The organism is Legionella qingyii (assembly GCF_003184185.1).
In genome coordinates this window covers 1-88,515 of the sequence record NZ_QHJG01000004.1, presented here as the reverse complement: position 1 = coordinate 88,515, position 88,515 = coordinate 1, and the positions used below count along the sequence as shown (strand labels likewise).

Sequence of the window (88,515 nt, the reverse complement as noted above, 5' to 3'; positions counted from 1 at the left end):
ACTAAATGACCGAATTAAAAACATTTTTTAACAAAGAGATTGGGGTTTTTCGTAAGTCCTGAAGGTTTGATTGCGAGGATAATCTTGAACAATAATGCTGAAATAAAACTCGGTCGTAAATTGATAAGATATGGCGTTTTTTTATTTTTATTAGGCTTAATAACGGGGTTTATATTACCTTTAATGCATAATCCCAGAATGGGGCTTTCCAGTCATCTTGAGGGAATACTCAATGGTATTTTCCTAATTCTATTAGGATTAATATGGCCGCAATTAAATTTATCAACACGTGTACAGAGTTGTGGATTCGTTCTTTCTCTATTTGGCACCTATACCAATTGGGCAACCACTTTTTTAGCCGGAATGTGGGGCGCTGGTGCAGAAATGATGCCTATTGCTGGAGGTAATTTCTATGGGTTAGGCTGGCAAGAAGTGCTCATTAAATTGGGATTAATTTCCTTGTCATTGGCAATGGTTCTCGTCTGCTGCATAGTACTTTGGGGCCTGAGGGGAGCTACTCACAAAAAAAGTGAAAAAGAGATCTAATACGATACTCTTCTACTGTAAGTTTTATAGTTTGTACTATAGCGAGCAGCTTCAGCTCTGTATGCATTCCTTAACATATTTTTTGTGTGGCGGCAGTTGTATACCACTTTTCTCCAAGAAGGATTTGCTCCCACCAGCTCAGCATTTTTGACGCATTCATTTCTTGCCATTCCACCGGCTGTAACACTAACGCATCAGCCATTCGTTTTGACAAATCATACATCGCAACTCGTTTAGGAAGAGAGTCTTTCTCCCATTCATTAATTGCTTGCTGAACATCTTCATATTTCTTGAGATGCTCACTGAGGCTTAATGCATCCTGAATGGCTAAGGAAGCACCATTTCCTACATGGGGGCGTAATACTGTGCTCGCATCACCTAATAAAAGCGCTCCATCAGTCACAAGACGATAAGCACAGAAATCCACAATTTTCTGCATAAAAGGAGATTGAGTATCGAGGATTATTTGAGCTGCAGCCTGGGGTAACTTGTCATGTGCTAATTGATAGAGATGTTCTTTAGCTTTTACAGAAAAGTCGATAAAAGATGTTGGACCCAAATCTTCTAGATCCTCAAGAGCAATTTTTTCATAAAAAACCCAGTTCAATTTATTTTTTTTGTGATGATATACCGGATAAGTTAATAAATGTCCTTTATTAAAACAGTAATAAAGTCCTTGCTCATTAAAAAGAGTTTTATTTTGTATTCGTTCAAATTCCAAGGTCCCGCGCCATGCAACATAACCTGAATATTCTGGTTGCGCATTGGATATCAACTGTCTTCCAAAGGATTGAACACCATCGGCAAAAACAATTAAATCAAATTGCAGTGTTTTTCCAGATTCTAAAGTAATTTGGCCGGGGCCTTTATCCTTGAGTTTTACGTCTATAACCTTAACACCTTGAAGGTATATTGGGTCTGGTATTCTTTTCCTTAAATTGGTAAATAAAGTATCCCAGTGCAGGCTTGCCATGGAAATTCCCTGTTGCCATAAAAATTTCCCATAAACTGGTTCATTATCTGCCTGGCAATAAAAACTACGTGCAGTGCAAGTATGGGATAATGTGTCTTGATCAATAAGATTTTTGGCGAATAAAGCGTTTAGTAATTCAAGCGAAATCGTAATACCCGCTCCGCGCGACTTTAAATCATCTGCTCGCTCAAAAACTGTAACTTGGAATTGGTCTTTTAATAATAAGGCTAGGGCGCATCCGGCTATAGAGCCACCAATAATACCGATTTTCAATGTAATTTCTTCCTGAAAATTGAATAAATACAGTGGATTATATAAAGTAATCAAACAAAATCAATTAAGAGCAACTATAAGCACCGGGGTTTGTGTTAAACCAAAAATTTTCATAGGCAAAACCATGCTAGAGGCACTCGATGCGGTTTTCAAGCATGATTTGGTGAACGATATAGTCATTTTCCCACCAAACAACCTTAGATATGAGCCACAAAACGCAGGATTCCATTTGTACCTTGGGGACGATTTCTGGCATCTTGTTCAGAGTATACGTTTAAAAAAATAAAGTGGTTTTTGCTAAGACTATAGACCATCCCTGGACCAATTGCCCAAACACTTTCCTTCCGACCCGGGAATCCAACTCCATTAACCAAAGTGTCAGTAATCTGATTGAAAAAGTAGCCATTTACCCCCACAGTGAACTTTTCTAGTACCGCGTAACCTACAGCAATGTCTGCAAAAATAGCCTGTCCTGCTTGAATGGAGTTAACATTGGGTCCAAAGGCAACATTTGGACTATGATTGACACCATTCCACAGATAATGCAATCGCGCGGACGTAGACAATTTAGGCGTCATCCAAAACGTAAAAGCCCAATACGGATTTAAAGACCAAAAACGGCTGCTGGCATTAATTGCATTAATGCTGCTGTATCGTCCTATTGGGGCCACAACATCCAGTTCGATTCGTGAAACAAATAAAGGTCCTTTTCCATCTTTTCGCATAATTGGATCGAATTGCAGCGCAGGCCCAATCCACAAATCACCTGGTCCATTTTCTGCTTTTAACACGCTATTTCCCAATCCATCATCTACACGATCATTAACAACCCAAGGTAAAAGCGCAGAAAAACCTAAATTAGCTCCGAAAATTTTTTTTGTTGTAAGATAAATAAACTGAGTTATATTCGCTACAACATCAAGCTCTGTACGGGGCAGAGAGAGTCTATTGCCCTTGTTGTCGTTAAAGCGATTGGATGTGTAGTACTGAAAATAATCCTGGAAATAAAAGCCTGGGCCAGAAGGAGGCATTCCATCATAAAAACTGGTATACCCCAGATTCACAACCGGTTCATCGTAAGCCAGTGTTGGTGATGCGACCAATACGATTACTAAACTAAAAAAAGAATGCAGTATCCCTTTCCATTGCATAAAAAATTGTCCTTTCTAAATCTGTCTCTTTTTTGGAGTTACTCAATTGATATGTTCTATTATCTTGAACTAAATTATTGTTACTTTGAATGCTACTGCAGAAATATAAGCTTTTTCATGGCTCGGCGTTTTGTTTTGGAAGTTCCCAATCATTCCCTTTTGTATATCCATTAGCCATAATTAAATCATTATTCTTTGATAATTCATGAAATTATGTCTGATTTATGCAAGAAGGACAATATGAAAAAAATTGATTTTTTTATATGAGTCAATGATTAAACGTTAATGAGAGAAATTTAATAAAATGTTTCCCATAGATTTTAGATAAAATCCAAGTAAAGAAAATCACGCTACCTAGGGTCTATTGACGATTGCTTGATTAGCCTACGTTTCGCGCTTTATGCCGGCATCCAGTAAAGGCCGCTTTAAAAATAGGTACATTTTAGTGTGTCTCTTTATAGATCCAGCGCATAAAGCGCGAGAAGTAGGGGGAATTAAATGAAATGTCAATAGACTCTAGTATTTGAATGGAATTAAAAATAAAAAGAATGTAATTTCTTTAATGATATTCAGGAGTATTTGATGGAGGTAAATACAATGCGTACCGCATTTATAGGTCTGGACTATATTATTGATATTATGCATCCGCAAGGCAAGATAGCGCGCTCAGCCGCGCACTCTCAGGAGCGTGATATAATTAAAAAAGTAAATAAAGTTCTTAAAATTGCAAAATTAAAAAATTGGTTAACCATTTTGGTGAAAGTGGGCTTTAGTGCACATTATTCGGAACAACCAAAGCATTCGCCTATCTTTGGTAAGGTTCATGAATTGGATGCTCTGAAGCTTGGCTCTAAAGGAACAGAATTTCATCCTGAATTGCTGATTGGCGAAAGTTTAGTAATGGTGAAACCAAGAATTAGCGCATTTTATGGGACTGCACTTGATGCGGCGCTACGAGCAAACCAAATAGAACGAGTGATACTAGGAGGAGTCAGTACTTCCTGGGCAGTGCAAAGCACTGCTCGCGATGCTCATGATCGTGATTATAAAGTGTGCGTTGTTGAAGATATTTGTGCAGCGGCTAATCAGGAAGAACATCAATTTTCCATCCAATTAATGGAAAAAATAGCGCAAATTGTCACTGTAAATGAATTAAAAGGTATCTAATGTACGTTATTTCCAAGACGATACAAACATTAAAAGATGAAATTCTGATAGGGTCTTTGCTGCGAGGCATCATTGTATTGTGTCCCTTGGCTCTTCTTTATTTGAGTACCAATAACCCTATTTGGCTTCAATCTTCTGTTTTAACTATATCAACTCTTATTGTAGAGGAACGTCTTGAGCTTACTGCATTAGGAGTATTACTTCATGGGTGCATGATCGTTGTAATGTTTTATTTGCTATTTATCACCCAACTTATGCCTGTGCTGTATATTGTCTCATGCACCCTCGCTGCTACGACAGTAATTTTGGTTACAATAAAGGGGGAGAAGTTGCGCCCTTTAGGGAGTTGGACTTTTATTCCTGCCATTATTCTCGCTACAGAGTTTGCTGCAGAGACTAATCCTACGGCAATGTTACATCAGGCTCATCAATTTTTACCTTATTTGTTGATTGCATTGGTCCCTACTATATTGCTTGCCCAATTTGATGAAATAAGCGCATATTACAAAAAACGTGATATTCATTACCACCCATTGCGATTAGGAGGTTTAAATGATTTTGGAGAGCAAAATCCTTATGTTGAAAGCATGATCGCTATGGCAATCGCCGTTTGTATTTCAGCATTTTTGGTCGAATATTTTCAGATGCAAAACGGGCAGTGGATGATTTGGGGGACTGCCAGTGTCGTTACTGGCAATGTAACTACATCACCACAAAAATTGAGTCAACGTATTATTGGTGTATCATTAGGTGTTCCCTTAGGTATTTTATTCGGATTTATTCTTCCCAGCACACCTTTTGATTTGACCTTTGCCATTTGTGGCATTTTTTTAACTTTAGTTTCCTTTCGTCGTTATGTCATTGCATATTCTTTTCGGTGTTTCTTTGTTGCAACAACTGTGATGTTAGTCACTCATTCAGTCAGCGTTGCATCAGAGCGCTTGACGCATGTTATATTGGGCGGGATCATAGGGTTCGGTTCAGTTATATTCTGTCATTTTGCTAACCGTGCACACTCACATTGGATGAAAAAATAAAATTTAAAATGCAAACTTAGCTGAGTTTTTGCGATCATTGTCTTTCTATCTTCTCTGTATTTTAGCAAATTTCTTCTGTATTATTTTAAAGATCATCTGCAATATACCTTACAGGAGGTAAGCATGCGTAGTATTGTTTCTTCAAATTCTCTTAGTGCTATTTTATTGACTTTAATTATTATTCCGACCCGCTCATTGGCAGCACAAAAATCTCATCTTTGATAAGTAAAGGCAAAAAAATAAGATGTCGTAAATTATATTCTAAAAATAAAAAGGCTTGAAAAATGCTTGCTATCGTTGAATCCTATCGTGCTGGTTTACTAACATCAAAATATTGGATACAAAATCTAATTGCTGGATTGATTGTTGGAGTTGTTGCATTGCCCTTAGCGATGGCATTTGCTATTGCTTCTGGTGTCAAACCAGAGCAAGGTCTTTATACCGCAATTATTGCGGCATTAATCGTAGGTATTTTTGGTGGTAGCCGGGTACAAATTGCAGGTCCTACTGGTGCATTCGTTATTATTCTTGCAAATATCACAGCGCGATATGGCATTGATGGTTTGCAAATAGCAACCTTATTTGCGGGCTTTATTTTAGTTTTTATGGGCTTTCTCAAATTGGGGGCAGTGATTAAATTTATACCAGATCCAGTTATTGTCGGGTTTACTGGTGGTATCGGTGTTATTATTTTTGTAGGTGAATGGAACGATTTTTTTGGATTGTCCGTACACATCCCTCTTAATGCACCTTTCTATTTAAAGTTATTATCATTAATTAGAGCATTCCCTCATCTTGATTGGCCAACAGTAGGATTGGCTTCTTTGAGTCTTTTATTGATAATCATTACCCCAAAATTTTTAAAGCGCATTCCTGGTCCTTTAATTGCAATGGTTGTAGCTACGGTGTTACAAACACTTTTCCACTTCAAAAGTGTTGCAACTATCGGCAGCACGTTTGGTGGCATCACGCAAACTTTACCACAGTTTCATTTACCCCAAATCCAATTAGAATATGCTTTTAATTTAATCGGTCCAGCGTTTACTATTGCTTTGCTCGGTGCGATTGAATCACTTTTGTCTGCAACAGCGGCAGATGGCATGTCAGCCACACGCCATAATTCTAATCAAGAGTTGATTGGACAAGGTTTAGCTAATATTTTTTCACCGTTATTTGGTGGATTTGCTGCAACAGGTGCTATTGCGCGAACAGCCACAAATATTCGCAATGGCGGCAATAGTCCTCTCGCTGCGATTGTCCATTCTATATTTTTAATCTTGGTTATTGTGTTACTAGCGCCTTATGCATCTGATATCCCACTGTGTACGCTTGCGGCGATTCTATTTGTTGTTGCATACAATATGAGCGACATACCTCATTTTATACATATGATAAAGCATGCACCAAGTTATGATCTACTCGTATTAATTACGACTTTTTTACTTACTATATTTACTGATTTAGTCGTCGCAGTTAATGTTGGTGTTATTCTTGCAATGCTACTTTTTGTACGTCGCATGGGGCAATTTGTCGCTATTGAGCAGCAGGATCATGAAACACTTAAAAATGAACTATCTGATATTATTTTGCCAAAGGATACGGTTGTATATACTATACAAGGGCCTTTCTTTTTCGCTGCAGCAGAAAAATTAGAACGGGCTTTTATGATCACACATTCCGATCCAAAAAATATTGTCTTTCGATTAAAAGATGTACCTTTTATGGATATTACCGGTTTACAAACATTTATCGAAATAATCGAGGAGTTTCATAAACGTCATATTAATGTTTACCTTTGTGAAGCTAATTCTAAAGTTAAAAAGAAGTTAATGAATATAGGAGTGAGGCATTGGATAAAAGGAGGGCGCATATTTCTCACATTAAAAGACACAATTAAAAAGCTACAAAACTAAAAAACTGGTTGAATCGGCCAAGAGCACTCAATGCAGGGGAGGGCCAGAGACCTTTATTTCCATGCCAGAATTTCTGGTGCTTTACGAGCCACTACAGGGGGTTCACCAGCCGGAATACCTACAATAATTGGTGCAATTGCTGTGATGTCAGAGGGAAGATTTAGTTTTGTTTTCCACTCTGGGGTATTTAATGCTGAAACAGCAAGACCAATGACACAAGTACCAAGTCCTTGAGCACAAGCAGTCAGCATTAAGTTTTCAGCTGCCAACCAACAATCAGCTGCTACAAAAGGACCTTGATATTTACTGTAGATCACAATGAGGGTACTTGCATTATAAAATGCATGAAAATCAGGATTATTAACCAGTTCTTGCAGCGATTTCATTTGCACTTTGGAAAAATTATGGGCTTCAGTATAAATCAGAGCTTTCACACTGTCTGATAAGCGATTTAATGTATCCTGATCTTGAATGATTACAAAGGACCAAGGTTCTTCATGCATCGCTGTAGGGGCTTGAACTGCAGCATCTAGCAATGAATGAATGAGCGAGCGATCCAGCTTTTGCGGTTTATAATTACGTACGGCGCGACGCTTATAAATTGCTTCAATTTCACTCATTAGGGCCTTTTCTTCCTTAATTTTTTTTGAAGTAGCCATAATTTTCTCCATATAAAACTCGTGACTTGTGCAGTTTTTCTATAACATCAATAATTCCTTTTATGGTCCTTAAATTCTGGTTCATCTTCCTACTTTGTCAAGCTCTTTTGCATTCAGAGCAGTGCATAGTGAATATTTCATGAATAATCTCTTATCATATAAATCATTTGATTGTATAATAAATGAATATTTTGGTTATTAATAAGATTAAAAATGGCTTTTAAAGAGTTAATGGAAATTGAACGATTAAAACTGAATAATATCAAAGAACCGAAACAACATAGTGAACTTTTTAGAAGAGTCCAAGAAGAATATATAAAAGAAGTTCAGAGTCTCATAGAACAGTTAAATAAAAGCCAAGATGCTCAACGTAGCGATGTATTAAAACAAATCAAAGAAACGGACCAACTCTATCTTGAAATAAAAGGGATTCGAATTACAGGTCATGTCTTATTCAGTCGTCATGGAAAATGCAGAAGTTGGGAACAAAAGAAATTTGGTTTAAGCCCAAATGCTGCTCTTTCTGAAGAAGCTGAAAAAAACATGGGAGGAACTAGTCAATCCACTGGTGATTTATTATTTTACTCTCCAAGCGAGCATCCTCCCTCAATCGCTGTTTCACCAATGAATCGAGCACTACAAACAGCTGGATTGGTGATTCCAAAGGAAATTAAAAATGCAACAATTGCTGTTCTGCCTTTTTTGGCGGAAAACAGTAATGCACCTTCGGGTTATGATGTTCGTTCTATGGCAGATATGCAGAAGTTATCTGATCAGATTTCCTTTTGGATGTCGCCTATCAAAAAACTTCTTTTAAAGCTATCGTTATGGATTTATAGTGATCAAGACTTCGCTTTGCTTAATAAAAAGAGAAAGAATGCTGCTGAAAAAATACAGGAGCATGGTAATAAGATTCTTCTCGAGGGACTTGATGATGTCTGCCAAGATTTGGATTACGATGGCGACAAAATAGAGGATACTCAAATTTTTATTGGAAATGTAGAACAGCGAGATTGTTGGTTGTTTGGACATGGAAAAAATTTCAAAGCCTTTTTTCAAACAGTTTTAGGAATTACGTTAGATTTTGATTATGGCGAAACACGCCGTGTTTATAAGGTAGAAGATGAGAATCATAAATCCTCATTATTTGTTCCTCCATATGTGATGCTCATTGATCAAGAAACTGGAAAAATTAAAGGAGAATTTACGGGCGTCATCGGCTCTTCTTTGCAAAAGGAATCTGAAACTCTATCTAAGAAAGAGTTATGTCCAAAGATATCAAAGGCGATAAGCAGTTTAGGAGGTTCAGTTGTAACGCAAGAAATCCAGCAAGAAAATGCTTTGCACGATCCAACAAATATTGGGTTGCAACCCGATTCAAAAATTCAGTATCTGGAGAGCGAGCCTTTGATAGCGAAAAAGCCCTGAATTTGGCGCTCATGACTCTAGCGCATTGTTCTTATCAGATTTATGTAATTATAAAAAAATGATAAAGTCTCTATAAGACACAGCTGCATAAAGGTGGATGGATACCATGTACGATGCAATTATTTTTGATTTTGACGGGGTTATTTTAGATAGCGAACCCATTCATTATGAAGCATGTTGTTATGTTCTTAAGTCACTAGGAATAAGTATAGATTATTCCGAGTATATGGAAAAATACTTAGGTTTAGCTGATAAAGATATGTTCCCCAAGCTATTGCACAATGAGGGTATTAAGATTTCTGATGTGGAAACTAAACGTTTGATTCAGCAAAAAGCGGAGGTTTACATCAAAATTATTAATACCCGAAACACCCTCCCTCTGATTGTAGACTTTGAGCAATTTATTTTTAAAATTGCTTCCAAAATAAATAAAATTGCCATTTGCAGCGGATCCAACCGTGACGAAATATCTGCGGTACTTTCACGAGTAAGAGAGGGTAAATTGCATGAATATTTTGATGCAATTGTGACAATTGAGGACGTACAGAGTGGGAAGCCTTCTCCTGAAGGTTATTTATTAGCAGCTAAACGTTTAAATGTTATTCCTAGCCGGTGTTTAGTAATCGAAGACACACTGCATGGAATAAAGGCAGCAAAAGCCGCCGGAATGCAGGTAATTGGGTTGACTACAACCTATGACCGACATCAGTTTTTAATTGCAGATCAAGTTATTACAGGTTATCGACAATTATTAAGCAGGGTTTGGTAAGGTGCGTATTTTTTGCAGCATTCTATGAGTCTATTGATTTGCCAACCAATCTTCATAGGTTAGAGCAAAGCGTAAATGATCACACCATATACCATTAATTTTTAAGTATCTTGGTGAGAACCCCTCCTTGAGAAAACCATTTTGGGTGATTAAGTGGATGGATGCAGCATTCGTTGGTTGAATGTTTGCTTCAATGCGGTGCAGTTTGAGTCCTAAGAATATTTCTTTTAAAACCAGTTTTAATGCGTGACTCATTAAGCCTTGGCTTGCATAAGTTACTGATGCAAAATATCCCATATAGGCGCTTTGAAATACGCCTCGAATCATTTCACTAATGTTGAATACCCCGATAATGTGATCGTTTTGATTTAATGCCAAAAAACATCGTTGATTTTCTTGCTGGAATTTTTTTAGGTAGATTTGGAATTCCTCATGAGTTTGGGGGGCTGTAATAAAAGGGTAGTGAAAATCCCGGCTTTTCTGCATGGTTAAGAGAAAATTCGCTTCATCATGTTGATCTAATTGGCGCAGATATATCTTATTTTTAGTGTGCATAGGGATCGACATTTTGGGAAATATGAAATTTTATCATAGATCTTATGCCGGGTTTATCCTTTAACACTCCTGCCTGGAATTCGCTGATAAATTAACGGTAATACATAATTTGAATCACTCTATTTTTTGGGATAAAATCGCGCGAAAAATAACAGGTTACCAGCTCTAAATGATTATTTTGAGATTCAAACAACAAACTTGAAGAAAATGAATTAAGGCAATATGAACAAATTATGCTTGGGAATTGTGTTATTTTTTTTCTTAATCGGGAATTCAATGAGTATGGCTATGGACATAGTAACTGTGGAACAACCTGAATACCGTCAGGTTCTAAAGAGTAAAGCCCAAGAAGTGCAGTTTCCTTTAAGTCAGGATGATAAAGATTTAATCACAGCCATGAAAAGTAAGTTGCATGAGTTAGGTGGGGTTGGTTTGGCGGCACCTCAGGTTAATTTTCCGAGAAGAATCATTACAGTGTACATTCCTGAAGAGGCGACTTTATTAAGGGATAATGTTAAAAAATTCTATCCTATGCATGTGATGATTAATCCAAGCTATGAACCCGTATCAGGTTCTGTAATACAGCAAGATATAGAAGGGTGTTACTCTGTTTCCAGCAAATCCGGGAAGGTCCCGCGATATGAACAAATCACCGTGAGCTATTATGATGAGTCAGGCCAGTTTCATCAGCACATTGAAGAAGGATTTTATGCTCGTGTTTTGCAGCATGAAATTGATCATTTAAACGGCTTTTTAATTACCGATCGCCTTACTCCAGATTGCATCCAAGGTTCTCTTGAAGAAATGATGGCTTTACGGCGAGAATCCTTGCCCCCTGAAAAAAGAGCTCTCTATGATCAGGTTATGGCTCGCAAGGCAAAAAAATAGGTTTGTATCTAAAAGATTAAATTATATCGCATTGTTAGTATGAAGCTGAGAGTTGCTTTTTAATAATTCCGCTAAATTTTGAGCGGTAAGTTGGGCTTTTGCTTGTTCATATCCTGCTTCAGTAATTTCTTTGTATTTTTTAAAATCCAAAATACCGAACTGGTCTACTTTTAAAGTGATGCCATAATCAGCCATAGCCATCATTTTCGCAGTATTTTGATGGGAGCTAATGGTTAATAACCGCAACACCAACTCACCTAAATTAATGGGCAATATTGATTCTTTCCCCATGAATTTGTTGTAAAGCAACTTCCAACCTGAAAGAGAATAAGGTATTGGAGTTAATTTGAAGAGGCTACTGTTATTATTCACATTTGAGGCAATAATTTTACTACTATGAGAATACTGCCTCATGACATCAGTAGGTATATTATTCAATACACCGCCATCAATAAGCAGTCTGTCATTAAACGATACCGGTGGGTAGATAAAGGGTAGGGATATACTGGAGCGAATTGATTCCCATAATCGTCCTCTATCATGAATGTATAAATTTTTGCTGATTAAGTCTGTTGAGACACAAAAATAGTTCAGCCACAAATCTTCGATTTGACTGTCCTCACCATAGAGTTCAATTAGGCTGTCTGTGGCTCTTCTGCCTGTAGCAATAGCAATATAAGGGAAGGTAAAATCAATTTTTGCTCCTTTGATTAAATATTCTTCAACAAGTTTTAAGAGCTCACTTGAAGAATATCCCATCGCCAAAACAGCAGCAAGCATTGCTCCCATACTTGTACCGGCAATATAGTCCACCGGTATTCCACGCTCTTCTAATAGCCGATAAACACCTATGTGCGCAAGACCGCGTGCTCCACCACCGCTGAGTACTAAGGAAATGGTATTGTCGGTAAAGATTCGCATCATGCGAGATATACCTTCATCTGTATTGCTTCGAACATGAAAATGACTGTTGACGGTGCGTTTTTCTAACCAGCTTTTAGTATTTCGAGGTGGGTTTGCAGTTTGATGCAGAAGTACTAATACGTTTCGTTTAATAAAATTATGCTGCATGTGTAATATATAATGTTCTACTTCAGATAAATCAGCATCATGTTCTTCTGCAAGCGCTAAATAGGCGAGCGAATCTGCTTGACGGGCACAAAATTTAGTCCAATTAGTTATCGTTTCATCCGCTAAATAAAAAATAAAAGAGTATTCTTTTTCGATTTGGTTAATCCATAAAATTCCCTCATTACTCATATTTCCATTATCATCCAGGAGGCCAGGTTTATTTTCTAGGAAACTGCTAGTTAATAAAAGAATTTTTTCCCCATAAGAATAACGAAAAATCATTTCTTGTAATTGAAATTCGAGATCTTTTATGGGTCTTATTGGAATTAAAGCAATTGATTTATTACGTGAAGAGGCAGCATGAATTCCCTGTAGTGAATCGGTTAATCGCTTAATTGTGAATTGAGTTATTTTATTGAGTAGTTCAGGATATGATCTGCATAATTTTAGGAAATTTTTCTTCGATAATTTTAAGATGATACTATCGCGCAATGTATAGACATTAGCAGAGCGGGGTAAATCAGATAAAAGGGCCATTTCACCGATGATTGCCCCTTCATGTAATTCGCCTTGAAATGTCACATTTCCTTCGGTATCTGTTACCTGATAGTAGAGACGTCCTTTAATCAGGATGTAAAGATCATTCATGTTTTCCCCTTTTTGAATCAAAAGGGAATCAGCAGTTCGAGATTCTATCTCCAAAACACGGGAAAGTTTTGAAAGACATGCGTCGCTCATGCAACTAAATGGTTCATGCTGCTTAATGAATTCAAAAATTTCTTTTGGTGTGAATAGAGGTTGATTCATATCTTATTATTAATAGTGCGTTAATTATTCTTAATTATAGACAGTGTTTTTAATTAAGGTTGCTTTGCAAGGCTAAGTCCTGTAAGTAATAAACCTTATTAATGTATTGAGTAATAATTTATTCTTTTACCAAGGAAAGAAGAGAAAGGTTCAGTGCTACATCATTACAGTGAGTTTGATGTTGATGAACGAACTGGAACTGATTTGCGTATCGCAGTTCTATCGAGCGGCCTGCTTGATTTTTACAGGACTTACGAAAACCCCCAATCTCTTTGTTAAAAAATGTTTTTAATTCGGTCATTTAGTCTATCTAAACTCCCTCATTAAAAACATTTTTTGCCTCGACCTTGAGATTTTTCGTAAGTCCTGTTTTATTTGCCGGATTCACTTTAAGGAAAACCATTAATTTCCATAGGCGAACTTGACAAAATTAAATTTTACTTCCTAAAATGCAAGTGGCTAAATTATATTTTGCCTATAGCATATTTAACTAACTCTAAAAGGAATTAAGTAAATGAATAAATTACAATTAACAGGCGTTGCTTTAGCAATTGGTGCTGCTTCTATGTTCGCTATTGCTCCTGCTTTTGCAGCAGATGAAGCTTCTACTGGTATGGTAAAATGCCAAGGTGGTAACGCTTGTAAAGGACAAGGCGCTTGCAAAACTGCTGACAATGCTTGCAAAGGCCAAAACGCTTGCAAAGGCAAGGGAATGACTGAAATGACTAAAGAAGACTGCCAAAAAGCTGGTGGCACTGTTGTTCAATAATTTCAATTGAAATTCGCATTGCTCCAGGCATGAATTGCATGCCTGGTTTCTCTTCATCCCCGGATTTAATACATGGATAGCCCAAAATATAAAGTGACTCAAAAAATGCCCTTTTTAGGGTTTGGACTGGGATTACGACCCGATTATTATGAAGAAATCTTGGCGCAAAAGCCTGATTTAGATTGGTTTGAGATACTTACCGAAAATTATATGGTTCCGGGGGGAAAGCCACTTTATTACCTTGACCAAATACGAGCTCATTATCCAATAGTAATGCATGGTGTTTCTCTTTCATTAGGAAGTACGGATCCTCTGGATAATGACTATTTAAAGCAGCTAAAGGAACTCGTTACTCGAGTCGAACCAGTATGGGTTTCTGACCATTTATGCTGGACAGGCGTTAACGGAATAAATGCACATGATTTGTTGCCTGTTCCCTATACTCGTGAAGCGGTAAATCATATTGTATCGCGAATTCAGCAAGTACAAGATATTTTAGGACGCCCGATTTTAATTGAAAATGTTTCTAGTTATCTAACTTACAAACAATCTGAAATGTCAGAATGGGAATTTATCCTAGAAATTGTAAAACAGGCGGATTGTTATATTCTATTAGATGTAAATAACGTTTATGTTAGTTCTGTAAATCATCAGTTTAACCCAATGGATTATATTTTTGCTATGCCTCCCGAGCGTGTTGCCCAAATCCATTTAGCAGGCCACTCGAATCATGGTGATTACATTATCGATACGCATGATGCACCAGTAATTCAACCCGTCTGGGATCTTTATGCTGCAACATTACAGCGCTTGGGGCCGATATCGTCGATGATTGAACGGGATGATAATATGCCTCCTTTTGCAGAGTTACTAGCCGAAATCAATCATGCAAGACGGATTGCAGAATCAATTTTGGTTGAAGAGGTGCTTGTATGAATGAGCTTTTTCACTTAGAAGATCAATTTCAAAAGTTTCTATTATCAGGTCGGGCAGAGATTTATGATTCAATTGTCCAAACTGAATTAGTTTCGGTGGATACTCGCTTAGGTATTTATCGTGACGCGTACAAACTTCGACTTATTGAGAGTTTAAGTATTAATTTTCCTGCATTGTATGCTTATTTAGGGACTGAGGAATTTAACAAGCTATCAACTTATTATATTGACGCCCATCCTTCTTCTTATCGTTCGATTCGCTGGTATGGTGATTTATTATCCGATTTTATTAAGCACAATTACTCACAATATCCTTATTTAGCAGAGCTTGCTGATTTTGAATGGAAAATGAACTGGGCTTTTGATGCTGCTGATGAACAGGTTGTACGGGTTGAGGATATGGCCGCAATTCCTCCTGAAGCGTGGGCAGATTTACAATTTATGCTTCATCCATCACTACAAAGAATCAATTATTTATGGAACATAATTCCTCTTTGGCAGGCTTTAATTCATGATAGAGAGCTTCCTGAATTGCAACATAGTCCGGAGCCTACAGCCTGGGTCATATGGCGCGCACCGGAATATAAGATTCAATTTTACAGCTTATCTCAAGAAGAGGCTTGGGCTTTGGATAGCTTATCACAAGGACTATCTTTCGGGGCTCTTTGTGAAGGACTATGTCAATGGATACAACCCGAAGAAGTAGGTATGAACGCTGCTTCTTACCTAAAGGGCTGGATTCAAAAGGGTATGATATCGCAATTACTCATTGCAGATTAGCTACTTGGTTTCCAAGAAGTTACTTTCTATTGCGAGTTAATCTCTCTCGTAGCATAATATGTGAACATCTTGTGTTCTATAGATGGGAAATCGGGGGAGAAAAATTCAATGTCTATGAGTAAAATAATAATTAGCAAGGAACAATCCACGGCTAATCCCAGCTTCAAAGATGATCCCACTATAGAGTTGCAAGAAAGAATTATTGATAATCCTGCCAAAGGTAATTGTGGTTATTATGCCTTCGCAATTGGCTTAATTAATATTATTCAGCAAGAAGGAACTGGAATAACTTTTGACAAATGGGTCCAATTGGATCCCTCTATAAAGAATTATTATGATGCCATTTGTAAATTTGATTTTGATAACCCTGATAACAAGTTACTCGAAGTATTACAAAGAACATTAAGATTAATTACTTACAATTTACAGATCGACGAATTACGCTGGGCATGCACTTCAGCGAAAAAAGAAGATGAATATAGAGCATTGGTTGCAATTAGTACTTATAGAAAATTTGCTGAAATGTATCATGGTACTGATTTAGATCCTCGTTTCAACCAGTTTGTTTCATCCGTTGACATTAAAAATGCGCTCAAAAAAATTGATCATTCAAGAATTGTAGCGGAGCATGAATCATTAGTGTTAGCGCCATTATTTATATCATTAATTTATGGTGAAGAGGTCGCTCCAGAAACTATTACAGTATCGACCGAACCCAAATTTAACTCTCCCATAATTCTGGCATTACACAGCATCACTCAAGATTTTGTATGGGCAACTCATTTAGAACTGGATTATTTAGCTAATGCATTTGAGGTAAATCTGCATACGCTGGAAAATGGGGTGCAGCAATATGAGTACAAGGACTTGCCTTCTCAACATACAATTACGCTAAATAATCAGCATAATATGCATTGGACTACAAAAGTAACAATGGCTAAATCACGAAAATCTTCAGCTCAACCTGGCGATTCTTCTGGAGGCTCTGCCCTTGGTTTAAGCAGCAAAAAAATAAAAGCTATAGACTCAGAACCTCATGTCAAGAAACAAACTAGGGAAGAAAAAGATGCCATAGCATTAACAATTCAAGATGAAGATTTGCAGAAAACGAAAACAGGTACTCAAAAGAAAACTGAGCCTGTAAGAGCGGATGTTGAAATAAAACAAAATAAAAAGCGGGGTAAACTCCAAGAATTTTCCAGTAAACCTTCTCTTTTCAGGCAACGTGAAGAAATATCGTTGGCGTTAATTACTTCAAATGCGGAGCAAAAAGAATTGAATCGGTTAATCCGCATAGTCAATAGAGCGGTGGTGGATTATTGTTCTTACAGCGATGGAATTCTTTTTTCAATTTTCCATAGACACGGTGAATCTGGCAGGAGAAGAGCTCGGAAGTTTAATGGAGAGTTTTCTCTGCTTAACAAAGAGTTTTCTAAAATTAATGGTGAGTTTTCTTCCATTACCGCTCTTATTCAAGCCAAGGAAATGTTAATTGATTATCTAAAAGATGGTAAAAACGGTAGGACTCACCCTCATTCATTCAGGACTATGTTATTGCAGGGATTATTAACAAACAAATTGGAGAGGGAAATGGATTTAAAATATGTTTCTAAAAATTATTCCAATCTCTTAGCCGAATTTGAAGAACTATTAATTCCTCATAGAGGGCATCAATATATTAATTAGGCTAATTTCATTGATCTCAACATTCATTAAAATTGTAGCCTGGATAGGATCAATCCAGGTTACGCTTCTATTTTTCCATGGTTCGTTTTCGACTCATTAAAGTAAGAATAGGTGGGAGTAAAGAAATAAAAATAATGCTGTAAATTACTATCGAGAAATTTTCTTTTATTAATGGAATTGATCCCAGAAAATAACCTAAGCTCAACAGACTGAAGATCCATATTAAGGCACTAACCAAATTGTATAGCGAAAAATGAAGAATGTGCATCGATCCTATACCCGCAACAAATGGAGCAAAAGTACGTATGATAGGAAGAAAACGTGCAAAAATTATCGTTTTTCCTCCATGTTTTTCATAAAATGCATGAGTTTCTTGTAAGTGTTTTTTATTGAGTAACCAGGATCTATCGGTGAAAAAAATACGTGGCCCGAGCAAACGACCAATCATAAAATTGATTTGATTTCCTAAAACTGAGGCAAAGAAAAGCAGGATAAATAAAATCGATATATTTAATGGGTTTCCTGCTTGGGCTGCTATACTCCCTGCAGCAAAAAGCAAGGAATCTCCAGGTAAAAAAGGTGTCACTACAAGCCCTGTTTCACAGAAAATTACTGCAAATAAAAGCAAATAGGTCCAAAATCCATAAGTTGTGACAATGGTATTTAAATATACATCAATGTGAATTATGTAATCAAAAATAGAGTTTAAAAGCATTTTATGTTTAAATTGGATTAAATAAAGTAAATATTCTTACACACTTATTTCTTAATTAATATAAATTTTATATCTACAGCTTAATATGTTGTTACTATTCTTTATATAATAAACCATTATAAGGATTATGATGAAAACTTTATTTCATCTTGCGTTTCCAGTGCATGACCTCGCTTTGGCGAAACAGTTTTATCATCATCAGTTGGGTTTTTCATTAGGACGTGAATCCGAGCATGCATTGATTTTAGAGTTTGGCAATCATCAAATAGTAGCACATAAAATTGACACCATTCTTCCTCCACAAGAAGGCATCTATCCGAGACATTTTGGCTTAATTTTTCTTGAGCGATATGAGTATGATGCTTTTCTAGAACAAGTTAAGAAGGAGCACATTTCCTTTGAGATTCCATTGAAAACACGATTTAAAAATACTCGAATTGAACATCAATCTTTTTTCTTGAAAGATCCCAGCAATAATTTACTCGAATTTAAATATTATGAATTTGGTTCAGCTATATTTGGTGAAAAAGATTATAAAAAAATTGGCGAGTCATTTTCTCAGAAATGAATTAAGAGCAATGACATAAAAATCGTCCCCCGGGGTTTCATTTCGCTGCACCCGATCTACAGGGTAGTTATAATGAAATGCAACTTCTCGACTTGCATTATCAAAACAAAACGAATCATTCCTATTCGTGTAGTGATTTTAAGAATTTCCTCTGTATCATAAGGATAACCAAACAAATCTCCTGCTTGTTTCGATTAATTTGCCACAGAGCTCGTACGAAAATCTTGATAAGGAGCAAGCCATTAACCCTCCAGGATGGTCTTGCTCCTTTTGAAAGGTTAAAAATAATCATATAAAACAGATATGTTGAATAACAGTTTTCGTAACCTTACAATGTCTATTATGAGAGGAGTTTTCAAGTCAAGGATGCTTGGTGCGTTTTTTATTCCCTATCAGCTTATTCTTAAGCGCCATTCTTTTATTTAGCATTCAACCCATGGTCGCGAAATCTTTGTTGCCTGTTTATGGGGGAACACCGGCAGTTTGGACTATTTGCATGTTCTTTTTTCAGGTGATATTACTGTTTGCTTATGGATATGCCGTAGTACTTGGTTTTTTTGATAAACCGATTGCATGGCGACTAACGCACAGCGTTCTCATTTTTTTAAGCTTCCTTGCTGTGCCTATTTTATTTCGACCTTTAATTAATAGTGAAAGTCCTGAATGGGGTATTTTATCTAATTTGTTAATCGAACTGGGATTGCCCTTACTAGTTATTGGAGCCTCAGCCCCTTTACTACAATTTGCTTACAGCCAAACTAAGGAAAAAGGTGCTGCTGATCCTTATTTTTTATACGCTGCTTCTAATCTGGGAAGTCTCTTATCTTTATTACTCTATCCCTGGGTAATCGAGCGTTTTATAGGGCTCAAGGAGCAATTTTATTTATGGAGCATAGGCTATGTAGTTTATGTAGTTCTATTGTTTATTATTCTCTATGCCAATCGTTATCAATCATTGAAAAAACAAAATGAAGTCATTGCCACCTGGCCTTGGCAGAACATGCTGTATTGGATTTTTTTAAGTTTTGTCCCATGCAGTTTAATGCTTGGAGTGACTCTATATATTACTACGGATATTGCAGCAACTCCTTTATTTTGGGTACTACCCCTGGCTCTATATCTACTCACTTTTGTGCTTGCATTCACCAATAATTCCTTGATTTCATTTAAATGGATAGCACGAAATAGTATTTTTTTTCTTATTTTTCCAATTGTTGGATTTATTTTAAATGCGGGGCAAGTAAATATTGGGCAAAGTATTTTATTTCATTTGTTGAATTTTTTCATTTTGGCGTTACTTTGTCATCGCCAGTTATTTTTAGATAGGCCTATGCCCGAATTGCTGACGTTATTTTATTTTTGTTTGGCCCTTGGTGGGGTATTAGCTGGAGTATTTAATGGAGTTTTGGCCCCACATTGGTTCAATGGGATTTATGAATATCCTTTAGCAATTTTACTGAGTCTTTTTGCTTTGCCCCAATTGCCAATGAAGAATGGCTGGTGGGTTCCTGTGGTGGTTCTGATTGTTTTGTTGTTTCATTACTGCATCATTGGTGTTCATTGGCCTGGTGGTTTTTCCTCATTTCAAGTGTGTGCCTTTTTGGCGTTAATTATTATAGTTATCTGGCAAAAAAGTAAAATTAGTTTGATTTTATCTTTATTGATTTTATTTGGGTTTATTTTTTCACCATTATCACAAGATGATACAGTTTTAATGCAGGTACGCGATTTTTATGGAGTAAAAAAAGTAATAGATAAACAAGGAGTCCATGTCTTAATCAACCAGTCTACAGTGCATGGGTTACAAGTTGTTGGAGAGAAAAAACCTAAAGGACTGACTTCTTATTATGGAGCGACTAAACCTATAGTTGATGCAATGCAACAAAAAAGGAGCTCTTTATCAGTAACAATCATTGGATTAGGGGTTGGTACCATGCTCTGTCAATTTCGCAAAGAGGATAAGGTTAAAGTAATTGAAATTGATTATCAGGTCATTGACCTTGCAAGTAATCCCCAATTGTTTACTTACTTACGAGATTGTTCACCAAATGTGACTATTATGAAAAGCGATGGACGATTAGCCGTAGAACAATTACCGGATCACTCTCAAAACTTATTAGTTATAGATGCGTTTAGTTCAGACTCAATTCCAGTGCATTTATTAACCCTTGAAGCATTTATTTTATATCAACAGAAAATTACTGAAGACGGCGGTATATTGATTCATTTAAGTAATCGACATTTGCAATTATTACCAGTGATTAATGCTGCGGGTAGGTCTTTGAGCCTTCTTAGTATATTTTATGTAAATTATAAAAGTATTTTGGCGTTAGGTCAGTTTAATTCGGAGTGGGTTTTTTTGACCTCGAAAGAAGATCTGGCTTTTCAACTTATGAAAGGGAGCAATTGGCGGTTTAATGCAAGCGACGAACAGTTTTTATGGACTGATGATTATTCTAATTTAATTCCATTATTCAAGTGAAAGGAAGTGGAACCTGCATCAAATAGAGTTAAGCCCTGCCTCGTTAAAAAAGGAGGCAAGCAATCCGCATATAATTAAACGTCAGCTAAGTTTCCCTTGGTCTCTAACCAGACTTTTCTATCGCTTGCCCGTTTTTTATTTAGCATCATATCCATAATTGCTTCGGCTCCTACCTCATCATCCATGGTGAGTTGAACCAATCGCCTGGTATTGGGATCCATAGTCGTTTCACGTAGTTGTATGGGATTCATTTCACCTAAACCTTTAAACCTTTGGACATTGGGTTTAGCTCGAGTTGTTTGTGCCAAATGGTTGAGAATACGATTTTTTTCTTCATCATCCAGTGCATAATAAACATCTTTACCTGCATCAATTCGATAAAGTGGTGGCATAGCAACAAATACATGCCCAGCTTGGACCAGAGGCTTAAAGTGGCGTAAAAACAAAGCACAAATCAAAGTAGCAATATGTGCACCATCTGAGTCTGCATCTGCGAGAATGCATAATTTGCCATAGCGAAGACCGCTTAGGTCCGAAGAGCCAGGATCTACTCCTATCGCTACGGAGATATCATGAATTTCCTGAGATGCCAGGACTTGTGACGAATCCACTTCCCAAGAGTTAAGAATTTTTCCGCGCAACGGTAAAATGGCCTGGAAATCTTTATTACGTGCTTGTTTTGCTGATCCACCTGCGGAATCACCTTCTACTAAAAATAATTCGGCCTGACTGAGATCAGTAAGCAAGCAATCAGCCAATTTACCAGGGAGAGCGGGGCCTTGACTTACTCGTTTGCGTGCTACTTGTTTTGCTTGTCTTAAACGTTTTTGTGCGCGCTCGATTGCCAAAGAAGCAATCGTCTCACCTTGATTTCGATGTTGATTGAGCCAAAGTGCAAAAGCGTCTTTAACTACATTACTGACAAAAGCAGAAATTTGACGAGAGCTTAAGCGTTCTTTGGTTTGTCCTGCAAATTGTGGTTCTTTCATTTTCACCGATAATACATACTGACAGGGCTCCCAAAGATCATCTGCTGTAAGTTTTATTCCTCTAGGTAGTAAATTTCTTAGCTCACAAAATTCTGCCATAGCATCAAATAAGCCGGAGCGTAAGCCATTAACATGGGTACCGCCTTGAATTGTTGGAATTAAATTTACATAACTTTCACTAAAACCACTGCTTGATCCATTAGACCAAACCAATGCCCAATCAACTGTTGCTTCATCGCTTTTGAATTCACCTGTAAAGGGTTCTTCAGGTAAATAATCTCCATCGGGCAATGATTGATTTAAATAATCAATAAGACCCTGTTCATAGCACCAATGCATTTCCTCATTAGTTGCTTTATTAATAAACGTCATAGACAAACCCGTGCAGAGTACAGCTTTTGCTCTCAGCACATGGGTTAAATGTTTTACGGAGATACGTGTGGTATCAAAATACTTTGGATTGGGCCAAAAGCGGATAATTGTGCCGGTGTCTCTTTTTTTAGTGAGTCCTGTTTCATTGAGTTCGCATAATTTATCGCCATTGGCAAAAGACATTTGGTACACAATTCCATTGCGCTTGATGGTCACATCAAGACGGTCAGAAAGAGCATTGACTACAGAAACCCCCACTCCATGCAATCCACCTGAAAAGCTGTAATTTTTATCAGAAAATTTACCTCCAGCATGTAATCGAGTCATAATGACTTCAACGCCACTTAAGCCTAATTGTGGATGTAAATCTACAGGCATGCCGCGACCATCATCCTCTACTTCAATAGAACCATCTTCATGAAGCGTGACACGGATATGACTTGCAAAGCCAGCCAGTACCTCATCCACACTGTTATCAATCACTTCTTGAGCCAAGTGGTTGGGACGCGTTGTATCGGTATACATGCCAGGGCGTCGTTGAACAGGTTCAAGTCCACTTAAGACTTCAATAGCTTGGGCAGTATAGTTTTCTGACATGGGTTTTTCTCAAATCAAAGTTAGGTTTATTTTACCATATATTATGATACAGTAGACGAAAGACGAAAAGTTACTTTGTAAATCTATTATAAAGATCCCCTGTTCTGCAAGCAGGATGTTGTTATTGAAGCCTGGATTGGGCGAGCCTTAATCCGGGAAATGAGTAAAGATGATTTCCTGGGGCATACTTTGACTCCTGGCCATCAAGTTAAGGGAAAAACTTTCGTTCCCGTGAAGGTGGGAACGATTTCTAATAAGGCACAGTGCCAATCGAAGAATAGATTCCAGCTTTCGCGGGAATGACAAAAATCCTTAACTCAATGGCAGTTATGCTTTGACCAGGCCAGGCTAAATAGAAAACATATGCAAAAAAACAGTGCTGAAATTCACCAATTATCTGTAGCATTTCAACATCGCCATAAGATGGTGTCTGCTTTGGATAAAGTCAGCTTTAATTTATATCCTGGTGAAACCTTGGTTTTATTAGGTGAATCAGGTTGCGGCAAATCCCTCACTTCTCTGGCGTTAATGCGCTTGTTACCTAAATCCGGTGTTTATGGTATTGATAGTTTAATCCATGTCGATGGACAAGACATTTTGGATTTACCAGAACAAATGATGCGGCAATTGAGAGGTCGCAAGATGGCTATGATTTTTCAAGAGCCAATGACCGCACTTAATCCAGTAATGACAATAGGAGAACAGTTAACAGAAGCCTTGGTAAAATGTAACTCGTTTACTGCCAAAGAATTGCAAGAAGCATTATTATCTTTGCTTTATGAGGTCGAAATGCCTCAACCAGAAATTAAAATTCATCAATATCCGCATCAATTGTCCGGTGGTCAGAAACAGCGGGTTGTTATTGCCATGGCCCTGGCTTGTAAACCTGATATTTTAATTGCTGATGAACCAACAACCGCTTTGGATGTTACAATCCAGGCTCAAATCCTTTCTTTATTAAAAAAAGTACAAAAAACCCATCAAATGAGTTTACTCCTGATTACTCATGATCTAGGAGTAGTGAGGGCCATGGCATCACGTGTCTGTGTGATGTATGCAGGACAAGTGGTAGCTCAATCCTCTGTAGAAGATTTTTTTTCGCGAGTTAAACAACATCCATATGTACAGCAATTGTTGGCGTCTATACCTTCTTTGGCAAAACGTGAGGAGCGTTTATCAGTAATTCGTGGATTAGTACCTGCTTTGGATGAAATGCCTTCGGGTTGCCGTTTTCATCCTCGTTGCATTTATGCATTTGAACGTTGTTCGGTGGATGAGCCGCAATTACAAGAACAAAATGGACGATTGGTACGATGTCATCTATATCCTGACTCCCAAGAGTTACCCCCTTTGCAAAAAGATAAAATAGTTTGGGACGTTGCGACTACGGAGGAAAAAACAATACTCACGGTGAATGATTTATCCGTTGGCTTTATCCAGAAAAAAGGTTTATTCAGTCGTCATAGAGTTTCATTTAAAGCAGTAGATGGTCTGTCATTTCGTTTATTGCAAGGAAAAACATTGGCTTTAGTGGGTGAATCAGGATGTGGTAAAACCACGGCCAGTCGTGCCTTATTGCGTTTATTACCCATTTGTGGGGGGGAGATACACTATAAAGAACAGGATGTGCGGGCATTAAAAGGGCGCTCATTAAGAGAATACCGAAAAAAAGTACAAATTATTTTCCAGGATCCTTTTTCTTCTATGAATCCGCGCATGACGGTAAGTGAAATAATCGCTGAAGGAATGCATGCCCAAGGAATGAAGCATTCGGTAATAAGTACACGGCTAAAAGAACTACTGAACCAGGTTAATTTGCCTAGCAATTGCTTACAGCGTTACCCACATCAATTTTCTGGTGGGCAAAGACAGCGAATTTGTATTGCTCGAGCTTTAGCTACAGGACCAGATATCTTGATTTGTGATGAACCAACCAGTGCTTTGGATGTTTCTGTGCAGGCACAAATCCTCAATTTATTAAAGGAGTTACAACAAGAAACAGGCATTTCTTATTTATTTATTACCCATAATATGGGTGTGGTTTCTTATATCGCTGATGAAGTCTTAGTTATGAAAAATGGAGTCGGCGTCGAGTTTGGGAGTTGTGAATCCCTTTTTAAATGTCCTAAAGAAGCGTATACGCAACAGCTTTTGAATGCTGTGCTGGATGTTATTTAGCCATATTGGTAAATCGAAACTCTTCTTCTTTCATATTTTATTGGTTAAAAATGTGATATATTTGCGCACTATATGGATAATAATGTCTTAGTATCTATTATTTGGGGGACATGGTTGCATGAGTATCACTGTAGGCGAACATAGCTTTAATACTATCGAGAATTTTACTGCCTATTTAGAAACCACTTACGAACAAGATAAATCGGTTTTGGGCGAAGTCAATTTACCTTTGACGTGTGATCAATTTACCCAAGAAGACTTTAATAAATTGGTTGATTTTCTTTCAAAACCAGAGCGAACGAGACGTTACAAATTTGAAATTACTCCTAAGAAGTATCAATTAGCCTTTGATAATGTATATCTAATCAATAAACGACAAAAGTTTTCTTTCGAATTCCAACAACAAGTAGCCGAGCTCTCTAAGACAGCAATTTTTTTTCATCCTCATGCCGCTAGAATACGAAAAACTAAAAAGAATTGGGTTGAGAATATAAAAAGTCCCAGTATGGGTTTACAGCTTCAATATCAAATTCCAACGAAACATGAAGCGCATCATCAACAAATTAAAGCAACTCAGCGAAAGCGCAAAAACAATGTAGAACCACCATATCAACACCCGCAACAAGGCACTCCTTTGACGCAAATTCCTGAGCTTGCTGAAGAAAATGCGCGCAATATTGTTGGTTCTTACCGCCAATTCAGTCTCTTAAACAATGGTTCTAAAAACAGAGATCGTTACAGGAAAGAGTTTAAAAATTTATGGAGTGAAAATAGCTCGCCGGAACAACGCCAAGCGGCTTTTATTTTATTCTTGTCTGTCGTAACAGAAGATAATGCACCAAAATTGGAGAGGATAAATAGATTACTCCAGGCGATACCTTTAGGTGATCTTAATTATAAAGGTCTGGCTCGAGTGTTAATTCATACTGGAGCTGATGGTGTTTTACTCTTATTGCAACAACTGAAGGTATTACATGATAAGGAATTTTTTAAAGACTTTAATGAGTTATTTCTGGATAAACCTGAAAACTATCTTGCGTTAATGTCACGCCAAGGTTTGGCCAATCTTCAAAAGTTGAGTGAATTAAGCAGCGAACAAAAAATATGGTGGGTTAATTTAGTTTCTCAACATAAAGCAACAGGTGCTCGTACTGAATTTAATGATTTATTTGAAGCTTATGATTATTTTCTAAATAGGCTGGAGGAAAAAGACCTGAAGTTACCTTTTTCCTGTACTTTAGAAAATATAGGCTCTATGAAACCCACATTAGATCGCTTACTGTTCATCATAAATAACAGCAGTGATCCTGAGGAGCAACTTACTTGTTTAGATGGGTTAGATCTTAATGGAGCCTACCATGCCAGTCGTAATAACAATTATAAGCTGGTATCAAGGCAAATGAATTTAAGATCCAATATCGATGAAGATGTCCTTGATTATTCAACCCCTGCAATGCCGAAGGATGTAAGTGCCTGGTTAAGCCGTTTGGACCGCCCATATGAGGAGATTGTAACTTGTTTTTATCGTTTTATTGGTGTGCAGGAGTGGGCATTTAGTCTGGATGTTTATCAAAAGATTGAACAGGAAATTAGTAACAATCAAAATCTGAGTGTTCAGAATAAAGTATTATTACTTAGTATCGCTGCATTGATGACTACGGGGCAGCGGGCGTGTACTAAAACAATAGACCCTTATACTAGCTTTAAAAGTTTGCTTGACAAATTTACGGCAATAGCCAATCACTTTAATGAGGATATGAGTGGTCAATTATCAATGGTACTTCCTGTTTTTTTAGGGGAACTAGAGAATTACAGTTGGGAGTCAATGCCTGCCGCTGATGAGTTGAATAGGCTCATTGATATCTTATCACTCACGTTAAAAACTGAAGACTTAATATCAGAACAAGCACGGCATGATTTTTATGAAGCAAGTGTCCTTGCTTTGAAGCTTATGAAGGAATATGGTGACGCAGCCTCATCTGTTGTCAATAATTATGAACGGCGTTTGAGTATAGAACAGGCTCATAATGCCCCAATCCAAAAATTTTCTTTTTCTGCTCTGCTTCAGCATTTAACTACCCCTTCTAAATTAAATATATTTTTATCTGAGCTTTTTCACGATCAACCTGACTCATTGCCTCAGTTTGTCATACTCTTCTCTTTATTAAGTGATGAAGTACCGGAAATGACACAAGATGGCGAAGAAGATAGTGAGTTTGAAGCAAAAATAAAAATATTGGCAAAAGATCTGCACGATATGCAGGCTGAGCGTAGAGGGCAGTTATTTGCAATTCTCACTGACATTAATATAGAAGCTTCTTTTCGTTTGCCTTCCCTTGAGCAGCTGATAAAAATCGTTAACTCAGTGACCGAACGTCAAAGTGCTGATGTTTTTGCAATTGTTCGTACTGAATTGCCTGAGATAAAAATAGGAAAAGATGCAGTTAACGAGCCAGTAATTAACCTTTTTAGCTTGATAGAACAGATATATGAGGATTGGCAACTCCAAACTGAATTTGAAGGTTTGCCAGAAAAACTAACAGGATATTTGGAGTCCTGGATAACTTCTCATCAAGTTGTAATGTGGCATTTGAGGCAACGCCCCGTTGATGCTCAAAGAGCTTTCGAGGTTTTGGCCGAGGAAGAACAAGAAGCAAAGAATTTGTTAAACAGTAGGTGGTTTTTTTGGGCTTTATCTGGATTTCCAGAAGAGAGAAAACAAATGGATCGCGTTTTGGGTAGTGAATTTTTTACCCAGAAATCCTTCAGTGCAGTACTAAGACCCAGAATAGATGCCGCTTGCAAATCTAATTTAAGGGCCGCTATCAATGCATTACAAACATCAAACAAAGATTTTGACCGTTTTCTATTAAAGCAAATTAAGGAACTAGACACCGCTCTACCTATCGATGAAGCCCTATTGAAATTGGAGCAACAATTAAGTGCATTGAATGGATTAATCAGTTCATTAATTCGTATTAAAAACCAAAACAACATTGAGTTTCTCCGTTCTATTTCATTATTAACAGATGTAATTAAGTCCACAGTATTTGGAAAAAATTCTGATACAGTAGCCCAGATAAGGAATTTACTGGATGTATTAAGCGAAGGAAAAACTTCTGCAGTTGCATCTCCCTTAGCAATTTTATGCAAGATACTAAAAGAAACACCACATCACTCAACAGGGCAGCTAAAAATTGCTTTGAGCGAGGTTATTTATCTAACAAAATACCGAGAAATCCTTGGGGAAGAAGCATATGAAATCCTGTTGCGTTGTTCATTCAGTCATAATTTAACTCAGGAATCCTTATTCCCATTAAAAAACCTGATGGAATTGAAATCATTAGCAGACGTGGATGACCAGCATTCTGAAGATTTGTTTGATGCTCTAATCAATGGAATAAAAAAAGCAGGTTCGAATGTTGATGAGAAATTAATTATCAATGTGGTTAATAAAACCCTATCGGTTATTCAGGCGAAAGTAGAAGTAGATTCACTGGTGCCGTTGCTTACTTTATTAATGAAAGCATGTACAAAATGCGATAAAGATGAGTTAAATCGTTATTATAACTTAGTCTGTAGATTAGAAAATACAGCGGATTTTGATTTAAATAATTGGGCAAAAATATTAATTGTGCTTGGTGAGCATGCAACTGATGCAAATATTCATCGCTTGTTGGATGTTCAAGCAGGTCTTGAATTTGATCCACTGAGTCTACCGGATCTTGCACAATTATTTGATTATCCACCTTATCCTGAGATGGAACCGTTTATCAATGTGTTAAATGGAGATGTTAAAGATCTAAGAGCTTATGCTGATGAATTTGACAGGGATCCTAAATCAGGACGTGCACCACAAAAAAATGGATTTGGTTTTATTTTAAAAGATACAGAGCAAGTTCTTGATGAGCAATTTGATACCTCTAAAGTTGCGCGAGTTATTGCTGATATTAGAAATATTGTAGAAGGAACCGCGTTAAGTAGACAGGAGCAACATGATTTAGCGCAACAAATTATCTACATCAATGCGATAGGAAGAGACAAACCTTTAACTTTGGTTGTAGGAAATAACTCAACAACGTATCAAATTAAAGCATACCAGGATTTGACAAAAGTCAGTCGCACAGAGTTACGTGAATTATCAGATACACTGATTGCTGTAATAAGAACACCGCATTTAGAGGCTCATGAGAAACTAAAAGCTCAGTTGAGATTGCTTGCTGTGTTACGTGAACAGTACTTTCGGTCTACTGGAATATTTGTTGATACCCCGCAGCTTATTGCCATTTTAATGGCATTAAAAAACCAGCAAAACAATATGCTGATGGAACTAGATACTGAAGAGGGCAATTGTGTTGCTAATGCATTACTTTCTGTAATGCAGTGGGTTGAAGCGGATGGAGGGACTATTGATGCGTGTGCCGTCAACCGAGGCTTGATGGTTCAGAATTATAAAAATGACAAAGATTTTTTTGCTTCTTTAGGTATCGCTTTCGGTCGTGTTGAGGTGAGTTCTCCCAAAGGAACGTATCAGGTTGGTGGGATAAATTACTCTACTATAGGTGATCTGGCTTCATATCGTGCTCGGGCTGTAGTCGAAAATGAAGACATGTCGTGTTATAAGGATGGTCATCCTGTAGCGAGTCATTTAATTCTTTTTGGTTCTGATTTCTCTGAATTAGATGAAAAGACTATATTTAATCTTGCTCTTAAGAGCGAGGGGAATGAAGAAGATTATTCTTATACATGGGTTTATCCTTTAATTAATGAATTTATTAATCAGAAACAATTTAAAATTCTCGATAAAGGCTGGAGCGAGGATCAAGATATAATCCAGTTAAGAGAATTCCTCGACAGACATGCACCTACTAGTCGGCATAAAGCGTCGTTAAACTCATTACCTGATAAAAAATTTAATTTATGGATCAATGCTGCTATTGAAGCACAGCGTTTTGTTGAGGGGGAAGATTTTATTATTCCACCTTCTAAAACGGCACGACATGTTGCTATTCCCTTAAATCAAAAAGCTTCTCAAGATGATTTAACTTTTATGACGCATCAATTTCTGCATGCTCGGCTGCAAAAGAAATACCCTGATTGGGAATTCGTTATTGAGCCTGAAATGCGTTGTATTGATTCTGTATCAACCAAGGACTTGATTGATCACTATAAAAAACAGGGACGCATTATTAGCATCTCGAACACTTTAGGTCGAAAAGAGAGAATAGTCGAACAATGTAACAAGTTCGGTATGGATATCGCGTGTAAAATACCATCTCATCAAAAAAATAGATGTGTCAAACTGGCTACACGAGTGATAGCAAATCAAACAGCTTATGTACGCGCTGTAAAAGAAGCCATTAATCAAGCACAAGCAGGACAACCTATTGTCCTATTTGCGAAAGATGTTAACGAGGTAAAGCTTCTTGCAGATAAACTAAAAACACAGTTCCGTAAAAGCAATATAACTGCATTTACAGGCACTGAATCTGTGGCAGAACGAAAAAAATGGATTAACAATCAGTCTGGTAAGCAAAATACAATAACGATTACTACTACAGCACTTGCACAAAACGCTGATTTTGCGACACAACATCCGAAGGGATTTTTAGCGATTCAAACTTATTTGGATGCCCGGGCTGCGCGGCGAGTAACAAGCTGTGTTGGCAAGGAAGGTAGGCCTGCTAAGTACGTTGCTATCTATGAAACTCAAGGAGCATTCGTTTTACAATCCGGGTTCTATCAGACCCAAAGTAAACAGAAGAAAATACTTGCTTCTTTGGCAGAACTGCAAAGTCAACAAAATGAAGAAGCTGCTGTTATGCGTCATTACATGCAAAAAGTATCCAATATACAACAAGTTGTTCTGGAACAATTCCAAGAGTGGAAAGAATTGTTACATCTTGTTTATCCAAAATCAGAATGGAATACACTGGATGCAGCGTTGTTAATACAAAGAGAGGATTTGAGTCGTTCTTTGAGTGAACATTGGGACGAATGCCTTGAATATAATGCGCCACAAAAAGAACATCCTAATCCTTATATACGCCGTACTGAAAATAAGAAGTTTCAAACTATCGCATTGAATAAAGCAATAACCGCTTATGAAATTGCTGTAGGCTCAGTTTGGGATCAACACCGGGCGCTGCTTAAAGAAAAAGTTGAGGATTTCATAGAAGAAGGTTCAGTTAATGCGTTACGTTGTCATTATCTGGATGAAGTATCTTTAAATGAGCAATTAAAATTTAATCAGTTGGCTGCGCGTACAAGCAAGAAAGAACAGCTTGCTGAGAAGAAAAAAACGCGTCGATATGTTGAATCCGGATTAGAAGTAAACGGAGCGATGCTACGATTTGCTGACGGCGATGTAGAAAGCTATCGTGAAGCTTTTGCTAAAAGCCAAGTAAAATTATTAGCAAAGGACATTAGCTGCATTATAGAAAATAATCCTCATTTAAAGAAAATTGTGCGATCCATATTGGTTCAACAAGTTATGGCTGCAACAAATTTAGATAATCTCATTGATTTTTTACTTGATTATGCCAATAAAGATTTGCCCGAAGATCGATATACTGAAAAATATGCCATGCAACCTGTAATTCAAGAGTTGTTGCGGGTATATAAAGAAGTAGGCCTTGTAGAAACAAGCGATCTAAAAGAATTAAAAGCAGTTTATTTTGATAGAGTAATTACAGAGCTTGTAGATGAATTGGAAACCAGCCTATCCTGGGCTAAACAAGAACATCGTGGCTTAGGTTATTTGCTCGAACGAACAGCTGTTACTGATGCGGCTAGAGACATATTGAATGCTGTGCATGTATTAGGAGAGGCCGACAAACTAAAAGGAGCTGATAAACTTTCTGCACAACAAAGTGCTATTAGGAGTTTATATCGAGTATTGGCAGAGCATGAAGCGCAACTGGAAGGTTTATGGATATTCTCTTTGGGACACAAGAATACGCGTACCTTAATTAAAGAAACTTTGGCTACACTTGATGGATTAACGGCTATTGGTTCAAATAAAAATAAACTGGATGCTGATTTTATCCATGATTGTAAAGAAGAATCTCTTTGTGCAGTAACGAAAAGAAAACTGGATTCTGCGATCCATACTATGGAAGAGACGGAAATAGGTTTACAGAAAAACAGAGAATGGAATGCGATTAAGTATACATTAAATGTAATACAAACCGAGAGCAACTCTGTTTATGCTTTTCATGAAATGTACGATGTTCTCTCGAATAAAATGGAAGAACTTGCACGAAAAAATTCTAAATTACAAGGACCTGTAGCTCGACTACGAGGAGAGGTGCGACGTATTTGTGAATCATTGAGCCAAGAACATAAAGAGTTATTTAATACAAGTAAATATCTGAGATCTAAGGCTGAAAATCTCAAGGAAAAACTTAATGGACTAAACGGATTTAAAGTCAAAGAGGTTCAGCTCAAGGAGGGCAATAATGGCTTTAGCAATTATTTTGATTTAGTGATTGAAGGCACTGGCTCTCATCCCTTATTGCAACATTTTATGCACTATAATTCACGCACCCAGGATTTAATAAACCAAAGATCTGCTCTAGAAGAAAGCCTAAGGCAAGCCATAGAACAGATAAATACTTTAGATCAATTGATAGGAGAAGAAGTACCTCTACTTAAATTGGAAGAAAAAAGGAAGGCGAATGTGTCAAAATTTCCTGAACAATTTCAGGATCAGGTTAATGAAATTCTGGGTTTAAAAGAATTAATCGCCGATCAAGTACCTGATAATTTAGATTCATTTCCAGAATCAGTTCGCAAGCATTTTCTTGACCGAGAGTTGCTCAAAACATTTGATTTTCCTAATTTAGAGGCAGAAGAAATTGAACAAATTCAAGATATAGTGTTAAAAATCGATTTTAGGGACTTGCAGGAGCGGATCGTTGAGGGAACGAAGCCCAAAAATTTATGGGGTAATTTTACTTCCTATATGTCAAGCTACGTATTTACCCCCGAAAATATGGAAGATTGGCGCCAGGAATTTCAGGACTTAACTAAAAGACCTACGAGAAATTTAAACAATGCGTTTCGTTCTGATATTCAAAAAAAGCAGAATATATTAGCTGGCCAACTTGAGCAATTACATCAACAAATAGTAGGGCAGGCCGAATCGATGCAACAACAAATTGCATTCCTCAATGAGAAAATTGATGAAGAAGAGAAAAAAGAAGGGATTTATGCCATGAGAATTAGCAATGTGGCTGAGCTTTCTAAATTTGAAAAAGAGATAATGAAGGTTAAATCGCAACAAAAAGCGAATCCATCTCTCGATGAGAATCGAAAATCTACTAAAGCATCAGGGGTATCTATTGATAGCACTGAAACAGTAATTCAATCAGCACTGATTTTGTAATCATATGTAGCGCTGGGTACCAGCGCTACCTAGTTATAAAGATGTTCAATCATGCATTAAGTATCATCAATCTTCCAAACGACCCCCCCCCCTTTTTTTGTTTAAATATTGAACTATAATCAAATTTAGACGATGTTGAAATTTGGAATCGCAATGTTATCTCCTGATGTAGTCAAAGTTATTGATACTATTAGTGAAAAAATTGGAACTAGTAATTTTGAGTCATTAACTTTTGAAGATATAAAAAATGCATGTTTTATGGTGATGGGAAAAATGGAACATATAAAAACCAGCAACCAATTTCCTACACTAGATTATTCTAAAGAAAAAGAACTAATTGCATATAAGCGTATCGTGATGCTCTTGGTAGAATGGCAAGCTCGATTTATAGAAATGAAGAAAGATCATGTGTTGGGAAATTATATTGCTGATTTAAATTTCTTGCGTGATATGGTTCATTCAATTCCTGACGTGTTAGGTGATGTGTATAAAGAAAAAATAGGAAAAATTAATTTTTACATTTCCAACATACTTGCCAATATATACAAGCTGAACACTAAATTGCTTGAAGCGAATTGTTTTGATGTTGCGCTTATGGCGCACACACAATGTGCTGATGAAGTCACTTTTTTATATTCCAAACTACTCGAAATGCACTATACAGAGAAAATGCGTTATTCGGTTGTCATTAAAGGTTATTTTGAAGCAATTCAGGAGACATTTGATTTTTATTTAAAGGAAATAACCTATTTTCGTGATCTTGAGATTACTAACGCAAAATGTTTGAGTTACTGCGTAATGAATTATCTCCCTAAAAATGTACGGCATTGAACGCAGTACATTGCTTGCAATCACTCGACTCATTCCTGTTGTTACATTAAAAACGACTCATTCACTGTTCATTATTAAATCGCATGGAATAAAAAATACTATACTTAAGGAAAATGTGAGCAATAAATGGGTAATGAGTGATGGGAATTCTTCATATATCACCAGATGAGCATTTAAAACGGGTAATGGGTGATCCCAGTGATGCAATCTTAAAACAACGTGAGTTATCTGAAGCAACCTATCCTCTTTTGGTTTCCTATTTAGGATGGCTTAGAAGGCTCAATTCTATCCAAAATAAAAATGACGTGATTCATCAAAATGAACAATTTCTTAGTGAATTTATTCATTTGTGCGAGCACAATTTGCTCTTTTTTCTAACGGTTACTGGTCAGTTTGATGTAATTCGATCTCTTTTTGAAGATAAAGATCTATTGGCAAAAGAAATTGCATTGCTTGAAGAAATCGAAAAAGAGCAAGCTCAGGCTGCAGCCGCCAATTTACAGGATTTTGTGTTTGTTCCCAGAAAAAAAGAGCCATCATTACAACAACCTGAAGAACATAAATCGTTAGCCGCGCCTGCATCTGAATGGGAAAAATCGCTTTATGGCTTAACTAATATGGATTTATTTCGATATTATGAAGATGAAATGCAACGAATTACTCATCTCTACCATATGAAGCAAATAAAACAAATCGACACAACTTATGTGCAACATCTTACCCTAATGCGAGAGACATTAGATGTCATTAACCAAGACGATAACATTCGCGAAGAAACAAAACAAAAAGCGATAATACTTTATAAAAAATTAGTAGTAATAAAAGAGGAAATGGATGCGAGAAGTACAGAGATAACTCCAGTGGTTGGAGAAACTCCATTAGAGATAGAAGCCATTGAAAAACACCACCAAATTAAAAAAGAAAAATTTAAAGAAGCCCAAGGAGCTCTGGAAGCATTTTTTGAAGAAGTTCGTCATGAGTCACCACAATTACAAAAAGCTTATGAAAAACATCAAGCAATTACTATGAGTTTTCAAAAGGAAATCCAAGCGATTCAAAGCGAATGGAAAAAGGAGATGGAGGCGATTTCTGTTCATTATGAGAAAGCACGTGCTCATGCTTTAGAAGATGTAGACAGTAGTTTGAGTATTATTATAGATGAATTAATAAAATGTCCTGCTGATGAATTGGATAAAGAACAAATCAATAAACTGGATATGGCACTGATGCAATTAAAAAAATATAAAGAAGAGTTAAAAACAGTTGAGAAATATGATGCCACTCAAATTTTATTAAATAAATGTAATAAAGAATTGGAAAACATAGTGAGTATTGTTCAACCAATATTGTCAGAAGAATCAAAAAAACGTTTTGATATCAGTGTAAACCTGATAAAAAAAGTGTTTATTCTGCCTCAACCTCGCGTAGAGCAGTTATTGCAAACTCCAAAAAGTTCTTCTCTAATACAAGAAGTGCTTGATGTGGATTCTAAAACCCTTGCTCCAAGGCTTGCTGATCTTATACCTGAAGAGCAAAATGTTGGTTTTAAATCAAGCACACTTGTTGTTGAGGCAGAGAATAAGGAACAGCATGACTCTAAAGTACTTAATGACAATGCCCCCATTCCCGCGGTGCCTGCAATGCATAGCGTTGAATTGAACTCAAGTACTTCTGATGTTAATGCTGCGGACGAAGAACAGCTTGATTCTAAAGTACTTAGTGAAAATATTTCCATTCCCGCGGGGTCTGCAAAACATGACGTTGAGTTGAACCCAAATATTTCTGTTGTTGAGGCTGAGAGCGAAGAACACCATGATTCTACAGTTCTTAATGGAAATACTTCCATTTCCTCTGTGTCGGTGGAGCGAGGCGTTGACCTGAAATTTAGTAGCTCTGCTGATGAGCTGATGAGCGGAGAACAGTATCAGTCTAAAGTTACTCATGATGAAAAAGCTCAAATTGCTCCTGTTGCTGAAGAGCGCATTATTGATGCGGAACCAATTGACCCTGTGATTGAATTTTCAAGGCCTAAAGAAGAAGAATCTGAAGTTGCACCTAGTGAAGAACCTCAAAACTCATTGTCTGCTCAACGATATCGATTTTATATGAGTTCTATGAGGGATAGGACTGAGTTTATTGAGTTTGATCCTGAAAAACAGCACCATTATGAATCAATGATCGAAGAATTATCCACTGTTTTAAGTGAATTAAATGAAGATGCCGAACCAGAAATTGCAGAAAAAATAGCAAAAATCGAAAATCTTATTGAAGATGTAAAATCAATTGGCTTTGATAAAGCAAGCCCGTCTCACATTCAAAAAATTTGTGAAGCATGTAATTTGGGCATTGATTATGATCCTTTAAATCATGTAAAAGATAGCCTTGCCTCTATGTTTCAGTTCAATGATAAGCCACAAAATAGTGTGGGGATGTAAATGATTTTTGTATTATAATTGAAATTTTATACCACATCATGCCTCTTTTTTGTTATAATATGTCCAATTTTTTATAAAAGGGAGAAAATAATGACGCCACAAGAAGAAGCATTATGGCAAGCTATAACTAAAAAAGAATACGAAAAAGTTAAAACGCTGATTACTGATTATCCTGAATTAGTCAATGCAGTAAACACAAATGGAAGAACCCTTCTGATGCGAGTCGTTCTTCTCTTAACACCACCATTAGATTTGATTGAGTTTATTGCAAAACAACCTGATCTCAGCTTTGAAAGCGCTAAGGCGACTAAAACGACCATGAGTGTCATTTTATCCACTGGTCGTCCAGAAATTTTAGAACTATTTGCAAACGATCCACGCATTATTTTTGATGGTGAGAACTTGGCTTATGCAACAGCAAAGAAATACGTAGGAAGTGTGGCAAGCGAGAAGATTGAAAAATACACAAAAATGCTGACAATCGTTCGCGATGCGACCATACGCCAAGCAATTATGACGGATGATCCTTCTTTACTGGAGCGATTAGAAAAAGAAGGGGACAACCTGGCTCAACCATTAAGTGATGGCAAGTTTCCTGCGCGTCTTATTACTAAAGAATGTCCTGCTCCTAATGTGAAATTATGGTTTCAATCTCAAGTTGGAAAAAATGGGGCAAGCATTGCAAATCATGTCGATTCGTTCTTTTCTCATACTTATAAAATGCAGGAAATAGAAAAGGAGATGGAGGAAGTAAATCGACGCATGTTGGAGAGTAATATCAAATTATTTGATAAAACTTATGACAGTACCATGACACAAATGGAACACGTAGTATCTTCTCTTAGTCTTACTAACTAAATCAATTGGATCATCTGGGTGAATGCGCAGCTGTAGCCCAGGATCTGATCTTCTTTACTCTGATTTATCTTGTAACTCATTAATAAATGATTTAATTTGGTTTTAAAAACTCCAGGGGTGATGGTATCAATGTGGTATCAACGTGATGCTGAAGGATTAACCCTTCGTTTATATGTTCAGCCGGGTGCAAAAAAAACAGAGATTGTAGGTCTTCATGAGGGGGAGCTTAAAATACGCTTAAATACCCCACCACTTGAAGGTCGCGCTAATAAAGCACTTTTGAAGTATATTGCACAGATATTTAAAGTACCAGCAAGACAAATTACCTTGCAACGAGGAGATAAGTCCAGACATAAAGTACTGACAATTATTGGTTCTATGGTAGAGCCCGATGATTTACTTTGAATCGTGACGTAATTTTGCGATAGTACAAATGAACCAATAACCGAATCATTAATCTTATGAAAATTGAACAATTCTCCATCACGTTTAACACTTCTGGTCGAGGTACGCAGGATATTACTGCTGATGTGAAAGCGCTCTTATCAAAAACCACGATACAACAAGGCTTATGTCATTTATTTCTCAAACATACTAGTGCTTCTTTGATGCTTTGTGAAAATTATGATCCTCAGGTTCGCAAGGATCTAGAACATTTTTTGGTTCGATTAATTCCGGATGGGGATCCACTTTTTAAACATTTAATTGAAGGCCCGGATGATATGCCTGCACATATTCGTACTGTATTAACTCAAATCAGTTTAACCATTCCTATACAAAATGGAACATTGGTTTTAGGTACGTGGCAAGGTATCTATCTCTATGAGCATCGTTATCAATCACAAGAACGTCATCTGCTTATTAGTGTTGTAGGAGACTAATTGAGTTTTTGCTATACTATGAATCTCTTTTTTAACTGGAAAAAAATATGTCTTCTTTACCCCAATGCCCTAAATGTAATTCAGAATATACTTATGAAGATGGTAATCAACTAATTTGCCCGGAATGTTCCTATGAATGGGCAAAAGATGGTGTCGAAGAACAGAGCCATGACGATCAACGCATTATTAAAGATGCCCACGGTCAAATTCTGCAAGATGGGGATACGGTTACTGTAATTAAAGATCTCAAAATAAAAGGATCATCGCAAGTAGTAAAAGTTGGTACCAAAGTAAAAAATATTCGCTTGGTAGATGGAGATCATGACATTGATTGTAAAATTGAGGGAATTGGTGCCATGAAATTAAAATCTCAGTTTGTTAAAAAGGGTTAGAAAAGCATGTCTAAACCACTGCACGTTACTTTTTTATTTTATGAAGGAATGACGGCTCTCGACGCAATTGGTCCCTATGAGGTACTGAGTCGTTTGCCAGAAGTTATCGTGCAGCGGGTTGCATTAAATAAGGGACAGGTACGTACTTGTTCCGGACTCACATTAATTGCTGAGCATGCATTAAATGAAATTTCTCAAACTGATATTGTGTTGATTCCAGGTGCTGGTAATGCAACTGCATTACGTGAATGTCCTGAAATTCTTACATGGATTCAAACAATTCATGAACATACTTTATGGACTACTTCAGTCTGTACTGGAAGTTTGATCCTGGGAGCAGCAGGAATTTTATCTGGAGTTAAAGCAACAACTCATTGGGCAGTAATGAATCGATTGGAAAAATGGGGAGCCATACCGACACATAAACGATTTGTAACGGATGGTAAAATTATTACTGCAGCTGGAGTTTCTGCTGGTATTGATATGGCCTTATATCTTGCTGCAAAACTTATTAATGAAAATGTGGCGCAAAGTTTACAACTTGGTTTGGAATATGATCCCGAACCACCGTTTGACTCAGGATCACCAGATAAGGCACCACCGATATTAGTTCAATCGCTTCGTGAACGATTGAAACACAGGTTTGAACCCGAATAATCAGGGTAATACATAGATTACTAAAGCAATTAATCCGGCAAGGGCAATTATTGGATGAACAAGTACTGCCTTTTTGGGAAGTGCTTTACCTTTCTTAGCAAGTGCAACCATGCTCAATCCACCTAATGCAGCAACGATCAAAAAGATTAAACTTACGGCAAGAAGTGTCGATTTACCTGTCGCAAATGCAAGCATATGAGCGATGATTATGAGCAACCCCAATGCTGCAAAAACTGCATGAAGATTTCTCACCGTTATATTAATCGGCCTGTCTTGTAGTATTGCTGTCAAAAGAAAGAGACCACAAACTACTGCAGCAAGAAATAAAAGAATAGCAAGTATTAACATTTAACCTCCAGTACTGATTTGTTTAATCACATTGTAACCTGGGTGCAGCGAAGCGGAACCCGGGAGTTGATATAGAACTATCTGGGTTCCGCTTCGCCGCACCCAGGTTGAAAAGACGATTGAAATTTACTCAGGTGTTACATAATTTTCTTTTGACTTGGGAATATTGATGAATTCATTTTTCAATTGTGCTCCTAAAGTATCCTTTTTCATAGCAGGAGAAAAATTAATGATTGGGGCAGGATTTTTCAGTGCCTCAGTCAAACTAATAAATTTATATCCATTTTTTTGATACATTTCCAAAATATCCCCTAATACATAGCTATTAAGAAGGTTCGCATGAATTAATAATATTTGCTTGGTATTTCCGCCCTTAGAGTTTTTCTCGGCTCTTAGTGTTTGCTTCCATATATAAGCCAAATAACGTGGTTTTAACTTTTGAATATAATTTACTCGTGAACGATATGGAACTTTATAAAGCATTTCATTAAAGTCAAAATCTTTACTATCAATGGTTACAGGGGCAATAGTGTAATTATGTTTCTTTAGATAAGCATATACTTCTTGTTTTTTGGCTTTATTTCCTTCCGCTAGATAGGGATAGCGAAAATATTTGGGTTGAGTCATTATTGGCGTAAGAATTTTATCGGCACGATCTACATCTGCAATATATTTTTCAGTGTTGATCTGATTCAGATTATAATGTGAGTAAGTATGATTACCTAACATAAAGCCTGCCTGACGAAATTGCTCAAGGAAATCCCATTGACCTTTTTCTATCGCTCCTGCAATCACAAAACCCGTGACTGGAACTTTATATTTTTGGAATGTTTGTACAATTTGGGTAAAGCGTTCGGTTGATCGTTGTCGATTTCCGGGGGTATCCATTCTTGAGGCAACAAGAGGCAAATCATCCATAGTAATTGCTATTTCTTTTTCATCAGCAAAACATATTGAAGAAAATAATGTAATAAAGAGAAAGAGTAATTTAAGCATCGATGGTCCTTATCAAAATCTAATAAAGTGGATGGTAACATAATTCGATGAATACGTTAAAAAAAGATTGGCCAGCTATCAAGCTGGCCTGTCACTAACGCTATATTTTATGGATATTTTCATGATGAGTTCTTAAAAATTTCGGCATTTATACACATTCAGTGCATATTCCTTATGTCTAAATGGATGTACATGAGTAGGTATTTTTTGACATTGATCAAAATATTGTTTCAAGCAACTCTGGCGGTCATGCCGATCAATATACAATATTTCTTTCAAAGTCTTATCTGCAATTTTTTGATTGATGTCAACATTCCATAAAGCATATTGGTTTTGAGCAGTGCCACAACCTAAAGTATAAATAATCGGCTTGTTTTTGAGGAAAAAGAGCATGCGTGCTGTAAACCAGCCTGAAGTAAAGACTGTATCGGGTAACTCTGTATGACTCGCATTAAATTTTTGGATTAAATGATAGGAGATAAGTTTTTTTGATTTGATAAAATTAAATTTGGAGGTGTTATCTATTAGAATGCAGAGACTAATTATTGCATAAAGTATGAGCAATAAAATGGCGAATTTACGATAATTAAATGTTGTAAACCAATATCCAAATAAAATCGCACTGCTAATTATGTACGGAGTCAGCCAAAACTCCCTAATCCCTGCTTGGCTTGCGGTATATAAGTAAAAACAAAGAAAAGTAATACAAATGGTACGGCACAATGTCACAACCGATGCACTTTTTTCATCCAGTTTTTGGTTTCGTACTAAAAATGGAGGAAGAAGCATAATATTTAGTGACGGGATGAATGAGGTAAACAATGTTTTTACAGCATGATAAAAAGGGTTTACTCCAGGATTAAGTTTATGAGTGGTTAACTGATAGATAAATGATTGCCAATGATTTTGATAATTCCAGAAAATTACTGGACTAAAAATAATAATGGCTAGAATCGTAGCAAAATAAAAATGTCTTGATTTGAAAATTGAACGATAGGTACTAAAAATTAAAAAAATCAGCAGGGAAAGGATTAAAACGATGCCACTATATTTGGATAACATCATCAATCCGGAGCTTATACCAATTAAGTACAGGTCTCTTATTCTATTGGTTTGAATAAATTTTATAGTGTAATACAGGGTTAATGACCAAAATAATGCAAGGGGCGTATCATAGGTCGTTTGTTTTAAAATATCTAAGGTGACTAGTGGGGAAAATAGCCAGGATAACATAGTAATACAGCTTGCTTCAGGGGATAAAAAAAATCGAGCACTTTTATAAATAATCCCACTCGAGATGGCAATGCAGGTGATGCCTATAAAACTCAAGGCAAATAGGTTATCTCCGAACAATAAAGTTGCAAGCCTAATAAAATATGCAATCATTGGGGAGCCGTCATAATAGGATAATGCCAGGTGTCGGCTCCAATCCCAATAATAGTACGTATCAAGAGATAATATATTTATAGGTGCTAAGAAGAGTAAAATGATAAAATACAGAGTTAAAAACAGGTAAACACTTCGCGAGCTTAAAAAAGCCCACAAAATAATCCCATTATTTGCTTGTTTCTCTGATGGATATCCATTTCCCGGTAGAATATTCATGGGTGAAATTATTTTTTGTCGCTCCATTTTTATGACAATAGTTATCTTTAATTACTAAGTACATATTTATCTGCCCATATATGACGAGAATAAGTGTAGTAATTTAAAAGAGACATTAATCCAATGCCGATACCCATGATTATATTTTCACGTAAAGGTCCGACGCCAAAACAAAAAATTCCTAAGCGTAACCAATAACTTTGTAAGTTAATAATAAATACTGAATAAATAGTAAAAATCAACAGCCGCTTTATTTTTAAGGACCAGGGTAATTTATTCTTGGCGCTAAATGTAATTTTGCTATTTAAAAAGAAATTATTAATGATCGCTGCACATACTGCAATTTGTGAGGCCTCAAAAGGCGAGAATTGAAAGTATTCACGCAATACATTGTAGGTAATAAACTGTACAAAAATACCCAAGGAGCCAACAAGACACATTTTCAAATAGCGCTTGATTTCATGATATCGTAAAGTAAAAACGACTCGCAGTGAATCAACAACACTGTTTTTAGGTAATTTGCTGTACCCTTGATTTCGATCGATAAAATCAATGGGATACTCACGAATTTTTGCTTTATTTTTATGTAAAAGCCACAACAACTGCATTTTATATGCATAATGATTTGTAAGAAATTGATGAGGCAGAATTTTTATAAGTTGTTGCCTGCGAGTAGCACGAAAACCACTGGTAAAATCCTTATATTTTGGTGTGAGTACTGCTCGAGCAATGTAATTGCCTAAAATGGAGAATAATTTTCGATGTAATTCCCAATTACTCGGAATACTTCCACCTTCTACATAACGGCTTCCCAGCACACAATCACAATTTTGCAACATATCTAAGATAGGGCGAATATACTTGGGTTGGTGAGATAGATCCGCATCAAATTCAAAAATAATATCTGCATTTAGAGCAGTTAACGCATAATTCATGGCTTGCAAATAAGCAGAACCAAGTCCGGATTTAGTGGGCTCATTTTGTAAATGTAATTTTGGATAATTGCTCTGTAATGAAGTAACAATTTGTTTTGTGTTATCTGTAGAGGCGCTATCAAAAATTAAAATATGAATATCATATTGCTCAATTTGTTCTACTGATGCAAATACTTGTTCTATTGTTGATTGAATGACCAGCGCTTCATTGTGCGTTGGAATAATAATAACCACTTTCTCTTTTTCTAAAGAATTTTCTTCAATAGAATCAGAGGAATTATTTGCATCAAGAGTCAACTTTATATCTCGGGATTATGGATTATTTGGGGAGAGAGTTTATCAATTAGTTTTTAGAAAAAAAAGAGGGTGCTTTTGTACTTAAATCATTCTCTTAATTTTGATTTTGATCATTTACTTTTTTTTTAACTATTTTTTTGCAGAAAATTAACACTATTGTTTTAATCTGTTTCTAAATACCCATAGTACAATTGAGCAATTCTTCACAATTCATCTCAAAGAGTTCTTTTATGGGAAAATCAAAAATTGGTCTCATAAAGCATGCTTTTTTTAATAATTCATTGAAAAAAAATAATCTTTCCTTTAAAGAGGATGAGTTTCATTTAGATCGATTAAATGATGAATTTTTATCGTTTCATCAAGTATTTATATCGAATAAATCATGTTGGACACAAGAAAGCGTTACTGTGCATTATTTGTATTTCTTGTGTGATTCGCTAATTTCTTATTATCAACTTGATTTTGTTGATTCTGATTTGAAAAAATTAAAACAATTTCGCAAAAAATTAGAGGCATTTTATAAAATAGACCTTGCACAAGAAAAGCGAAAATCAATTGATAATTTCTCGGAGTTCATGATAGAGGGATTGCAAACAAGCATTCTAGATCATCTGACATCATTTATTAGTATTTCCAAATTACGCCAAAATGTCGGTGCTTTAAACACCTGGCGTTCTCAATTCACCCACAGCCGCAGTCTAGCAAATTATGTAATTATTTATCTTCAGAAGAGTTCTGTTTCTGAATTGATTCAAGAAGTTAATACGGTTCTTGGTAATCAATACAGTTTTATCGATGGCATTAATTTTCTGAATAACTCACGCAAAGCCATTACTGATCTGGGTATTTTCCTCTATACATTCCGTTTTGTGATTAATTTAATCTTAGTGCTCAAACATATTCTCCAGTCCGCAATAAGTGAAGAATTATCGTCAAAGAAAGTACTGAAACAAGAAATGGAAAAACGTGGTTTTATCATGGCTAGTGATTTGGTTTGGGCTGGAGTAGGTTTGTTAACTACTTATAATAATTTTTTTCATATTGCTGGCTCTGCTGTTCCACTAATTATTGTTGCTAGCCTTACTTTCGACACATTATTGTTGTTAGCACAGTGGCTTTTTGAAGCCGGCCAATATCAGGATCATGTCCAGGAATTACAGACACAATTAAATGATGCAACAACCTTCGAACAAGCCGTCATTCAGCGCCAGATTGATGTACTAAATGATGAATGGGAAGCTCAATGCACCTATTTTGCAATTAACATAGTAGGAGCAAACCTAATTGCCACCTGTTTTGCAATCAGTATGGTATGTACCGGTCCACTTGCTTTAGCCGGAATTGCATTATTTAGTATGCTTGGTAATGCATTGTATAACACCGCGGAAGAATATAAAAAATACCAAAAATCATCTATTGCGGTACGACGTGAATTGGCAAATGGTAAAATCCTGGACGATGATCATCATCGCCAACTCTTAAAAAATCTCAACGATGAATGCAGCAAAAATTACCTCGAATTTTGGAACAACATGGCCTTTAATGTGGGGGGAATTGCATTTCTTATTACTGCGGCCGTTGCTTCTTGGCCAATTGCCTTGGGTGTAACGCTAATCTATGTGGGGTATCGATTAAATGATACCTATCAAAAACAACTTAATCCTAAAGAGGAAGCTGTTCAAGATATCTATCGTCTTTTAGAACTCGATTCGGAGCAATCAGAGGGAGTCTGTTTACAGTTTGCCTATAATTAATTCGACTCCTTCAGTTTCTTATCATGCATCCTGACTAATTTTAGATAGCTTTTTTGCTTAATCTCTTATTTATAAATTTATAGACAAAATTACTAAAAATTCACTCAAATATTTAATAATTGCTTAATGTGTGCGATTTATAATCATATGATGCTGGGGGTAAACCAATAAGAGTATCTTATATGAAAGATGGCAAAATAAAGCATAAGCAAAAGCAAGGAAGAGACCGGGTTGCTATAATCGAAGCGTTTTCACCTAATGCCGATCATGAAAGAGAAAAATTTTTAAGGGAGGAAGGTTACGCATTGGCTGACACGGCAAAAACTCAGAAAAAAATCTATCGCTGTGTGGCAATCAATAATGATGCAAAAGCTTTATTAAAAAAACGCGATGCCATCACCGCTCATTTACAGGAACAAATTCAGGCGATAGAGGAACGTCTACAAGAGCCCATGCCCAGAAGCGCGTGCATTCTCTTACTTGAGAATCGCAATAAACTGCTGAAGACTGCCATTGCAAACATAGGGCAGATTGAAACCGATCTTTCCGTTATTGAAGAGGATTTATACCCTAAACTTGACCCCAAAGAACATGGCGAAGTTTTTTCGAGAAATAAAAACGCGGTTGCCCAACTTTATGCCCGATTAAAACAACATACTTTCAATATTCAATTTAAATTGGGGCGAATTGATCCCATATTACGTGACTCAATTCAGTCCGATCTGGAGCTGTTGAAAAAATTTCTTGATGAAATCGAGTCAATTACACAGAAAACAGGCGAAATCTATGAACGTTTAAAAGGAGGACGAATTCCACCCGATTTATATGCCGCGATGGCCAATGAGGTCTATGAGATTAATAAGAAAAAATTTGATTTCGAACAAGTTTGTAAATTAATTGAAGACAAACTTGAAATATCAAAACTGGATGCGGAAATTAAGCAACAGGTCGAAGAGCTTGAGGCTCTCCATGAGAGGTTGTCTACTGTAAAGGGTATTATAGATACGGCCTATTATAGGACGAATAGAGGTCCGGTTGATTTAGCAACACAATTAAAATCAGTTGATTTTAGTTTTAATACAACTGATTATGAGGCAAAACTACTTATATCCTCCATGCAATGGGACGATGATCTGACTACTAGACAGGAAATTATAAAAGAGCGAAAAAATTTACTTGCTCAACTAGGTGAGAAAAAAAAATATATTGCTCAAGTTATAAGTGTCATTGTTAGTCATCAGCAAGTCATTAAAGGTTTAATTGGAAAAGATTTAGATTTTTGTGTCAAAAGAGCTTGCCTCTATGAGGCATTTACAAATGCCCCTCATGATTTTTACCAAAATTTTAATAATTATCAAAAAGCACTGGAATATGACTTTGACAAAGGAATAGATAATCAGCAGGCACAATGGTATTTACATAGACTCTTAACTTATACTTTGGGTTTCTCAACCGATGTTCCTGATAACTGTGTTATTGTTCGCCATGTGAGAAATGTAGGCAGTGATCTCAAGAAATTAAAAGTGCAATTTGAAAAAGATTTTCCTCTGTTAACAGTTAAAAGCGAATTTTTTAATTACAATGGTAAATCTTATTTTATCTCTGATTCCATTAGAAAAAATTTAGAGAATTATACTTCAGCACGAGCAAAAATAAGTGATGCGTTTAAGGATGACAATAAGTCGAGCGAGTATGTTGATTTTCATCATGAATTACAACTTATTAGAGAAAGTAAAACTGAAATTGAGCAGTATATTATTGCATATGAAGAAGAGCTAAAAATCAATAGACTGGATCTTTTAGATATAAAAAGGAAAACTTTCAAAATCACTTCTGAAATTTAATTTGCAGAATGATTCTTTAGAATATCAAGGAGAAACATATGTCTTGGATTTTCCAACTCAAATATTGGTTGAGCAATATAATCTCGCTCATAAACAATTATTTGAGGCATTGAGTGATAACGAATTTCCAGTAGATCCTATTTTATTTAAGAATAAAAAAGAACAGTTTGCTGCATTACAAAGAAATCAAATACAGATTATTGCTTTTCTTGAAGAGCAAAGAAAAAATAGGAAAGAGTTTTTAGATTTCAAAGAAAAGTTTAAAAATCACACTCCGTTTGTCTTAACGAACACTACTTCAAAGGAAAAAGCTCTATCTTTTGAGGGAGCTAATTATACTCTGAATTATTCTACCCAACATATGGTTGAGAGATATAATTACTTATATGAACGTTTAACTAAGTTCTTTAAAAACTATTCTTCGACTTCAAACCCGTTAATGATAAATGCAGAACTCTTACAGAAGATAACAAAACAGTTCATCCAACTAATAGAAAGTCAAAACGAAATTAAGAGTTTTGTTGAAAAGCAAAGAGAGCTAGACGATTTAAGAAACAGGTTTGCAGCCTTTTCCCCTCTTACTTTAACTTACGAAGGGAATTCTCTGGTGTATAAAGAGAAAACCTATCCTCTAAATGCTGCGATTGCAAAGCAAATTCAAGAATATAATCAAGCTTATGGAGAACTGGAGCAGGCTTTTAAGGGTGAGAATAGTACTCTGGACATAGAATCTATTAAAAAATTATTTAATAAGTTGCAACAAAAAGTAAAACCTTTTGACCAAATTGAGGAATTTGGCAAATTAACGAAGTTGCTTGAAAAACAAAGTGATCTTGTGAATAAGAGAAAAAGAATAGTACAGGAAATTATCGATAAAATTAAACTTGAAAGCTTGGGGGACGTTTCAAAGGATTCAGAAGAAGTTACTATCTTGAAAGGGTTATTGCAAGCATTTACACGGCATGATGCCGAAGTGACGCAATTAGTAGCAAAAATTGGCACTGCTAGAAATGATTTATGCCTGGATAACCTGAGTGATTCAAAAGAACAATTAAAAAAATTTGCAACTGCTAATCACGATAAAGCAGGTGATTTAATTAAAGATCTCCGTGAGGAGTTTAATGAAAACCTCCCTAAATTTTCTTCAAATAAGCGCCTTAACCAATTTATGGCGTGGATAGATAAACACATTCTTGCTCCTCTGTATGAGGCATATTATAAAGAAGAAAAACCGTATAAACCCGGATTTTTTGCTTCATCAATAGAAAGAAACCTTTTTGAATTTCGCAAGAATCTTTTTCCTGATCTGGAGAAATTCCAGAATGAGTTAAGCGAAGCCGCTAAAGCTGCTTCGGCAGCTTGATAAGAATAGTCTTATTTCCAGACCATGTTTTTTAACATCTTTTGCAATTATGGACTATCATTCAAACACTGCTAATAAAATAAGGAAATGAATATGTCACAAAATTCTATGGGTCAATTCTGCTGGAATGAATTAGCTACTGCGGATGTGAGCAAAGCGAAAGAGTTTTATAGCAAAGTACTAGGGTGGCAATTTAAAGAAATACACTCTGGTGAAATGACATACACTCTTATTCAAGCCAACGATAAAGAATTTGCAGGTATCTGGCAGATTCCTGCAAATCAACAAAATGAAATTTCACCTCATTGGATGGCTTATATTTTGGTGAGTCATGTTGCAGATACATTAGCAAAAGCCAAACAAAATGGAGCTGAAGAAATTAAAGGAGTTACTCCTGCTGGAGATATGGGACTTTTTGCGATTATTAAAGATCCTACTGGAGCTCATATTGCATTCTGGGAACCAAAATAAACGATTTCATTGATGCGTAGCCTGGGGTGGACAGCGCAGCGAAAGTCAGGGGATGTTATATATCATCAAGCCCAGTTCTGCTGCGCCGCACCTAGGCTACATTTTTTAAAATTGAGTCCAATCTTGCTCAGGTAAGTTATTTGCAGGCAATAGTTCATAAGTTTTGAAGACATCTCCGTCTTGAGATAAAAGAATGGCTATAGGTCTTGTTTTTTCAAAATGGGCAAAGATAATCATCATCATGACGGTGATGGGTACGGAGAGGAACATCCCTAATACTCCCCATATTGCACCCCAAACTGCTAAGGCAATTAAGATAACTAATGGGCTTAAATTCAATGAATTACTTAAGAAACGTGGTTCAATCAAATTTCCTACTATAAATTGTATGATTCCTAAACCCAGAATGATTTCAGTAAAAGGAATCCAACTGGCAAATTGAACCAAGGCCAAAGTGGCTGGAAAAGCAATCGCAATAATGGCGCCAATATTGGGAATAAAATTGAGAAAAAAGATAAGAAGTGCCCAAAATTCTGCAAAATCCAATTTCACCCATTTCATAATTATCCAGCTGGAAAGAGCAGTAATAATACTTAAAATGGATTTAATTCCCAGATAAGTCTGCATATTGTTTGCGATATGACTAATGATGTTGTTAACTAAAAGACGGCTTTCCAAAGAGGGAAAAAGCGCATCAATTTTTTTTAGAAAAAAATGTTGTTCGACAAATAAAAAGGCAACATACAATAAAATAAGTACAGTTGAACTAGTAAGCGTTGTGAATACCCCATAAACGCTCGTGAAAATCGTTTGAAAATTGAGACCTTTGAGCATGTTATTCATACTCGCTAATATTTGAATGTGAAATTTTTGATCAATATTGCTAAAAATTGTTAATAAGTTTTCTTGATAGCGATTGGATGCAGCGATGACATTAGTGACATTATTGGTAATGATATTTATAAAAATTAAAAGAGATACTCCAAGTATTGCAAAGGCACAAATCATGCTGAGCCAATTAGGTATCGCTGGTATGCGTTGAATAATGTTACTTATCGTATTAAGAAGAAACCAAATAAAAACCGCAATCACCAAAGGAATCAACACATGGCTTCCTATTACCAGAAAGTAACCAACTATCCATATGATAATTAATCCGGATGTAAATAGAATGGTGCGATTCATAGGCTAACTCCTAAGCAATGAGTTGGCTGAGCAGATAAGCCTTGGAGCATAATACACTTCCTTTTGAACTTTTTGATTCATATCAATAATATTAGCATTGATTGATTAGGAGAAGAATTGAAAAACTAACAGGATAGAATTTATTTTTTGGAAATGAATTTGGAGTTTATTTGTGAGTAAGCTACATGGAATATAACCTGGGATGGGTTCTCCCAGGTTATAAGAAATTCCTTATTTTAGCAACTTAGGATACAGCCGCATGGAAGATCTTCAGGACTTTGAATAACTTCTTCGGTGAGAGCACCTTTTGTGTTAACCCAATTGGAACTCATACCCTGTTTCAAGCCAAGTTCGTTTTTCTCTATTGTAAAATATGACTCAATCCCAAAATACTCTTCCAGAAACGCGTTAATGTATGCTTTGAGCTTATTGAATGCTCCAGTTTGTGCCATTAAGGTTGGTTCCCAACTATAGATAGCTGAGCGACATTCCTCGGCCATTTCTTTAACCCGATTTTTATATGCTAGAATTCGTATCCCTTTCTCAAGATCACTGTCAAATTTATCTAGTGTTGACTGTAATTGAGCTTTAAGTTGTTGAACCGCATTGAGAACATCGTTAGGAAGCGTTTTTTTACCTTCTTTTGCTTCATAGTCTAACTGATTAATTAACTTTTTAACTGAAGTATAAATTGGGGGTCTTTGTTTAACCACCTCTCCAAGATCAGCTGCTGTATCTTTAAAAAACTTCACAAACGCCATTTTATTTCAACCTCGCTCTCATTATAAAAATTCAAGCTTTCTCTAAAAAGTAGAGAAGGCAAGCGCATCTTAGCACAACTAGATCATAAAATAATAGCGAAGATCATAAATAGATCATATTGGTATTATTTTGTCTATGTAAAATATTTAATCGATCGCCTCTGGCTTCCTCATTTTGCTCGATTAGTGTTCAGAAGCATAACGATAAACAAATAAAATTCCATACTGTTCTAATTCTTCTTTGTAGCGATTAAATTCATCCATGGTTGTAATAAACGAATCAACAACAATATTGATGCCTTGCTCTGCGAGTTTTAATTTTTACGCAAACAATGCTAAAGTTCGTTTGTCATTTAATAAACAGAGTGGTCTTAATGTTAAAAGAATATTTACGAAAGGGGATTAATTTTCAAAGGACTCAAGAGACATTAAATGCAGCAGCAGAATTGGTAGAACAGGCAGATGCAGAGGGAAAACATTCTGCTCCTGATGTAGCGCAACAAATGAAAAAAAAGGTTCAGAACATTATTTCTGAGTACACAGGAATTCATAAAGCATCTTCATTATGGGCTGACAAGCAAACAAAATTAATGCAGGATTTAAGGCAATCTACGGTCGTAGAACAATCTAAATCAGATGAAATTGAAATGCCGCGCTTAATTTGAATTTTTGATAAAAATGATGGGTTATCATCATATATAAGGAGAACGATATGTCAAATAATAGCTCAATTCGACCTGAAAATATATTACCTGATGGCGTTGATAATGCATCCATCAATGGCAAAATCGTAAGAAAAGGTACAATTGCTGCTTTTTTAGCAAATGCAGAGATTCTTGAAAAACAAAACAGTACAGATATACAAAAACAAGAAGCAGTTAGGACAATGAAAGAGTTAGCCCCAGCAGTAGTTGCTACAGGGTTACACCAATATGTAGTTTTTAAAAATAAAGAAATTGAGCAAATTCTTATAGATGCTGAATAATAAGTATCAATCGATAGAAAAGTAAAATTTGAGGAAGTCTTATATTCCAGTAATATCGCCTATACTATGTATTGAATTTGTTCATTTACCATTAATCTTATGAACTTACCAAACTATCAGAGCCTTGTTTGGGCCCATCAGCTCGTTCAGGATTGGTTTATCCAGAAAGTGGGAAAGCCCACTGAACCACAAGAGCAAGGATGGCCATTCATTTTGGCAGGAAATGATACCCTCATTTCCTCGCCGACTGGCTCAGGAAAAACCCTTGCTGCATTTTTAGCGTGTTTGGATGGTTTGGTGCGGAAAGCCATATCGGGAAATTTACAGGATATGACTGAAGTCTTGTATGTTTCACCGCTCAAAGCACTCAGCAATGATGTGCAAAAAAATTTACTCATACCATTGCTGGAAATTACTGAATTAGCTAAAGAACGCGGTATATACCTGCCAGAAATTCGCATCGCGGTGAGAACAGGGGACACACCCGCCAGTGAGCGACAAAAGATGCTCAAGCAACCACCACATATTCTAATCACCACTCCTGAGTCTTTTTATATTTTATTAACTGCTGGAAAAAGCCGTATCAATTTAGCAAGAATCCATACAGTGATTGTTGATGAAATTCATGCCCTGGCAAACAACAAACGAGGTTCGCATCTGGCTTTATCTTTGGAACGTTTAGAAGCACTCACTCTAAAACCATTTATTCGCATTGGATTATCTGCGACACAAAAACCTTTGGAAAAGGTAGCGCATTTTTTAACGGGTGCTAAGAAAACCAGAGTGAAATTGGTCAATATAGGACATGAACGCCAATTGGATTTGCAGGTTGTGGTGCCAGAAAGTGAATTATCTGCCGTTGCTTCCAATGAGATGTGGGATGAAATCTACGAAAAAATTGCTATTTATGCCCGAGAGCATCGTTCTACTTTGGTATTTGTTAATACCCGAAAATTGGCGGAACGGGTTGCCCATCATTTAGAGCAACGTTTAGGGGAGCATAAAGTTTTAGCTCATCATGGCAGTTTATCGCGAAAATTAAGACTCGAAGCAGAAACAAAATTAAAAAATGGCGCGCTACAAGTATTAGTCGCTACAGCTTCTTTGGAGTTAGGTATCGATATAGGAAGTATTGATCTGGTTTGCCAAATTGGTTCGCCACGCGCTATTGCCACCGCATTACAACGAATAGGGAGAGCTGGGCACTGGCATGCTGCGATTTCCAAGGGACGTATTTTTGCAACTACCCGCGATGAGTTATTAGAGTGTGCGGCACTGGTCTATGCAATACGCCAAGGGGATTTGGATCAGTTAATTATTCCCCATGAGCCGCTTGATATTTTGGCACAACAAATTGTGGCTGCATGTGCTACTCAGGATTGGGAAGAGAAATCGCTCTTTAACTATTTTAAAAACGCTTATCCTTATCATCATTTAACATGGGACAAGTTTGATGAAATTCTTAGGATGTTATCCGAAGGAATCGCCGGTACACGAGGACGCTACGGTGCCTATATTCATAGAGATCAGGTAAATCATATGATCAAAGCACGGCGTGGCAGCCGTCTTGCAGCAATTACCAGTGGTGGCGCTATTCCAGACAATGGATTATTTACCGTTATTGCGATGCCCGATAATGCCATGGTAGGAACTTTGGATGAAGATTTTGCGGTAGAAAGCAATCGAGGTGACATTTTTTTACTAGGAACCAACTCCTGGAAAATACTTCGCATTGAAAATGGACGCGTACTTGTGGAAGATGCACATGGTGCGCCGCCAAGCGTACCTTTTTGGCTAGGAGAAGCACCGGCACGTAGCATTGAGTTATCACTACAGGTTTCGCTGATGCGCGAAAAAATAAGTGAATTGTTGCCAGAAAAAAGTCCACAACTTGTTGATATAAAACACTATCCTGAAATAAAGGCCGCGATTGAATGGTTAATCAATCATTGTGGACTGGATGGTTCTGCTGCAGAGCAGTTGCTGGAATATGTTCGATTAGGTCGACAAATTTTGGGAGCCGTCCCGACGCAAAAAACAGTGATTGCAGAGCGTTTCTTTGATGAAAGTGGCGGGATGCAACTGATTATTCATGCACCTTTTGGTGCGCGTATCAATAAAGCATGGGGATTGGCTCTTCGCAAGAAGTTTTGTCGATCATTTAATTTTGAATTACAAGCTGCAGCAACCGATAATGGGTTAAATATTTCTTTGGCAGAACAACATAGTTTTCCTTTATCTGATGTGTTTCACTTTTTGCATACCAACACACTAAAAGAGGTTGTGACGCAAGCAGTATTGCAATCCCCTTTACTCGGTGTGCGATTTCGCGCAGTAGCCTCACGCTCCTTATCCTTATTACGTTTTCGTGGCGGTAAAAAAATTCCTCCCAATATTCAGCGTATGTTGGCAGATGATTTATTGGCTGCGGTTTTTCCAGATGCGGCGGCATGTCAGGATAATTTGGGTGGACGTGATGTCATCTTGCCCGAACATCCACTCATTGAAGAGACTATGAAAGATATTCTAATGGAGGCTCTAGATATTGAGGGATTTGCCCAAGTGATCCAGGCAATTGAATCCAAGAATATTACATGTCTTGCAGTCGATACTCCGGTTCCTTCCGTATTTTCCCATGAAATTTTAAATGCTAATCCCTATGCATTTTTAGATGATGCTCCTTTAGAGGAGCGACGCTCTCGCGCAGTTGAAATGCGGCGTGTACTCCCGGAAGCACTTTTGGAGGAGGTGGGTAAACTGGATCCTAAAGCAATTACAGAGGTGCAAGAACACGCTTGGCCAGATATTCGCTCTGCAGATGAATTACACGATGTTTTGCAAACGGTGATTGTTTTTCCGGAAACAATTCAATTGTCTGAGTATCAATCTACTTTGCCTGCATGGAAACACTATTTTGTTGAGTTACAGCAGGAAGGAAGGGCCACATTAGCTTCAGTTGTAGGCAAAAATTATTATGTGCCAGCTGAAAAGAAGAAGACATTTCATTGCATTTTCCCGCAAGCAACATTTGCCAACGAACTTGCTGATATTGAGGATGAACCAGGATCACAAGATGAGAGCATCCTGAACGCCCTACGTGGTTGGCTTTTACATACAGGTCCAATCACCCAAAAAGTACTCAGTGACTGTTTACAACTTTCCTCTTTGGATGTGACGCATGCTTTATTAAAATTGGAAGCCAGTGGGTATGTATTGCGCGGGAGTTTTCGTGCAGAGCATACCGGTGAAGTCGAGTGGTGTGAACGTCGTTTACTGGCACGTATCCATCGCTATACTACAGAATCCTTGCGCAAACAGATCAAACCGGTTACCCGGGCGCAATTTATGGCCTGGTTACTTAAATGGCAACATGTGGCAAAAGGGAATCAGCTGCGCGGTGAGAGTGGGCTTCTGGAGGTTATTAGACAACTACAGGGTTTTGAGCTCGCTGCAAATGCATGGGAGTCTGAGATCTTCCCTGCACGCGTACACGACTATGATCTGTTGATGCTCGATAAGCTGTGTATGAGTGGCCTTGTAGGTTGGGGACGTATGTCTCCTCATCCTTCTGTAGCTGTTAGTGAAGAAGAAACAACAAAATCAAGGCGTTTAGCACCCACGCGAAATGCACCAATTACATTTTTTGTCCGAGAAGAAGCCGATTGGATTCCACCTCATGAACTTGTGGATAATATTGAAGAGGTGGATAGTTTAAGTCATCCTGCTCGTAATATTTATCAATTCCTAAAAAAATATGGTGCCTCATTCTATGCAGACATTGTTCGCGGTACGGGGAATCTAAAAGTTGAAGTAGAAAATGGCCTATGGGAGTTAGTTGCAGTAGGTATGGTCACGGCGGATAGTTTTGATAATGTACGTACTCTTATTAGTACAAAACGCAAATATAGTGGCCGACATCGACGAAGACCACTATTTCCACTTAGTACTGGGCGTTGGTCTTTGTTGCATGTTCATGCACAAGCTGATTATGAAAAGCGTGTGGAAGCAGCATGTTGGATGCTGTTGAAACGCTATGGCGTAGTATTCCGTGATTTGCTCGTGCGCGAGAAAAATATTCCTCGTTGGCGCGATTTATTGATTTTTTTTCGACGCCTTGAATTACGTGGTGAGGTGCGCGGAGGTCGTTTTGTTGACGGATTTTTAGGTGAACAATTTGCATTACCTTATGCTGTGGATTCCTTACGGGCTATGCGAAATGAGGAACTTGATGAGGTACCACAAACTATCTCATCTGTGGATCCTCTGAATTTAATAGGAATTGTGTTGCCAGGTGAGCGGGTTTCTGCAGCGATAAAATCAGAGATACAGTTAGTTTCGGGTCAAGTTTCTTCACCGGTGTAGATATCCCCCTAACCGGCAGCTTCTCCCCTTGGGGGAGAAGGGATATAAAAATTTTCCTTCTTTAGGGAGAGGAGCAGGGGTGAGGGTTTACAGAAACGTTTCAAGACTTAATATTACTGCTGCGTACGAATTCGACGCCATGTTCCAAGAGTTCCTCTTTGATTTTTTTAAAAGCCTTTTCATTTAGGGGTAGGGTAGCATCTTCAATTAAATAACATTTGAATCCTTCTTGAAGTGCATCTTTTATAGAGAAATACACACAAATATCGGCACATAAACCACAGAAATAGAGTTCTTTGGCCCCTTTTGCCTGGAGATAACCCGCTAAGCCGATGTTTGTTTTATGAGCGCTATCATAAAAGGCGCTATAACTGTCGATGTCAGGATCCATCGCCTTGCGAAAAATAGCTGCTATAGGCCTTGTTTCAAGCTGGGGATAAAATTCTGCGCCCCAGGTTCCCTGAACACAATGGTCTGGCCATAGTATTTGTTCTATTCCATGCAGCATAATTTTTTCAAAAGGCTTTTTTCCAGGATGGTTGGATGCAAAACTTTTATGTTTTTTTGGATGCCAATCTTGAGTAGCAACAATTAAATCAAATTTGGGGGTAATTTGATTAATGATGGGGACAATAGAATCTCCTTGAGGCACCGCTAAGGAGCCTCCTGGCATAAAATCATTTTGTACATCGATAATAATTAATGTCTTCATCAGATAGGATTTGTTTTTATATCATTAATTAATGCGTTGCGTTTTGTCTTAAGCTGGTTGCTTAATCCAACCTGATAGATATTGGGCTTATCAAGCCGCTTGTATTCATCAGGAAGTTGACTTAAGCGCATTCTACTGAATTCTGCAATTTCGTTCAGTGTTTTCGATGGGATTAATTGTTTGCCATGCTCCATGACTTTTTGCAGCAATGGTTCTTGCTGATCTGGAGTGATAGGCAATAGTTTTTCAGATGCAAAAGGAGCATAAACCCCATCTAAATTCTTCTCATCCATAAGCCCGATAACATCGGCGCCTAAAAAAGTATTTTGGTGTAACAATCTGAACACTTGTTTTTTATAAGGCAGGGTGATTTTACTTGTTGACTCAGAAAGTTTAAGTCTCGGTTTTCCCTCTGCAAAAGCCAGTTTATATACTCCATCTAAAGCAGCATCAGGGGCGCCAATAACTAAATTGGTTCCCACACCAAAAATGTCAATTGGCGCTTTTTGTTCACGTAGCATTTTTATTCTGATTTCATCTAATTGATTGGAGGCAATAATCTTCACGTAATGCAGACCAGCGTCATCCAGCATTTGACGTGATTTTTTTGCCAACTCGCCTAAATCCCCACTATCCAAGCGGATTGCTTGCAACCGATGGCCGCGTTGCTCCATCTCTTTACCTATGCGAATTGCATTGGGTACCCCACTTTCCAATGTACTGTATGTATCTACGAGAAGGGTACAGTTATCAGGCCATATTTCGGCAAAATCACGAAAAGCCGTTAATTCATTGTCATAACTTTGGATAAATGAATGAGCCATAGTTCCCGAAATAGGGATATGATAATCACGTCCGGCACATACATTGCTTGTGGCATCAAATCCTCCAACAATCGCTGCACGGCTAGCATAATATCCCCCTGGCCCTTGGGCTCTGCGTAATCCAAAATCCACAAGGGTACAATCACCAGCGACATGGCGGATTCTGCTCGCTTTTGTGGCAATAAGTGTTTGAAAATTAAGTAAGTTCAATAGAATGGTTTCAATCAGTTGTGCTTCAATCATATTGGCTTCAATGGTGACTACAGGACAAGTAGGGAACACCAAATCACCTTCAGAGGGAGCATAAACAGTTCCATTGAAACGAAAATTGTTCAAATACTCAAGAAACTTCGGATGCATTCCTTTATTTCGTAAAAAATCGATATCTTGTTCACTGAAATGATAGTTTTCTAATATTTCCAATAAATCTGCTAGGCCTGCGAAGATGGCATATCCCGAGCCGAAAGGAAGTTTTCTGAAAAAATAATCAAAGATGGTCGTATTATTTTTGTGACCTTTTAAAAAATAAACTTGAGCCATGGTCAGTTGATATAGATCGGTATAACTTCCGGTAAAATCAAACATTTTGAATAAGTATCCTTCTTGCCGCAATAAAGTCTATGTAATGGTAGAAGCTGATTATATTGCCATAATAATATCCTTCCAGGAATTATTGATTGAGAATAATTAGCAATTTGTCGCAATAAGTTTAGGGAATTATTGACAAGACTTAGGAATAAGCTGAATTTTTTTGAAGTATATCCTTAAAAAGCTCTGTAATAAAAAACGTCATATTGCTATAGATCTAAAATAAATATTTTGTTATATATTTAATTAAAATGTCAATAATTTGAGATACTTGTTGGTTTAGTACAGCTTTTTTCTACACTTATTAAGTAGTCTCTTAATCATTACTCAATAAAAGACATGGAGTAAAAGAATGAAAGTCTGCGAGTTAAAACTACGGATTGGCGAACTTAAAAGTAATATTGAATTATTAAAATATCCCAAAGAAATTATTGAATTCGTCTCAAGACGAACTGAGATGGTCGCGTTACTCGAGGATGAGGGAGATGTTCATCCTGGCATAATGCTTCCTGTAAAAGAACTCATTAATCAATTTTGGCACTGGGTTGTTGGTAATGTACCTTATGACGAATGGAACAATGGTGCTGATGTTAGGCCTTGGCTTTTTTTTCAACAGTCATTGGTGAAAGCAAATGTGTTAGAAGCTGATTTCCATCATTCTATTTTGTATGAAGAATTAAAAAATAATTTTGATCATTTGGCTGGAAATCGATTAATGATAACCGAGCTTATGCCTTTATTTATTCGTGCGAGTCGAATGTTAGGTTATAAAGAGCGCTCAGAAAATGACTATCCTCTCCTAAGACTGAATGCAGGGACAACTTCAGAAAAACCACAAGTGATCGTAAAAATGAAAGATGTACTGTTTTTGCTGAGAACACTTTATTATTTAATTTATAAATATTGCACTGTGGAGCAACTTACTTTAATCCCGTTTCTGATTCATTTTCGCTCCCATACAACAGATGAAGAGCGACGTTCTGAGTTGGCAATTTTTAATTGGTTAACCCAAAATACAGATGAATGCATCAAATTTTTCAATACACATAATCAATACATTGATACCCGCTCAATTAAGTTCCTTGAGGATTTGCGGAAGGTAACTCATTTAATTCCTACTCTACGCGTCGATTTTCTAAGCGCTACGGACCAAAGTCGTTGGATTTATCCCTTTATTCAGCAAGTCAGGTTTAATCCTGGCGATACAGAAGATGAGCTAATAGAAAAGACATTTCATTTATTAGAACTGGATTTTGCAACTCGAAAAGAGAAATCCCTTGCAGCGGGTTTAAGTTTTGCTTCCGAAGTAAACAGACAAGCACGAATATTAACAAGCCAGGAAGCAAGCGTAGTTTATTTAGCAACTTGTTTATTTTGTTTGGAGGAATATAAAAAAAATCGTCAAAAGGATTCTCGTGACAAATATTCTTTATGGTCGTTTTCCGCAGAGACAAGATGTCAAGCAGCTGAAAAAAGAAAGTTAGCGATTCTTGGCAAACCCGTTAAGTTCGGTTTTTTTGAAAGCCTGGCCATAAATCAAGGGCAGTTGAAAAAAGTAGTTGATTTTCTTGACGACAATCAAGCTTTAGATTCGGAAGAATATACTTCTTACCTATCTAAATAACTTCCATGTTCATTTAATACATCTGTTTTATATAAAAATTATTCCAGTTGAAATTTGCTTTTCCAAATTGCGTAACATATATTTAGTATTAGCTTAGGTATCTTAAAATCAATTTTAAGTTATTAAGAAAAGGAGTTCTTATGCGTGTCATCAATAAATTTTCCCTAGCAACAATGCTAGGTATTTTAGCCGTGTCACCCAGTATCTACTCTGCAGATACACCCGATATTTCTGGCTCATATAAATGCTCGTACCATGATCCGTTCACTACTCCCAATGACGGTACTGAAACCGTAGTGTTCAAAAAAAATGGAGATGTGTATAAAATTTCAGGAATCCCTACAGGAAGTGTATTTCCATATTACATTGGTAAAGGCATATTTAATAAAAATGTCAATAATGCGATTGGCTACATATTTTGGCAACCAAAATCACCAACTGTAACCACAATTCAAATTTTCACAATTAAGCCTGATGGTTCTTTGGATGGTGTTTTTGCAGAAAGTAATAAGGATAAAGGTGGTACTGAAACATGTACTAAATCAGTCCAATAGTAGATTTATTCGCATAAAGGTGAGAAAAGGAATTTATTATGAAAACTGTAATTAAAAGTATTTATTTAGTCGCCGCATTATCCCTACCTACTCTAACAGCTTATGCAGATGACTCGAGTACAAGTGCTGCTGGTACTTCAACTTCTCCTGCTTCGAACAGTAGTGATACTTCAACAAGTAAGGCTAGTACTTCTTCTTTTATAGGGGATTATCAATGCCAACGTGTTGATTCTGCCAATAATACTGTTGCTTATCCTCTTACAGTATCCAAAACTGGCGATACCTATACTTTAGAATGGGATAATAGTAATGGAGAGCCAGTTCTTTACGGTACAGGCGTTATGCATCCAAATCAAACTAATGTTGTTGCTTCCTCATTTTGGGATCCAAGAAAACCGGAAGTGATTGGTATTCAAATGATAGAAATTAAACCAGATGGTTCGTTACAATCCAACTGGGTTTTACAATCAGACAATCAACTTGGATCAGAGACTTGTACTAAAAGTAAATAATTAATAATCTAAAAGCATAAAGGGCTACCTTGAGTGTAGCCCTTTTCATTAATAAATTTCTCAATTAATTCTGCTCATAACTGATTTCTCATTTTGTAAAAAATTATAGCAAGCGGTTCTTTGAGAAAGTAACGCGATAGATATTTATTTTTTTTCCAGCATGCGCTTTCTACTGCAGGGGAACAGAATACCTTAAGCCCCAATTTTTGAGCCACTAGAATGGCTCTGGGTGCATGAAAAGGTTCAGTTACTAAAATAATGGATTTTAATTGCTTCGCTTGCAATAACCTTTTAGAAAAAAGAAGATTTTCATAAGTGGAAGTTGATTCGGGCTCAAGCAGGATGTCTTCGGTAGGTACACCTAAAGATAAAGCAATTTTTTTCATAGTTCGCGCTTCATTTGCGCCATCTTCAATATCTGTACCACCTGAGAAAAGAAGTTTTGGGGCAAGGTTAGCCTTATATAAATCAACTGCATGTTTTACGCGAGCCACGAGGCAAAGGTTGTACGAATTATTGCGATAGGCTTTGGCTCCAAGTACTAAAATAACATCGGCCTGCCTTTTTTCGTCTTTTTCGGCATTTTTTGTAACATACATCGCCACAAAAGAATAAAGAGCAATAGCTGTGATCAAGAAAAAAAAACATGTTCGCCTGAAAAATTTCATGAAGTTCTCTAAATAATTGATGTTATTTTTATGCGAGAAAATTTTATCAGATCATTTTATGAAGGCGGAACAAAATGAACATGCTGTAGGTGAAAATTGTATAGCACAATTCTGTAAATGGGCCAATTTTGGCCCAATCTTAAGAAAATTATTTAATAATCAATAGTGTTGATGGTATCGTGGGTAGGGTGCACCGTTTTCCACTACAATATAATCTCTTGGCGGCGTCCAACGATGAGTATTTCTCCATCTTGAATGATGATGGTGATGGCGGAAATTCTTGAATCGTGGATAATAATCATGTGTATGATAAAAAGCGAAGGACGTAGTGGAAAATAAAGTAGCCGCGCCTAACATCCCGCACAGCAATAATTTTTTGATCATCATTTCTTATATTCCCCTCTTTAATTGTTATCTGATGACTAGTCTAAATAATAAATGTAACAGGGATATAACAAGATGTTCTGTAATTGTAACAAAGTTGTTACAAAAGGAGCATAAGTAAAATAGCCTGGTGCAGAGCGGTATAGCCAGTATAGTTGCAGGGTTCCGCTGCGCTGCCTGTAAGCTACTTTGGTTATAAATCTTTTCAGACAGTTAGATGGCTTTTGTTTTTTTGTGATTCAATATCTTCAACTACTTCAGTTAAATCAACTACCTCACTCGGAATATCAGGCACGGTACCTCGTGCTATTAATTTTGATAGTAAAATAGAGGCGCAAGGACTAAAACATCCCATGACTATCACAGTGACTGGTATTGTAGCAAGAAACGTTAGAGTTGTTGAATGGGGTACTCCACTTGCCCGTAGAATGAAATAAATACCAAAATGTACTCCAGTGCCTAAAGCCACCATCGCGAGAGTGATGGCTTTTTTATAACAACAATCCTCTTCAATGGCGGAGGAGCGTTCATCAATCAGCTTTTTTCGTTTTTTTATGTTGGCCAAATAAATTTTCCCATGTTTATTCACGAGATCCTGTACTAAGGGATTAATATACTGATTTTCTAGATCTAGGGGTAACGTTGTATTTTTATATAAAGTAAAAAAAAGATGAGGATTTGATTTCTCAATTTCCTTTGCTGCCAGGGTGGCTAGTTTGGGTATTTGTTGCACTATTCTTGGCATTATTAAACCTTATTTTCAGAAAATATAATTATATATTAATAAGTTATTCTATCATTTCTTTGTACAAAGATATTAAAAGATATGATGTTTTTTGACAAAATTACTTAACCTAATACGATTAATGTGTATTATTAGATTTTGTATATTGCAACGCGCATGATGTGGATTGAGGGATAAATGAGGGATTTTTTTCATGGTATGGGTTATATGCTACGAGGTATTCGTCATCTTTCTACTCATGGATTAAGACGTTTTATCCTATTGCCTTTAGCAATTAATTTTATTATGTTTTCCGGCTTGTTTTATCTTATCTACCACTATTTGTTGCCCTATGTTTACCATTATCTTGATAAGTTACCTTCCTGGTTAAGTTTTTTTAGCAGTATTTTTTTTGTTATATTTATTCTCAGTTTTTTCTTAATGTTTCTATCTTTATTTACGGTTTTTTTCAATTTAATTGCAGCACCTCTAAATGGCCTGCTAGCAGAAAAAACACAAAATCTGCTTTTTGGAAGCATCATTCCCCCTTCAACATTTTATGAAGTCATAGTTCGTAGTGTAAAACGTCAATGTGAATTTCTTGGCTATTTCTTACCACGCTTTTTAATTATAGGTATTTTATTTTTTGTACCATTTCTACAGCCTGTTTATCCTTTTTTGTGGTTTATTTTTAATGCTTGGATTCTAAGTATTCAATACCAAGATTTTGCTATGGACAATAACCTTGTTAGCTTCAAAGAAATGCGTAGAAAAATTGCTCGTAATAAAATGTGTTCACTTGGATTGGGTTTTTCTATAAATCTAGCCAGTTTTATCCCCATCTTAAATATATTGGCCATGCCTGCAGCGGTGATAGCAAGCACCATTCTCTACTGTGAACGCAATAAAACAGGACTTACGAAAAAAACTCAATCTCTTCGTTAAAAAATGTTTTTAATTCGATCATTTAGTTTATCTAAACTCTCTCATTAAAAACATTTTTTGCTTCGATTTTTTTAGGGGCGTAAGTCCTGTAAAAATTTGCTTCAACCTCCAAAATCCTAGCCTGGGCGTAGCACAGCGAAACCCGGGTGTAATCAGTTGGATTCCCGGGTTATGGCGTTAATAAGACAGAATTAATAAGCCTGAACTACAATTTTTCCTACCGCTTTTCCTGATTCTAATAATGTATGAGCTTTATCAATGTTCTCGAAATAAAAAAGATGCGGGTCAATGAGCGGTTTTAAATAACCTTCATCTGCTAGCATCGCGATCTCTTTTAGAATCTTGCCATGCCGTTCACGTTGTATGTTACGTAATAATGGCAATAGCATAAACACTGCATGTAAACTGGCCGATTTAGTATGTAAAGGTGAAAGATCATGGTTGGAGGCTGCCTGAATGCTGATTACGTTTCCATACATGGCAACAGCAGCTAATGATTTGTCGAGATTTTCTCCACCGATGGTATCAAATACTATGTCAAAACCCTTACCATTGGTTAGTCGGTTGACATAATCTTCAACTGATTCAACCCGATAATTAATTGTCTCTTTGGCTCCAAGTGATTTCGCTATATCTGCTTTATCTGAAGAAGATACAGTGGTGTATACTTCAGCGCCAGCCCATTTGGCGAGCTGAATCGCAATATGTCCAACTCCTCCTGTACCAGCATGAATTAATACTTTTTGTCCAGAATTAATTTTAACTTTTTCAAATAATGCTTCCCAGGCTGTGATTGATACTAGAGGTAAGGCAGCGGCTTCAACCATACTCAAGGTATGGGGTTTTTTCGCAATTAACTGGGCATCAGCAAGCATAAATTCAGCTAACGCACCTGATTCATTAAGAAAACCACCAGCACATCCATAGACTTCATCACCGACAGCAAACTCAGTAACGTCTTCACCAACTTGTTCAACGATACCAGCTACATCACTATGTAAAATTGCAGGAAAAGGAGGGGAAATATGGCTGTTTTTTCCAGAGCGAACTTTACAGTCTACAGGATTTACGCTAGTTGCCACAACTCGAATCAGCACATAGCCGGGTTTAATTTGGGGATTGGGGTGCTCAATCATTTCAAAGACTGAAGGGTCACCAAAAGATGATATAGCTTGTGCTTTCATAGCGTCCTCCTAACTTGATGCACCAGGCGTTTTATTAAAAATTGAAGAGAGCAAAAATCTATCTTCATTAATCCAAAATAACATTCTAAGAAAATCACAGAACATTTTCCAGCAACAGATAGCCATTTGATAAGTTTTTCGGGTATTAACTCTGATTTTATGTCAATGTGGCAGGACAATCTGTTCCATTGTGCAGGAGCACTAGTGTTAAAGAATTAATTAGGGCTTTGGTGCATGAAGCAGAGGTATTGAACTGAGGAAAATATTAGAGGCTGTTGACAATTCTCTTTGCCCGCTTAGGTGCCGCGGTGGATTGTCAACAGCCCCTCGTTATTTTTCTTTTTTATTTTTTCTAAGAGGAAATTGTAAAATGTGGGCAGTGCTGCTTCCAATACGGGTTGGTAGGGGCCTGATTGGTCTTCTCCTTGCTCATGAAGTCCTTTGCGACCTTGATGAATTTTGAGGCATATTTCTTCATCTTCTTGCGCAGTTTCTAAATAAGCCGCTTGTGCTGCTGCGCACAAGCTTGGATTAGAAAGCCAAATATCTTTCGGATGAAAAAACTCTACAATATTGATGCATTGTTCAATACTTATTGGAGAAACAGTACTTATGACTAACATATAGGGATAATATTCAATCATGATGTTTGGGTAATAGGCCATCCATACAGCTCCATACCTGGGTAGCTCGTTTTTTGCTTGCGCCAATAATTCGTATTGGTAGGTTTTAAAATTGGCAGAACCTGATTTGGTTAAATCAGATTGGATACCTACATACTGGATGGAGTAGGTATCATCAAGCGTCCATTCAAGTTCTCGTACGTCGACTAATTTTCTCAATCCATTATGGAAAAAAGGTATATGGTAATCATCTAAAAATACTTCCATGAATATTTTCCAGTTAAAGGAATGGCATTGATGTCTTGATTGAGCGAATACATAATCAGAGAAATCCAATACGGTATATGCTTTAGTGTCGATTGTATCTCCTTCTATTTTATTGTTTCCTCTAAACAGAAGTCCATTCCACTCACTTACGTAGTCTTTTTTTAAATTAAGACAGGGTATTTGTTCAAATTGTGGTGCATGAATTAATTCACCCTGGATATTGTATGACCAACTATGAATTGGGCAGCGAATTCTTTTTATATTTCCTGAATCGGATAACAGAAGCGCCTGTCGATGCCGACAAATATTAGAGAGCAGGCTAATCCCATCTTGGTGATGAATCAGCATCTCAGTATTATTACTTCGTTTCAAAACATAATAATCATTTAAGTTAGGAACCATAAGCTGATGTCCAACATATTGGGGGCTTTGCTTAAAAATATATTCTTTTTCAAGTTGATAGATCGATGGATCAAAAAACCAATGAACTGGAATAGGCTGATACTGATTCATAATAGAATAGCTCCTATACCTGATTTGTTGAGATACCTTTAGTTTCTAACTAAATTGTTTTTATAGTATTTTGTACTCTTAAAATTATAGACTGATCTAAAATGGATTTTTTAGATTTATCCTAAATTTAAATGATTTTTATGCTTGATAACAATCTATAAAAAGTCATTTTAAATTAGGAACTCCCATAACACTGTTTTGGGAGTTCTGTAGGAAATTTAGAATATCCATAAGTTGCAAAAGATTGGACCTCCTTCAACTGATGAGGCATAAGCACACAGAATAACAAAACGTTAAGGTAGCATTCTCTTTACATACTCATTCTGTTGTTATCCATTTCAACATCTTGATCATAACTCTCAAAACATTCTTCTTTTGTTTCTTGAGGTAACGATTGATAAAAAAAACTTGCCCCAGACTGGCTTACCAAAATAGAACTTTGATTCTCTTGAGGTATAGAGGGGGAAGTTGCAGGGAATTGTGTTTTTGTGGTAATGGGTTTCTTCGATAAATAGTGTATTTGTTCTTCCAAATGTTGAATTATTTGATGATCACTTTGTTGGGGGGCTTTGATCATTTGTAATGTTTTAATGGCTTGTTTATATGTTGCAATGGTATCTCTTACACGTTGATTTTGAACCTGGGATTTAGCGAGTGCTAAAAGCTGCATTGCCATATTACGATAAGCACCATCACCAGGTGTTTCATTGATTAAAACTGGGCTAAATGGGTGTTTATCAGCTGATAAGGAGAGTTGGCTTAACATGCTTTCTATACTGTGATCAATTTGTTGAACTTCATGAATTGATATTGTTTCAAACTGTTCGAAAAGGGCTTGTTCTTGTTTTGCAAATTGTCCTTCACCCAGTAGATGTTCATGATTAGCAAATCTGGATGAAGCAATATATGAAGCAGTTGAGAGTTTCTTTTCATAATGACTATGAAATTGCTTGAAATTAACAACTGGGTCACCGATATTTTGTTCCTCAAAGGTTTTTTCTTTAATACAGCCGAATGCTTTTATGGCATTAGCCATTGCCTCATCCCCTGCGGGTTGATTTAACGATTCATAACACGCATCGGCTAAATCAATATACAACTCGGTTAATTTTCTATAACTTTTATCATTGAGAGGAGTTTGCAGAAGTTGTTTAATAGCATCCAGATAACATTGAGCTGATTTTTCATATTCGGAGCTATTAAAATAAACGATAGCCAGATCATGATAAGCATCGGAAAGTTCATGAAAATCGTTTAATGTTTTATTAACAATGAGTAAAAATAAATTAATCCCTTGTAGGTATTTATCAATTACAGTTTTTTTTGTAATAACTTCACGATCCAGATATTTGGCATTTGTAATTTTTAACTTAGCTTGTTTTCTATATTCTTCATCCATAAAGACCTCCTGAAAGCATTAACATTAAATTAATTCACAAACAAAGTATCATCAACGGATACAAAAATACAATGGGAATCACCTTCCATGCGAAAAAGGGGGGAGCAGTGTGGATTGGGCTTTCTTGCAAAAGATTCCTGGACTTAACTATACGCTACTGCCATTAAATTAAGGATTTAGACCATTCCCGCGAAGGCGAGAATCTAATTTTTACAGTGGAATTACAGTTTTTCTTAACTCAATGCAGTGATGCTTCGCATATTCAAGCGATGATTTCTGTAACGATTTTATATTACTCTACTGCAATTAGGGTTGATAATTCGCGTAGTGCAACAAAGAAAATCGTGTAATCAATGCTTGAACTGCCGAGTAACATTTCCAGCAATTTTTCCCATCGCTGTTGAATAAAAGGGTTTTTTGAGAACCAATAAGTAATCAGTTCCTCCGAATTAAGTCCTTTTTGATTGTTCATCACAATGACAATGGTAAGGCGACGTTGCAAATTGTCCAATTCATCACGCAAAGATAAGCGTGCCAGACTATTCCAATGGCCTTCACGAGAATCATTACCAATTTGATCACGGAACCAAACCAGACTAAACTTGCTGCCTACTTTAAAATAAACTTCGGCAGTTCTTCCCAAGTCAAATTTATTTTGTGTCGCAACTTCCACTACGTTTAACACGGTGTACATAGCACGTGTAGCAGCGATCTTTTTTGCAGCCTCTTTGGGTAAACCGATGTCTACAAACTGAATAACGGTTTTATCAAGATATTCTTTCGTAACCCCTGCCATCAAATTAGGAATTGATTCTTCAAGTTTGGCTATAGATTGACTGTAATGGGCAATATTATTGCTAATTCCGCCTGCAAGACGTTTATGGTGCAAGAACCATCGAGATGCCAAATTCATTAATTGTCTTACGTGGTGAAGTAATTCATATTGAGTTTGTACTGTTACTTTATAATTAAGCGAATCAATTAATTGGTGTAATTCATCTATCCCATAAGCCTTGGAAGCAATAATATAAGCACGGGCAATGTCTGCTACTGATTGTCCAGTTTCCATTTGTAAGCGGTACATAAAGGTAATACCCATGCTATTAACAATTTGATTACTGAGTTGCGTAGCAATAATTTCACGACGCAAACGATGGGTTTGCATTGATTTGGCATAGGATTTCATCAACATTGAAGGGAAGCCTGTTTCCAGTATGGTTGCAAAATAGGGGTCATCGGGTAAATCAGATTTTAATAATTCACCCGTAATATAAATTTTTGTATAAGCCATAAGAATTGACAATTCAGGGCGCGTTAGGCCTTGGCCAGCGGCTTTACGTTCCAAAAGATGTTTATCATCAGGAAGAAATTCCACGTTTCTATCTAAATGCACCAATCCTTCCAATTCTTTAATGTATGCTTGATATAAACCGCTATAAGCGAGTGCATTAATCGCAGAAAAACTTAAAACCAACGCTTGATTGTAATTATCTTGTAAAACGAGTCGGGCTACTTGCTCCGTCATTTTGGTAAGCAATTGGTTGCGTTTTTTCTCAGTAAGTTTTCCTTGATTCATTTCCTTATTGAGTAGAATTTTAATATTCACCTCATGGTCTGAGCAATTTACTCCTGCTGAATTATCAATTGAATCGGTATTGATCAAACCACCTGTAAGTGCAAATTCGACTCTTCCAAGTTGAGTAAAGCCAAGATTACCGCCTTCGCCCGCAATTTTGCAGCGCAACTCATTACCATTAACACGGCAAAATTCATTTGTTTTGTCACCTACATCGGCATTCGATTCAGTTGATGCTTTTACATAAGTACCAATACCGCCATTGAACAACAGATCAACAGGGGCTTTTAAGATTTCTCGAATCAATTCATTGGGCGTTAATGAATCTGCATTAATATCAAGTACTTTTTTTACTTCGGGGGTAATGGTAATGGACTTGCTTGAACGTTTGTAAATACCACCACCTTTGGAAATTAATCGAGGATTGAAATCTTCCCATGATGAAGTGGGTAAATTAAATAAGCGTTGGCGCTCTTCAAAAGATTTACACCCGTCAGGATTGGGATCAAGAAATATATGGCGATGATCAAAGGCTGCAATCAAAAGAGAATGGTGGGTATAGGTTAGACCATTACCAAATACGTCCCCACTCATGTCTCCAATGCCAACAACCGTAAAATCTTGTTTCTCAATGTTAATATCGATTTCACGAAAATGCCGTTTAATGGACTCCCATGCGCCACGCGCTGTAATCCCCATTTTTTTATGGTCATAGCCCGCAGAGCCACCTGAAGCAAAGGCATCTCCAAGCCAGAATTTGTATTCTTTGGCAATGTCATTTGCAATATCTGAAAATGTGGCAGTTCCTTTATCTGCTGCGACAACAAGGTAGGGGTCGGCATCATCATAGCAAATGGTATTCAGGGGTGAAACAACATGGTCATTTTCAAAATTGTCTGTAAGATCAAGCAACCCTCTGATGAATGATTGATAACACGCAATTACCTCATGTTTTATCTGCTCTCGATCAAGCATATTAGTTGCTTTTTTTAAGATAAAACCTCCTTTGGCTCCAGAAGGTACAATCACTGAGTTTTTTACTTTTTGAGCTTTCATAAGACCAAGAACTTCTGTACGAAAGTCCTCGGGGCGATCGGACCACCGAATACCACCACGAGCAACTTTTGCGCTGCGCAAATGTATGCCCTCAAATCGCGTGGAATAGACAAAAATTTCATACATGGGTTGTCCGGGCGGTAAATCAGGTACTTTGGCTGAATTGAGTTTAAATGATAAATAGTCTTTGGGGTTACCATCAGCGTCTAGCTGGTAAAAATTTGTACGAAGTGTTGCTGTGATTAGAGACCAGAAAAAACGGATGATATGATCTTCATCCAGGATGGTAATGGCATCAATATCGGCTCGAATTTCTTGCTCCAATTCAACCCGTTTATTTTTATTTTTAGCATTCTGTTTCAGGCTAAATTTTAAACAAAAGAGTTCAATTAATTTTTTGACAATGGGTGCATAGTTGGAAATGGTTTTCTCAATATACTGTTGGCTAAAGCGAAATCCAATTTGTTGCATATATTTGGCATAAGCACGAATGATCACTATTTCACGCCAGGATAATCCCGCACCTAAAACCAATCTGTTAAACCCATCATTCTCACAAAGCCCCACATTTATTTTTATCAAGGCTTCGTTAAAATTGTTTTTTACTTGATCCAGGGTGAGTAAATTGGGGGAGGAATAAGATACATTAAAATCACCAATCCATATAAACTGGTTGGGTTCTATCGAAATTTTATAGGGTCTTTCAGTATAAGTTCGTAATCCCATATTCTCAATCATGGGTAAGATATCCGATAACGGAATAGAACTGCCATATCGATAGACTTTAATGTGTAATGGATGTTCGCCACGTGGTGATTCAAAAAAAACAATCGTTAATGGGTTTTGTAGTGACAGATTATCAATTTGCGAGAGATCTTCTATTGCCTCTTCAATGGTGTGTTGTTCACAATAACTCATTGATAATGCCGGAAGATATTTTTCAGCAAATTTTTTCCCCTTTTTCATACCTAATTGTTTTATTAGCTTTTGATGCAACTGATCTTTCCATGAGCGTTCCATTTTTAAATCTCACACAGGTTGGCTGGTGTTATTCAATAAGTATAGGACATGAAATAAATCGCATGTAATGGGTAAAGCTGCTTCGGATAAATTTCGAGTTTCCATTGCATTTCACCTAATTCACTCTCAGAAATGAAAGATGTCTATTGACTCATTAGAGTTTTATTGTGACCAACAAGCCTGTGGCGCTCTGGTGGTATTGAGTCCATTAACAGTCAAGGTTAAAGTGCTACATGAAACGCCATTCTGTGTATCATTTGCCTGGGAGCCTTGGGCGGTTGCAGTAAGGGTATAACCTGTTGCTGTATTATTAGTGGCTGATAAGGTGTAATATCCATTTTCTGTGGTAGTCACTCCCCCCCAAACATCTGCCAAGGTACCATAAGCCGTATTTTGACCACGGTATTTTTCTTCTTCAAGTTGGATGCTGTTTAGGGCGTTAATCCCTTCTGTTCGTCTAGAATGCATAACATAATTAAAGTAACTTGGCATACTTATCAAAACAAGAATAGCAATAATAGCCAGGGCGATTACTAATTCAATCAATGAAAATCCCTCTTTTTTATTCTTGAAATTATCCATTTTAAGAATTCTCCATAATTACTCTCTTTAATCTTAGACTAAACTAATAATATACATTACTCATTTTGAGATTGCTTAAGAAAAGGGAATTCCTTATGGCCGTTCAAAGGATTGGCACAAATAAACTGAGGGGCTTTAGCTTTCTCGAGATAATGATCACCATCGCGATACTCGTAATCCTTATGGGGATTGCTTTTCCTTCCTACACAAATTTTATGAATCAAAAGCGCGTAAGGACAGGGACGGAGGAATTGTATAATTATATTAAAATCGCACAATCAGAGGCTCTTACTACAAAGAATACTCTTTATCTTAGTTTCAGGCCAACAACCTGGTGTTATGGACTTAGTGATACCGCTCCGTGTGATTGCACCGTAGTAAACAGTTGTTTGGTTAATGGCATTCAAACCATAGTACAAAGCAGTGACTACTCAGGTAATCCTGTTGCCCTTTCTATAACTGGATTTTCAGGCTCAGCTTCTGCCCCTTACATTATTTTTGACGGATTTCATGGAACAATTACATCTGGAGGTTCTATAAATGTTAGTCTGTCAGATAAATCAGCAACGATTAATGCCAACAGCATGGGGCTAGTTACTGTTTGTTCCAATACTGTTTCAGGATATCAGACATGTCCTTAATAACGATTAAAAAACACAGGGGTTATACCCTGCTCGAGATACTAATAGGAATTGCCATTGGCTTATTCTTGTTAGCAGGCAGTATTGCGATTTATATTTCCTTAATGCGTTCTTTTTACAGTGTCATGGCAGTTAACAGATTGGATCAACAATTACGTTCCGCAATGAATATGATGGTCATCGAAATACGACGAGCGGGCTATTCCGCAAACGCTGCTAATGATATAGGTTCTGGGACTATTACTAATCCCTTTATGGCATCTGCTAATGATATTACTGTTCCTGTTAGCAGCTGTATCTTATTCACCTATGACACAGATTCAAATGGCACTATGCCTTCATTAAATTCCGCGGGTTATGACAAACGCTTTGGATTTAGGCTCTCGAATAATGTCTTACAAGCAAGAGCAGCAACAGACTCATTTTTTGATTGTAACAACGGCAATTGGATCAATTTAACTGATCCCAATCAGATCCAGGTGACTAATTTATCTTTTAATCTGACACCTACGGTTATCACATTAAGTAATGGAATAAGCACGCTTACGATACGAAATGTTACTGTTAATTTAACAGGTAGTTTGATTTCAGATAATTCAGTGAGCCGCACTTTTACCCAAGTAATACGAGTACGTAACGATAAATTTCAGCCCTGAATTATAGGAGGAGGGTTATTGCTATGAAACATCAACGCGGCTATGTTTTGCTTGCTACATCAATGATGATTCTACTGGGAATTGCAATAACTGCACTATTAACCATTAAAACAGTCGATTTTGATCAAAAAATAGAAAATAATTTTTATCGAACATCGCAATCTTTTATGGCGGCTGAAGCCGGTTTGGAGTATGGATTGGCCTATCTGGAAGCCAATAAAACAGCCATTCTTGTTGATACGAACAATGATGGTTTTATAGATACCTACACCAACGCGCAAATAACCAATGTACCTTTTAGTAATAATACCACCTATACCATCACTTATAGCAACCCGGTTTTCACTAATTTCAACCGCATTACAGTAACTTCAAAGGGAACGGCTGATAATAACAGCTCTTCAACCACTATAGTTCAAATTATGCAGATTTATCCCTTTGTACCTGCACCTACACCAGTGCCTCTTCTTGTAAAAAATAATGTGAACTTGAGTGGTTCCCTGACTATTACCAATACGACAACTGGGACAACCATTTGGAGTGGGGGGGATACGATTTTAAGCGGTTCAGCAAGCACAGCCTCAAATACAAGTTCTGGCTCCAATAGTGCTGGTCTTCAGACTGATGTGGTACACAACGATTCAAGTATAAGTAGTTTGAGCTCGGATCAATTTTTTAGTGACTTTTTTGCTACTACAAAAACTTTAGCACAACAATCGGCGGATATTACCTATACTAATAATAGTACTACAAATTACAGTGGTCTTTTAAATGGAGTTGTTGGTCAATCGATTTGGATTAACCAAACAGGAGGAAGTTCTGCCAGCTTCTCGGGTAGTGCCACGATAGGTTCTCCTACGAATCCGGTTGTCTTGGTAGTTAATGGTTCTTTGCAAGCTAATGGCAGCACTACGATTTATGGTATGGTTTATATAATAGGAGATTGGAATAATAGCGGGGGAGGAACATTGGATATAATCGGTGGTGCCGTAGTAGAAGGTTCTATAACATCTACTGGTTCACCCAATATTACTTATAGCACAACGGTCCTGAATCAATTGAACAAAGTAGGGTCTTTTGTCAAGGTCCCAGGATCTTGGCGAGATTTTTAAGGATTTATAGTTGAGGAGAGAGACGATGAGCACTCATCAATTCAACTCAACCCCTAGCAAACAGAACGGCTTGGGATTGGTTGAAGCCATGGTTGTTACCTCGTTATTAATTTTTGGGATGGTTGCTGGCAGCAAGACGGAAGTGCACCTTATCAAAGCCAAAGCAAATACCAATCAAGATTATCTGTCCACGCAATTGTTTAATCAAAAAATGGAGCAGTTGCGTAATTATTCCACGATTGCTGGGTATAATGCGATTACAACGGGTTCTGATATTACTACCGAGTTCGATTCCACCTTTTACCGCACCTGGACGATTACCAATAATTCTAAATATAAAAAAGTAGATCATCTGGTGACCTGGATCAATTCTAATAATGAAAATTTATCTTTGGTATCCGCAAGTTATATTAGCCAAAATGATCCAGCCCTCAGTGGCCAATTGTTTAATTCTACTTTCACCAGTACTAGCTTACCAGCTATAGGTTCAGGAGTTCCTAATGCAAATCCAAACCCCAATCCTCCTTCTGTCCCATCCGGAACTACCTATACCGTCACAGTTCCTAATACGAATATTGTGCTCACCTATGATTCAAGTAATAATGTCACATTAATCAATAATGAGCATGCTGTAACTCTTTCAGGAACGATTGCTCTGGGTACAGGAGGTAACGCACCTCCTAAAACGGTTGATCTGTCTAATGTCACTATATCCGTTGATTCGTCCAACTCTCAAGTGGCAACCTGTTTTTACGTTGGATCTTCAGCAGCCTTTAATTGCATAATGGCTTCCAGTTGGAGTGGCCGTGTTTTGTTGGGAGGAGTGAGTGATGTCAACGTGTGTACCAGTAATCAGCAACCTTATATCAATCTGCTTACTTCATTGAATAATCAAGATTACCTGATTATTAAATCAAATAGAAACTGTCCTTCCAGTAATCCCTTCTTATTGCAGTCTCTCTAAAAATATCAGGACTTACGAAAAACTCCAATCTCTTCGTTAAAAAATGTTTTTAATTCGGTTATTTAGTCTATCTAAACTCCCGCATTAAAAACATTTTTTGCTTCGACCTTGGGGTTTTTCGTAAGTCCTGAATATATTATCTTCGCACACTTCAAAATCTTAGGGGCGGGAAAACCAAGAAATAAATTGATTATTTCCTATAATTAAAAGATTTATAATGCCATGAGTTTAAAGACCTTGAACGACTTACTGAATTTTTAAAATCGTTTGCAAAGTTTCGCTGAGCACATTAAATGTGTTCTCGAAAAGTAAAAAATTTATGTCCCAGATACGTAGTAAAAGTGGGGAAAACAAGCCCAATTGCGTGTGCTATTTCTAAAGTGAATGATTTAATACCCAAAGCAGGCAAGATATGATAGGCAAGAAATAAACTAACAAGCCAGGTTTGCAGCATACCAATTAAATTAATGAGGATAAAAAACAGAATTGATCGTAAAAAGGTTTGCTGACTGTTCTTGAATACAAATAATTTACCCAGAATAAACGATGCAATCATGCCTGTAATATAGGCTAAGATAATTGATAGTGAAAAACTGAACTCATAGCTATAGAAAATTCTGCTGCAGAAATTTACCGTAACTGCAATTGCTCCTGCCACTATGAAGGTAATGAACTGTTTTGACTTAAAATGACGTAACACAAAATACTCCCGTCAGTTTTATTTCATGTATTTAGAATAAAAGCCCAATCAATATAGACAGATTTTCTTAAAACAGTTTCTATTTCGTGAGATTAACTCTTTTTGAATTTATTCCAAATTTTTTTCCCTATCCAAAAAATAATCAAAAAGATACAAATCCATAATAATAGTAATGGTAAAACGTACACAAAAAATGTGATCAAACCATAGGTAAAATGATGTAATTGATCGATCAATGCATGATAGGAGTCAATAAATGTTTCAGTTATTTTCCACTGTTTTTGTTGTTCCGTTTGAATAATTGGGTTCATGCTTAAGTTAATATTTATCAATGAATAAGCTACTGACTCTTTGAAATATTTAATTTGTCCCTGGATTACATCAATTTGTCCTTGGGTGTCGCTTAGTTGCTTAAATACACTAAGAACATCGGATGTATTATTCGCGCTAGCCATAATTTTGGATAGCTGTTCTTTTGCTTTTTGTAAATTACTGAGCTGGCTTTGTAAATCGACAAATTGTTGTGTGATGTCTTCACCAGTTATTGATTCTTGCATGACTTGGGTTGCGAGTGACTTCAAGGCAGTTAGCGCATTATTTAAGCCTTGGGCAGGTACTCTTATGCTCATATTTGCAGTAGTATTATTGGCTTCATCATTATCTTGAGTTAAGTTGGAGCTTACAACATAACCCCCTGAGTTTTCCGCTAATTGAAAGATTTTTTCCATTGCTGAATTAATGTTATTAACTTGCAAGGAAATATTCGCATTACGAATAATCATACCCCGCTTCACATTTTCTGAGGGTTGATTTCCAGAAGACTGGCTTGTAATACGCATTGCTACAGAGCTAACGGCGTAATCAGGTTTTCCAACTGCCGCTTGCATTGGCAAAGGACTTCCCCTATACATTGTCGTTCCAGCTCTACCAAACCATTGGGAGATAAAAAATAATATAGCCAGAGTCCCAATGAAGGCTAAAAAATAAAGGATAATTTTCTTCATTATTATTTCCACTCTTTACAATGGATCAACTAAAGTGTGGCAAAGGTTTCTTGAATTGTAAAATAATCAGGACTTACGAAAACCCAATCTCTTCGTTAAAAAATGTTTTTAATTCGGTCATTTAGTATATCTAAACTCCCTCATTAAAAACATTTTTTGCCTCGATCTTGGGGGGGTTCGTAAGTTCTGATAATTTGACTATTAGTAGGCTGATAAAAGTAAAAAAAGAAAAACCAGCAATTTGATACAATAAATTGCTGGTTTGCTTTGATTATATGTCAAAAAGGTAAAAAATTTTTATCTTATTATGGCTGTTTGTCACAAAAAGCGACGCATACTTTATGCTCTCTGACCTCGCCGCCGCAGGCTGAATAACAGGACCTATAGGTCGACTCACAATGACAGGAGTTGCTACAACTGCTGCTTCGATCAAAATCAGTCACAGATTTACTAATTGGTAGCCCCATTCTTTTTTGGTCCTCTTTATATTGCTTGTATTCAAACATCGCATTTTGTTGGGCTCTCATGCGGCAATTTTCATTGTCTACCCGACAACTCTGTTCGCAATCATTTTTACCTTGAATACACTGGGCAGTACACATTTTTGCTATATCTGATTTCGGCGGAACAAAACTGTACTCGGTATTATAGATAGGACCACAGGCAGTCAACATGCCAGCTAAAACCAAAATAGAAAAGATGAAGAATTTTTTAAGCATATTATCCTCTTTTGATGAGTTATGTGAAGCAAATAGTTTGGTATTGTGGCCATATAAAATGCAGATGAGTTTCAAACAGAACAAGCCAGCCGTAGTTTAGTAATGCCTAGTTGAAAAAGCAAGCAGGTATCTTACCTAAAAAGACTCAAGATCTTAAAATAAAGTATCGTTACTTTTATTGATACTTTGATATATAATTAGCCAACTTTTAATCGTGCAATGATCATGCTACGCATTATCAACATCTTAATTTAAAACAACATGGATACTTCATTTATATTTGGCTTTTTAAGCGGTTGTTTGACTACAGCCCTAGGTGGATGGCAAGTACAAAAATTCGTGAATAATAGAAAAAATTCGGAAAATATAAAGAAGAAGAAAATATTAGATTTCGATAGGCTTTTTAATGATTATCCTCATTTTATGAGTGTCATTAAAAATGATGTTACTAATCCTGGTTGCAAGCATATAAAAGAGTTTTTTGTAGTCGATAAGGAAGCAATATTGAATTCTTCAATACCTCGATTTCGATATGAATTGTCTCCAGATATCCTCCCGGCTTTAAATAGATTGGAGGAATTAGGTTATATTGAAAAAATACAAAATAATTGCCTGCATTATAAAATCGACGAAGAGTTTATAATGCAGCTTAAATCAATAAATTGATACTTATTAATTCAATGAAGCTTTAAGAAGTTGTAGTCTGTTCAACAGATGCCGTAGGTACTTGATTCTTGGCATTTTTGTGAACCCAATAAACCAATACTGTTCCCAAAAGAGCTCCCAAAGGTATAACTACTAATGCATGATGATAGGATTGAATACTGTATTGCCTCATACCATCTGCAGTGAAACTTCCCTCCCAGTAATAATCCATTAAGTTGCCAATTAAAGTATGAAAAAATGAGCCACCAAACATATTGATACAATTTAAAAAAGCTATGGTTATTCCTAAATGTTTTGGGGAAACCAGTCTGGATCCTGCCGCAAAGACAATGACTTGATAGCAGCACATGAGCCCAATTGCGAAGAATAGAATACTAAGCATCCACCAATTACTCACGCGATCTGAGAGAAGCACGAGAAATGCTAAGGTCAACCCAATTCCGCAAATGCCTATTACTGTATAATTCCCTAATTTTTTGCTCAAAAATGCAAGTATTGGTCCACCAAATAACATACCAACAAAGATAAATGATACGAGCAGGGCGGCATCAGATTTTGCAAAACCATAGGCAGTAGTTAAATAGGATACCCCCCAAACATCCGCAAAACCTTCTAGTGCGCCAACCATGAGTAAATTTGCCAGGGCCAGAGTCCATAATATTCTTGAGGTGAATAAAACAGATAAATAAGATAGATTTATTTCATTCGATTTTGTGGTTTCAATATTCTTTGGAGTACGTAGGACTAAATATGCCAAAAGTCCTATGGTGATAGAACAGAGTGCAAGTACCTGTCCTACATGTTGACCACCGTAAGTTGCGATCAATTGCGTTACTGGCTTACCTCCATAGACTGCTCCTAATAACCCAACACTAAAAGAAAATCCAACCATTTGAGAGTATTGATTGCTATTGAACCATTCAGAAATAACTTTGGATACTCCTAAAAAACCAACAGCAGAACTGGCTCCGATTAAAAATCTACTCAATAAGGCTAGATAAAAATTATTGGTTGAGGTAAAGAGTAAGGCACCTAATCCACAAAGTAGAGTAAAGATAAAAACCACTCTTTTGGCACCAAATTTTTCGAGCAATATCGCCATGGGAATTTGCATTCCGGCATACCCATAATAATAAAAAGCAGCTAAGAGACCAAAACTGGCTGCATCTATTGAAAATTGGTTCATTATTTGGTGCATCATCAATCCTGGCCAAAGACGCAAAATAAATTGAAGTGCAAAAAATGAAAGTGGAAAAAACCACATGATAAAGGGCAAGTAATTGTTTTTTAAATTTAAATAGTTAGTTTGAGTCACGATACCCTCCAGTATTAATAAAGCAATAATTCCAATTACCCGAAAGTTCCTCCCTAGAGAGGTTCGGGAATAAGAAATAGCCAACCGCTCTAGGGTAAAGAGGGCAAAATAATAATAATGTCTACTGAAGAGATTGTTGTTGGTAATGAATCATGGCATGGCGATACCTTTGCAGTGAACACTGCAGGGTACTTATTGCTTTTGTTCGTATCGCGGTGATTCATATTGATAGCAGTTTGGTAAAATTTTATCTATTATTGGGTTAACATAGCAAATTGGCCTTCGCTGTGTCAATTTAATTTTTATAGAACGCTATTTTCAATTTGTCGAAGATTGTCTTTGAGCAAAAGAAATAAAATGAAATGTCAACAGACATTAGAAGGAAGTGTATTTTTTGTTCGCATTCTCTCTTTACTAGGGGCTAAAGCTTCAGCCGCTTTTTATGGCATTTTTAAATCACATTGACATCAAATAAGTCCGGTTGATAGTATGCGCGACTATTTATTCTTAAATAGGAGTTTGCATGCCTAATCCCTACAATCATTTTCTGAAATTAGAATTAAATGATGCTGACATTAAGCAACTGAAAGATGCTTTTTATGGCAAAAAGCCACAAGAAATGGATAATCACCTTCTTGAATTAGAATTAAATAACGAAGATCTTAGTGAATTGGAGCAAGCTTTTTATAGTAAAAAGTCACAAGATGCGGTGCCAGCGGAACCTTTAAACAAAAATAAATCCTTGCAAATACCAGAAGACGGTAGTAAACCCTCTTTGAAAAAGAGAAAAAATTTCTTTGGGTCTGAACAAAATAAGCAGATGAAAAAATATATGTTTAAAATTGACCTTGATATAAAGACGAATCAGGATGATATTGAGGAAAAAAATAAAGAAGATAACACAGTTTCCACAGATCAAAATATGTTTCGTCTGGATGTTAAAACAGGAAATGTAACCCAATATCATCAACGTACAAAATCAAGAGGCCCCCAACATCGTTATATATTTAAATTTAACTCAAACACTGGAAAACTTACCAACCCCCAAGAGGAACAGGAAGACTCTTCTTTTTCAGTAAGCAAACCTTCAAAATGAAGCAATTTATTAATCGGCAAACAGGCTCGATTTAAGTCGAGTCTGTCTTGTTGGTGAAGCACTATTTCAGGACTTACGAAAAACCCCAAGGCTTAGGTAAAAAATGTTTTTAATGAGGGAGTTTAGATAGACTAAATGACCGAATTAAAAAAATTTTTTAACGAAGAGATTGGGTTTTTTCATAAGTCCTCTATTTTTGAAAATTAAGTCAAATAGATTACGTTTATCAAGATGGCATTAATAATTATAAAGCAGGTACTATAGTTTTGAGATCAGTGATCATAAAATTTGTGGTAGTGAGTGCCGGTTGGGGTAGGTCCAATATATACGACCTGCACTCACTATTAAGATACATCATTTAGTTACAATAACTGATTCTGGCATATTGACTCTAAGACCGATTAATACAGTATTTACATTCGGCCTGTAACGTCCTCGTAATGTTTCATCAGATAACGGTTCAATTTGAGTTCGTTCCGTACTGTTGTACTGAGTGAACTGATACGTTAAGAGTAGATCCAGGTTATGATTGAGTTTGGTGATTGCTCCTGCTTTTAAACCACCGCCGATTAACCATTTCTTGAAATTCGCGCTGACTCCAACATTCCCAGCCGTATTGTCCATGTTAACTGCAAAACGGCTGCCTGAAATTCCTGGTCCTACAAAAAAACGAGCTGACTCATTATATTGGTATGCGGGCAGTAAAAAGAGGGAGAATCCATATTCTAATTTCTCTTCTGCATCAACGTCTTCATTAAAGAACCATTCGTTAATTTTATACCGTGATTTTCCAATAAACAGATCCGCATCTGCTTCTAAAGCAGTAGAGAATTTTGTGCTCAATGGCAATTCATATCCTGCTAAAATTTGTCCGTGAAAATTAGTATATGCGTTGTTAAAACTGGAAGAAGTGGGCAAACCTTCTTCAAGAGGATAGCTCAAATCTTTGTGAACAGTAACTGTATTAATACCTAAATTAAGACCGGAATATACGCCTGTATATGCATTACATGAGAGGATACAAGCGATGATTGTTGATATTGAATGTTTATTCATATTAAGCCTTTTCTATAAAATACTGGGAATAGTAATTGGGTTTGAGGTTTGACTCATGCGGCTTTCATTCGTCGCAGTTATCGTGACCTTAGGGATTCTTTTTGGCGTCAGGATGTTTTCAATGACGAAGCGATGATTCTTGATATCCAATTTCACGGTTGCTCCAGGTAAACCATTCACTGTATAGACATCATTGGATATGGGAATACACTCAGCATATGAGACAAATGCTTTACTGGTGTTCATTGGATTACGCTCGGCTGCTGTCAATACCGGTGCTTTAGCTGGAGCTGCAATGATTGAGAAATTATTTTTTGAAATATTAAAGAAGGTTCCATTGCTCGCCTGCACCATAATACGGGCTGTAGTTGTGTTTAAATTAGGGGCGCAGATTTCTTCGTGCCCATTATTTGTTATGTTGGATAAAAGGGTATAGGGAAATGTTTTTCCGCCATCAGTAGATAAAAGGATGTTTACATTTTGGGCATTAACCGGAGTAAAATTGGTATTGGCAACATCCCAAGTAATTGTTTGTGGCGATAAACCTATCCAGTTGATGCCTTTGCTAGTAGGGGAGGTCACGATAAAAGGACCCGCATTAGTGGTTGTTGTTACAGTTGTATCAGTATATGCATTGCAAGAGCCTCCCGGAGTATTCCGACGTACTGAAACTCTGAATTTCATAATACGAGAAACTGAAGGTAAAACTTCCCATGTAAAAGGACCTCCGTTACTGAGCGCGTTGAGATTAGGGACGAAACGTGTGCCTGTCGGTTGTGGTGAGAAACTTCTAAAATTGGGTCCCCCTGTTGCTGTGCTGACTGGAGGCTGGGGAGAGACTTCATTATTCATTTGTTCCCAGGTATAGGTTAATACTTCAGTGCCGCCACTTTTAGTCGCTGATGCAGTCAAAGCAAAAGGGGTTTGCGCAGGAATTGTAACTCCTGCATTAACACTAGTAATTACAGGAGCATCAGGAATGTCTGTTGTAACAGGGCAGGTATGCGAGGGACTGGAGACAAAAGTGCCCATTTCTTGAAGATTAATGCCATTAAAATAAGCATCTGAATTTTTTTGAACATTAGGGGCGCAAATTCCAGCATAGCCCATAATGGAGCTACCACTTCCAGGTTCTACGGCTGTGGGTCCATTCCTTTGACAGCTATTGTTTTGTACGTGATTTGCGCCAAATTGATGTCCCATTTCGTGTGCTACATAGTCAATGTCGAAAGGGTCTCCTACAGGCTTGGCTTGACCAGTAACCCCTCTTGCTTTACGTTCATCATTACAAACACAGGCTAGCCCGGCATAACCGCTTCCTGCTGAATCTACAACATGGCCTATATCATAATTAGGTGCACCAATAACTTGATTCACATTCTCTTGATTCTCATTGATCATCTTTTCGGGAACACCGTGTGTATAGGGCTGATTATTAGGATCTGTATAGATAATAAGATTATTATTAGCAATAATTTGCATTGTAATGGCCATATCAATTTCATAAACACCATTCACTCTGTTTATCGTGGTTGCCTCTGCCCCCAATGCATCGTTTACTGTTCCGCCTTGAAATTGAGTGTATTCTGCTGTTGCTGCCATGGCTAGGCGGTATTTTTTGAGTTGGCAAGGATTAAAACGAGCGAAATGTTTTGAACTAACAGGCGAGGTTGCAAATTGATTTTGACTTTGGACGCCGCATTTCAAGTGCTTGGAGGTTATAAAGTCCTTTTTATTATAAACAATATAATATTGAGTATTTTTTTTTCTTAAGGGATCAATAAAAACCGGACTTTTTCCTGGTCTGAGAATCATCGCATGGAATCCCTGCGGAGTAAGATCCAGTTTGACGAAATCGCCTGGATCAGTAACCCCATAAGCATCATAGGTTTTAATTGTGGGGAATTTTGCACTGAGTTCCGGATGTAATGTACTGTTTTCGACAACTTGATACAGCTTAGTAGTTCCATCGGGCAAAGGAAGGGCAATTTGTGATGCAGTTCCTGATTTTAACTCATCTCGATGGGGTACGTTTTCCAGTTCCGCATACAGTTGGCTGAGGTCAATTTCAACAAGGCGAAAATGACTCGCTTGTATATTATTTTCCGTCTTGGTGGATATTGCTGATGGATTCACATCTTTAAAAAAATCCTCAATCACTTGATCTTGTGCAAAAGCAATGGAACAAAACAGTATGAGTGCTGAAGAAAAAAGCGTCCTTGTCATTATTTATCTCTAAGTAGTTGAGAGACAAAATGTATCATTAGAATGAACAGTATTCAAATTAGGAATGAATTTTGAGGGCTTTTTGGCACCCCCCTGCAGTGGTAATCCAATACTTATCGGTTTGCTCATCACTCCACACCTCAATATTGTCAGCGCATTGTTTTAACGCTGTGAGTAAAGGGGCAAAATCAAAATGTGCCCCATGTTCCGTGCAATTTTTCTCAAGTTCTGCCAGTTGTTGAGCTGCCATAATCTTCATATTTTGATCACAATCAGCCAATAACAATTTTAACATACCGGTATCTAATACCCAGGCCCCGCCCTGACCAATTCACGATAGTTCCTCTATTACTGAGGAGCAGTATCCTATTGTATAAACTATATTTTTCTTAAGACGGCTTTCTTCTTTCGATTCCTTGCTTTAAAATCCTTCTATTCATTACTGAGATGATAACAATGATTTACCAATTGAGAAGGTAAGCTTTGTCCATTATATTGAAACTCAAAAATGAGGGTGCTGTATGTGGCGTATATTCAAAAGATCTTATCTGGCGATAATTTTACTTACTGTAAGTCCTGTTCTTTCGGCAAGAGCCATTATCGATGCTGATGTCCTCCAAACTTTAAAACATTCCAGATCCTCTTCACATGCTCCTTTATCACTCCTGGTTTTTTTACATAATGCCTCGGAGAAAGAACCATTTATTGAACAGTTAAAAAAAACTCCCAATGTAAATGTAAAAGACCTCGGTTTTATGCCTGCAGTAGCAATACAAATTCCCAGAGATCGTACCTTGCTCTATCACATTGCTAATTTAAATGCAGCAGCACAAATTTCTTCACATCCAGCAGCTATGCCAGAGTTGGATGTTACGGCCCAAGTTTTAAAACTGACACCCTCATCCTTTTACCCTAATGTGAGTAATTGGTGGGCCCATGGTTATACTGGTCAAAAAGGAATTATTGGCATAATCGATACAGGAGTAGATCCTTTGCATTCTGCTTTATCCGGTAAAAGATTAGTAGTGCGCCAAGATGTAGGTTCTGGATATTCTAATCTGATTAATGGTGTAAAAGAGCCTCATGCAACAGGCGTCGCCTGTATTTATGCCAGTAATCATGAGAAATATAAAGGGATTGCTTATGGCGCTTCAGCCATCGTATCTGGATTAGCTGGAGAGGAAACTGCTGATCCTGCAAGTATTATGCGTACGATGGAAACTTTGGATTGGATGTTGAATCGTGCTGAACTGAAACCTACCATTATTAATTACAGTATGGGAAATGGTCGGCTCGATTTAAATTGTCCTGCTTGTCCTGAATGGAGTGGGCTAGCAAAAGTGATGGATTATGTAGTAAATACTCAAAAAATCCTTTGGGTAAAATCAGCAGGGAATGCTGGATACATAGAGCCAGCGCATCAATTTACCTTTGCCTCCACATTAACAGTCCCTGGTGATAATTATAATGCGCTTACTATTGCCAATATGAATACGCTGGTCACTGAAAATGAATCTACGGTAAAAACTGTAGATAGAGCCAAACATCATATAAAGAATACCAGTAGCCGAGGTCCTACACCTTTTGGTAGACGTAAACCTGATTTAACTGCCCCTGGCCATGATACGATGACGTGTGCTCCTGACCCTAAAATTTATGGTTTTGTCTATTCTAATGCGATGAACTATAAAGATGGTTATCGTCTCATGGGGGGAACAAGCTCAGCTGCCCCTCATGTAGGTGCGGCAGCATTGTTATTGCAAGATGCAGGGATTCAGAATCCTATGGCCATCAAGGCGTTACTTATTAACAGTGCGGATACTTGGACCGATGCGGGTTCAATGAATTCGGGACATACTAAAATTATGGGCTCAGCATGGAATCGAACGTATGGTTGGGGTTACCTCAATATGGAAAAAGCATTTCAACAAAGAAATAATATTGTGGAAAGCGAGTTGACCGTAGAACAGCCAGTGTGGGAATACCAAACTACATTGAAAAGAGGGCAAAAAGTTACCCTGGTTCATGAACGGCGCGTGGGATATACTGCAGAAGGGAGCGAATGGAAGCTTAGTCACCTGCAGATAGCCCTTATTGATGTGGAACATCAAAAAGTGATTGATATCGATACCAGTCCTATAGATACAGTGCACCAGGTTGCAAACTGTAAGCGTGAGCCGAATGAAACAAAATGTTCTGCAGAAAGTAAAACAATGAACGTTTTAGTAAGAGTTACATTATTAAATAAAGTCATAGACGGCAGCTCTAGCGAACCTTTTGCTATTGTGGTTCCTCCACAGGAAGGAGAAAATAGTTAAAGAGTCCCTTTTATTTAAAAATTTTTGCTAAAGACATATACTTTGTTATTTTCAAATACATGGATTTTTTATGCAAAGGACTTTAGCAAAACAATTTTTAGAGCGTGTAACGAAATATCTTAAGAAACAATCCAATCCAGCCATTATCAAAAATACTCTCCATGATTTTAGTTTAAATTCACTTGAAATTCGTGATCAAGGGTTCAAAAACTTCTTGGCTAAACTCACAGAAGAACCTATTGATTTGGAGCGACTCATTGAGTCTGTAAAAGAAGGTTTGCTAAACAATCCACCAATATGCGAGTTACTGGCTTTTATAGAGCACGAAGAATTAATTGCAGATCTAGAGTTAAATGAAATGTCAGAACAGCTGCAAATCCAGCTGAATTTATTATGTTTATTCGAGGCATTCGCAGTGACTATGGTAAACAGTTTCACATTGAATGAAGATATCTATAGTTTTACTACAAAACAAAGAAACACTTATTATCCTGGAAATCCCATCAATAATTTCTTTTTTTGTTCGAATAGAAATAACTTTTCTCTTTTTAAAAGCCTAAAATTAGTTTCTGTTGACCCCGTGATTACTGAAGGTGCATTTATTCGTGCATTAGGAGATGAGGAACTTAGTCAGGAAGAAATTGTTAAAAAATCAAAAGTGTTTATTAAGCAGCATGGATTAGCGCTGTGGAATGCCAAGATTTGTCCTCCTCCATTAGGTGAAATGCATGATGATTCAGTCAAAAATGTGAGTTTAAATATCTTGGAAGCAACTTGGGAAGAAAAGTATGAGGAGGATGGTCAACCGGCTGACAATGCTTTTGCAGGGGCTACGCTTATTCGTTTGTTAGAATGCCTTAGACCCTCTCACGGTTATTCTTTTAAAAATTTAGTTTTGCCTGAGGAAAGCTCAATAACAGAGGAGGGCGAATACAGCTTGTTACCTAACTTAATCATTAATCGACTTCCTAAAAGAGTCAGTCAATTTTATGTGTATAAAGAATGGATGCATTTGTACACTAGCTGGAATTTACTGTTTGTAATTCGCAATTTGGATAATAGCAAATTCCTGATGCTTAAACTTCTTATTCCCTCGGTATTGAATGCTATTCCTATGCAATATATGGAAACGCGGGTTTTTGCCCTTTATCTCATGGGTAATTTATACCATTTCAATAAATTAAGTATTTTTAAAGATGAAATTCATCTTGCTAATGGCAAAGCCATATTGGACAAATGGGGAGAAATAAATAAAAAATATGCAGATATTCTGCTAAAAACTTGTACCGCTGAATTAGATGAAACGCCTAGAGGTGTTTATCATGATATTTTCGGAGAGCATACTAATTTTTCATTAGCATATCATATAGCAAACTTCATTCGAGATTATGATAGTTTTCGGATTACCAATGACGAATCCCCTTCATATGCAATCGATGCGACATAATCCACGAGAATTATTCTTTTGTATCCATTTATAGAGGGATCTCATACGTTGATGTGTTGGTTTTTATTTATCTTCATGATAAAACTCAATAATTTTTATTAGGATCAGGACTTCGAAAAATCCCAATCTCTTCGTTAAAAAATGTTTTTAATTCGGTCATTTAGTCTATCTAAACTCCCTCAT

71 protein-coding genes are annotated in these 88,515 nt (G+C 36.9%); 41 read left to right on the top strand and 30 right to left on the bottom strand.

The genetic code is table 11. From position 1 onward, the window contains the following. The first annotated feature begins 84 nt into the window (after positions 1-84). Positions 85-546 (top strand): hypothetical protein, encoded by a 462-nt coding sequence (locus tag DGG96_RS03510; RefSeq protein WP_199739203.1) that lies wholly within the window; start codon positions 85-87, stop codon positions 544-546. Between the two features lie 70 nt (positions 547-616). On the opposite strand, the gene DGG96_RS03505 is transcribed toward DGG96_RS03510, so the two are convergent. Both DGG96_RS03505 and DGG96_RS03500 read right to left on the bottom strand, forming a co-directional pair. Beyond that, entirely contained in the window at positions 617-1,846 is a 1,230-nt protein-coding gene (locus tag DGG96_RS03505; RefSeq protein WP_240610427.1) for an FAD binding domain-containing protein, read from the bottom strand. Between the two features lie 143 nt (positions 1,847-1,989). Further along, positions 1,990-2,943 (bottom strand): SphA family protein, encoded by a 954-nt coding sequence (locus DGG96_RS03500; protein ID WP_110141589.1) that lies wholly within the window; start codon positions 2,941-2,943, stop codon positions 1,990-1,992. Between the two features lie 582 nt (positions 2,944-3,525). Between DGG96_RS03500 and DGG96_RS03495 the strand changes: the two genes are divergently transcribed. The 3 genes from DGG96_RS03495 to DGG96_RS03485 all read left to right on the top strand — a co-directional run bounded on the left by DGG96_RS03495 (position 3,526) and on the right by DGG96_RS03485 (position 7,060). Continuing rightward, entirely contained in the window at positions 3,526-4,110 is a 585-nt protein-coding gene (locus DGG96_RS03495) for a cysteine hydrolase family protein (protein ID WP_233590451.1), read from the top strand. Beyond that, positions 4,110-5,147, top strand: a complete 1,038-nt coding sequence (locus tag DGG96_RS03490; protein WP_110141588.1) for an FUSC family protein — start codon at positions 4,110-4,112, stop codon at positions 5,145-5,147. Before DGG96_RS03495 ends, DGG96_RS03490 begins: the two co-directional genes overlap by 1 nt. A 284-nt stretch (positions 5,148-5,431) precedes the next feature. After that, the gene (locus DGG96_RS03485; protein WP_110141587.1) at positions 5,432-7,060 is read left to right on the top strand and encodes a SulP family inorganic anion transporter; all 1,629 of its coding nucleotides are present in this window, start codon (positions 5,432-5,434) and stop codon (positions 7,058-7,060) included. 53 nt (positions 7,061-7,113) lie between these two features. Here the strand turns inward: DGG96_RS03485 and DGG96_RS03480 are convergent, their stop codons facing one another. Next, a complete protein-coding gene (locus tag DGG96_RS03480) occupies positions 7,114-7,719 on the bottom strand; it encodes a nitroreductase family protein (protein ID WP_110141586.1) in 606 nt (201 codons plus the stop codon). 213 nt (positions 7,720-7,932) lie between these two features. Between DGG96_RS03480 and DGG96_RS03475 the strand changes: the two genes are divergently transcribed. After that, positions 7,933-9,147 (top strand): histidine phosphatase family protein, encoded by a 1,215-nt coding sequence (locus tag DGG96_RS03475; RefSeq protein WP_110141585.1) that lies wholly within the window; start codon positions 7,933-7,935, stop codon positions 9,145-9,147. Between the two features lie 106 nt (positions 9,148-9,253). Next, a complete protein-coding gene (locus DGG96_RS03470; protein ID WP_110141584.1) occupies positions 9,254-9,916 on the top strand; it encodes an HAD family hydrolase in 663 nt (220 codons plus the stop codon). Positions 9,917-9,946: 30 nt separating this feature from the next. On the opposite strand, the gene DGG96_RS03465 is transcribed toward DGG96_RS03470, so the two are convergent. Continuing rightward, on the bottom strand, positions 9,947-10,471 hold the full coding sequence (locus DGG96_RS03465) for a GNAT family N-acetyltransferase (protein WP_110141583.1): 525 nt from the start codon (positions 10,469-10,471) through the stop codon (positions 9,947-9,949). Between the two features lie 282 nt (positions 10,472-10,753). Between DGG96_RS03465 and def the strand changes: the two genes are divergently transcribed. Then, positions 10,754-11,359 (top strand): peptide deformylase, encoded by a 606-nt coding sequence (gene def / locus DGG96_RS03460; protein ID WP_110141627.1) that lies wholly within the window; start codon positions 10,754-10,756, stop codon positions 11,357-11,359. A gap of 21 nt (positions 11,360-11,380) precedes the next feature. On the opposite strand, the gene DGG96_RS03455 is transcribed toward def, so the two are convergent. Then, the gene (locus DGG96_RS03455) at positions 11,381-13,237 is read right to left on the bottom strand and encodes a patatin-like phospholipase family protein (RefSeq protein WP_110141582.1); all 1,857 of its coding nucleotides are present in this window, start codon (positions 13,235-13,237) and stop codon (positions 11,381-11,383) included. 514 nt (positions 13,238-13,751) lie between these two features. Here DGG96_RS03455 and bufA2 point away from each other — a divergent pair. The 4 genes from bufA2 (at position 13,752) to DGG96_RS03435 (ending at position 17,407) form a co-directional block, all read left to right on the top strand. Further along, positions 13,752-14,006, top strand: a complete 255-nt coding sequence (gene bufA2 / locus DGG96_RS03450; protein WP_110141581.1) for a BufA2 family periplasmic bufferin-type metallophore — start codon at positions 13,752-13,754, stop codon at positions 14,004-14,006. 72 nt (positions 14,007-14,078) lie between these two features. Continuing rightward, positions 14,079-14,942 (top strand): MNIO family bufferin maturase, encoded by an 864-nt coding sequence (gene bufB / locus DGG96_RS03445; protein ID WP_110141580.1) that lies wholly within the window; start codon positions 14,079-14,081, stop codon positions 14,940-14,942. Beyond that, positions 14,939-15,721, top strand: a complete 783-nt coding sequence (locus tag DGG96_RS03440; RefSeq protein WP_110141579.1) for an HvfC/BufC N-terminal domain-containing protein — start codon at positions 14,939-14,941, stop codon at positions 15,719-15,721. Before bufB ends, DGG96_RS03440 begins: the two co-directional genes overlap by 4 nt. Before the next feature lie 108 nt (positions 15,722-15,829). After that, entirely contained in the window at positions 15,830-17,407 is a 1,578-nt protein-coding gene (locus DGG96_RS03435; protein ID WP_110141578.1) for a hypothetical protein, read from the top strand. A gap of 67 nt (positions 17,408-17,474) precedes the next feature. Here DGG96_RS03435 and DGG96_RS03430 read toward each other — a convergent pair whose 3' ends face one another. Further along, positions 17,475-18,122 (bottom strand): DedA family protein, encoded by a 648-nt coding sequence (locus DGG96_RS03430; protein ID WP_110141577.1) that lies wholly within the window; start codon positions 18,120-18,122, stop codon positions 17,475-17,477. A 127-nt stretch (positions 18,123-18,249) separates the two neighbouring features. Here DGG96_RS03430 and DGG96_RS03425 point away from each other — a divergent pair, with 127 nt between their 5' ends. Beyond that, positions 18,250-18,690: a VOC family protein gene (locus DGG96_RS03425; RefSeq protein ID WP_233590453.1), complete on the top strand. Its 441-nt coding sequence runs from the start codon at positions 18,250-18,252 to the stop codon at positions 18,688-18,690. A gap of 370 nt (positions 18,691-19,060) precedes the next feature. Beyond that, positions 19,061-21,172: a fused MFS/spermidine synthase gene (locus tag DGG96_RS03420; protein ID WP_165831571.1), complete on the top strand. Its 2,112-nt coding sequence runs from the start codon at positions 19,061-19,063 to the stop codon at positions 21,170-21,172. A gap of 74 nt (positions 21,173-21,246) precedes the next feature. On the opposite strand, the gene parE is transcribed toward DGG96_RS03420, so the two are convergent. After that, on the bottom strand, positions 21,247-23,130 hold the full coding sequence (gene parE / locus DGG96_RS03415) for a DNA topoisomerase IV subunit B (protein WP_110141574.1): 1,884 nt from the start codon (positions 23,128-23,130) through the stop codon (positions 21,247-21,249). A 363-nt stretch (positions 23,131-23,493) separates the two neighbouring features. Here parE and DGG96_RS03410 point away from each other — a divergent pair, with 363 nt between their 5' ends. From DGG96_RS03410 to DGG96_RS03370, 9 genes are all read left to right on the top strand, one after another. Then, positions 23,494-25,308 (top strand): ABC transporter ATP-binding protein, encoded by a 1,815-nt coding sequence (locus tag DGG96_RS03410; protein WP_110141573.1) that lies wholly within the window; start codon positions 23,494-23,496, stop codon positions 25,306-25,308. Positions 25,309-25,426: 118 nt separating this feature from the next. Next, a complete protein-coding gene (locus DGG96_RS03405; protein ID WP_199742184.1) occupies positions 25,427-33,697 on the top strand; it encodes a hypothetical protein in 8,271 nt (2,756 codons plus the stop codon). A gap of 153 nt (positions 33,698-33,850) precedes the next feature. Beyond that, a complete protein-coding gene (locus tag DGG96_RS03400) occupies positions 33,851-34,528 on the top strand; it encodes a hypothetical protein (RefSeq protein ID WP_110141167.1) in 678 nt (225 codons plus the stop codon). A 140-nt stretch (positions 34,529-34,668) separates the two neighbouring features. Beyond that, positions 34,669-36,963, top strand: coding sequence for an MICOS complex subunit MIC60 (locus DGG96_RS03395; protein WP_110141168.1), 2,295 nt, complete (start codon positions 34,669-34,671; stop codon positions 36,961-36,963). 90 nt (positions 36,964-37,053) lie between these two features. Beyond that, a complete protein-coding gene (locus tag DGG96_RS03390; protein WP_110141169.1) occupies positions 37,054-37,821 on the top strand; it encodes a hypothetical protein in 768 nt (255 codons plus the stop codon). A gap of 129 nt (positions 37,822-37,950) precedes the next feature. After that, positions 37,951-38,226 carry a DUF167 domain-containing protein gene (locus DGG96_RS03385; protein ID WP_110141170.1) on the top strand — a complete coding sequence of 92 codons (276 nt, stop codon included), beginning with the start codon at positions 37,951-37,953 and terminating at the stop codon, positions 38,224-38,226. A gap of 56 nt (positions 38,227-38,282) precedes the next feature. Next, positions 38,283-38,702, top strand: a complete 420-nt coding sequence (locus tag DGG96_RS03380) for a secondary thiamine-phosphate synthase enzyme YjbQ (protein WP_110141171.1) — start codon at positions 38,283-38,285, stop codon at positions 38,700-38,702. 47 nt (positions 38,703-38,749) lie between these two features. Further along, positions 38,750-39,094 carry a zinc ribbon domain-containing protein YjdM gene (locus tag DGG96_RS03375; protein ID WP_110141172.1) on the top strand — a complete coding sequence of 115 codons (345 nt, stop codon included), beginning with the start codon at positions 38,750-38,752 and terminating at the stop codon, positions 39,092-39,094. A gap of 6 nt (positions 39,095-39,100) precedes the next feature. Beyond that, positions 39,101-39,751, top strand: a complete 651-nt coding sequence (locus DGG96_RS03370) for a DJ-1/PfpI family protein (RefSeq protein WP_110141173.1) — start codon at positions 39,101-39,103, stop codon at positions 39,749-39,751. Here DGG96_RS03370 and DGG96_RS03365 read toward each other — a convergent pair whose 3' ends face one another. From DGG96_RS03365 to DGG96_RS03350, 4 genes are all read right to left on the bottom strand, one after another. Continuing rightward, positions 39,752-40,099 (bottom strand): hypothetical protein, encoded by a 348-nt coding sequence (locus DGG96_RS03365; protein ID WP_110141174.1) that lies wholly within the window; start codon positions 40,097-40,099, stop codon positions 39,752-39,754. 126 nt (positions 40,100-40,225) lie between these two features. Continuing rightward, positions 40,226-41,095, bottom strand: a complete 870-nt coding sequence (locus tag DGG96_RS03360) for a polysaccharide deacetylase family protein (protein ID WP_110141175.1) — start codon at positions 41,093-41,095, stop codon at positions 40,226-40,228. 132 nt (positions 41,096-41,227) lie between these two features. Then, positions 41,228-42,727, bottom strand: coding sequence for a glycosyltransferase family 39 protein (locus DGG96_RS03355; protein ID WP_240610423.1), 1,500 nt, complete (start codon positions 42,725-42,727; stop codon positions 41,228-41,230). 20 nt (positions 42,728-42,747) lie between these two features. Next, positions 42,748-43,932 (bottom strand): glycosyltransferase family 2 protein, encoded by a 1,185-nt coding sequence (locus tag DGG96_RS03350; RefSeq protein ID WP_110141176.1) that lies wholly within the window; start codon positions 43,930-43,932, stop codon positions 42,748-42,750. A 230-nt stretch (positions 43,933-44,162) separates the two neighbouring features. Here DGG96_RS03350 and DGG96_RS03345 point away from each other — a divergent pair, with 230 nt between their 5' ends. From DGG96_RS03345 to DGG96_RS03330, 4 genes are all read left to right on the top strand, one after another. Further along, positions 44,163-45,686: a hypothetical protein gene (locus DGG96_RS03345; RefSeq protein ID WP_110141177.1), complete on the top strand. Its 1,524-nt coding sequence runs from the start codon at positions 44,163-44,165 to the stop codon at positions 45,684-45,686. Positions 45,687-45,868: 182 nt separating this feature from the next. Then, a complete protein-coding gene (locus DGG96_RS03340) occupies positions 45,869-47,530 on the top strand; it encodes a hypothetical protein (protein ID WP_110141178.1) in 1,662 nt (553 codons plus the stop codon). Between the two features lies 1 nt (position 47,531). Further along, positions 47,532-48,893, top strand: coding sequence for a hypothetical protein (locus tag DGG96_RS03335; protein WP_110141179.1), 1,362 nt, complete (start codon positions 47,532-47,534; stop codon positions 48,891-48,893). Between the two features lie 93 nt (positions 48,894-48,986). Next, positions 48,987-49,364 carry a VOC family protein gene (locus DGG96_RS03330; protein WP_110141180.1) on the top strand — a complete coding sequence of 126 codons (378 nt, stop codon included), beginning with the start codon at positions 48,987-48,989 and terminating at the stop codon, positions 49,362-49,364. A 105-nt stretch (positions 49,365-49,469) separates the two neighbouring features. Here DGG96_RS03330 and DGG96_RS03325 read toward each other — a convergent pair whose 3' ends face one another. Further along, on the bottom strand, positions 49,470-50,549 hold the full coding sequence (locus tag DGG96_RS03325; RefSeq protein ID WP_110141181.1) for an AI-2E family transporter: 1,080 nt from the start codon (positions 50,547-50,549) through the stop codon (positions 49,470-49,472). Positions 50,550-50,785: 236 nt separating this feature from the next. Then, the gene (locus DGG96_RS03320; protein ID WP_110141182.1) at positions 50,786-51,310 is read right to left on the bottom strand and encodes a hypothetical protein; all 525 of its coding nucleotides are present in this window, start codon (positions 51,308-51,310) and stop codon (positions 50,786-50,788) included. A gap of 374 nt (positions 51,311-51,684) precedes the next feature. Between DGG96_RS03320 and DGG96_RS03315 the strand changes: the two genes are divergently transcribed. From DGG96_RS03315 to DGG96_RS03305, 3 genes are all read left to right on the top strand, one after another. Then, positions 51,685-51,975: a hypothetical protein gene (locus DGG96_RS03315; protein ID WP_110141183.1), complete on the top strand. Its 291-nt coding sequence runs from the start codon at positions 51,685-51,687 to the stop codon at positions 51,973-51,975. Positions 51,976-52,022: 47 nt separating this feature from the next. Continuing rightward, the gene (locus DGG96_RS03310; protein WP_110141184.1) at positions 52,023-52,295 is read left to right on the top strand and encodes a hypothetical protein; all 273 of its coding nucleotides are present in this window, start codon (positions 52,023-52,025) and stop codon (positions 52,293-52,295) included. Between the two features lie 99 nt (positions 52,296-52,394). Beyond that, on the top strand, positions 52,395-56,657 hold the full coding sequence (locus tag DGG96_RS03305) for a DEAD/DEAH box helicase (RefSeq protein ID WP_110141185.1): 4,263 nt from the start codon (positions 52,395-52,397) through the stop codon (positions 56,655-56,657). 100 nt (positions 56,658-56,757) lie between these two features. On the opposite strand, the gene pncA is transcribed toward DGG96_RS03305, so the two are convergent. Further along, positions 56,758-57,369 (bottom strand): bifunctional nicotinamidase/pyrazinamidase, encoded by a 612-nt coding sequence (pncA, locus tag DGG96_RS03300; RefSeq protein WP_110141186.1) that lies wholly within the window; start codon positions 57,367-57,369, stop codon positions 56,758-56,760. After that, positions 57,369-58,778: a nicotinate phosphoribosyltransferase gene (locus DGG96_RS03295; RefSeq protein WP_110141187.1), complete on the bottom strand. Its 1,410-nt coding sequence runs from the start codon at positions 58,776-58,778 to the stop codon at positions 57,369-57,371. The genes pncA and DGG96_RS03295 overlap by 1 nt, the downstream gene beginning before the upstream one ends. A gap of 355 nt (positions 58,779-59,133) precedes the next feature. Here DGG96_RS03295 and DGG96_RS03290 point away from each other — a divergent pair, with 355 nt between their 5' ends. From DGG96_RS03290 to DGG96_RS03280, 3 genes are all read left to right on the top strand, one after another. After that, positions 59,134-60,405: a hypothetical protein gene (locus DGG96_RS03290; protein ID WP_110141188.1), complete on the top strand. Its 1,272-nt coding sequence runs from the start codon at positions 59,134-59,136 to the stop codon at positions 60,403-60,405. Between the two features lie 140 nt (positions 60,406-60,545). After that, on the top strand, positions 60,546-60,959 hold the full coding sequence (locus DGG96_RS03285; protein WP_110141189.1) for a hypothetical protein: 414 nt from the start codon (positions 60,546-60,548) through the stop codon (positions 60,957-60,959). 38 nt (positions 60,960-60,997) lie between these two features. After that, complete coding sequence (locus tag DGG96_RS03280) at positions 60,998-61,471, top strand: hypothetical protein (protein ID WP_110141190.1); 474 nt, start codon at positions 60,998-61,000, stop codon at positions 61,469-61,471. A gap of 74 nt (positions 61,472-61,545) precedes the next feature. Here the strand turns inward: DGG96_RS03280 and DGG96_RS03275 are convergent, their stop codons facing one another. The 3 genes from DGG96_RS03275 to DGG96_RS03265 form a co-directional block, all read right to left on the bottom strand. Continuing rightward, positions 61,546-62,139, bottom strand: coding sequence for a YdcF family protein (locus DGG96_RS03275; protein WP_110141191.1), 594 nt, complete (start codon positions 62,137-62,139; stop codon positions 61,546-61,548). A gap of 159 nt (positions 62,140-62,298) precedes the next feature. Then, positions 62,299-62,526: a hypothetical protein gene (locus DGG96_RS03270; protein ID WP_233590454.1), complete on the bottom strand. Its 228-nt coding sequence runs from the start codon at positions 62,524-62,526 to the stop codon at positions 62,299-62,301. Positions 62,527-62,728: 202 nt separating this feature from the next. After that, positions 62,729-63,268 carry a hypothetical protein gene (locus DGG96_RS03265; RefSeq protein ID WP_110141192.1) on the bottom strand — a complete coding sequence of 180 codons (540 nt, stop codon included), beginning with the start codon at positions 63,266-63,268 and terminating at the stop codon, positions 62,729-62,731. 177 nt (positions 63,269-63,445) lie between these two features. Here DGG96_RS03265 and cysZ point away from each other — a divergent pair, with 177 nt between their 5' ends. Further along, positions 63,446-64,192: a sulfate transporter CysZ gene (gene cysZ / locus DGG96_RS03260; RefSeq protein ID WP_110141193.1), complete on the top strand. Its 747-nt coding sequence runs from the start codon at positions 63,446-63,448 to the stop codon at positions 64,190-64,192. A 191-nt stretch (positions 64,193-64,383) separates the two neighbouring features. Here cysZ and DGG96_RS03255 read toward each other — a convergent pair whose 3' ends face one another. The 5 genes from DGG96_RS03255 to DGG96_RS03235 all read right to left on the bottom strand — a co-directional run bounded on the left by DGG96_RS03255 (position 64,384) and on the right by DGG96_RS03235 (position 72,412). Further along, positions 64,384-65,376, bottom strand: coding sequence for a zinc-dependent alcohol dehydrogenase family protein (locus DGG96_RS03255; protein ID WP_110141194.1), 993 nt, complete (start codon positions 65,374-65,376; stop codon positions 64,384-64,386). Positions 65,377-65,672: 296 nt separating this feature from the next. Continuing rightward, positions 65,673-66,779, bottom strand: coding sequence for an aromatic ring-hydroxylating oxygenase subunit alpha (locus tag DGG96_RS03250; RefSeq protein ID WP_233590455.1), 1,107 nt, complete (start codon positions 66,777-66,779; stop codon positions 65,673-65,675). Between the two features lie 310 nt (positions 66,780-67,089). Further along, positions 67,090-68,178, bottom strand: coding sequence for a hypothetical protein (locus DGG96_RS03245; RefSeq protein ID WP_233590456.1), 1,089 nt, complete (start codon positions 68,176-68,178; stop codon positions 67,090-67,092). A gap of 292 nt (positions 68,179-68,470) precedes the next feature. Then, positions 68,471-71,830: an NAD-glutamate dehydrogenase gene (locus DGG96_RS03240; RefSeq protein ID WP_110141196.1), complete on the bottom strand. Its 3,360-nt coding sequence runs from the start codon at positions 71,828-71,830 to the stop codon at positions 68,471-68,473. Between the two features lie 162 nt (positions 71,831-71,992). Next, positions 71,993-72,412: a type IV pilin protein gene (locus tag DGG96_RS03235; protein WP_110141197.1), complete on the bottom strand. Its 420-nt coding sequence runs from the start codon at positions 72,410-72,412 to the stop codon at positions 71,993-71,995. 95 nt (positions 72,413-72,507) lie between these two features. Here DGG96_RS03235 and DGG96_RS03230 point away from each other — a divergent pair, with 95 nt between their 5' ends. Genes DGG96_RS03230 through DGG96_RS03215 form a run of 4 tightly spaced genes read left to right on the top strand, consistent with a single transcriptional unit; the run spans position 72,508 to position 75,785 of the window. Continuing rightward, complete coding sequence (locus DGG96_RS03230) at positions 72,508-73,053, top strand: GspH/FimT family pseudopilin (protein WP_110141346.1); 546 nt, start codon at positions 72,508-72,510, stop codon at positions 73,051-73,053. Further along, positions 73,044-73,709: a prepilin-type N-terminal cleavage/methylation domain-containing protein gene (locus DGG96_RS03225; RefSeq protein WP_110141198.1), complete on the top strand. Its 666-nt coding sequence runs from the start codon at positions 73,044-73,046 to the stop codon at positions 73,707-73,709. Before DGG96_RS03230 ends, DGG96_RS03225 begins: the two co-directional genes overlap by 10 nt. Before the next feature lie 23 nt (positions 73,710-73,732). Next, positions 73,733-74,821: a pilus assembly PilX family protein gene (locus DGG96_RS03220; RefSeq protein ID WP_110141199.1), complete on the top strand. Its 1,089-nt coding sequence runs from the start codon at positions 73,733-73,735 to the stop codon at positions 74,819-74,821. 25 nt (positions 74,822-74,846) lie between these two features. Further along, positions 74,847-75,785 carry a type IV pilus modification PilV family protein gene (locus tag DGG96_RS03215; RefSeq protein WP_110141200.1) on the top strand — a complete coding sequence of 313 codons (939 nt, stop codon included), beginning with the start codon at positions 74,847-74,849 and terminating at the stop codon, positions 75,783-75,785. A gap of 289 nt (positions 75,786-76,074) precedes the next feature. On the opposite strand, the gene DGG96_RS03210 is transcribed toward DGG96_RS03215, so the two are convergent. From DGG96_RS03210 to DGG96_RS03195, 3 genes are all read right to left on the bottom strand, one after another. Then, positions 76,075-76,485, bottom strand: coding sequence for a GtrA family protein (locus DGG96_RS03210; RefSeq protein WP_110141201.1), 411 nt, complete (start codon positions 76,483-76,485; stop codon positions 76,075-76,077). Between the two features lie 92 nt (positions 76,486-76,577). After that, the gene (locus DGG96_RS03205) at positions 76,578-77,489 is read right to left on the bottom strand and encodes a DUF4349 domain-containing protein (RefSeq protein WP_110141202.1); all 912 of its coding nucleotides are present in this window, start codon (positions 77,487-77,489) and stop codon (positions 76,578-76,580) included. A 305-nt stretch (positions 77,490-77,794) separates the two neighbouring features. After that, positions 77,795-78,208 carry a hypothetical protein gene (locus DGG96_RS03195; RefSeq protein WP_110141203.1) on the bottom strand — a complete coding sequence of 138 codons (414 nt, stop codon included), beginning with the start codon at positions 78,206-78,208 and terminating at the stop codon, positions 77,795-77,797. Between the two features lie 261 nt (positions 78,209-78,469). On the opposite strand from DGG96_RS03195, the gene DGG96_RS03190 reads away from it, so the two are divergent. After that, positions 78,470-78,874, top strand: a complete 405-nt coding sequence (locus tag DGG96_RS03190; RefSeq protein WP_110141204.1) for a hypothetical protein — start codon at positions 78,470-78,472, stop codon at positions 78,872-78,874. A 22-nt stretch (positions 78,875-78,896) separates the two neighbouring features. Here DGG96_RS03190 and DGG96_RS03185 read toward each other — a convergent pair whose 3' ends face one another. Continuing rightward, positions 78,897-80,189, bottom strand: a complete 1,293-nt coding sequence (locus tag DGG96_RS03185; RefSeq protein WP_407656301.1) for an MFS transporter — start codon at positions 80,187-80,189, stop codon at positions 78,897-78,899. A 523-nt stretch (positions 80,190-80,712) separates the two neighbouring features. Between DGG96_RS03185 and DGG96_RS03180 the strand changes: the two genes are divergently transcribed. Beyond that, a complete protein-coding gene (locus DGG96_RS03180) occupies positions 80,713-81,285 on the top strand; it encodes a hypothetical protein (protein WP_110141205.1) in 573 nt (190 codons plus the stop codon). 354 nt (positions 81,286-81,639) lie between these two features. Here the strand turns inward: DGG96_RS03180 and DGG96_RS03170 are convergent, their stop codons facing one another. The 3 genes from DGG96_RS03170 to DGG96_RS03160 are packed head-to-tail and all read right to left on the bottom strand — an operon-like array spanning position 81,640 to position 84,862. Further along, entirely contained in the window at positions 81,640-82,341 is a 702-nt protein-coding gene (locus tag DGG96_RS03170; protein ID WP_110141206.1) for an outer membrane protein, read from the bottom strand. A gap of 12 nt (positions 82,342-82,353) precedes the next feature. Then, on the bottom strand, positions 82,354-84,567 hold the full coding sequence (locus tag DGG96_RS03165; protein ID WP_110141207.1) for a reprolysin-like metallopeptidase: 2,214 nt from the start codon (positions 84,565-84,567) through the stop codon (positions 82,354-82,356). Positions 84,568-84,625: 58 nt separating this feature from the next. Next, positions 84,626-84,862: a hypothetical protein gene (locus DGG96_RS03160; protein ID WP_110141208.1), complete on the bottom strand. Its 237-nt coding sequence runs from the start codon at positions 84,860-84,862 to the stop codon at positions 84,626-84,628. Between the two features lie 226 nt (positions 84,863-85,088). Here DGG96_RS03160 and DGG96_RS03155 point away from each other — a divergent pair, with 226 nt between their 5' ends. Both DGG96_RS03155 and DGG96_RS03150 read left to right on the top strand, forming a co-directional pair. Next, entirely contained in the window at positions 85,089-86,885 is a 1,797-nt protein-coding gene (locus DGG96_RS03155; RefSeq protein ID WP_110141209.1) for a S8 family serine peptidase, read from the top strand. Positions 86,886-86,955: 70 nt separating this feature from the next. Next, complete coding sequence (locus DGG96_RS03150; protein WP_110141210.1) at positions 86,956-88,332, top strand: hypothetical protein; 1,377 nt, start codon at positions 86,956-86,958, stop codon at positions 88,330-88,332. Positions 88,333-88,515: the final 183 nt, after the last annotated feature.

Excerpts from the sequence above, each read along its gene's own strand:
- DGG96_RS03500 (WP_110141589.1), bottom strand. The coding sequence starts at position 2,943 with ATGCAATGGAAAGGGATACTGCATTCTTTTTTTAGTTTAGTAATCGTA.
- DGG96_RS03495 (WP_233590451.1), top strand. The coding sequence starts at position 3,526 with ATGGAGGTAAATACAATGCGTACCGCATTTATAGGTCTGGACTATATT.
- DGG96_RS03490 (WP_110141588.1), top strand. The coding sequence starts at position 4,110 with ATGTACGTTATTTCCAAGACGATACAAACATTAAAAGATGAAATTCTG.
- DGG96_RS03485 (WP_110141587.1), top strand. The coding sequence starts at position 5,432 with ATGCTTGCTATCGTTGAATCCTATCGTGCTGGTTTACTAACATCAAAA.
- DGG96_RS03480 (WP_110141586.1), bottom strand. The coding sequence starts at position 7,719 with ATGGCTACTTCAAAAAAAATTAAGGAAGAAAAGGCCCTAATGAGTGAA.
- DGG96_RS03475 (WP_110141585.1), top strand. The coding sequence starts at position 7,933 with ATGGCTTTTAAAGAGTTAATGGAAATTGAACGATTAAAACTGAATAAT.
- DGG96_RS03470 (WP_110141584.1), top strand. The coding sequence starts at position 9,254 with ATGTACGATGCAATTATTTTTGATTTTGACGGGGTTATTTTAGATAGC.
- DGG96_RS03465 (WP_110141583.1), bottom strand. The coding sequence starts at position 10,471 with ATGCACACTAAAAATAAGATATATCTGCGCCAATTAGATCAACATGAT.
- def (WP_110141627.1), top strand. The coding sequence starts at position 10,754 with ATGGCTATGGACATAGTAACTGTGGAACAACCTGAATACCGTCAGGTT.
- DGG96_RS03455 (WP_110141582.1), bottom strand. The coding sequence starts at position 13,237 with ATGAATCAACCTCTATTCACACCAAAAGAAATTTTTGAATTCATTAAG.
- bufA2 (WP_110141581.1), top strand. The coding sequence starts at position 13,752 with ATGAATAAATTACAATTAACAGGCGTTGCTTTAGCAATTGGTGCTGCT.
- bufB (WP_110141580.1), top strand. The coding sequence starts at position 14,079 with ATGGATAGCCCAAAATATAAAGTGACTCAAAAAATGCCCTTTTTAGGG.
- DGG96_RS03440 (WP_110141579.1), top strand. The coding sequence starts at position 14,939 with ATGAATGAGCTTTTTCACTTAGAAGATCAATTTCAAAAGTTTCTATTA.
- DGG96_RS03435 (WP_110141578.1), top strand. The coding sequence starts at position 15,830 with ATGTCTATGAGTAAAATAATAATTAGCAAGGAACAATCCACGGCTAAT.
- DGG96_RS03430 (WP_110141577.1), bottom strand. The coding sequence starts at position 18,122 with ATGCTTTTAAACTCTATTTTTGATTACATAATTCACATTGATGTATAT.
- DGG96_RS03425 (WP_233590453.1), top strand. The coding sequence starts at position 18,250 with ATGATGAAAACTTTATTTCATCTTGCGTTTCCAGTGCATGACCTCGCT.
- parE (WP_110141574.1), bottom strand. The coding sequence starts at position 23,130 with ATGTCAGAAAACTATACTGCCCAAGCTATTGAAGTCTTAAGTGGACTT.
- DGG96_RS03410 (WP_110141573.1), top strand. The coding sequence starts at position 23,494 with ATGCAAAAAAACAGTGCTGAAATTCACCAATTATCTGTAGCATTTCAA.
- DGG96_RS03405 (WP_199742184.1), top strand. The coding sequence starts at position 25,427 with ATGAGTATCACTGTAGGCGAACATAGCTTTAATACTATCGAGAATTTT.
- DGG96_RS03400 (WP_110141167.1), top strand. The coding sequence starts at position 33,851 with ATGTTATCTCCTGATGTAGTCAAAGTTATTGATACTATTAGTGAAAAA.
- DGG96_RS03395 (WP_110141168.1), top strand. The coding sequence starts at position 34,669 with ATGGGAATTCTTCATATATCACCAGATGAGCATTTAAAACGGGTAATG.
- DGG96_RS03390 (WP_110141169.1), top strand. The coding sequence starts at position 37,054 with ATGACGCCACAAGAAGAAGCATTATGGCAAGCTATAACTAAAAAAGAA.
- DGG96_RS03385 (WP_110141170.1), top strand. The coding sequence starts at position 37,951 with ATGTGGTATCAACGTGATGCTGAAGGATTAACCCTTCGTTTATATGTT.
- DGG96_RS03380 (WP_110141171.1), top strand. The coding sequence starts at position 38,283 with ATGAAAATTGAACAATTCTCCATCACGTTTAACACTTCTGGTCGAGGT.
- DGG96_RS03375 (WP_110141172.1), top strand. The coding sequence starts at position 38,750 with ATGTCTTCTTTACCCCAATGCCCTAAATGTAATTCAGAATATACTTAT.
- DGG96_RS03370 (WP_110141173.1), top strand. The coding sequence starts at position 39,101 with ATGTCTAAACCACTGCACGTTACTTTTTTATTTTATGAAGGAATGACG.
- DGG96_RS03365 (WP_110141174.1), bottom strand. The coding sequence starts at position 40,099 with ATGTTAATACTTGCTATTCTTTTATTTCTTGCTGCAGTAGTTTGTGGT.
- DGG96_RS03360 (WP_110141175.1), bottom strand. The coding sequence starts at position 41,095 with ATGCTTAAATTACTCTTTCTCTTTATTACATTATTTTCTTCAATATGT.
- DGG96_RS03355 (WP_240610423.1), bottom strand. The coding sequence starts at position 42,727 with ATGGAGCGACAAAAAATAATTTCACCCATGAATATTCTACCGGGAAAT.
- DGG96_RS03345 (WP_110141177.1), top strand. The coding sequence starts at position 44,163 with ATGGGAAAATCAAAAATTGGTCTCATAAAGCATGCTTTTTTTAATAAT.
- DGG96_RS03340 (WP_110141178.1), top strand. The coding sequence starts at position 45,869 with ATGAAAGATGGCAAAATAAAGCATAAGCAAAAGCAAGGAAGAGACCGG.
- DGG96_RS03330 (WP_110141180.1), top strand. The coding sequence starts at position 48,987 with ATGTCACAAAATTCTATGGGTCAATTCTGCTGGAATGAATTAGCTACT.
- DGG96_RS03325 (WP_110141181.1), bottom strand. The coding sequence starts at position 50,549 with ATGAATCGCACCATTCTATTTACATCCGGATTAATTATCATATGGATA.
- DGG96_RS03320 (WP_110141182.1), bottom strand. The coding sequence starts at position 51,310 with ATGGCGTTTGTGAAGTTTTTTAAAGATACAGCAGCTGATCTTGGAGAG.
- DGG96_RS03315 (WP_110141183.1), top strand. The coding sequence starts at position 51,685 with ATGTTAAAAGAATATTTACGAAAGGGGATTAATTTTCAAAGGACTCAA.
- DGG96_RS03310 (WP_110141184.1), top strand. The coding sequence starts at position 52,023 with ATGTCAAATAATAGCTCAATTCGACCTGAAAATATATTACCTGATGGC.
- DGG96_RS03305 (WP_110141185.1), top strand. The coding sequence starts at position 52,395 with ATGAACTTACCAAACTATCAGAGCCTTGTTTGGGCCCATCAGCTCGTT.
- pncA (WP_110141186.1), bottom strand. The coding sequence starts at position 57,369 with ATGAAGACATTAATTATTATCGATGTACAAAATGATTTTATGCCAGGA.
- DGG96_RS03295 (WP_110141187.1), bottom strand. The coding sequence starts at position 58,778 with ATGTTTGATTTTACCGGAAGTTATACCGATCTATATCAACTGACCATG.
- DGG96_RS03290 (WP_110141188.1), top strand. The coding sequence starts at position 59,134 with ATGAAAGTCTGCGAGTTAAAACTACGGATTGGCGAACTTAAAAGTAAT.
- DGG96_RS03285 (WP_110141189.1), top strand. The coding sequence starts at position 60,546 with ATGCGTGTCATCAATAAATTTTCCCTAGCAACAATGCTAGGTATTTTA.
- DGG96_RS03280 (WP_110141190.1), top strand. The coding sequence starts at position 60,998 with ATGAAAACTGTAATTAAAAGTATTTATTTAGTCGCCGCATTATCCCTA.
- DGG96_RS03275 (WP_110141191.1), bottom strand. The coding sequence starts at position 62,139 with ATGAAATTTTTCAGGCGAACATGTTTTTTTTTCTTGATCACAGCTATT.
- DGG96_RS03270 (WP_233590454.1), bottom strand. The coding sequence starts at position 62,526 with ATGATGATCAAAAAATTATTGCTGTGCGGGATGTTAGGCGCGGCTACT.
- DGG96_RS03265 (WP_110141192.1), bottom strand. The coding sequence starts at position 63,268 with ATGCCAAGAATAGTGCAACAAATACCCAAACTAGCCACCCTGGCAGCA.
- cysZ (WP_110141193.1), top strand. The coding sequence starts at position 63,446 with ATGAGGGATTTTTTTCATGGTATGGGTTATATGCTACGAGGTATTCGT.
- DGG96_RS03255 (WP_110141194.1), bottom strand. The coding sequence starts at position 65,376 with ATGAAAGCACAAGCTATATCATCTTTTGGTGACCCTTCAGTCTTTGAA.
- DGG96_RS03250 (WP_233590455.1), bottom strand. The coding sequence starts at position 66,779 with ATGAATCAGTATCAGCCTATTCCAGTTCATTGGTTTTTTGATCCATCG.
- DGG96_RS03245 (WP_233590456.1), bottom strand. The coding sequence starts at position 68,178 with ATGGATGAAGAATATAGAAAACAAGCTAAGTTAAAAATTACAAATGCC.
- DGG96_RS03240 (WP_110141196.1), bottom strand. The coding sequence starts at position 71,830 with ATGGAACGCTCATGGAAAGATCAGTTGCATCAAAAGCTAATAAAACAA.
- DGG96_RS03235 (WP_110141197.1), bottom strand. The coding sequence starts at position 72,412 with ATGGATAATTTCAAGAATAAAAAAGAGGGATTTTCATTGATTGAATTA.
- DGG96_RS03230 (WP_110141346.1), top strand. The coding sequence starts at position 72,508 with ATGGCCGTTCAAAGGATTGGCACAAATAAACTGAGGGGCTTTAGCTTT.
- DGG96_RS03225 (WP_110141198.1), top strand. The coding sequence starts at position 73,044 with ATGTCCTTAATAACGATTAAAAAACACAGGGGTTATACCCTGCTCGAG.
- DGG96_RS03220 (WP_110141199.1), top strand. The coding sequence starts at position 73,733 with ATGAAACATCAACGCGGCTATGTTTTGCTTGCTACATCAATGATGATT.
- DGG96_RS03215 (WP_110141200.1), top strand. The coding sequence starts at position 74,847 with ATGAGCACTCATCAATTCAACTCAACCCCTAGCAAACAGAACGGCTTG.
- DGG96_RS03205 (WP_110141202.1), bottom strand. The coding sequence starts at position 77,489 with ATGAAGAAAATTATCCTTTATTTTTTAGCCTTCATTGGGACTCTGGCT.
- DGG96_RS03195 (WP_110141203.1), bottom strand. The coding sequence starts at position 78,208 with ATGCTTAAAAAATTCTTCATCTTTTCTATTTTGGTTTTAGCTGGCATG.
- DGG96_RS03190 (WP_110141204.1), top strand. The coding sequence starts at position 78,470 with ATGGATACTTCATTTATATTTGGCTTTTTAAGCGGTTGTTTGACTACA.
- DGG96_RS03180 (WP_110141205.1), top strand. The coding sequence starts at position 80,713 with ATGCCTAATCCCTACAATCATTTTCTGAAATTAGAATTAAATGATGCT.
- DGG96_RS03170 (WP_110141206.1), bottom strand. The coding sequence starts at position 82,341 with ATGAATAAACATTCAATATCAACAATCATCGCTTGTATCCTCTCATGT.
- DGG96_RS03165 (WP_110141207.1), bottom strand. The coding sequence starts at position 84,567 with ATGACAAGGACGCTTTTTTCTTCAGCACTCATACTGTTTTGTTCCATT.
- DGG96_RS03160 (WP_110141208.1), bottom strand. The coding sequence starts at position 84,862 with ATGTTAAAATTGTTATTGGCTGATTGTGATCAAAATATGAAGATTATG.
- DGG96_RS03155 (WP_110141209.1), top strand. The coding sequence starts at position 85,089 with ATGTGGCGTATATTCAAAAGATCTTATCTGGCGATAATTTTACTTACT.
- DGG96_RS03150 (WP_110141210.1), top strand. The coding sequence starts at position 86,956 with ATGCAAAGGACTTTAGCAAAACAATTTTTAGAGCGTGTAACGAAATAT.